Annotated in this window: 96 protein-coding genes, 2 pseudogenes and 1 riboswitch; of the genes and pseudogenes, 74 read left to right on the top strand and 24 right to left on the bottom strand. The window is 70.9% G+C overall.

The genetic code is table 11. The annotated features are described in order from the left end of the window. Positions 1-79: 79 nt before the first annotated feature. From ABT034_RS18045 to rpsD, 5 genes are all read left to right on the top strand, one after another. Complete coding sequence (locus tag ABT034_RS18045) at positions 80-787, top strand: MBL fold metallo-hydrolase (RefSeq protein ID WP_351216208.1); 708 nt, start codon at positions 80-82, stop codon at positions 785-787. A gap of 10 nt (positions 788-797) precedes the next feature. After that, the gene (gene hisS / locus ABT034_RS18040) at positions 798-2,060 is read left to right on the top strand and encodes a histidine--tRNA ligase (RefSeq protein WP_351216206.1); all 1,263 of its coding nucleotides are present in this window, start codon (positions 798-800) and stop codon (positions 2,058-2,060) included. A gap of 159 nt (positions 2,061-2,219) precedes the next feature. Then, a complete protein-coding gene (locus ABT034_RS18035) occupies positions 2,220-2,846 on the top strand; it encodes a vitamin K epoxide reductase family protein (protein ID WP_351216204.1) in 627 nt (208 codons plus the stop codon). A 42-nt stretch (positions 2,847-2,888) separates the two neighbouring features. Beyond that, positions 2,889-4,241, top strand: a complete 1,353-nt coding sequence (locus ABT034_RS18030) for a replication-associated recombination protein A (protein ID WP_351216202.1) — start codon at positions 2,889-2,891, stop codon at positions 4,239-4,241. 357 nt (positions 4,242-4,598) lie between these two features. Beyond that, on the top strand, positions 4,599-5,213 hold the full coding sequence (rpsD, locus tag ABT034_RS18025) for a 30S ribosomal protein S4 (protein ID WP_015032311.1): 615 nt from the start codon (positions 4,599-4,601) through the stop codon (positions 5,211-5,213). Between the two features lie 10 nt (positions 5,214-5,223). Here the strand turns inward: rpsD and ABT034_RS18020 are convergent, their stop codons facing one another. After that, positions 5,224-7,476: an ATP-binding protein gene (locus ABT034_RS18020; RefSeq protein ID WP_351216200.1), complete on the bottom strand. Its 2,253-nt coding sequence runs from the start codon at positions 7,474-7,476 to the stop codon at positions 5,224-5,226. 158 nt (positions 7,477-7,634) lie between these two features. Between ABT034_RS18020 and ABT034_RS18015 the strand changes: the two genes are divergently transcribed. The 14 genes from ABT034_RS18015 to nusB all read left to right on the top strand — a co-directional run bounded on the left by ABT034_RS18015 (position 7,635) and on the right by nusB (position 21,076). Then, positions 7,635-8,072, top strand: coding sequence for a DUF948 domain-containing protein (locus tag ABT034_RS18015; RefSeq protein WP_351216198.1), 438 nt, complete (start codon positions 7,635-7,637; stop codon positions 8,070-8,072). A gap of 6 nt (positions 8,073-8,078) precedes the next feature. After that, positions 8,079-8,426 (top strand): DUF6167 family protein, encoded by a 348-nt coding sequence (locus ABT034_RS18010; protein ID WP_351216196.1) that lies wholly within the window; start codon positions 8,079-8,081, stop codon positions 8,424-8,426. Next, on the top strand, positions 8,426-11,095 hold the full coding sequence (gene alaS / locus ABT034_RS18005) for an alanine--tRNA ligase (RefSeq protein ID WP_351216194.1): 2,670 nt from the start codon (positions 8,426-8,428) through the stop codon (positions 11,093-11,095). The genes ABT034_RS18010 and alaS overlap by 1 nt, the downstream gene beginning before the upstream one ends. A gap of 2 nt (positions 11,096-11,097) precedes the next feature. After that, the gene (gene ruvX, locus ABT034_RS18000) at positions 11,098-11,562 is read left to right on the top strand and encodes a Holliday junction resolvase RuvX (RefSeq protein WP_351216364.1); all 465 of its coding nucleotides are present in this window, start codon (positions 11,098-11,100) and stop codon (positions 11,560-11,562) included. A 102-nt stretch (positions 11,563-11,664) separates the two neighbouring features. Next, positions 11,665-13,440 carry an endolytic transglycosylase MltG gene (gene mltG, locus ABT034_RS17995; protein WP_351216191.1) on the top strand — a complete coding sequence of 592 codons (1,776 nt, stop codon included), beginning with the start codon at positions 11,665-11,667 and terminating at the stop codon, positions 13,438-13,440. Then, on the top strand, positions 13,437-14,264 hold the full coding sequence (locus tag ABT034_RS17990) for a shikimate dehydrogenase (RefSeq protein ID WP_351216189.1): 828 nt from the start codon (positions 13,437-13,439) through the stop codon (positions 14,262-14,264). Before mltG ends, ABT034_RS17990 begins: the two co-directional genes overlap by 4 nt. Positions 14,265-14,461: 197 nt before the next feature. Next, on the top strand, positions 14,462-15,646 hold the full coding sequence (aroC, locus tag ABT034_RS17985) for a chorismate synthase (protein WP_351216187.1): 1,185 nt from the start codon (positions 14,462-14,464) through the stop codon (positions 15,644-15,646). Next, the gene (locus ABT034_RS17980; protein WP_351216185.1) at positions 15,643-16,164 is read left to right on the top strand and encodes a shikimate kinase; all 522 of its coding nucleotides are present in this window, start codon (positions 15,643-15,645) and stop codon (positions 16,162-16,164) included. The genes aroC and ABT034_RS17980 overlap by 4 nt, the downstream gene beginning before the upstream one ends. Then, positions 16,161-17,258 (top strand): 3-dehydroquinate synthase, encoded by a 1,098-nt coding sequence (gene aroB / locus ABT034_RS17975; RefSeq protein ID WP_351216183.1) that lies wholly within the window; start codon positions 16,161-16,163, stop codon positions 17,256-17,258. The genes ABT034_RS17980 and aroB overlap by 4 nt, the downstream gene beginning before the upstream one ends. Then, positions 17,255-17,701, top strand: coding sequence for a type II 3-dehydroquinate dehydratase (gene aroQ / locus ABT034_RS17970; protein ID WP_351216181.1), 447 nt, complete (start codon positions 17,255-17,257; stop codon positions 17,699-17,701). The genes aroB and aroQ overlap by 4 nt, the downstream gene beginning before the upstream one ends. A gap of 125 nt (positions 17,702-17,826) precedes the next feature. Beyond that, positions 17,827-18,840, top strand: a complete 1,014-nt coding sequence (locus ABT034_RS17965) for an AAA family ATPase (RefSeq protein WP_351216179.1) — start codon at positions 17,827-17,829, stop codon at positions 18,838-18,840. 67 nt (positions 18,841-18,907) lie between these two features. Continuing rightward, the gene (locus ABT034_RS17960) at positions 18,908-20,020 is read left to right on the top strand and encodes a M24 family metallopeptidase (RefSeq protein ID WP_351216177.1); all 1,113 of its coding nucleotides are present in this window, start codon (positions 18,908-18,910) and stop codon (positions 20,018-20,020) included. Positions 20,021-20,069: 49 nt separating this feature from the next. Then, positions 20,070-20,636, top strand: coding sequence for an elongation factor P (efp, locus tag ABT034_RS17955; RefSeq protein ID WP_073818654.1), 567 nt, complete (start codon positions 20,070-20,072; stop codon positions 20,634-20,636). Positions 20,637-20,638: 2 nt separating this feature from the next. After that, positions 20,639-21,076, top strand: a complete 438-nt coding sequence (nusB, locus tag ABT034_RS17950; RefSeq protein WP_056566771.1) for a transcription antitermination factor NusB — start codon at positions 20,639-20,641, stop codon at positions 21,074-21,076. A 186-nt stretch (positions 21,077-21,262) separates the two neighbouring features. Here nusB and bldD read toward each other — a convergent pair whose 3' ends face one another. Continuing rightward, positions 21,263-21,763 carry a transcriptional regulator BldD gene (gene bldD / locus ABT034_RS17945; RefSeq protein WP_005319862.1) on the bottom strand — a complete coding sequence of 167 codons (501 nt, stop codon included), beginning with the start codon at positions 21,761-21,763 and terminating at the stop codon, positions 21,263-21,265. 246 nt (positions 21,764-22,009) lie between these two features. Between bldD and pyrR the strand changes: the two genes are divergently transcribed. The 14 genes from pyrR to ABT034_RS17875 all read left to right on the top strand — a co-directional run bounded on the left by pyrR (position 22,010) and on the right by ABT034_RS17875 (position 38,519). After that, on the top strand, positions 22,010-22,576 hold the full coding sequence (pyrR, locus tag ABT034_RS17940; protein WP_351216174.1) for a bifunctional pyr operon transcriptional regulator/uracil phosphoribosyltransferase PyrR: 567 nt from the start codon (positions 22,010-22,012) through the stop codon (positions 22,574-22,576). Positions 22,577-22,660: 84 nt separating this feature from the next. Beyond that, complete coding sequence (locus ABT034_RS17935; protein WP_351216173.1) at positions 22,661-23,641, top strand: aspartate carbamoyltransferase catalytic subunit; 981 nt, start codon at positions 22,661-22,663, stop codon at positions 23,639-23,641. Positions 23,642-23,643: 2 nt separating this feature from the next. After that, the gene (locus ABT034_RS17930) at positions 23,644-24,930 is read left to right on the top strand and encodes a dihydroorotase (protein WP_351216171.1); all 1,287 of its coding nucleotides are present in this window, start codon (positions 23,644-23,646) and stop codon (positions 24,928-24,930) included. Then, complete coding sequence (locus ABT034_RS17925) at positions 24,927-25,505, top strand: PH-like domain-containing protein (protein WP_351216169.1); 579 nt, start codon at positions 24,927-24,929, stop codon at positions 25,503-25,505. The genes ABT034_RS17930 and ABT034_RS17925 overlap by 4 nt, the downstream gene beginning before the upstream one ends. Beyond that, entirely contained in the window at positions 25,502-26,650 is a 1,149-nt protein-coding gene (gene carA, locus ABT034_RS17920) for a glutamine-hydrolyzing carbamoyl-phosphate synthase small subunit (RefSeq protein ID WP_351216167.1), read from the top strand. The genes ABT034_RS17925 and carA overlap by 4 nt, the downstream gene beginning before the upstream one ends. Beyond that, positions 26,643-29,951: a carbamoyl-phosphate synthase large subunit gene (gene carB / locus ABT034_RS17915; RefSeq protein ID WP_351216165.1), complete on the top strand. Its 3,309-nt coding sequence runs from the start codon at positions 26,643-26,645 to the stop codon at positions 29,949-29,951. Before carA ends, carB begins: the two co-directional genes overlap by 8 nt. 75 nt (positions 29,952-30,026) lie before the next feature. After that, on the top strand, positions 30,027-31,136 hold the full coding sequence (locus tag ABT034_RS17910; protein WP_351216163.1) for a quinone-dependent dihydroorotate dehydrogenase: 1,110 nt from the start codon (positions 30,027-30,029) through the stop codon (positions 31,134-31,136). After that, a complete protein-coding gene (gene pyrF / locus ABT034_RS17905) occupies positions 31,133-31,978 on the top strand; it encodes an orotidine-5'-phosphate decarboxylase (protein ID WP_351216161.1) in 846 nt (281 codons plus the stop codon). The genes ABT034_RS17910 and pyrF overlap by 4 nt, the downstream gene beginning before the upstream one ends. 331 nt (positions 31,979-32,309) lie before the next feature. Continuing rightward, complete coding sequence (locus ABT034_RS17900) at positions 32,310-32,633, top strand: integration host factor (protein ID WP_030204477.1); 324 nt, start codon at positions 32,310-32,312, stop codon at positions 32,631-32,633. A 73-nt stretch (positions 32,634-32,706) separates the two neighbouring features. Beyond that, positions 32,707-33,279, top strand: a complete 573-nt coding sequence (gmk, locus tag ABT034_RS17895) for a guanylate kinase (protein WP_351216159.1) — start codon at positions 32,707-32,709, stop codon at positions 33,277-33,279. Between the two features lie 30 nt (positions 33,280-33,309). Beyond that, the gene (gene rpoZ, locus ABT034_RS17890) at positions 33,310-33,582 is read left to right on the top strand and encodes a DNA-directed RNA polymerase subunit omega (protein WP_005319902.1); all 273 of its coding nucleotides are present in this window, start codon (positions 33,310-33,312) and stop codon (positions 33,580-33,582) included. 111 nt (positions 33,583-33,693) lie between these two features. After that, entirely contained in the window at positions 33,694-34,905 is a 1,212-nt protein-coding gene (coaBC, locus tag ABT034_RS17885; RefSeq protein ID WP_351216157.1) for a bifunctional phosphopantothenoylcysteine decarboxylase/phosphopantothenate--cysteine ligase CoaBC, read from the top strand. Positions 34,906-35,078: 173 nt separating this feature from the next. Further along, a complete protein-coding gene (gene metK / locus ABT034_RS17880; protein WP_351216155.1) occupies positions 35,079-36,287 on the top strand; it encodes a methionine adenosyltransferase in 1,209 nt (402 codons plus the stop codon). Positions 36,288-36,380: 93 nt separating this feature from the next. Further along, a complete protein-coding gene (locus tag ABT034_RS17875) occupies positions 36,381-38,519 on the top strand; it encodes a primosomal protein N' (RefSeq protein ID WP_351216153.1) in 2,139 nt (712 codons plus the stop codon). 90 nt (positions 38,520-38,609) lie between these two features. On the opposite strand, the gene ABT034_RS17870 is transcribed toward ABT034_RS17875, so the two are convergent. After that, entirely contained in the window at positions 38,610-39,128 is a 519-nt protein-coding gene (locus ABT034_RS17870; RefSeq protein ID WP_351216151.1) for a hypothetical protein, read from the bottom strand. Between the two features lie 226 nt (positions 39,129-39,354). Here ABT034_RS17870 and fmt point away from each other — a divergent pair, with 226 nt between their 5' ends. From fmt to ABT034_RS17830, 8 genes are all read left to right on the top strand, one after another. Continuing rightward, on the top strand, positions 39,355-40,287 hold the full coding sequence (gene fmt / locus ABT034_RS17865) for a methionyl-tRNA formyltransferase (protein WP_351216149.1): 933 nt from the start codon (positions 39,355-39,357) through the stop codon (positions 40,285-40,287). A 5-nt stretch (positions 40,288-40,292) separates the two neighbouring features. After that, complete coding sequence (locus ABT034_RS17860) at positions 40,293-40,625, top strand: hypothetical protein (protein ID WP_351216147.1); 333 nt, start codon at positions 40,293-40,295, stop codon at positions 40,623-40,625. A 59-nt stretch (positions 40,626-40,684) separates the two neighbouring features. Then, positions 40,685-42,097, top strand: a complete 1,413-nt coding sequence (locus ABT034_RS17855; RefSeq protein WP_351216145.1) for an RsmB/NOP family class I SAM-dependent RNA methyltransferase — start codon at positions 40,685-40,687, stop codon at positions 42,095-42,097. 148 nt (positions 42,098-42,245) lie between these two features. Beyond that, positions 42,246-42,929, top strand: a complete 684-nt coding sequence (gene rpe, locus ABT034_RS17850) for a ribulose-phosphate 3-epimerase (protein WP_351216143.1) — start codon at positions 42,246-42,248, stop codon at positions 42,927-42,929. A gap of 125 nt (positions 42,930-43,054) precedes the next feature. Further along, positions 43,055-44,104, top strand: a complete 1,050-nt coding sequence (locus ABT034_RS17845; protein ID WP_351216141.1) for a sugar-binding transcriptional regulator — start codon at positions 43,055-43,057, stop codon at positions 44,102-44,104. A 156-nt stretch (positions 44,105-44,260) separates the two neighbouring features. Then, a complete protein-coding gene (locus ABT034_RS17840) occupies positions 44,261-44,677 on the top strand; it encodes a guanyl-specific ribonuclease (RefSeq protein WP_351216139.1) in 417 nt (138 codons plus the stop codon). Further along, positions 44,674-45,039: a barstar family protein gene (locus tag ABT034_RS17835; RefSeq protein ID WP_351216137.1), complete on the top strand. Its 366-nt coding sequence runs from the start codon at positions 44,674-44,676 to the stop codon at positions 45,037-45,039. The genes ABT034_RS17840 and ABT034_RS17835 overlap by 4 nt, the downstream gene beginning before the upstream one ends. A 101-nt stretch (positions 45,040-45,140) precedes the next feature. Continuing rightward, positions 45,141-46,583, top strand: a complete 1,443-nt coding sequence (locus tag ABT034_RS17830; protein WP_351216135.1) for a GuaB1 family IMP dehydrogenase-related protein — start codon at positions 45,141-45,143, stop codon at positions 46,581-46,583. 538 nt (positions 46,584-47,121) lie between these two features. Here ABT034_RS17830 and ABT034_RS17825 read toward each other — a convergent pair. After that, positions 47,122-48,177, bottom strand: coding sequence for a GDSL-type esterase/lipase family protein (locus ABT034_RS17825; RefSeq protein ID WP_351216133.1), 1,056 nt, complete (start codon positions 48,175-48,177; stop codon positions 47,122-47,124). Between the two features lie 289 nt (positions 48,178-48,466). On the opposite strand from ABT034_RS17825, the gene ABT034_RS17820 reads away from it, so the two are divergent. After that, positions 48,467-49,954, top strand: coding sequence for an amino acid permease (locus ABT034_RS17820; RefSeq protein WP_351216131.1), 1,488 nt, complete (start codon positions 48,467-48,469; stop codon positions 49,952-49,954). A gap of 10 nt (positions 49,955-49,964) precedes the next feature. Then, entirely contained in the window at positions 49,965-50,420 is a 456-nt protein-coding gene (locus tag ABT034_RS17815) for an Lrp/AsnC family transcriptional regulator (RefSeq protein WP_030204433.1), read from the top strand. Positions 50,421-50,487: 67 nt separating this feature from the next. On the opposite strand, the gene ABT034_RS17810 is transcribed toward ABT034_RS17815, so the two are convergent. Further along, positions 50,488-51,033, bottom strand: coding sequence for a Repetin (locus ABT034_RS17810; RefSeq protein ID WP_351216128.1), 546 nt, complete (start codon positions 51,031-51,033; stop codon positions 50,488-50,490). 281 nt (positions 51,034-51,314) lie between these two features. On the opposite strand from ABT034_RS17810, the gene ABT034_RS17805 reads away from it, so the two are divergent. Both ABT034_RS17805 and ABT034_RS17800 read left to right on the top strand, forming a co-directional pair. After that, the gene (locus ABT034_RS17805; RefSeq protein WP_351216126.1) at positions 51,315-52,121 is read left to right on the top strand and encodes a carbon-nitrogen hydrolase family protein; all 807 of its coding nucleotides are present in this window, start codon (positions 51,315-51,317) and stop codon (positions 52,119-52,121) included. 59 nt (positions 52,122-52,180) lie between these two features. Further along, a complete protein-coding gene (locus ABT034_RS17800) occupies positions 52,181-53,878 on the top strand; it encodes a flavin monoamine oxidase family protein (RefSeq protein ID WP_351216124.1) in 1,698 nt (565 codons plus the stop codon). A 12-nt stretch (positions 53,879-53,890) separates the two neighbouring features. Here the strand turns inward: ABT034_RS17800 and ABT034_RS17795 are convergent, their stop codons facing one another. Further along, positions 53,891-54,586 carry a DUF5995 family protein gene (locus ABT034_RS17795; protein WP_351216122.1) on the bottom strand — a complete coding sequence of 232 codons (696 nt, stop codon included), beginning with the start codon at positions 54,584-54,586 and terminating at the stop codon, positions 53,891-53,893. Positions 54,587-54,659: 73 nt separating this feature from the next. Beyond that, a pseudogene (locus tag ABT034_RS17790) lies at positions 54,660-55,052 on the bottom strand (nitrate reductase); the annotation flags it as partial. Positions 55,053-55,254: 202 nt separating this feature from the next. Here ABT034_RS17790 and ABT034_RS17785 point away from each other — a divergent pair. Together ABT034_RS17785 and ABT034_RS17780 are read left to right on the top strand one after the other, a co-directional pair. Continuing rightward, entirely contained in the window at positions 55,255-55,662 is a 408-nt protein-coding gene (locus tag ABT034_RS17785; RefSeq protein WP_351216362.1) for a very short patch repair endonuclease, read from the top strand. Between the two features lie 158 nt (positions 55,663-55,820). Beyond that, complete coding sequence (locus tag ABT034_RS17780; RefSeq protein ID WP_351216120.1) at positions 55,821-57,824, top strand: GmrSD restriction endonuclease domain-containing protein; 2,004 nt, start codon at positions 55,821-55,823, stop codon at positions 57,822-57,824. 54 nt (positions 57,825-57,878) lie between these two features. Here ABT034_RS17780 and ABT034_RS17775 read toward each other — a convergent pair whose 3' ends face one another. From ABT034_RS17775 to ABT034_RS17765, 3 genes are read right to left on the bottom strand one after another with little or no spacing between them, the layout of a single operon-like run. Further along, positions 57,879-58,697 carry a protein NO VEIN domain-containing protein gene (locus ABT034_RS17775; RefSeq protein ID WP_351216118.1) on the bottom strand — a complete coding sequence of 273 codons (819 nt, stop codon included), beginning with the start codon at positions 58,695-58,697 and terminating at the stop codon, positions 57,879-57,881. Between the two features lie 19 nt (positions 58,698-58,716). After that, the gene (locus ABT034_RS17770) at positions 58,717-60,543 is read right to left on the bottom strand and encodes a DEAD/DEAH box helicase (RefSeq protein ID WP_351216116.1); all 1,827 of its coding nucleotides are present in this window, start codon (positions 60,541-60,543) and stop codon (positions 58,717-58,719) included. After that, positions 60,543-61,955: a ParB N-terminal domain-containing protein gene (locus ABT034_RS17765; RefSeq protein ID WP_351216114.1), complete on the bottom strand. Its 1,413-nt coding sequence runs from the start codon at positions 61,953-61,955 to the stop codon at positions 60,543-60,545. Before ABT034_RS17765 ends, ABT034_RS17770 begins: the two co-directional genes overlap by 1 nt. Positions 61,956-62,077: 122 nt before the next feature. Between ABT034_RS17765 and ABT034_RS17760 the strand changes: the two genes are divergently transcribed. Then, a complete protein-coding gene (locus tag ABT034_RS17760; protein ID WP_351216112.1) occupies positions 62,078-62,767 on the top strand; it encodes a KpnI family restriction enzyme N-terminal domain-containing protein in 690 nt (229 codons plus the stop codon). Between the two features lie 235 nt (positions 62,768-63,002). Continuing rightward, complete coding sequence (locus tag ABT034_RS17755) at positions 63,003-64,361, top strand: DNA cytosine methyltransferase (RefSeq protein ID WP_351216110.1); 1,359 nt, start codon at positions 63,003-63,005, stop codon at positions 64,359-64,361. 55 nt (positions 64,362-64,416) lie between these two features. Here ABT034_RS17755 and ABT034_RS17750 read toward each other — a convergent pair whose 3' ends face one another. The 5 genes from ABT034_RS17750 to ABT034_RS17730 form a co-directional block, all read right to left on the bottom strand. Beyond that, positions 64,417-70,005, bottom strand: a complete 5,589-nt coding sequence (locus ABT034_RS17750; RefSeq protein ID WP_351216108.1) for a DEAD/DEAH box helicase — start codon at positions 70,003-70,005, stop codon at positions 64,417-64,419. Further along, positions 69,998-70,945, bottom strand: a complete 948-nt coding sequence (locus tag ABT034_RS17745) for a hypothetical protein (protein ID WP_351216106.1) — start codon at positions 70,943-70,945, stop codon at positions 69,998-70,000. The genes ABT034_RS17750 and ABT034_RS17745 overlap by 8 nt, the downstream gene beginning before the upstream one ends. Continuing rightward, on the bottom strand, positions 70,942-73,068 hold the full coding sequence (locus ABT034_RS17740; protein WP_351216104.1) for a hypothetical protein: 2,127 nt from the start codon (positions 73,066-73,068) through the stop codon (positions 70,942-70,944). The genes ABT034_RS17745 and ABT034_RS17740 overlap by 4 nt, the downstream gene beginning before the upstream one ends. 551 nt (positions 73,069-73,619) lie before the next feature. After that, positions 73,620-75,005 carry a uracil-xanthine permease family protein gene (locus tag ABT034_RS17735; protein ID WP_351216102.1) on the bottom strand — a complete coding sequence of 462 codons (1,386 nt, stop codon included), beginning with the start codon at positions 75,003-75,005 and terminating at the stop codon, positions 73,620-73,622. A 135-nt stretch (positions 75,006-75,140) separates the two neighbouring features. Further along, positions 75,141-76,367: an MFS transporter gene (locus ABT034_RS17730; protein ID WP_351216100.1), complete on the bottom strand. Its 1,227-nt coding sequence runs from the start codon at positions 76,365-76,367 to the stop codon at positions 75,141-75,143. Positions 76,368-76,475: 108 nt separating this feature from the next. Here ABT034_RS17730 and ABT034_RS17725 point away from each other — a divergent pair, with 108 nt between their 5' ends. The 3 genes from ABT034_RS17725 to ABT034_RS17715 all read left to right on the top strand — a co-directional run bounded on the left by ABT034_RS17725 (position 76,476) and on the right by ABT034_RS17715 (position 80,595). Continuing rightward, entirely contained in the window at positions 76,476-77,600 is a 1,125-nt protein-coding gene (locus tag ABT034_RS17725; protein ID WP_351216098.1) for an ROK family transcriptional regulator, read from the top strand. A gap of 380 nt (positions 77,601-77,980) precedes the next feature. Then, complete coding sequence (locus tag ABT034_RS17720; RefSeq protein ID WP_351216096.1) at positions 77,981-78,499, top strand: RICIN domain-containing protein; 519 nt, start codon at positions 77,981-77,983, stop codon at positions 78,497-78,499. Between the two features lie 254 nt (positions 78,500-78,753). Next, positions 78,754-80,595: a hypothetical protein gene (locus ABT034_RS17715; protein WP_351216095.1), complete on the top strand. Its 1,842-nt coding sequence runs from the start codon at positions 78,754-78,756 to the stop codon at positions 80,593-80,595. Positions 80,596-80,843: 248 nt separating this feature from the next. Here ABT034_RS17715 and ABT034_RS17710 read toward each other — a convergent pair whose 3' ends face one another. Next, positions 80,844-83,213, bottom strand: coding sequence for a chitinase C-terminal domain-containing protein (locus ABT034_RS17710; RefSeq protein WP_351216093.1), 2,370 nt, complete (start codon positions 83,211-83,213; stop codon positions 80,844-80,846). Positions 83,214-83,456: 243 nt separating this feature from the next. Beyond that, positions 83,457-83,586, top strand: a riboswitch (FMN riboswitch). Positions 83,587-83,760: 174 nt separating this feature from the next. Between ABT034_RS17710 and ribD the strand changes: the two genes are divergently transcribed. The 10 genes from ribD (at position 83,761) to ABT034_RS17660 (ending at position 92,410) form a co-directional block, all read left to right on the top strand. After that, entirely contained in the window at positions 83,761-84,834 is a 1,074-nt protein-coding gene (ribD, locus tag ABT034_RS17705) for a bifunctional diaminohydroxyphosphoribosylaminopyrimidine deaminase/5-amino-6-(5-phosphoribosylamino)uracil reductase RibD (protein ID WP_351216091.1), read from the top strand. A 2-nt stretch (positions 84,835-84,836) separates the two neighbouring features. Beyond that, positions 84,837-85,457 carry a riboflavin synthase gene (locus ABT034_RS17700; RefSeq protein ID WP_351216089.1) on the top strand — a complete coding sequence of 207 codons (621 nt, stop codon included), beginning with the start codon at positions 84,837-84,839 and terminating at the stop codon, positions 85,455-85,457. Between the two features lie 44 nt (positions 85,458-85,501). Then, positions 85,502-86,095 carry a nicotinamide mononucleotide transporter family protein gene (locus tag ABT034_RS17695; protein ID WP_351216361.1) on the top strand — a complete coding sequence of 198 codons (594 nt, stop codon included), beginning with the start codon at positions 85,502-85,504 and terminating at the stop codon, positions 86,093-86,095. After that, on the top strand, positions 86,092-87,381 hold the full coding sequence (locus tag ABT034_RS17690) for a bifunctional 3,4-dihydroxy-2-butanone-4-phosphate synthase/GTP cyclohydrolase II (protein ID WP_351216087.1): 1,290 nt from the start codon (positions 86,092-86,094) through the stop codon (positions 87,379-87,381). Before ABT034_RS17695 ends, ABT034_RS17690 begins: the two co-directional genes overlap by 4 nt. Before the next feature lie 31 nt (positions 87,382-87,412). After that, positions 87,413-87,898 carry a 6,7-dimethyl-8-ribityllumazine synthase gene (ribH, locus tag ABT034_RS17685; RefSeq protein ID WP_024760819.1) on the top strand — a complete coding sequence of 162 codons (486 nt, stop codon included), beginning with the start codon at positions 87,413-87,415 and terminating at the stop codon, positions 87,896-87,898. A gap of 35 nt (positions 87,899-87,933) precedes the next feature. Then, entirely contained in the window at positions 87,934-88,215 is a 282-nt protein-coding gene (locus ABT034_RS17680) for a phosphoribosyl-ATP diphosphatase (RefSeq protein ID WP_351216085.1), read from the top strand. Positions 88,216-88,263: 48 nt separating this feature from the next. Continuing rightward, the gene (hisG, locus tag ABT034_RS17675) at positions 88,264-89,112 is read left to right on the top strand and encodes an ATP phosphoribosyltransferase (protein WP_351216083.1); all 849 of its coding nucleotides are present in this window, start codon (positions 88,264-88,266) and stop codon (positions 89,110-89,112) included. A gap of 41 nt (positions 89,113-89,153) precedes the next feature. Then, a complete protein-coding gene (locus ABT034_RS17670) occupies positions 89,154-89,609 on the top strand; it encodes a PH domain-containing protein (protein WP_351216081.1) in 456 nt (151 codons plus the stop codon). Between the two features lie 270 nt (positions 89,610-89,879). Beyond that, positions 89,880-91,334 (top strand): hemolysin family protein, encoded by a 1,455-nt coding sequence (locus ABT034_RS17665; RefSeq protein WP_351216079.1) that lies wholly within the window; start codon positions 89,880-89,882, stop codon positions 91,332-91,334. After that, complete coding sequence (locus ABT034_RS17660; protein ID WP_351216077.1) at positions 91,331-92,410, top strand: hemolysin family protein; 1,080 nt, start codon at positions 91,331-91,333, stop codon at positions 92,408-92,410. The genes ABT034_RS17665 and ABT034_RS17660 overlap by 4 nt, the downstream gene beginning before the upstream one ends. Here the strand turns inward: ABT034_RS17660 and ABT034_RS17655 are convergent. Beyond that, positions 92,407-94,332, bottom strand: a complete 1,926-nt coding sequence (locus ABT034_RS17655; protein ID WP_351216075.1) for an AAA family ATPase — start codon at positions 94,330-94,332, stop codon at positions 92,407-92,409. The two genes, ABT034_RS17660 and ABT034_RS17655, sit on opposite strands and share 4 nt — an antisense overlap. Before the next feature lie 309 nt (positions 94,333-94,641). Continuing rightward, on the bottom strand, positions 94,642-95,271 hold the full coding sequence (locus tag ABT034_RS17650) for a uridine kinase family protein (protein ID WP_351216073.1): 630 nt from the start codon (positions 95,269-95,271) through the stop codon (positions 94,642-94,644). Between the two features lie 180 nt (positions 95,272-95,451). Between ABT034_RS17650 and ABT034_RS17645 the strand changes: the two genes are divergently transcribed. The 5 genes from ABT034_RS17645 to ABT034_RS17625 all read left to right on the top strand — a co-directional run bounded on the left by ABT034_RS17645 (position 95,452) and on the right by ABT034_RS17625 (position 102,731). Continuing rightward, positions 95,452-96,843, top strand: coding sequence for a C39 family peptidase (locus ABT034_RS17645; RefSeq protein WP_351216071.1), 1,392 nt, complete (start codon positions 95,452-95,454; stop codon positions 96,841-96,843). Positions 96,844-96,939: 96 nt separating this feature from the next. After that, positions 96,940-100,107 (top strand): DEAD/DEAH box helicase, encoded by a 3,168-nt coding sequence (locus tag ABT034_RS17640; protein ID WP_351216069.1) that lies wholly within the window; start codon positions 96,940-96,942, stop codon positions 100,105-100,107. Between the two features lie 64 nt (positions 100,108-100,171). Next, positions 100,172-100,954 carry an SAM-dependent methyltransferase gene (locus tag ABT034_RS17635; RefSeq protein ID WP_351216067.1) on the top strand — a complete coding sequence of 261 codons (783 nt, stop codon included), beginning with the start codon at positions 100,172-100,174 and terminating at the stop codon, positions 100,952-100,954. 249 nt (positions 100,955-101,203) lie between these two features. Beyond that, entirely contained in the window at positions 101,204-101,353 is a 150-nt protein-coding gene (locus ABT034_RS17630) for an SCO1431 family membrane protein (RefSeq protein ID WP_351216065.1), read from the top strand. 196 nt (positions 101,354-101,549) lie between these two features. Beyond that, a complete protein-coding gene (locus ABT034_RS17625; RefSeq protein ID WP_351216063.1) occupies positions 101,550-102,731 on the top strand; it encodes an acyl-CoA dehydrogenase family protein in 1,182 nt (393 codons plus the stop codon). Here the strand turns inward: ABT034_RS17625 and ABT034_RS17620 are convergent. Continuing rightward, positions 102,694-102,915: a hypothetical protein gene (locus ABT034_RS17620; RefSeq protein WP_351216061.1), complete on the bottom strand. Its 222-nt coding sequence runs from the start codon at positions 102,913-102,915 to the stop codon at positions 102,694-102,696. The genes ABT034_RS17625 and ABT034_RS17620 overlap by 38 nt on opposite strands. A gap of 402 nt (positions 102,916-103,317) precedes the next feature. Between ABT034_RS17620 and ABT034_RS17615 the strand changes: the two genes are divergently transcribed. Continuing rightward, positions 103,318-104,457 carry an Rv3169 family protein gene (locus ABT034_RS17615; RefSeq protein WP_351216059.1) on the top strand — a complete coding sequence of 380 codons (1,140 nt, stop codon included), beginning with the start codon at positions 103,318-103,320 and terminating at the stop codon, positions 104,455-104,457. 11 nt (positions 104,458-104,468) lie between these two features. Beyond that, positions 104,469-105,560: a phosphotransferase family protein gene (locus ABT034_RS17610; protein ID WP_351216057.1), complete on the top strand. Its 1,092-nt coding sequence runs from the start codon at positions 104,469-104,471 to the stop codon at positions 105,558-105,560. A 35-nt stretch (positions 105,561-105,595) separates the two neighbouring features. Here ABT034_RS17610 and ABT034_RS17605 read toward each other — a convergent pair whose 3' ends face one another. Next, on the bottom strand, positions 105,596-105,964 hold the full coding sequence (locus tag ABT034_RS17605) for a hypothetical protein (protein ID WP_351216055.1): 369 nt from the start codon (positions 105,962-105,964) through the stop codon (positions 105,596-105,598). Between the two features lie 225 nt (positions 105,965-106,189). Between ABT034_RS17605 and ABT034_RS17600 the strand changes: the two genes are divergently transcribed. The 4 genes from ABT034_RS17600 (at position 106,190) to fxsA (ending at position 110,340) form a co-directional block, all read left to right on the top strand. Further along, a complete protein-coding gene (locus ABT034_RS17600; RefSeq protein ID WP_073818744.1) occupies positions 106,190-106,630 on the top strand; it encodes an Lrp/AsnC family transcriptional regulator in 441 nt (146 codons plus the stop codon). Positions 106,631-106,720: 90 nt separating this feature from the next. Continuing rightward, the gene (locus ABT034_RS17595; RefSeq protein ID WP_502972971.1) at positions 106,721-108,352 is read left to right on the top strand and encodes an amidohydrolase; all 1,632 of its coding nucleotides are present in this window, start codon (positions 106,721-106,723) and stop codon (positions 108,350-108,352) included. A gap of 480 nt (positions 108,353-108,832) precedes the next feature. Beyond that, positions 108,833-109,609, top strand: a complete 777-nt coding sequence (locus ABT034_RS17590) for a polyprenol monophosphomannose synthase (protein WP_351216051.1) — start codon at positions 108,833-108,835, stop codon at positions 109,607-109,609. A gap of 137 nt (positions 109,610-109,746) precedes the next feature. Further along, on the top strand, positions 109,747-110,340 hold the full coding sequence (gene fxsA / locus ABT034_RS17585; protein ID WP_351216049.1) for an FxsA family membrane protein: 594 nt from the start codon (positions 109,747-109,749) through the stop codon (positions 110,338-110,340). A gap of 84 nt (positions 110,341-110,424) precedes the next feature. On the opposite strand, the gene ABT034_RS17580 is transcribed toward fxsA, so the two are convergent. The 4 genes from ABT034_RS17580 to yczE all read right to left on the bottom strand — a co-directional run bounded on the left by ABT034_RS17580 (position 110,425) and on the right by yczE (position 113,925). Then, positions 110,425-110,799, bottom strand: a complete 375-nt coding sequence (locus tag ABT034_RS17580; RefSeq protein WP_015032218.1) for an RNA polymerase-binding protein RbpA — start codon at positions 110,797-110,799, stop codon at positions 110,425-110,427. A gap of 255 nt (positions 110,800-111,054) precedes the next feature. Beyond that, the gene (locus ABT034_RS17575) at positions 111,055-112,425 is read right to left on the bottom strand and encodes an MFS transporter (RefSeq protein WP_351216047.1); all 1,371 of its coding nucleotides are present in this window, start codon (positions 112,423-112,425) and stop codon (positions 111,055-111,057) included. A 70-nt stretch (positions 112,426-112,495) separates the two neighbouring features. Next, positions 112,496-113,260, bottom strand: a complete 765-nt coding sequence (locus tag ABT034_RS17570) for a glycerophosphodiester phosphodiesterase family protein (RefSeq protein ID WP_351216045.1) — start codon at positions 113,258-113,260, stop codon at positions 112,496-112,498. Continuing rightward, positions 113,257-113,925: a membrane protein YczE gene (yczE, locus tag ABT034_RS17565; protein ID WP_351216043.1), complete on the bottom strand. Its 669-nt coding sequence runs from the start codon at positions 113,923-113,925 to the stop codon at positions 113,257-113,259. Before yczE ends, ABT034_RS17570 begins: the two co-directional genes overlap by 4 nt. Positions 113,926-114,029: 104 nt before the next feature. On the opposite strand from yczE, the pseudogene ABT034_RS17560 reads away from it, so the two are divergent. Further along, positions 114,030-115,247, top strand: a pseudogene (locus ABT034_RS17560) (aminotransferase-like domain-containing protein); the annotation flags it as partial. Between the last annotated feature and the right edge of the window lie 96 nt (positions 115,248-115,343).

The raw sequence follows: 115,343 nt of genomic DNA, 5'->3' as shown, positions 1-115,343 counted from the left end.
CGGTAGGCTCTGATCTGCCGAATCCCGTGATTCCCGTGATTTCCGCGCCCCCGTGCCGGACGACAAGCAAGGACAAGACGTGCTGATTGCCGGGTTCCCCGCCGGGGCCTGGGGGACCAACTGCTATCTGGTCGCCCCCGCCGCAGGCGAGGAGTGCGTGATCATCGACCCGGGCCACCAGGCCGCCCAGGGAGTCGAGGAGACGCTGAGGAAGCATCGGCTCAAGCCCGTCGCCGTCGTCCTCACCCATGGACACATCGACCACGTCGCCTCCGTCGTCCCGGTCTGCGGCGCCCATGACGTCCCCGCGTGGATCCACCCGTCCGACCGCTACATGATGAGCGACCCGGAGAAGGCCCTCGGCCGCTCCATCGGGATGCCCCTCATGGGCGAGCTGACCGTGGGAGAACCCGACGACGTGCGGGAACTCACCGACGGCGCCGAGCTGAAGCTCGCCGGTCTCGACTTCTCCGTCGCCCACGCGCCCGGTCATACCAAGGGGTCGGTGACCTTCAGGATGCCGGAGACCACGGAGATCCCCTCCGTGTTCTTCTCCGGGGACCTGCTGTTCGCCGGCTCCATCGGACGCACCGACCTTCCCGGCGGTGACATGGACGAGATGCTCGCCTCGCTGGCACGCGTGTGCCTGCCGCTCGACAACTCGACCGTGGTGCTGTCGGGACACGGTCCCCAGACGACCATCGGCCAGGAGCGCGCCACCAACCCCTATCTGCGGGACGTGGCCTCCGGTTTCGGGAGCACGGACGCTCCCCGACGAGGAATGTGACGAGACTTTCGTGAGCACCTTTCAGGCCCCCAAGGGCACGTACGACCTGATCCCGCCCCGCTCCGCCACGTTCCTGGCGGTCCGGGACGCGATCTCCACGCCGCTGCGGAACTCCGGCTACGGCTACATCGAGACGCCCGGTTTCGAGAACGTCGAGCTGTTCTCCCGCGGTGTCGGTGAGTCCACCGACATCGTGACGAAGGAGATGTACACCCTCACCACGAAGGGCAACGACCACCTCGCCCTCCGTCCCGAGGGCACCGCGTCCGTCCTGCGCGCGGCGCTCCAGGCCAACCTGCACAAGCAGGGCAACCTGCCGGTGAAGCTCTGGTACTCCGGCTCGTACTACCGCTACGAGCGGGCCCAGGCGGGCCGCTACCGCCACTTCTCCCAGGTCGGTGCCGAGGCGATCGGCTCCGAGGACCCGGCGCTCGACGCCGAGCTGATCATCCTGGCCGACCAGGCGTACCGCTCCCTCGGCCTGCGGAACTTCCGCATCCTGCTGAACTCGCTGGGCGACAAGGAGTGCCGTCCCGTTTACCGCGAGGCGCTCCAGGGCTTCCTGCGCGGGCTCGACCTCGACGAGGAGACCCTGCGCCGCGCCGAGATCAACCCGCTGCGCGTCCTCGACGACAAGCGCGAGTCCGTGCAGAAGCAGCTGGTCGGCGCCCCGCTCCTGCGCGACTACCTGTGCGACGCGTGCAAGGCGTACCACGAGGAGGTGCGCGCCCTGATCACCGCGGCCGGTGTCGTCTTCGAGGACGACGCCAAGCTGGTGCGCGGCCTGGACTACTACACCCGCACGACCTTCGAGTTCGTCCACGGCGGTCTCGGCTCGCAGTCGGCGGTCGGCGGCGGCGGTCGCTACGACGGCCTCTCCGAGATGATCGGCGGCCCCGCGCTGCCGTCCGTCGGCTGGGCGCTCGGGGTGGACCGTACGGTCCTCGCCCTGGAGGCGGAGGGCATCGAGCTCGACCTCCCCGCCGTCACCAGCGTCTTCGCGGTGGCCATCGGCGAGGAGGCGCGCCGGATCCTCTTCGGCAAGGTCACCGAGCTGCGCAGGGAGGGCGTCTCCGCGGACTTCTCGTTCGGCGGCAAGGGCCTCAAGGGCGCGATGAAGGACGCCAACCGCTCGGGCGCCCGCCTCGCCGTCGTCGCCGGAGAGCGCGACCTCGCCGACGGTGTCGTCCAGCTCAAGGACATGGAGTCCGGTGAGCAGCAGGCGGTCGCCGTGGACGGTCTCCTGGACGCGGTACGGGCCAAGCTGGCCTGACGGAACGGCCCTGCGGACGGGAGGGGCCCGGCCCACGCACGCGCGTGGGCCGGGCCCCTCCCGCGTCCCCTCTCCTTATCCCCAGCGAACGGCGGACGGGGGGCGTGGTGCGGCAGAATGACCGTGCCCGGCAGGCGGACGATCGAGGGACAAGGCGACATGACGAAGGCAGCGGTGGAAGAGGCCGCGTCCGGTCCGGACGGCGACGGCACGATCGGCGCGAGCAAGGCCTTCGCCTGGCTCCTCGTGATCACCGGAGCGGCCGGGGTGCTCGCCGCCTGGGTCATCACGCTCGACAAGTTCAAGCTCCTCGAGGACCCGAACTTCACCCCGGGGTGCAGCCTCAACCCGATCGTCTCCTGCGGCAACATCATGAAGAGCGACCAGGCCGCGGTCTTCGGCTTCCCGAACCCGATGCTCGGCCTCGTCACGTACGCCATGGTCGTCGCGATCGGCCTGGGCCTCCTGGCCGGGGCCCGTTACCGCCGCTGGTACTGGCTCGGTCTCAACGCCGGGACGCTCTTCGGCGTCGGCTTCTGCACCTGGCTGATGTACCAGTCGCTGTACGAGATCAACTCGCTCTGCCTGTGGTGCTGCCTGGCCTGGGTCGCCACCATCGTCATGTTCTGGTACGTGACCTCGCACAACGTCCGCCACGGCGTCCTCCCCGCCCCCCGCGGCCTCAGGACCTTCTTCGACGAGTTCACCTGGATCCTGCCCGTCCTGCACATCGGGATCATCGGGATGCTGATCCTGACCCGCTGGTGGGACTTCTGGACCAGCTGACAAACGACCGCGCTGTCAGTGCGGTGACCTAGGCTTCATGACGTGGAGCCCGACCTCTTTACGGCAGCAGCCGAAGACCGCCAGGAGAAGGACCCGGCCAGCAGCCCGCTGGCGGTCCGGATGCGCCCGCGCACCCTCGACGAGGTGGTGGGCCAGAAGCACCTGCTCAAGCCCGGATCGCCGCTGCGCCGACTCGTGGGGGAGGGGGACGGCGGCCCCGCCGGCGCCTCCTCGGTGATCCTCTGGGGCCCACCGGGCATCGGCAAGACCACCTTGGCGTACGTCGTCTCGAAGGCGACGAACAAGCGGTTCGTGGAGCTCTCGGCGATCACCGCGGGCGTCAAGGAGGTCCGTGCGGTCATCGACGGCGCCCGGCGCGCGGTGGGCGGCTACGGCAAGGAGACCGTCCTCTTCCTCGACGAGATCCACCGCTTCTCCAAGGCCCAGCAGGACTCGCTCCTGCCCGCCGTCGAGAACCGCTGGGTGACGCTGATCGCCGCCACCACCGAGAACCCCTACTTCTCGATCATCTCCCCGCTCCTCTCCCGCTCGCTGCTCCTCACCCTGGAGCCGCTGACCGACGACGACCTGCGCGGTCTGATGGCCCGGGCCCTCACCGGCGAGCGCGGCCTCGGCGGGGCCGTGACCCTGCCGGAGGACGCCGAGGCCCATCTCCTCCGCGTCGCCGGCGGTGACGCACGGCGCGCCCTGACCGCCCTGGAGGCGGCGGCGGGTGCCGCCCTCGCCAAGGGCGAGCCGGAGATCACCCTCCAGACGGTCGAGGAGACCGTCGACCGCGCGGCCGTGAGGTACGACCGGGACGGCGACCAGCACTACGACGTGGCCAGCGCGCTCATCAAGTCGATCCGCGGCTCTGACGTGGACGCGGCCCTGCACTACCTGGCGCGCATGATCGAGGCGGGGGAGGACCCGCGGTTCATCGCCCGTCGGCTGATGATCTCCGCGAGCGAGGACATCGGACTCGCCGACCCGAACGCGCTGCCGATCGCCGTCGCCGCCGCGCAGGCCGTCGCCATGATCGGCTTCCCGGAGGCGGCGCTCACCCTGAGCCACGCCACCATCGCCCTGGCCCTGGCCCCCAAGTCGAACGCCGCGACGACCGCGATCGGCGCGGCCCTGGCGGACGTACGGAACGGCCACGCGGGATCGGTCCCGCCGCACCTGCGCGACGGCCACTACAAGGGCGCGGCCAAACTCGGCCACGCCCAGGGCTACGTCTACCCGCACGACGTCCCGGGCGGCATCGCGGCCCAGCAGTACGCCCCGGACACCATCCACGGCAAGCACTACTACGAACCGACCCGCTACGGCGCGGAGGCGAGATACGCCGATGTGGTGGAGCGCGTGCGGGCCCGCCTCAAAGGCGAGGAGTAGGACCGTCCGGGCGGGCGTGCGAGGGCGCCCCGCGGACCCGGTACACTGGTCCGGATTGCTGCGTCCCGTGCCCGGCTCCGGTCGGCACCACCAGAACGGGACAGTCAGCCGGAGACCCGGCCCTCGGGCGGGATTTCCAGGAGCGTCGCGCACCTTCGAAGGTGTCGCGTGCCACCCACCACCCCCCGGTTCCCGGGAACGGCGGTGGGTCGTTCGCGTGCTGCACGTATGTGCCCAGACCTGGGAGCGGCTGCCCGGCAGGTCCGTCCCGTACGGACCAGGCGGGTTTCCCCGGCTGCGGATGCGACCTCCCCTAACCCTGGTGAAGCCGTTTCGTACCAGTAGAGAGGTTGGTTCATGCCGAACCAGTCCCGTCCCAAGGTCAAGAAGTCGCGTGCCCTCGGCATCGCGCTGACCCCGAAGGCCGTCAAGTACTTCGAGGCCCGCCCCTACCCGCCGGGCGAGCACGGCCGCGGCCGCAAGCAGAACTCGGACTACAAGGTTCGTCTGCTCGAGAAGCAGCGTCTGCGCGCCCAGTACGACATCAGCGAGCGCCAGATGGCGCGCGCCTACGACCGCGCCAAGAAGGCCGAAGGCAAGACGGGCGAGGCGCTGGTCGTCGAGCTCGAGCGCCGCCTCGACGCCCTGGTCCTGCGTTCGGGCATCGCCCGCACCATCTACCAGGCCCGTCAGATGGTTGTCCACGGCCACATCCAGGTCAACGGTGGCAAGGTCGACAAGCCGTCGTTCCGCGTCCGTCCCGACGACGTCGTGATGGTCCGCGAGCGCAGCCGCACCAAGCCGCTGTTCGAGATGGCCCGCGAGGGTGGCTTCGCCGCCGACGGCGAGACCCCGCGCTACCTGCAGGTCAACCTGAAGGCCCTGGCCTTCCGTCTCGACCGCGACCCGAACCGCAAGGAAATCCCGGTCATCTGCGACGAGCAGCTGGTCGTCGAGTACTACGCCCGCTGACCCAGGCGTACTACCGCGGTTCCCGGCCCGCCGCTTCCCCGCCCTTTCCGGTGGGGGAGCCGGCGGGCTTCCGCGTTCCCGGGACCGCCGAGGAGCCCGCCGTACGGAAGGGGCGCGGGGCGGACGGCTCCGCCGCGCCGCCGACGGCCGGATTCCGGCCGACCGCGAGCGCACGCTCCACCGCCTCCGCCGCCGAGAGGGCCTGACCCTCGCGGAACGCGGCGCCGTACGCCTCCGCCCCCAGCGCCTCCTCCGCCCGCTGCGCGCACAGCGACCTCGGGCCGTCGAACGCCGCCGAGCCGAAGAGCCGGACACCCACCGTGTCCCACACCGGCACCGTCGCCCCCTGGAGGACCGCCGCCTCCACCGGATCGCCCTCGCTCACGGTCACCAGGGCCAGCACCTCGATCGCCAGGACGAGCCCGACCAGGTCACGGAAGGCGTGGTTGATCGAGACGCACTCGGTGAGCAGCTCCCGCGCCTCCCCGTACGCGCCCCGCGTCCACGCCGAATACCCCAGGACGTAGAGGGCGTACGCCCGGGTCCACAGCTCGCCCCGCTCCTCACAGATCTCCCGGACCTCCCGGCAGAGGACGACCGCCCCCTCCAGGTCGCCCCGGAAGGCCCGCGCCATCGCCACCTCGACCTGCCCCATCAGCACGTTGCTGTTCAGCTCGCCGAGCTCCCGGTACGCGTCGAGCGCCCGCCCGATCAGCTCCTCGGCCCGCGCCATGTCGTCCGTGAGCAGCGCGAGACAGCCCATCCGGTGCGTCGCGTACGCCTCCGCCAGCGGGTTCCGCGAGGACCGGGCCCGCTCCCCGCACTCGTGGAGCGCCGCCACCGCGGCCGTACCGTCCCCCTGGAGCACCGCCACGTACCCGAGCACCCACAGCGCCTTGAGGCGTGCCTCCTCGTGCCCCGCCTCCGGCGCCAGTGCCCGCTCCAGCCAGTGCCGGCCCTCCGAGAGCCGCCCGCAGCCCACCCACGCGAACCAGAGCGTGCCCGCCAGGTGCTGGGCGAGATGCGCGTCCTCCGGGAGTTCGAGGCACAGCTCCAGAGCCGCCCGCAGATGCGGCAGGGCCGCCTCCGTGAGGGCCGCCACCTCCTTCTGGCGCGGGCTGAACCACTCCAGCTCGCACCAGGTGGCCAGGCCCATGTACCAGTCGCGGTGCCGCCGCCGCATCCGCTCCGTGTCGCCGAGCGCCGCCAGCCACTCCGCCCCGTACGCGGCGACCGTGTCGAGCATCCGGTAGGCGGGGCCGGAGGGGGTGTCCTCCCGGGTGAGCAGCGACTGCGCGAGCAGCCCGCCGAGCAGATCCAGGATCCGCTCCGGCGGCAGCTCCCGGCCCCCGCACACGTACTCCACCGCCTCCAGGTCGAAGGGGCCCGGGAACACCGAGAGCCGCGCCCAGAGCAGCCGCTCCTCCGGGGTGCACAGCTCATGGCTCCAGCCGATGGCCGTGCGCAGCGTCTGATGGCGGGGGAGCTCCCCGCGCGCGCCGTCGTCAAGCAGCCGGAACCGGTCGTCGAGGCGCAGCAGCATCTGCTCGACCGAGAGCAGCGGGAGCCGCCCGGCCGCCAGTTCCAGGGCGAGCGGGATCCCGTCGAGCCGCCGGCACAGTTCGTACGCGGCGTCCGCACCGGCCGGCAGAGCGCGTACACCCGCCTCCGCCGTCCGCCCCGCGAGCAGCGGGGGTACGCCCGCCTCAGCCGCCCGTGCCACGAGCAACGGCGGCGCGCCCGCCTCCGCCGCCCGCTCCGCGAGGAGCGTCACCGCGTCCGCCTCGCCCAGCGGCGCCAGTGGGAACACCGCCTCGCCCGCCACCCGCAGGGGCCGGCGGCCGACCGCGAGGACGGTGAGCCCGGGAGCGTACGCGAGGGCCTCCCGTACCAGCGGCGCGCAGTGCTCCACGAGGTGCTCGAAGCCGTCCACGACGAGCAGCAGCCGCCGCTCCGCGAGATGGTCGAGGAGCACCTCGCGCGGGGCCCTCGGGGTGTGGTCGGTCAGGCCGAGCGCCTCGACCAGGGCGTGCTCGACCAGATCCGGGTCCCGCAGCGGCGCGAGCTCGGCGAGCCGCACCCCGTCGCCGTAGCGTTTCTGCACCGCCGCGGCCGCCCGCAGCGCGAGCCGGGTCTTGCCGACCCCGCCCACGCCCACGACCGTGACAAGCCGGGACCCTTCGAGGAGCGCCGTCAGTGCGGCCTGCTCTGCGGTCCGGCCGACGAACCGGTTCAGCTCCGCCGGGAGGTTGCTGCGTCGCATGGGACACGGAGCGTACTCATCAGCGCGCTCTCCGTACAATCGGTTCCGGTGACTCCCGTCCCGCGGGCGGTAATGCGGTACGGCAGGACAGCCCGGGCGCGATAGGGTCGAGGAACGACTTTTCGCAAGGGCCCGACGACAGCAGAGAGCGGTGCAGAGTGACCGGTGGAGAGGTTGCCGGGATCCTGGTGGCCGTCTTCTGGGCGATCCTGGTCTCCTTCCTCGCCGTGGTGCTGGTGAGGCTGGCGCAGACGCTCAGGGCGACCACCAAGCTGGTGGCGGACGTGACCGAGCAGGCCGTCCCCCTCCTCGCGGACGCCTCCGCGACCGTGCGCTCGGCGCAGACCCAGCTCGACCGGGTCGACGCCATCGCCTCGGACGTCCAGGAGGTCACCTCCAACGCCTCCGCGCTCTCCTCCACCGTCGCCACCGCCTTCGGCGGCCCGCTCGTCAAGGTGGCCGCCTTCGGGTACGGCGTGCGCAAGGCGCTCGGCCGGGGCGGCGACGGCGAGGACGCGCCGCGCGCCTCCTCGCGACGCACTGTGCTCGTCGGCCGTACCGTGCCGTCCTCGCGACGCCGGAAGCAGAAGGGCTGAGCCGCGATGTTCCGCCGCACGTTCTGGTTCACGGCCGGCGCAGCCGCCGGCGTGTGGGCCACCACCAAGGTCAACCGGAAGCTGAAGCAGCTGACCCCCGAGAGCCTCGCGGCCCAGGCCGCGGAGAAGGCGATCGAGACCGGCCACCGCCTCAAGGACTTCGCCCTCGACGTGAGGGCGGGCATGGTCCAGCGGGAGGCCGAACTGGGCGAGGCGCTCGGCCTGGACGCGGCCGTCGACCAGGACCCCGCGCTTCCGCCGCCCCGCCGCAGGGCAGCGCTCGATCCCACCGCGCGCCCGACCACGGCGCGTTCCATCCCCACGATCACGTACAACCGGAATGAGGACCACTGATGGAGTCGGCTGAAATCCGCCGCCGCTGGCTGAGCTTCTTCGAGGAGCGCGGGCACACCGTCGTCCCTTCGGCGTCGCTCATCGCGGACGACCCGACTCTGCTGCTCGTCCCCGCCGGCATGGTGCCCTTCAAGCCCTACTTCCTGGGCGAGGTCAAGCCGCCGTTCTCGCGCGCCGCGAGCGTGCAGAAGTGCGTGCGCACGCCGGACATCGAAGAGGTCGGCAAGACCACCCGCCACGGCACGTTCTTCCAGATGTGCGGCAACTTCTCCTTCGGCGACTACTTCAAGGAAGGCGCCATCAAGCTCGCCTGGGAGCTGCTGACCTCCTCGGTGGAGCACGGCGGCTACGGGCTCGACCCGGAGAAGCTCTGGATCACCGTCTACGAGCAGGACGACGAGGCCGAGCGCATCTGGCGCGACGTCGTCGGCGTCCCCGCCGAGCGCATCCAGCGCCTCGGCATGGGCCCCAACTTCTGGTCGATGGGCGTCCCGGGCCCCTGCGGCCCCTGCTCCGAGATCAACTACGACCGCGGCCCCGAGTTCGGCGTCGAGGGCGGCCCGGCCGTCAACGACGAGCGGTACGTGGAGATCTGGAACCTGGTCTTCATGCAGTACGAGCGCGGGGCGGGCTCCGGCAAGGACGACTTCCCGATCCTCGGCGACCTGCCGGCCCAGAACATCGACACGGGCCTCGGCCTTGAGCGCCTGGCGATGATCCTCCAGGGCGTCCAGAACATGTACGAGACGGACACCCTCAAGGTCGTCATCGACAAGGCCACCGAGCTCACCGGCGTCGACTACGGCACGTCCCACGAGAGCGACGTCTCGCTCCGCGTGGTCGCCGACCACATGCGCACCTCCGTCATGCTCATCGGCGACGGCGTCACCCCCGGCAACGAGGGCCGCGGCTACGTGCTGCGCCGCATCATGCGCCGCGCCGTCCGCAACATGCGCCTGCTCGGCGCCACCGGTCCGGTCGTCCAGGAGCTCGTGGACACCGTGATCAACACGATGGGCGACCAGTACCCGGAGCTCGTCACCGACCGCAAGCGCGTCGAGACCGTCGCCCTCGCCGAAGAGGCCGCCTTCCTCAAGGCCCTCAAGGGCGGCACCAACATCCTCGACACCGCCGTCACCGAGACCAAGGCCTCCGGCGGCACGGTCCTCTCCGGCGACAAGGCGTTCCTGCTCCACGACACCTGGGGCTTCCCGATCGACCTCACCCTGGAGATGGCCTCCGAGCAGGGGCTCTCCGTGGACGAGGACGGCTTCCGCCGCCTGATGAAGGAGCAGCGGGAGCGCGCCAAGGCCGACGCCAAGGCCAAGAAGACCGGCCACGCCGACATGACGGCGTACCGGGAGATCGCCGACGGCAACGGCGCCACCGAGTTCACCGGCTACACCAACACCGAGGGCGAGAGCACCGTCGTCGGACTCCTCGTCAACGGCGTCCCCTCGCCGGCCGCCTCCGAGGGCGACGAGGTCGAGGTCGTCCTCGACCGCACCCCCTTCTACGCCGAGGGCGGCGGCCAGATCGCCGACCAGGGCCGGATCAGGCTGCACAGCGGCGCGGTCATCGAGATCCGCGACGTCCAGCAGCCGGTCCCCGGCGTCTCCGTGCACAAGGGTTCCGTGCAGGTCGGCGAGGTGACCGTGGGTGCCACGGCCTACGCCGCCATCGACGTGCGCCGCCGCCGGGCCATCGCCCGCGCCCACTCGGCCACCCACCTCACCCACCAGGCGCTGCGCGACGCCCTCGGCCCGACGGCCGCCCAGGCCGGTTCCGAGAACCAGCCGGGCCGTTTCCGCTTCGACTTCGGTTCGCCGAACGCCGTCCCCGGCGCGGTCCTCACCGACGTCGAGCAGAAGATCAACGAGGTCCTCACGCGCGAGCTGGAGGTCCACGCCGAGGTCATGCCGATCGACGAGGCCAAGCGCCAGGGCGCCATCGCCGAGTTCGGCGAGAAGTACGGCGAGAAGGTGCGTGTCGTCACCATCGGCGACTTCTCCAAGGAGCTGTGCGGCGGTACGCACGTCCACAACACCGCCCAGCTGGGCCTGGTGAAGCTGCTCGGCGAGTCCTCCATCGGCTCCGGCGTGCGCCGTATCGAGGCCCTCGTCGGCGTCGACGCGTACAACTTCCTCGCCAAGGAGCACACGGTCGTCGCCCAGCTCCAGGAGCTGGTCAAGGGCCGTCCGGAGGAGCTGCCGGAGAAGATCTCCGCCATGCTCGGCAAGCTGAAGGACGCCGAGAAGGAGATCGAGAAGTTCCGCGCGGAGAAGGTCCTCCAGGCCGCCGCCGGTCTCGTCGACTCCGCCCAGGACATCCGCGGTGTCGCCGTCGTCACCGGCCAGGTCCCGGACGGCACCGGCGCCGACGACCTGCGCAGGCTGGTCCTCGACGTGCGGGGCCGCATCTCGGGCGGCCGCCCGGCCGTCGTCGCCCTCTTCACCACGGCCAACGGCAAGCCGCTGACGGTCATCGCGACCAACGAGGCCGCCCGCGAGCGCGGTCTCAAGGCCGGCGAGCTGGTCCGCACCGCCGCCAAGACCCTCGGTGGCGGTGGCGGCGGCAAGCCGGACGTCGCCCAGGGCGGCGGCCAGAACCCGGAGGCCGTCGGCGAGGCCATCGCCGCCGTCGAGCGCCTCGTGACGGAGACGGCGTGACGATGCGCCGCGGCCGCCGTATCGCGGTGGACGTCGGGGACGCCCGGATCGGGGTCGCCTCGTGCGACCCCGACGGGGTCCTCGCCACGCCGGTGGAGACCGTGCCGGGACGTGACGTCCCGGCCGCCCACCGGCGGCTCCGCCAGATCGTCGCGGAGTACGAGCCGATCGAGGTCGTCGTGGGTCTGCCCCGCTCGCTCAGCGGGCGGGAGGGCCCGGCGGCGACCAAGGTCCGTGCCTTCGCGGGGGAGATGGCGCGCGGGATCGCCCCCGTGCCCGTCCGCCTGGTCGACGAGCGCATGACGACCGTGACCGCCACCCAGGGCCTGCGGGCCTCGGGTGTGAAGGCGAAGAAGGGCCGGTCCGTCATCGACCAGGCCGCCGCTGTGATCATCCTTCAGAACGCTCTTGAGTCCGAACGGGTATCAGGTAATCCGCCCGGTGAGGGCGTCGAAGTGGTCATCTGATCGCGATACGGTAACGTTCCGCGCGATGCGGCGGTGTTCGAACAGCTGCCGCACTACGTAGAGGCGGATCGTCCGGAAGCCTCGCGGCTGTTTTGGGGATCGATGACTGAGTATGGCCGGAGCCCCGGCTCCGAACCGTGGCACCCCGGGGACCCGCTCTACGGGGACCAGGGGTGGGAGGGCCAGCAGCAGTACTACCCGGATCCGCAGCAGGCGAGCCAGTACGGGCACGGCGGACAGGGCTACGAGGACCCGTACGGCCAGGGATCCCAAGGCGGCCAGGGGTACGAGGGCGACCCGTACCAGCAGCAGCATGCGCAGCAGTACGAGCAGCAGCAGCCGCAGGGATACGCCGACCCGCAGTACCAGCAGCAGGCGCACCAGTACCAGCAGTCGTACGAGCAGCAGCAGTACGCGACGGAGTACCAGGGCGGTTACGACACGCCCGGGCACCTCGGACAGCAGTACGACGGCAGCTGGGAGTCGGGCCAGGCGGCGATGGCCTACGGCACGCCCCCGGCCGATCCGTACGGCGGCCACGACCCCGATCTCTACGGCACCCCCGAGGCGTACCCGCCGCCCCAGCCTCCCGGCCACCGGCAGAACCCGCCGGAGCCGGTGATCGACTGGGCGCCGGAGGAGGAGACGCGCTCGGAGCCGGAGGAGGAGAAGCACCCCTTCTTCACCGGCGAGGACGACGCGGACGACGAGTACGACGACGAGCCGGCCTCCGGCCGCGGCTCGCGCGGCGACGACCGCGAACGCCGGAGCAAGGCGAAGAAACGCAAGGGCAAGAACGGCGTCGCCTGCCTGGTCGTCGCGCTCGTCCTGGCGGGCGGCGTCGGCGGCATCGGCTACTTCGGCTACCAGTTCTGGCAGGGCCAGTTCGGTGAGGCGCCGGACTACGCGGGCGGCGGCACCGGTGAGGTCCAGGTCGAGATCCCGAAGGGAGCCCTCGGGACCCAGATCGGCAACATCCTCAAGCAGGCCGGCGTGGTGAAGAGCGTCGACGCCTTCGTCTCGGCCCAGCTAAAGAACCCCAAGGGCAACTCCATCCAGGACGGCGTCTTCACGCTGAAGAAGGAGATGTCCGCCGAGAGCGCCGTCTCGATGATGCTCAACCCGGTGAGCCAGGCCAACCTCGTCATCCCCGAGGGCAAGCGGAACACCTGGGTGTACGACACCCTCGACACGCGCCTCGGACTCAAGCCGGGCACGACTAAGGACGTCGCCCGCGCGAAGGCGGACTCGCTCGGCCTGCCCGACTGGGCGAAGGGGCACGAGAACGTCAAGGACCCGCTGGAAGGATTCCTCTTCCCGGCCCGGTACCCCGTCGCCAAGAACAGCAAGCCCGAGGACGCCCTGCGCAAGATGGTGTCCCGCGCGAACCAGGAGTACATGAAGCTCGACCTGGACGCGAAGGCGAAGGAGCACGGCCTGAAGGGGCCGTGGGAACTTCTGACCGTCGCCAGCCTGGTTCAGGTCGAGGGCAAGTACAAGCACGACTTCGACAAGGTGGCGCGGGTCGTCTACAACCGGCTCAAGCCCAACAACGTGGAGACCGTCGGTCGCCTGGAGTTCGACTCGACGGTGAACTACCTCAGGGGCACGAGCACCCTCGACGTCGGCACCGTCGAGGAGATGCGCAAGATCGACGACCCGTACAACACGTACAGCGTGAACCAGAAGGGCCTCATCCCGGGCCCGATCAGCAACCCCGGCATCGAAGCGCTCAACTCCGCGATGAGTCCGGCGGACGGTCCGTGGTACTACTTCGTGTCGATCAACGAGAACAAGACCGTCTTCTCCGTGACCCTCAAGGAGCACAACCAGAACGTCGCGGAGTACGAGAAGGAACGGCAGGGGTCCGGCCAGTGAGACAGCAACGCCGCGCGGCCGTCCTCGGTTCGCCGATCGCCCACTCGCTCTCCCCGGTCCTGCACCGGGCCGCGTACGCCGAGCTGGGCCTCGACGACTGGTCGTACGACCGCTTCGAGGTCGACGAAGCCGGGCTGCCCGGCTTCGTCGGCGAGCTGGACGGCAGCTGGGCCGGGCTCTCGCTGACCATGCCGCTCAAGCGGGCGATCATCCCGCTGCTCGACGAGATCAGCGACACGGCGGCCTCGGTCGAGGCGGTGAACACCGTCGTCCTCCGCGAGGACGGGCGGCGGGTCGGCGACAACACCGACATCCCCGGCATGATCGCCGCCCTGCACGAGCGGAACGTCGAGAAGGTGGACTCGGCGGCGATCCTCGGCGCCGGCGCCACCGCCTCCTCCGCCCTCGCCGCGCTCGCCCGGATCTGCGCGGGCCCCGTCACCGCGTACGTACGGAGCGAGGCACGCGCCGAGGAGATGCGCGGCTGGGGCGAACGGCTCGGCGTGGACGTCCGTACCGCCGACTGGGACGACGCGGCGGAGGCGTTCGCCGCCCCGCTGGTCATCGCGACCACCCCGGCCGGCACCACGAACGCCCTGGCGACCGCCGTCCCCGACACCGCCGGCACACTCTTCGACGTCCTGTACGACCCCTGGCCGACCGCCCTCGCCTCGGCCTGGTCCGACCGCGGCGGCAAGGTGGTCGGCGGCCTCGACCTCCTCGTCCACCAGGCCGTCCTCCAGGTCGAGCAGATGACGGGCGTGCCCCGGGCGCCGCTCGCGGCCATGCGGGCGGCGGGGGAGCGGGCGCTGGCCGGCCGGTAGGCTCCGACCGGCGCCGAAGGGCGCTCCAATGCCACCCCGGAGCCCGAGGAGACCGTCCAGGAGGACGAGACCCGCGTCCGACAGCTGGACCGGCGACCAGGTGGACGCCCCGGACGTGGGAGGATCGGGGTGGCGGGCCAGGGCCGCGCACCCGGCCGCGTCGTCGCAGTGCCCAGGCGCGAGCATGAGGAGCATCGTTGAGCAGGTTGCGTTGGCTGACCGCTGGGGAATCCCACGGACCCGCGCTGGTCGCGACCCTGGAGGGTCTTCCCGCCGGCGTCCCGGTCACCACTGAGCTGGTGGCGGACCACCTCGCGCGGCGGCGTCTCGGCTATGGGCGCGGCGCCCGGATGAAGTTCGAGCAGGACGAGATCACCTTCCTCGGCGGCGTCCGGCACGGACTCTCCCTCGGCTCCCCGATCGCCGTCATGGTGGGGAACACGGAGTGGCCGAAGTGGGAGAAGGTCATGTCGGCCGACCCCGTCGACCCGTCCGAGCTCAAGGAGACCGGTCGTAACGCGCCGCTGACCCGGCCGCGTCCCGGGCACGCCGACCTCGCCGGCATGCAGAAGTACGGCTTCGACGAGGCCCGGCCGATCCTGGAGCGCGCCAGCGCCCGGGAGACCGCCGCCCGGGTCGCCCTCGGCGCCGTCGCCCGCTCCTTCATCAAGGAGGCCGCCGGCATCGAGATCGTCTCCCACGTCGTCGAGCTCGCCGCCGCCAAGGCGCCCTACGGCGTCTACCCGACCCCCGCCGACGTCGAGAAGCTCGACGCCGACCCGGTCCGCTGCCTCGACGCCGACGCGTCGAAGGCGATGGTCGCCGAGATCGACCAGGCCCACAAGGACGGCGACACCCTCGGTGGAGTCGTCGAGGTCCTGGCGTACGGCGTGCCCGTCGGCCTCGGCTCGCACGTCCACTGGGACCGGCGCCTCGACGCCCGGCTCGCCGCCGCCCTCATGGGCATCCAGGCCATCAAGGGCGTCGAGGTCGGCGACGGCTTCGACCTCGCCCGCGTGCCCGGCTCCCAGGCCCACGACGAGATCGTGAAGACCGACGAGGGCCTCAAGCGCACCTCCGGCCGCTCCGGCGGCACCGAGGGCGGTCTGACCACCGGTGAGCTGCTGCGCGTCCGTGCCGCGATGAAGCCCATCGCGACCGTCCCGCGCGCCCTCGCCACCGTCGACGTCGCCACCGGCGAGGCCACCGCGGCCCACCACCAGCGCTCCGACGTGTGCGCCGTCCCCGCCGCCGGCATCGTCGCCGAGGCCATGGTCGCGCTCGTCCTCGCGGACGCCGTCGTCGAGAAGTTCGGCGGCGACAGCGTCCCCGAGACCCGCCGCAACGTGCGCTCGTACCTCGAGAACCTGCGCATCCGGTGACCGCAGGACCCCTGGTCGTACTCGTCGGGCCCATGGGCTCCGGCAAGTCCACGGTGGGCGCGCTCCTGGCCGAACGGCTCGGCGTGCCCTACCGGGACACCGACGCCGACATCGTCGCCGCCGAGGGCCGCGAGATCTCCGACATCTTCGTCGAGGACGGCGAGGACCACTTCCGCGCCCTGGAACGGGCCGCGGTCGCCGCGGCCGTCGCCGAGCACGAGGGCGTCCTCGCCCTCGGCGGCGGCGCCGTCCTCGACGCCGGGACCCGGGCCCTGCTCGCCGGCCGGCCCGTCGCGTACCTCTCGATGGACGTCGACGAGGCGGTCCGGCGCGTCGGCCTCAACACCGCGCGGCCGCTGCTCGCCGTCAACCCGCGCCGCCAGTGGCGCGAGCTGATGGAGGCACGCCGCCACCTGTACACCGAAGTCGCGCGGACCGTCGTCACCACCGACGACCGCACCCCCGAAGAGGTCGCGGACGCGATCCTCGCGGCACTGGATCTGAAGAAGGACGCATGACGACGGACCAGGCAGTGACCCGTATCCAGGTCGCGGGCAGCGCGGGCACGGATCCGTACGAGGTGCTGGTCGGCCGGCAGCTGCTCGGGGAGCTCCCCGGGCTGATCGGCACCCAGGCCAAGCGGGTCGCCGTGATCCACCCGGAGGCGCTCGCCGACACGGGGGAGGCGCTCCGCGCCGACCTCGCCGACCAGGGCTACGAGACGGTCGCGATCCAGGTGCCGAACGCCGAGGAGGCGAAGACCGCGGAGGTCGCCGCCTACTGCTGGAAGGCGCTGGGCCAGACCGGCTTCACCCGCAGCGACGTCATCGTGGGCGTCGGCGGCGGCGCCACCACCGACCTGGCCGGCTTCGTGGCCGCGACCTGGCTGCGGGGCGTGCGCTGGATCGCCGTACCCACCACCGTCCTGGCCATGGTCGACGCGGCCGTCGGCGGCAAGACGGGCATCAACACCGCCGAGGGCAAGAACCTCGTGGGCGCCTTCCACCCGCCGGCCGGCGTCCTCTGCGACCTGGCGGCGCTCGACTCGCTGCCGGTGCACGACTACGTCAGCGGTCTCGCGGAGGTCATCAAGGCCGGCTTCATCGTCGACCCGGTCATCCTCGACCTCATCGAGGAGGACCCGGAGGCCGCCCGCACCCCGGCCGGTCGCCACACCGCCGAGCTGCTCGTCCGCTCGATCAAGGTGAAGGCGGAGGTCGTCTCCGGCGACCTCAAGGAGTCCGGCCGCCGCGAGATCCTCAACTACGGCCACACCCTCGCCCACGCCATCGAGAAGAACGAGCGGTACAAGTGGCGCCACGGCGCCGCCGTCTCCGTCGGCATGGTCTTCGCCGCCGAGCTCGGCCGGCTCGCCGGGCGGCTCGACGACGCGACCGCCGACCGGCACCGCGCGATCCTGGAGTCCGTCGGCCTGCCGCTCACCTACCGCGGTGACCAGTGGCCCAAGCTCCTGGAGACCATGCGGGTCGACAAGAAGTCCCGCGGCGACCTGCTGCGCTTCATCGTCCTCGACGGGATCGGCAAGCCGACCGTCCTCGAGGGCCCGGACCCGGCGGTCCTGATCGCGGCGTACGGCGAGGTGTCCGCGTGAGCGAGCCCCGTCCGGTCCTCGTGCTGAACGGCCCGAACCTGGGTCGGCTCGGCTCGCGCGAGCCCGACATCTACGGCGCCACCTCCTACAAGGGGCTCGTCGAGTCCTGCCGCACCCTCGGCGCGGAGCTGGGTTTCGACGTCGAGGTGCGGGAGACGAACGACGAGGGCGAGATGATCCGCTGGCTCCACGAGGCGGCGGACGGCTCGGTCCCGGTGGTCATCAACCCCGGGGCGTTCACGCACTACTCGTACGGGATGAGGGACGCCGCCGCCCAGCGGACCGCCCCGCTGATCGAGGTCCACATCTCCAACCCGTACACCCGGGAGGAGTTCCGGCACACCTCGGTCGTCGCGGCCGTGGCGACCGGGACGGTCGCGGGGTTCGGCATCGGTTCCTACCGGCTCGCCCTGCGGGCGCTCGCCGAAGAACTGGCCGACTGAGCCGAAGAACCGGTCGGCTGACAGGGCACCAGGGGGCGTCCCCGGCCGTTCCCCTTGTGGGGGCCGGGGGCGGTAACGTTCCGGCGCACCGGATACATCAGGCGTACGAGACGGAGTGGCACCGGATGCAGCACGCAGTGGGGGGCCCGCTGCCACCGCCCGAACGACCGGGCCAGGCACCCGGCCCCGATTTCGGCCAGGTCTCAGGGCCCGGCCGGGCTCCGGGGGCGGGGGGTGGCGCCGCCGACGCGCGTCCGCACGTGCCGCCGCCTCCGCCGGGCGCCCCGCACCAGGGCCCGCCGGCCGGGCCCAGGCTCGGGGTGCACCCGGCCGTCCAGCCCGGCGGGCCCAGACCTCCGCACCCGGCACCGCCCCCGCAGTCCGCGCCTCCCGCCCAGCCGGGAGCGCCCGGCTGGGGCGCCCCCGGAGCCGTCCCGCCGCCCTCCGACGGGTCCCGGTACCCGGGCGGCTCGGCGCACTCCGGCCAAGGCCCCCACCGCGCGGACCTCACCGGCCATGTGCCGCTGCCGCCCGTGAGCGCACCGCTCGCGCCCCCCGGGGAGCACGGCGGCGGTACGGGCGGGGCGACCCTCGCCGTCCTGCTCATCGGGCCCGCCGGCGCCGGCAAGACGACCGTCGCCCGGCACTGGGCGCAGCGCCGCCGTGTGCCCACCGCCCACATCAGCCTCGACGACGTGCGCGAGTGGGTCTGCTCCGGCTTCGCCGACCCCCAGTCCGGCTGGAACGAGCACTCCGAGGCGCAGTACCGGCTCGCCCGCCGCACCTGCGGCTTCGCCGCGCGCAACTTCCTCGCCAACGGCATCTCCTGCATCGTCGACGACGCCGTCTTCCCCGACCGGCCCGTCGTCGGCCTCGGCGGCTGGAAGCGCCATGTGGGCCCCGGCCTGCTCCCCGTCGTGCTCCTGCCCGGCCTTGAGGTCGTCCTGGAGCGCAACGCCGAGCGCAGCGGCAACAGGCGCCTCTCGGACGAGGAGGTCGCCGCCATCCACGGCAGGATGGCCGGCTGGTACGGCTCGGGCCTGACGATCATCGACAACTCCACGTACGACGTCGAGACCACCGCCCGCGTCCTCGACGACGTCCTGGCCCGCGCGATCGCCAGCCCGCCCACCTGGTGACCCCCGGCGGTGCCCGGTCGGCCGTCCAGAACAGGCCACCGCGGCCCGCTCCTCGTACGCTCGGAGCATGTCAGAGGTGTATGCGGACCGCCGTGTACGGCTGCGCGATCGGTGCGCGGCCGCGGGCAGCCCGGCGGCCCTGGTCTCCCGCCCCGCCAACGTCCGCTACCTGGCGGGCGGTTCGCCTCCCGGCGCCGTCCTCCTCGTCGGTCCCGAGCCCGACGCGGACGTCCTGCTCTGCCCCGTGGCTCCCGGCGTCGAGCCGGCCGACGGACGGCTCGACGAACTGCTCCGCCGGCAGGTCCTGCCCGCCGGCGGCGGAGATCCGGCCGTCGCCGCCGTCGACCACGCCCGCCGGGCCGGCGCCGACGCGCTCGCCGTCGAGGAGCACGACCTGACCGTGGCCCGGCACCGGGTCATGGGCGCCGTCACGCCGGGACTGCGCCTCGCCGACCTCGCCTGCGCCGTCGAGCAGCTCAGGATCGTCAAGGACGAGGACGAGATCGCCTGCCTCCGGATCGCCGCCGAGATCGCCGACCAGGCGCTCGGGGAGCTCCTGGAGTCGATCCTGGTCGGCCGGACCGAGCGCCACCTGGCCCTGGAGCTGGAGCGGCGGCTCGTCGACCACGGCGCCGACGGCGCCGCCTTCCCGACCTCGGTGGCGACCGGCCCGCACTCGGGCCGGCGTGGGCACCGGCCCACCGACCGCCGGGTCGAGGAGGGGGATTTCCTCTCCGTCTGCCTCGGCGCCGACTACCGGGGCTACCGCTGCGAGATCGGCCGCACCTTCGTCATCGGTACGACGCCCGCCGACTGGCAGATCGAGCTGTACGAGCTCGTCTTCGCCGCTCAGCGGGCCGGCCGGGAGTCGCTCGTACCGGGCGCCGGGTACCGCGACGTGGACCGGGCGGCCCGCCAGATCCTGGACGCGGCGGGGCACGCGGAGGCCGCCGTACCCCTCACCGGGCACGGGGTGGGGCTCGAAATCGACGAGGACCCGCAGCTCTCACCCTCGGCCATGGGTAAACTGGACGCTTGTGTGCCGGTCACCGTCGAACCGGGGGTCCACCTCCCGGGCCGGGGCGGGGTCCGGATCGATGACACGCTCGTCGTACGCCAGGAGGCGGACGGCGGACCCGAGCTACTCACCATCACGACCAAGGAGCTGCTCGCGCTGTAAGGCGCGTACGCCTCCACGGTCCCACGTCAGTCCAGGAGATTCCGCAACCGTGGCTTCCACGAACGACCTCAAGAACGGCATGGTGCTCAAGCTCGAAGGCGGCCAGCTCTGGTCCGTCGTCGAGTTCCAGCACGTCAAGCCCGGCAAGGGCCCGGCCTTCGTGCGCACCAAGCTCAAGAACGTGCTGTCCGGCAAGGTCGTCGACAAGACCTTCAACGCCGGTGTGAAGGTCGAGACGGCCACCATCGACCGCCGCGACATGCAGTTCTCCTACATGGACGGCGACTACTTCGTCTTCATGGACATGGAGACCTACGACCAGCTGATGGTCGAGCGCAAGGCCGTCGGCGACGCCGCCAACTTCCTCATCGAGGGCTTCACCGCCTCCGTCGCCCAGCACGAGGGCTCGGTGCTCTACGTCGAGCTCCCCGCCGCCGTCGTGCTGACGATCGAGCACACCGACCCGGGCGTCCAGGGCGACCGCTCCACCGGCGGCACCAAGCCCGCCAAGCTGGAGACCGGCCACGAGATCCAGGTCCCGCTCTTCATCACCACCGGTGAGAAGGTCAAGGTCGACACCCGCACCAGCGACTACCTCGGCCGGGTGAACGACTAACCGTGGCCGCTCGGAGCAAGGCCCGCAAGCGCGCCTTCCAGATCCTCTTCGAGGCCGACCAGCGTGGCGCCTCCGTCCAGGAGGTCCTCGCGGACCAGGTCCGGCACGCGCGGTCGGACGACCGCCAGCCGCCGGTGAGCGACTTCACCATGCAGCTGGTCGAGGGGTACGCGGCCCACGTGGCGCGGATCGACGAGCTCATCGCGACCTACGCGGTGGACTGGGACCTCGACCGGATGCCCGTCGCCGACCGGAACATCGTGCGCCTCGGCGCGTACGAGCTGATCTGGGAGGACGGGACGCCGGACGCCGTCGCGATCGACGAGGCGGTGCAGCTCGCCAAGGAGTTCTCCACGGACGAGTCCCCGACCTTCGTCAACGGTCTGCTGGCGCGCTTCAAGGACTTGAAGCCGCGTCTGCGCCGGGACGCCGACGTCTGAGTCCGTAGACGTCGGAGGTCACCGGCAGTCGTAGGGGCCCGCAGCACTCGTGCTGCGGGCCCCTACGTCGTTCCCGGGCGCTGTACGGGGGGGCGAAGGCGCCGGGTACGAAAAGCGCCGGGCCCCTGGACGTCGGATGACGTCCAGGGGCCCGGCGGTACGTTTCTGCTGTGCCCCCGTAAGGGGTCAGCTCTCCTCGTGGGCGACCGCGCGGCGCGCGTCCGCGTCAAGGACGCCCCAGCTGATCAGCTGCTCGGTGAGGACCGAGGGGGACTGGTCGTAGATGACGGCGAGGGTGCGCAGGTCGTCCTGGCGGATCGACAGCACCTTGCCGTTGTAGTCGCCGCGCTGCGACTGGATCGTCGCCGCGTAGCGCTGGAGCGGGCCCGCCTTCTCCTGCGGGACGTGCGCGAGCCGCTCCAGGTCCAGGACCAGCTTCGGCGGCGGCTCGGCGGCCCCGCCCGGGGTCGTGCCCGGCAGCAGCTCCTGCACCGGCACCCCGTAGAAGTCGGCCAGCTCGGCAAGACGCTGCACGGTCACCGCGCGGTCACCGCGCTCGTACGAGCCGACCACGACGGCCTTCCAGCGCCCCTGGGACTTCTCCTCCACCCCATGGAGGGAAAGACCCTGCTGGGTGCGGATGGCACGGAGTTTGGCCCCGAGCTGCTTTGCGTATTCGCTGGACATAACGCTCCCGGACGCTGTGACGACATGCGGCTGCGCCGCGCGGCTGGTAACTCACTGTGAGGTTACGCAGCGTTACACCTACCCGTCAAGCCGAAAGGTCCGTACCGCCCCCTCCCGGGGGACGGCGCGCCGAGCGGCGACCGGGGTGGGGGCGAGGCGCCCGTACGTCCCTGGTATCGTTGACGGCGCAATTCCGACGTCCTTTAAGAGCCGTCCCGTGAGGCGGAGAAGGAGGTCCGTTTCTTCATGGACACCCAGCAGCAGTACAGCGATGACGCACGGCCCGTTCTCGAGGCCCCCGACATCGCGCGGGTCCTCACCCGCATCGCACACGAGATCGTCGAGCGCGCCAAGGGCGCCGACGACGTGGTCCTCCTCGGCATTCCCACCCGCGGTGTCTACCTCGCCCGCCGGCTCGCCGAGAAGCTCGAATCGATCACCGGCGCCAAGATCCCGGTCGGCTCCCTCGACATCACCATGTACCGGGACGACCTGCGGATGAAGCCGGCGCGCGCCATCGGCCGCACCGAGATCCCCGGTGACGGCGTCGACGGCCGCCTGGTCGTCCTCGTCGACGACGTGCTCTTCTCCGGCCGCACCATCCGCGCCGCCCTCGACGCCCTCGGCGACATCGGCCGCCCGCGCGCCGTCCAACTCGCCGTCCTCGTCGACCGCGGCCACCGCGAGCTTCCGATCCGAGCCGACTACGTCGGCAAGAACCTCCCCACGTCGCTGCGGGAGACGGTCAAGGTCCAGCTCGCCGAGGAGGACGGTCGCGACACCGTCCTGCTCGGTTCCCGGCCCTCCGCCTAGCCGGACCGGCTTCCCCGCCGGGGCCGGGGCACCCCCCTGCGCCCTCGCACGCCCTCACACTCCCCACCACGGAGAGACACCCCGATGATGCGTCACCTCATCTCGGCCGCCGACCTCACCCGCGACGACGCCGTCCAGATCCTCGACACCGCCGAGGAGATGGCCCGGGTGGCCGACCGGCCCATCAAGAAGCTGCCGACCCTGCGCGGCCGGACCATCTGCAACCTCTTCTTCGAGGACTCCACCCGGACCCGGATCTCCTTCGAGGCCGCCGAGAAGCGCCTCTCCGCCGACGTGATCAACTTCGCGGCCAAGGGCTCCAGCGTCTCCAAGGGCGAATCCCTCAAGGACACCGCGCAGACCCTGGAGGCCATGGGCGTCGACGCGGTCGTCATCCGGCACAGCGCCTCCGGCGCCCCGTACCGCCTCGCCACCTCCGGCTGGATCGACGCCCCCGTCGTCAACGCCGGCGACGGCACCCACCAGCACCCCACCCAGGCCCTCCTGGACGCCTTCACGATGCGCCGCCGCCTGGTCGGCCGGGACACCGGGCTCGGCCAGGACCTGGCGGGCAAGCGGATCACGCTCGTCGGCGACGTCCTGCACAGCCGGGTCGCCCGCTCCAACGTCGACCTGCTGCACACCCTCGGCGCCGAGGTCACCCTGGTGGCCCCGCCCACCCTGGTCCCCGTCGGCGTCGAGACCTGGCCCTGCGACGTCTCGTACGACCTCGACCGCGTGCTGCCGAAGTCCGACGCGGTCATGATGCTGCGTGTGCAGCGAGAGCGGATGAACGCCGCCTTCTTCCCGACCGAGCGCGAGTACTCGCGGCGGTACGGGCTCGACGGCGAGCGGATGGCGAAGATGCCCGAGCACGCCATCGTCATGCACCCCGGCCCCATGGTCCGCGGCATGGAGATCACCGCCGAGGTCGCCGACTCCGACCGCTGCACGGTCGTCGAGCAGGTCGCCAACGGCGTCTCCATCCGGATGGCGGTCCTCTACCTGCTTCTGGGCGGCAACGACTCCGCCGTCACCCACACCCGCACCGAGGAGAACAAGTAACCATGAGCAAGATCCTTATCCGCGGTGCGCAGGTGCTGGGCGGCGCCGTCCAGGACGTCCTGATCGACGGCGAGACCATCGCCCAGGTCGGTACGGACCTGGGCGCCGAGGGCGCCACCGTGATCGAGGCCGACGGCCAGATCCTGCTGCCCGGCCTCGTCGACCTCCACACCCATCTGCGCGAGCCCGGCCGCGAGGACTCCGAGACCGTCCTCACCGGCACCCGCGCCGCCGCCTCCGGCGGCTACACCGCCGTCTTCGCCATGGCCAACACCCACCCGGTCGCCGACACCGCCGGCGTCGTCGAGCAGGTCTACCGCCTCGGCCAGGAGCACGGCTACTGCGACGTGCAGCCCATCGGCGCCGTCACCGTCGGCCTCGAAGGCAAGAAGCTCGCCGAGCTCGGCGCCATGCACGACTCCGCCGCCGGCGTCACCGTCTTCTCCGACGACGGCAAGTGCGTCGACGACGCCGTGATCATGCGCCGCGCCCTGGAGTACGTGAAGGCCTTCGGCGGCGTCGTCGCCCAGCACGCCCAGGAGCCCCGCCTCACCGAGGGCGCCCAGATGAACGAGGGCATCGTCTCCGCCGAGCTCGGCCTCGGCGGCTGGCCGGCCGTCGCCGAGGAGTCGATCATCGCCCGCGACGTCCTCCTCGCCGAGCACGTCGGCTCGCGCGTCCACATCTGCCACCTCTCCACCGCCGGCTCCGTCGAGATCGTCCGCTGGGCCAAGTCCCGCGGCATCGACGTCACCGCCGAGGTCACCCCGCACCACCTCCTCCTCACGGACGAGCTGGTCCGCTCGTACAACCCGGTCTACAAGGTCAACCCGCCGCTGCGCACCGAGAAGGACGTCCTCGCGCTCCGCGAGGCCCTCGCCGACGGCACGATCGACATCGTCGCCACCGACCACGCCCCGCACCCGCACGAGGACAAGGACTGCGAGTGGGCCGCGGCCGCCATGGGCATGGTCGGCCTGGAGACCGCGCTCTCCGTCGTCCAGCAGACGATGGTCGAGACCGGACTCCTCGACTGGGCCGGCGTCGCCGACCGCATGTCCTTCGCGCCCGCCCGGATCGGACGGGCCAAGGGCCACGGACGACCCGTCTCGGCAGGTGAGCCCGCGAACCTGACGCTGGTCGATCCGGCTTACCGTGGAGTCGTGGACCCCGCGGACTTCGCCTCCCGCAGCCGCAACACCCCCTACGAGGGCCGTGAGCTGCCGGGACGCGTCACCCACACCATCCTGCGGGGCCGGGCAACGGTCGTGGACGGGAAGCTGGCGTGACACCACTCATCGCAATCGCCGCAGGGACTGCCGAGCAGAAGTCGGCGGAGGTGACCGACTGGGCCGGAAGGATCGGCTGGGTCGCCGGACTGCTGCTCTTCATCGCCTTCGTGTACTGGCTGATGCGCCAGGGCTGGAAGTGGCGCGGCAGCCTCCAGTCGGACCTGCCCGAGCTCCCCACCGCGCCTCCGGCGGCCGGTGCGGCGAAACTGACTCTCAGCGGGCGCTACCACGGCTCCACCACCGCCGGGCAGTGGCTCGACCGGATCGTCGCCCACGGCCTCGGCACCCGCAGCCGCGTCGAGCTCACGCTCACCGACGCCGGGCTCGCGGTCGTACGCCCCGGGGCGAACGACTTCTTCGTCCCGGCCGAGGCCCTGCGCGAGGCCCGCCTCGACAAGGGCATCGCCGGCAAGGTCCTCGCCGAGGGCGGCCTGCTGATCGTCACCTGGACGCACGGCGACAAGCTGCTCGACTCCGGCTTCCGGTCCGACCGGGCGGCCGAGCACACCGCCTGGGTCGAGGCCATCAACTCCATGAACCCCGTAAGCACGACGGAAGGCATCGCACGATGACGACCTCCACCAGGGGAGCCGCCAAGACTCCCGCCGTACTCGTCCTGGAGGACGGCCGCACCTTCAGCGGCCGCGCCTACGGGGCCGTGGGGGAGACCTTCGGCGAGGCCGTGTTCTCCACCGGCATGTCCGGCTACCAGGAGACCCTCACCGACCCGTCGTACCACCGCCAGGTCGTGGTCATGACCGCCCCGCACGTCGGCAACACCGGCGTCAACGACGACGACCCCGAGTCCGGCCGCATCTGGGTCTCCGGCTACGTCGTCCGCGACCCCGCCCGCGTCTCCTCCAACTGGCGTGCCACCCGCACCCTCGACGAGGAGCTGGAGCGCCAGGGCGTCGTCGGCATCTCCGGCATCGACACCCGCGCCCTCACCCGCCACCTGCGCGAGCGCGGCGCCATGCGCGTCGGCATCTTCTCCGGCGACGCCTGGACGGGCGTCCGCGAGGAGGCCCTGCTCGCCAAGGTCAAGGCCCAGCCCCAGATGAAGGGCGCGAACCTCGCCGCCGAGGTCGCCACCAAGGAGCCGTACGTCGTCCCCGCGATCGGTGAGAAGAAGTTCACCGTCGCCGCCGTCGACCTCGGCATCAAGGGCATGACCCCGCGCCGGATGGCCGAGCGCGGCATCGAGGTGCACGTGCTCCCCGCCACCGCCACCGTCGAGGACATCTACGCCGTCCAGCCCGACGGAGTGTTCTTCTCCAACGGCCCCGGCGACCCCGCCACCGCCGACGGCCCCGTCGCCGTCATGCAGGCCGTCCTGGAGCGCAGGACGCCGCTCTTCGGCATCTGCTTCGGCAACCAGATCCTCGGCCGCGCCCTCGGCTTCGGCACCTACAAGCTGAAGTACGGCCACCGGGGCATCAACCAGCCCGTCCAGGACCGCACCACGGGCAAGGTCGAGGTCACCGCGCACAACCACGGCTTCGCCGTCGACGCGCCCCTCGACAAGGTCTCCGACACGCCCTACGGGCGCGCCGAGGTCTCCCACGTCTGCCTGAACGACAACGTCGTGGAAGGCCTCCAGCTGCTCGACCAGCCGGCCTTCTCCGTCCAGTACCACCCCGAGGCGGCCGCGGGCCCGCACGACGCCGCGTACCTCTTCGACCGCTTCGTAACGCTGATGGAGGCCGAGCGTGCCTAAGCGCACCGATATCCAGTCCGTCCTGGTCATCGGCTCCGGCCCGATCGTCATCGGTCAGGCCGCCGAGTTCGACTACTCCGGTACCCAGGCCTGCCGCGTCCTCAAGGCCGAGGGCCTGCGGGTGATCCTGGTCAACTCCAACCCGGCCACGATCATGACCGACCCGGAGATCGCCGACGCCACCTACGTCGAGCCGATCACCCCCGAGTTCGTCGAGAAGATCATCGCCAAGGAGCGCCCCGACGCCCTCCTGCCCACCCTCGGCGGCCAGACCGCGCTCAACACCGCGATCTCCATGCACGAGCAGGGCGTCCTGGAGAAGTACGGCGTCGAGCTCATCGGCGCCAACGTCGAGGCCATCAACAAGGGCGAGGACCGCGACCTCTTCAAGGGTGTCGTCGAGGCCGTCAAGGCCAAGATCGGGTACGGCGAGTCCGCCCGCTCGGTCATCTGCCACACCATGGACGACGTCATCAAGGGCGTCGACACCCTCGGCGGCTACCCCGTCGTCGTCCGCCCCTCCTTCACCATGGGCGGCGCCGGCTCCGGCTTCGCCCACGACGAGGACGAGCTGCGCCGCATCGCCGGCCAGGGCCTCACGCTCTCCCCGACCACCGAGGTGCTCCTTGAGGAGTCCATCCTCGGCTGGAAGGAGTACGAGCTGGAGCTGATGCGCGACAAGAACGACAACGTCGTGGTCGTCTGCTCCATCGAGAACTTCGACCCGATGGGCGTCCACACCGGTGACTCGATCACCGTCGCCCCGGCGATGACGCTCACCGACCGCGAGTACCAGCGGCTGCGCGACATCGGCATCGCGATCATCCGCGAGGTCGGCGTCGACACCGGTGGCTGCAACATCCAGTTCGCGATCGACCCGGTCGACGGCCGGATCATCGTCATCGAGATGAACCCGCGTGTCTCCCGCTCCTCGGCGCTCGCCTCCAAGGCGACCGGCTTCCCGATCGCGAAGATCGCGGCCCGTCTCGCCGTCGGCTACACGCTGGACGAGATTCCCAACGACATCACGGAGAAGACCCCGGCGTCCTTCGAGCCCACGCTCGACTACGTCGTCGTCAAGGCCCCGCGCTTCGCCTTCGAGAAGTTCCCCTCCGCCGACTCCACGCTGACCACGACCATGAAGTCGGTCGGCGAGGCCATGGCGATCGGCCGCAACTTCACCGAGGCGCTCCAGAAGGCCCTGCGCTCCCTGGAGAAGAAGGGCTCGCAGTTCACCTTCGTCGGCGAGCCCGGCGACAAGGCCGAGCTCCTCCTCGAGTCGGTCCGCCCGACCGACGGCCGCATCAACACCGTCATGCAGGCCATCCGGGCCGGCGCCACCCCCGAGGAGGTCTTCGACGCCACGAAGATCGACCCGTGGTTCGTCGACCAGCTCTTCCTGATCAAGGAGATCGCCGACGAGCTGGCCGCCGCCGAGAAGCTCCACCCGGAGATCCTCGCCGAGGCCAAGCGCCACGGCTTCTCCGACGCCCAGATCGCCGAGATCCGCGGCCTGCGCGAGGACGTCGTCCGCGAGGTCCGGCACGCCCTCGGCGTCCGCCCGGTCTACAAGACGGTCGACACCTGCGCCGCCGAGTTCGCCGCCAAGACCCCGTACTTCTACTCCTCGTACGACGAGGAGAGCGAGGTCGCCCCGCGCGAGAAGCCCGCGGTGATCATCCTGGGCTCCGGCCCCAACCGCATCGGCCAGGGCATCGAGTTCGACTACTCCTGCGTCCACGCCTCCTTCGCCCTGAGCGACGCCGGCTACGAGACCGTGATGGTCAACTGCAACCCGGAGACCGTCTCGACGGACTACGACACCTCCGACCGCCTGTACTTCGAGCCGCTGACGCTGGAAGACGTGCTGGAGATCGTCCACGCCGAGACCCTCGCGGGCCCCGTCGCCGGTGTCGTCGTCCAGCTCGGCGGCCAGACCCCGCTGGGCCTGTCGCAGGCGCTCAAGGACAACGGCGTGCCGGTCGTCGGCACCTCCCCGGAGGCCATCCACGCCGCCGAGGACCGCGGCGCCTTCGGCCAGGTCCTCGCCGAGGCCGGGCTCCCCGCCCCCAAGCACGGCACCGCGACCACCTTCGCCGGCGCCAAGGCCATCGCCGACGAGATCGGCTACCCCGTCCTCGTACGCCCCTCGTACGTGCTCGGCGGCCGCGGCATGGAGATCGTGTACGACGAGGCCCGCCTCGAGTCGTACATCGCGGAGTCCACCGAGATCAGCCCCACCCGGCCGGTCCTGGTCGACCGCTTCCTCGACGACGCCATCGAGATCGACGTCGACGCGCTCTACGACGGCGAGGAGCTCTACCTCGGCGGCGTCATGGAGCACATCGAGGAAGCCGGCATCCACTCCGGCGACTCGGCCTGCGCCCTGCCTCCGATCACCCTCGGCGGCTACGACATCAAGCGCCTGCGCACCTCCACCGAGGCCATCGCCAAGGGCGTCGGCGTGCGCGGCCTGATCAACATCCAGTTCGCCATGGCCGGCGACATCCTCTACGTCCTGGAGGCCAACCCGCGCGCGTCCCGGACCGTCCCCTTCACCTCGAAGGCGACCGCCGTCCCGCTCGCGAAGGCCGCCGCCCGCATCTCGCTCGGCGCCACCATCGCCGAGCTGCGCGCCGAGGGCATGCTGCCGAAGACCGGCGACGGCGGCACCCTGCCGCTCGACGCGCCGATCTCCGTCAAGGAGGCCGTGATGCCGTGGTCGCGCTTCCGCGACGTGCACGGCCGCGGCGTCGACACCGTCCTCGGCCCGGAGATGCGCTCCACCGGCGAGGTCATGGGCATCGACGCGGTCTTCGGTACGGCGTACGCCAAGTCGCAGGCCGGCGCCTACGGCCCGCTGCCCACCAAGGGCCGCGCGTTCATCTCGGTCGCCAACCGCGACAAGCGCTCGATGATCTTCCCGGCCCGCGAGCTCGTCGCCCACGGCTTCGAGCTGCTCGCCACCTCCGGCACCGCCGAGGTCCTCAAGCGCAACGGCATCAACGCCACGATCGTGCGCAAGCTGAGCGAGGGCGAGGGCCCCGACGGCGAGAAGACGATCGTCCAGCTGATCCACGACGGGCAGGTCGACCTGATCGTCAACACCCCGTACGGCACCGGCGGCCGCCTCGACGGCTACGAGATCCGTACGGCCGCCGTGGCCCGCAGCGTCCCCTGCCTCACCACGGTCCAGGCGCTCGCCGCGGCCGTCCAGGGCATCGACGCGCTCAACCGCGGCGACGTCGGCGTCCGCTCGCTCCAGGAGCACGCGGAGCAGCTGACCGCGGCCCGCGACTAGCAGCCCGTACGGAGAAGGGGGACACCGGCAGTACCGCGGTGTCCCCCTCTTCATGAGCACACCTGGACTCCCCGCATGTACAAGTTCTTCTTCGACCTCGTCTTCAAGCGCATGGACCCCGAGAAGGCCCACTACCTGGCCTTCCGCTGGATCCGTCTCGCCGCCCGCGTCCCGGTCCTCCGCACCTTCGTCGCCGCCGTCCTCGCACCCCGGTACGAGGAGCTGCGCACCGAGGCCCTCGGCCTCCGCATGCACGGCCCCTTCGGGCTCGCCGCCGGCTTCGACAAGAACGCCGTTGCCATCGACGGCATGTCGATGCTCGGCTTCGACCACGTCGAGATCGGCACGGTCACCGGCGAGGCCCAGCCCGGCAACCCCAAGAAGCGCCTCTTCCGGCTCGTCCCGGACCGCGCCCTGATCAACCGCATGGGCTTCAACAACGAGGGCTCCGCCGCCGTCGCCGCCCGCCTCCACGCGCGCGTACCGGTGTTCAGGACCGTCGTCGGCGTCAACATCGGCAAGACCAAGGTCGTCCCGGAGGCCGAGGCCGCCGCCGACTACGTGAAGTCGACCGAGCGCCTCGCCGCGCACGCCGATTACCTGGTCGTGAACGTCTCCTCGCCGAACACCCCCGGCCTGCGCAACCTCCAGGCCACCGAGTCCCTGCGCCCGCTCCTCACGGCCGTACGGGAAGCGGCCGACCGCACGGTGACCGACCGCCGCGTCCCGCTCCTGGTCAAGATCGCCCCCGACCTGGCCGACGAGGACGTCGACGCGGTCGCCGACCTCGCCCTCGAACTCGGTCTCGACGGCATCATCGCCACCAACACCACCATCGCGCGCGAGGGCCTCGGCCTGACGTCCGACCCGGCCCTGATCAAGGAGACCGGCGGCCTCTCCGGCGCACCCGTCAAGGAGCGCTCCCTCGCCGTCCTGCGCCGCCTCCACGCGCGCGTGGGGGACCGGCTGGTCCTCGTGGGCGTCGGCGGCATCGAGAACGCCGAGGACGCCTGGCAGCGCATCCTGGCCGGCGCCACCCTGATCCAGGGCTACAGCGCCTTCATCTACGAGGGCCCGTTCTACGCCCGCGCGATCCACAAGGGCCTCGCCGCGCGCCTCGCCGCCTCCCCGTACGCCACCCTCGCCGAGGCCGTCGGCGCCGACAACCGAAAGGCCGCCAAGTGACCCTCTCCTTCGGCACCCGTCTGCGCTCCGCCATGGACGAGCGCGGCCCGCTCTGCGTCGGCATCGACCCGCACGCCGCCCTGCTCGACTCCTGGGGCCTGACCGACGACATCGCCGGCCTCGAACGGTTCACCTTCACCGTCGTCGAGGCGCTCGCGGACACCGTGGCCGTCTTCAAGCCGCAGTCCGCCTTCTTCGAGCGCTTCGGCTCGAAGGGCATCGCCGTCCTGGAGCGCGCCGTCGCCGATCTGCGCACGGCGGGCGGCCTCGTCGTCATGGACGCCAAGCGCGGCGACATCGGCTCCACCATGGCCGCGTACGCCGAGACCTTCCTGCACAAGGACTCCCCGCTCTTCTCCGACGCGCTCACGGTCTCCCCGTACCTCGGCTACGGCTCCCTGAAGCCGGCCGTCGACCTGGCCCGCGAGTCCGGCGCCGGACTCTTCGTCCTGGCCCTCACCTCCAACCCGGAGGGCGCGGAGGTCCAGCGGGCGGTCCGCACCGACGACCCGGCCGGCCGCACGATCGGCGCGACCATGCTGGCCCACCTCGCCGCCGAGAACGCGGGGGAGACCCCGATGGGCTCCTTCGGCGCGGTCGTCGGCGCCACCCTCGGCGACCTGTCCTCGTTCGACCTGGACATCAATGGCCCCCTCCTCGCCCCCGGCATCGGCGCCCAGGGCGCGACCCCGGCCGACCTCCCCGCCGTCTTCGGCGCCGCGGTCGGCAACGTCGTCCCGAACGTCAGCCGCGGGGTCCTGCGGCACGGTCCGGACGCGGCCGCCCTGCGGGACTCGGCTCTCCGGTACGCGGACGAGATCCGCGCGGCCGTCGGCGCGTAACGGGCTCCGCGGGTAATCCGCAGGTCGGAGCCGGAGCGCCCTCGTTTCGGAGCTGTTTCGGCCCGGTGAGACGAACCGTCTCACCGGGCCGTCTCACTCCTTGACGAAAACTTGGCGCAAAACCGGGTCGTTATGCCGGAAAAGTCCCGGTCGGTCGATGCTGACCAGGACTTTTCCGCTGTTCTCGCTGACTGGAGCGGCCTCGGCCGCTAGTCTCCGGGGCAGAGCAGGCGTTCAACGCCCCCTGCGTTGTTCGTTGCTCCACTGGTGTGGGGCACTGGGTTCCTCACCGGTCCGTATCCGACAGATCGACATCCGAGGTGACGTAGGCGTGGCTCTTCCGCCCCTTACCCCTGAACAGCGCGCAGCCGCGCTCGAGAAGGCCGCCGCGGCTCGCCGGGAGCGGGCCGAGGTCAAGAATCGACTCAAGCACTCCGGCGCCTCCCTCCACGAGGTCATCAAGACCGGCCAGGAGAACGACGTCATCGGCAAGATGAAGGTCTCCGCACTGCTCGAGTCGCTCCCCGGCGTGGGCAAGGTCCGCGCCAAGCAGATCATGGAGCGCCTCGGCATCTCCGAGAGCCGCCGGGTGCGCGGTCTCGGTTCCAACCAGATCGCCTCCCTGGAGCGCGAGTTCGGCAGCACCGGCGCCTGATCCGGTGCCCGGTCCGGCTTCCGATCCGGGACATGCGTCCCGGGCACCCCGGTAGAGCTGGAATAATCGCTGCATGGCAGCAGAGGCACGTCCGCGGCTGACCGTGCTCTCCGGCCCCTCAGGGGTCGGCAAGAGCACGGTCGTCGCTCATATGCGCAAGGTCCACCCCGAGGTCTGGCTCTCGGTGTCGGCGACGACACGGAAGCCCCGCCCCGGCGAGAAGCACGGCGTCCACTACTTCTTCGTGACGGACGACGAGTTCGACAAGCTGATCGCCAACGGTGAGCTCCTCGAGTGGGCCGAGTTCGCGGGCAACCGGTACGGCACCCCGCGCGCCGCCGTCCACGAACGCCTCGACGCCGGCGAGCCCGTGCTCCTGGAGATCGACCTCCAGGGCGCGCGCCAGGTGAAGGACTCGATGTCCGAGTCGCAGCTGGTCTTCCTGGCCCCGCCGAGCTGGGAGGAGCTGGTCCGCCGCCTCACCGGGCGCGGCACCGAGTCGCCCGAGGTGATCGAGCGCAGGCTGGCGGCCGCGAAGGTCGAACTGGCCGCCGAGTCGGAGTTCGACACCACCCTGGTCAACACCTCCGTCGAGGACGTCGCACGTGAGCTGCTAACGTTGATGCTGTTGACTTCTGGGGAATGATCCCTGGTTCCCATCTTCGGAAGGTAGAGCGTGTCCTCTTCCATCACTGCGCCCGAGGGCATCATCAACCCGCCGATCGACGAGCTGCTCGAGGCCACGGACTCGAAGTACAGCCTCGTGATCTACGCGGCCAAGCGCGCGCGTCAGATCAACGCGTACTACTCCCAGCTCGGCGAGGGCCTGCTGGAGTACGTGGGTCCGCTGGTCGACACCCACGTCCACGAGAAGCCGCTCTCGATCGCCCTGCGCGAGATCAACGCGGGTCTGCTGACGTCCGAGGCCATCGAGGGCCCGGCTCAGTAAGCACGTAGCGCGTGTAACGCTTGTCACCACAGGCCCGGCGGAACATCCGCCGGGCCTGTGGTGTCTCATGAAGTCGTACGCATCCGATTCCCCAGGGGAGCTGTGACAGACGTGGCCGAGCCGAAGGTCGTTCTGGGCGTCAGCGGCGGCATCGCCGCCTACAAGGCGTGCGAGCTGCTGCGGAGGCTGACCGAGTCGGGTCACGACGTGCGCGTCGTCCCCACCGACTCCGCCCTCCACTTCGTCGGCGAGGCCACCTGGTCCGCGCTCTCCGGCCACCCGGTCTCGACCGAGGTGTGGGAGACCGTCCACGAGGTGCCGCACGTACGGATCGGCCAGGGCGCCGACCTCGTCGTCGTCGCCCCCGCCACCGCCGACATGCTCGCCAAGGCCGCCCACGGCCTCGCCGACGACCTGCTCACCAACACGCTGCTGACCGCGCGCTGTCCCGTCGTCTTCGCCCCCGCCATGCACACCGAGATGTGGGAGCACCCGGCGACCCAGGAGAACGTGGCGACCCTGCGCCGCCGCGGCGCCGTCGTCATCGAACCGGCCGTGGGCCGCCTCACCGGCGTCGACACCGGCAAGGGCCGACTGCCCGACCCGGCGGAGATCTTCGAGATCTGCCGGCGGATCCTCAGCCGCGGCGCCGCCGCCCCCGACCTCGCCGGACGCCATGTCGTGGTCAGCGCCGGCGGCACCCGCGAGCCCCTCGACCCCGTCCGCTACCTGGGCAACCGCTCCTCCGGGAAACAGGGCTACGCCCTCGCCAGGGCCGCCGCCGCCCGCGGCGCCCGGGTCACCCTCGTCGAGGCCAACACCGGCATCCCCGACCCGGCCGGTGTCGACGTCGTCCACGTCGGCACCGCGCTCCAGCTCCGCGAGGCCGTGCTCAAGGCCGTCGCCGACGCCGACGCGGTGGTCATGGCGGCCGCCGTCGCCGACTTCCGGCCGACCGTCTACGCCGCCGGGAAGATCAAGAAGAAGGACGACGGAGGCGCCCCCACCGTCGAGCTCGTCCGCAACCCCGACATCCTCGCCGAGCTCGCCGCCGACCGCGCCCTGCCGGGCCAGGTCGTCGTGGGCTTCGCCGCCGAGACCGACGACGTCCTCGCCAACGGACGCGAGAAGCTCCGCCGCAAGGGCTGCGACCTTCTCGTCGTCAACGAGGTCGGGGAGCGCAAGACCTTCGGCTCCGAGGAGAACGAGGCCGTGGTGCTCGCCTCGGACGGCGCCGAGACCCCCGTACCGTACGGTCCGAAGGAAGCGCTCGCCGAGACGGTCTGGGACCTGGTCCTGCCGCGACTGCGCGCCACGACCTGACGGGGAACAGACCGGAACGAGCCGGATTCACCCGCCCAGGGCATTCGCCAGGCGAGACACCTGGTCCATCGCCCGACCACGACCGATAGACTGTCCACGGAACGTCTTGGGGCGCAGCCCCCTGCCGGTCCGTCAACGAAGAGCCAGCAGCCGCTGCAACCCCAGGGAGCGTTGTGTCCCGTCGTCTGTTCACCTCGGAGTCCGTCACCGAGGGACACCCCGACAAGATCGCTGACCAGATCAGCGACACCATTCTCGACGCGCTGCTGCGCGAGGACCCCACCTCGCGCGTCGCCGTCGAGACGCTGATCACCACCGGCCTCGTGCACGTCGCCGGTGAGGTGACCACCAAGGCGTGGGCGGACATCCCGACCCTCGTCCGGAACAAGATCCTCGAGATCGGTTACGACTCCTCGAAGAAGGGCTTCGACGGCGCCTCCTGCGGCGTGTCGGTGTCCATCGGGTCGCAGTCCCCGGACATCGCCCAGGGCGTGGACACCGCGTACGAGAAGCGGGTCGAGGGCGATGAGGACGAGCTGGACAAGCAGGGCGCCGGCGACCAGGGCCTGATGTTCGGCTACGCGTCGGACGAGACCCCCGAGCTGATGCCGCTGCCGATCCACATCGCGCACCGGCTCTCCCGGCGGCTGACCGAGGTCCGCAAGAACGGCACCATCCCGTACCTGCGTCCCGACGGCAAGACCCAGGTCACCATCGAGTACGACGGAGACAAGGCCGTCCGTCTCGACACGGTCGTCGTCTCCTCGCAGCACGCCTCCGACATCGACCTGGAGTCGCTGCTCGCGCCCGACATCCGCGAGTTCGTCGTCGAGCACGTGCTCGCGCAGCTCGTCGAGGACGGCATCAAGCTCGACACCGAGGGCTACCGCCTCCTGGTGAACCCGACCGGCCGCTTCGAGATCGGCGGCCCGATGGGCGACGCCGGCCTCACCGGACGCAAGATCATCATCGACACCTACGGCGGCATGGCCCGCCACGGTGGCGGCGCCTTCTCCGGCAAGGACCCGTCCAAGGTCGACCGCTCGGCCGCCTACGCCATGCGCTGGGTCGCCAAGAACGTCGTCGCCGCCGGCCTCGCCGCGCGCTGCGAGGTCCAGGTCGCCTACGCGATCGGCAAGGCCGAGCCCGTCGGACTCTTCGTCGAGACCTTCGGCACCAACACCGTCGAGAACGAGAAGATCGAGAACGCCATCGCCGAGGTCTTCGACCTCCGCCCGGCCGCGATCATCCGCGACCTCGACCTGCTCCGCCCGATCTACTCCCAGACCGCCGCCTACGGCCACTTCGGCCGCGAGCTGCCGGACTTCACCTGGGAGCGCACGGACCGCGTGGACGCCCTCAAGCAGGCCGCGGGCCTGTAGGCACCTGCTGTACGCGACCGAAGCCCGGCACCCCCTGGGGGTGGCCGGGCTCCGCTCTGCCCGCTGTCGGTGGCGTCTGGTAGGTATGGGGCTGTGAGCAGCGAGAACGAGAGGTCCGAGGAACCCGCCGAGCCCGAGCAGCTCGCGCTCATCCGCGAGACCGTACGGAAGGCCAAGGTGCCGCGGGCCAAGCCGCGGACCTGGCGGGGGGCCGCCCTCGCCAAGGAACTGCCCGTGGCCCGGGTCGTGGTGGACAAGGGGTCGCTCCACCTCGACCAGTTCTTCGACTACGCGGTGCCCGAGGAACTGGACGAGACGGCACGGCCCGGCGTGCGGGTGCGGGTGCGGTTCGGCGCGGGCGCCCACCAGGTCAAGAACGGCCGGCGGGAGGGCGGACGGCTCATCGACGGCTTCCTCGTCGAGCGGCGGGCCACCTCCGACTACTCGGGTCCCCTTGCCGCGCTCGCCGACGTCGTCTCACCGGAGCCGGTCCTCGGCCCCGAGCTGCTCGGGCTCGCCCGCGCCGTCGCCGACCGGTACGCGGGAAGCCTGGCCGACGTGCTCACCCTCGCCGTGCCCCCGCGCAGCGCCCGCGCCGAGGGCCGCCTGTCCCCCGAGCCGCTGCCGCCGCCGAACGCGCCGGAGCCGGGGAGCTGGACGCGGTACGAGCGGGGGCCCGCCTTCCTGGACTCCCTCGCGAGCGGCGGGGCACCCCGGGCCGTGTGGAACGCGCTGCCGGGACCGTACTGGGCCGAGGAGATCGCCCGCGCCGTGGCCGCCACCCTCGCCTCCGGCCGGGGCGCGCTCGTCGTCGTACCCGACGGACGGGCGGCGGGGCGGGTCGACGCGGCACTCACCACGGTCCTGGGGGAGGGGCGGCACGCGCTGCTCACCGCGGAGGCGGGCCCCGAGAAGCGGTACGAACAGTGGCTCGCGGTGCGGCGCGGGGCGGTGCGGGCGGTCGTCGGCACCCGGGCGGCGATGTTCGCCCCCGTACGCGACCTCGGCCTCGTCGTCATCTGGGACGACGGCGACGGCAGCCACAGCGAGCTGCACGCCCCGCAGCCCCACGCGCGCGAGGTGCTGCTGCTCCGCGCCGCCCACGACCGGTGCGCCTTCCTCCTCGGCGGCACCGGCTGCACCGTCGAGGCCGCCCAGCTCGTCGAATCCGGATGGGCGAAGGCGCTGAACGCCGGACGGGAGCAGGTCCGCAGGGCCGCCCCGCTGATCCGGACCGTCGGCGACGGGGAACTCGCCCGCGACGAGGCCGCGCGCGCCGCCCGGCTGCCCTCGCTGGCCTGGCAGACCGTACGGGAGGGGCTGAAGACCGGGCCGGTGCTCGTCCAGGTGCCCCGGCGCGGATACGTGCCGAGGCTGGCCTGCGAGCGGTGCCGGACGCCCGCCCGCTGCCGCCACTGCGCCGGGCCCCTCGAGGCCCCCGAGCAGCGTGAGCTGCACTGCGGCTGGTGCGGCCGCGGCGCCCCCGACTGGCACTGCCTGGCGTGCGGCTCGACCCGGCTGCGGGCCCAGGTGGTCGGCGCGCGGCGGACGGCGGAGGAGCTCGGCCGGGCGTTTCCCGCGGTGCCGGTCCGGACCTCCGGGCGCGACCACGTCCTGGACAGCGTGCCGGGGCGCCCCGCGCTCGTCGTGTCCACCCCAGGCGCCGAGCCCGTCGCCGAAGGCGGCTACGCGGCCGCGCTGCTCCTCGACGGCTGGGCCATGCTCGGCCGACCCGACCTGCGGGCGGGCGAGGAGGCGCTGCGCCGCTGGATCGACGCGGCCTCGCTCGTACGGGGCCAGGCCGAGGGCGGCACCGTGGTCGTGGTCGCCGAGCCGACGCTCCGGCCGGTCCAGGCGCTGGTCCGCTGGGACCCGGTCGGGCACGCCCAGCGGGAGCTGGCCGAGCGGGCCGAGCTGGGCTTCCCGCCGGTCTCCCGGATGGCCGCGGTGACGGGCCCCCCGGAGGCGGTCGAAGGCTTCCTCGCGGCGGCCGGTCTGCCTCCGGACGCCGAGGTGCTCGGCCCGGTACCGCTGCCCGTGGTCCGACCCGGCGGCCCGCGCCGCCCCGGCGACCCGCCGCCGGGCGAGCAGTGGGACCGCGCCCTGGTCCGGGTCCCACCCGGCAGCGGCGCGGCCCTGGCGGCGGCGCTGAAGCAGGCGAGGGCGGGCCGGCTCGCGCGCGGCGGCGGGGACCCGGTGCGGATCAGGATCGACCCGCCGGACATCGGCTGAGGGGCGGGTGCGGGTTCGCGGGGGCCCGCCGGGTACGCGGGACGGCCGCCTGCCCCTGGTGGGGTGGGCGGCCGTTCGGGTGTGCCCGGGTCAGCCGTTGCGCGGGCCCGGGAAGGCCGGCGGGCGCGGGTCCTCGCGGAGGGCGGCGCTGCCAGAGGTGGGCTGCGGGGGCATCGAGCGGGCCGCGGGGACCGAGGGGATCGTGCGGGTCACGCCCGGCTCGACGATCGGGTCCTGGTCGACGACCGTGCCCGGCTGGGGCGCGCGGCGCGCACCGTAGCGGCGGTGGACGGCCTGCTTGGTGACGCCGAGCGCGGAGCCCACCGCGTCCCAGGAGAAACCGAGCGAGCGGTCGAAGTCGACCGCGGCGGTCACCAGGGTCTCGACGCTGTCCCGCAGCTCCTGGGCGAGACGTACGGTCGGGGCGGGGGCCCGCCCGTAGACGACGAAGCCCGTGGACGGACCGGAGCGGCGAGGGCGGTAGACATTGCCCAGCTGGGCCGTGAGCGTGCGCAGTGCGTCCACCTGCCGCCGGACCCGCTCGATGTCCCGCACCAGCAGGTGCAGACTCGCCCGAGCCTGGGCGTCGTGGGTTGCGTGGTCGGCCATGTGAAAGCCTCTCGAACCGGCATGTAAGGGGAAGGGCCGCAAGGGGAACGGCGACCCGATTCGGTCAATCTCTCTTGACCAACGCGCCACCAGGAGTTGGGTCACGCTGCGGGGGCGTACACGCATATGCGCGGGGCGCTCGTCCTCCCGTACGCCCCCTCCACAAGACCCCCCTAGACTGGTGCGCTGCCCGTAAAGCCCCCGGACAGACAGGCAGTCGCCACCCATGAAGCTCGTCTTCGCAGGCACCCCCGAGGTCGCCGTTCCCGCCCTGGACGCCCTGCTCTCCTCCGGCCGGCACGAGGTCGCCGCCGTGGTCACCCGGCCGGACGCGCCGGCGGGGCGCGGCCGGCGGCTCGTCGCCAGCCCGGTGGCCCAGCGGGCGGAGGAGGCCGGGATCGAGGTCCTCAAGCCGGCCAGGCCCCGTGACGAGGAGTTCCTTGCCCGGCTGCGGGAGATCGCGCCGGACTGCTGCCCGGTCGTCGCGTACGGCGCGCTGCTGCCGAAGGTCGCCCTCGACATCCCGGCCAGGGGTTGGGTCAACCTGCACTTCTCGCTGCTGCCGGCGTGGCGGGGCGCGGCGCCCGTGCAGCACTCGCTGATGGCGGGCGACCAGGTGACGGGCGCGTCGACCTTCCTGATCGAGGAGGGGCTCGACTCGGGGCCGGTCTACGGCGTCGTCACCGAGGACGTCCGTCCCACCGACACGAGCGGTGACCTGCTCACCCGGCTCGCGTTCGCGGGCGCCGGGCTGCTCGCCGCGACCATGGACGGCATCGAGGACGGGGCGCTCCAGGCCGTCCCGCAGCCCGTCGAGGGCATCACCCTCGCCCCGAAGATCCAGGTCGAGGACGCGCACGTCGACTTCGCCGCCCCCGCGCTCCGGGTCGACCGGGTGGTCCGCGGCTGCACCCCGGCCCCCGGCGCCTGGACCGTCTTCCGCGGCGAGCGCCTCAAGCTGATCCAGGTCACCCCGCTGCCGGACCGCACCGACCTCGCCCCGGGCGAGCTCGCGGTCGGCAAGAACAACGTGTACGCGGGCACCGGCTCGCACGCCGTCGAACTCCTCTGGGTCCAGCCCCAGGGCAAGAAGCCGATGAAGGCGGCGGACTGGGCCCGCGGGGTGCGGATCGCTCCTGGTGAGCGGCTGGGCGCGTAGCGGGGGTGCTGCCCCTTCCCGAGGGCTCCTGGTGGGACTGGGAGGTCCGCTCCTACGACGGCAGCCGGCTCACCCTGGCCGCCGGCCACGACCTCTCGTACCACCACGGGCTCGAAGTCGTCTTCACGGACACCCTCTACGTCCGGTGTCCGATGCACTTCATGGATCCGGAATTCCGCGCGCCCACGCCGGGGGAGCGTGCGGAGGTCGCCCGTCTCGTCGGAGCCGAGCCGCCCGTGCTCGTCGCCTTCGAGGCGGACGGCGGCGGCACCGAGCCGGCCGTGTGCCTGGTCGCGGCCGAGGACTGGGCGATCCGTCAGGGGCGTTTTCCCCGGTAGACGTCGGCAGACGTAGGCTTGGGGGGTTGGACCTCTTCTTTTCTTCACGCGGAGCACCTTTGAGCGAGCAGGCACGTCGCCGTCCCCCCAAGCCCTACCGGCGGCCCCAGAAGGACCCCGTCCGGATGCTCGCCTTCGAGGCGTTGAGGGCGGTGGACGAGCGGGACGCCTACGCCAACCTGGTGCTGCCGCCGCTGCTGAAGAAGGCTCGGGAGAAGGGCGACTTCGACGCGCGGGACGCGGCGCTCGCGACCGAGCTGGTGTACGGGACGCTGCGCCGCCAGGGGACGTACGACGCGATCATCTCCGCCTGCATCGACCGCCCACTGCGCGAGGTCGACCCGCCCGTGCTCGACGTGCTCGCGCTCGGCGCGCACCAGCTGCTCGGCACCCGGATCCCCACCCACGCCGCCGTCTCCGCCAGCGTCGAGCTGGCCCGGGTGGTGCTCGGCGACGGGCGGGCCAAGTTCGTGAACGCCGTCCTGCGGAAGATCTCGCAGCAGGACCTCGACGCCTGGGTGGCGCAGGTCGCCCCGCCGTACGACAAGGACCCCGAGGACCACCTCGCCGTCGTCCACTCGCACCCCCGCTGGATCGTCTCGGCGCTCTGGGACTCCCTCGGCGGCCCCCGCGCCGGGATCGAGGACCTCCTGGAGGCCGACAACGAGCGCCCCGAGGTCACCCTCGTCGCCCGCCCCGGCCGCTCCACCACGGAGGAGCTCGCCGCGGCCACCGAGACCCTGCCGGGCCGCTGGTCCCCGTACGCCCTGCGGATGGCCGAGGGCGGCGAGCCCGGCGCCATCGAGGCGGTGAAGGACGGCAGCGCCGGCGTGCAGGACGAGGGCAGCCAGCTCGTCGCGATCGCCCTCGCGAACGCGCCCCTCGACGGCCCCGACTCCCGCTGGCTCGACGGCTGCGCGGGCCCCGGCGGCAAGGCCGCCCTCCTCGCCGCCCTCGCCTCCGAGCGGGGCGCCTTCCTGCTCGCCTCCGAGAAGCAGCCGCACCGCGCCCGCCTCGTCGAGCGCGCGCTCGCGGGCAACCCCGGCCCGTACCAGGTGATCGCCGCCGACGGCACCCGCCCGCCGTGGCGCCCCGGCTCCTTCGACCGGGTCCTCATGGACGTGCCGTGCTCGGGCCTCGGCGCCCTGCGCCGCCGCCCCGAGGCCCGCTGGCGCCGCCGCCCCGACGACCTGGACGGCTTCGCCCCGCTCCAGCGCGCACTCCTCACCGAGGCGCTGAGCGCGGTGCGCGTCGGCGGTGTCGTGGGGTACGCGACCTGCTCCCCGCATCTCGCGGAGACCCGGGTCGTCGTCGACGACGTCCTGAAGAAGACCGGCGGCGCCGAGCTGATCGACGCCCGCCCGCTGCTGCCGGGCGTACCGGCGCTCGGCGAAGGACCCGACCTCCAGCTCTGGCCGCATCTGCACGGTACGGACGCCATGTATCTGGCGCTGATCCGCCGGACCGCCTGAGCGTTCGGGCGGTGAGTCCCACCGTCCGCCCGCAATCTCCCGGTCTGTACGGGTCACCGGCTCGTCGCTTCGTACCGAAAGTGGTCTGGACCGGTACCGAAACCGCTCGGCGGCAAAGAAGTACCCAAGAACGTGGGAGGCTTGGCCCATGGCGCAGATCTACCCCAGCATCCTGTCCGCGGACTTCGCCCGGCTCGCCGAGGAGGCGAAGGCCGTCGACGGGGCGGACTGGCTGCACGTCGACGTGATGGACAACCACTTCGTGCCCAACCTCACCCTGGGCGTGCCGATCGTGGAGTCGCTCGCCCGCGCGACCGACACCCCCCTCGACTGCCACCTGATGATCGAGGACCCCGACCGGTGGGCGCCCCAGTACGTGGAGGCGGGCGCCGGCTCGGTGACCTTCCACGTCGAGGCCGCTGCCGCGCCCGTCCGGCTCGCCCGCGAGATCCGGGCCAAGGGCGCGCGGGCCTCGATGGCACTCAAGCCGGCCACGCCCATCGAGCCGTACGAGGACCTGCTCCCCGAGCTCGACATGCTGCTGATCATGACGGTCGAGCCCGGCTTCGGCGGCCAGGCCTTCCTCGACATCATGCTGCCCAAGATCCGCCGTACCCGGGAGCTGATCTCCAAGCACGGTCTCGAACTGTGGCTCCAGGTCGACGGCGGGGTCGCCGAGTCCACGATCGAGCGGTGCGCAGAGGCCGGCGCCGACGTCTTCGTCGCGGGTTCCGCGGTCTACGGCGCGGCGGACCCCGCCGCCGCCGTCGCCTCCCTCAGGGCCCGCGCGGACGCCGTGACGGCCACCGCCCCCTGGGCGTGTGGCCACTGAGCCTCCGGCGGATGAACGCGGCCCGTCGGGCTGTGGACAGGACTGATCAAGGCCCGCCGGATCTGACAGGATGGAACGGCGAGCCCAGAGTGTGAACGTAAACAGCGGTACGTAAGCAGCGGTACGTGAACGGCAGTGAGGAGATCGCGGTGGCGGGTATGTCGGCGGGACGGTCAGCCCTGCGGATGGGCCCCGCGGAGCTGGTGCAGGCGGCGGCCATGGCCCGCCGCTTCTACCTCGAGGGCAAGTCGAAGATCCAGATCGCCGAGGAGTTCGGCGTGAGCCGCTTCAAGGTGGCCCGGGTCCTGGAGACCGCCCTGGAGCGCGACCTCGTGCGCATCGAGATCCGCGTACCGGCCGAGCTGGACGCCGAGCGCTCCGACGCGCTCCGCGCCCGCTACGGGCTCCGTCACGCCGTCGTCGTCGAGTCCCCGGCGGAGGGCGAGGACGAGTCGCCCGACCCGGAGAACCTCGGCGAGGTCGCGGCCGACCTCCTCGGCGAGCTGGTCGCCGAGGGCGACGTCCTGGGCCTGGCCTGGGGCCGCTCCACCATCCACATGGCGGCGGCCCTCGACCGGCTGCCCCCGTGCACGGTCGTTCAGCTCACCGGGGTGTACGACGCCGGGACCGCCGAGCGCGGCTCCGTCGAGGCGGTACGCCGCGCCGCCCAGGTCTCCGGCGGCGAGGCCCACCCGATCTACGCGCCGATGCTGCTGCCCGACCCGGCGACGGCGGCCGCCCTGCGCAGCCAGACCGGTATCGCGCGGGCCTTCGAGTACTTCGACAAGGTGACCGTCGCCTGCGTCTCCATCGGCTCCTGGGAGCCGGGCATCTCCACCGTCCACGACATGCTCTCCGACGAGGAGCGCGCCCACTACGCCTCGCTCGGCGTCGCCGCGGAGATGTCCGCGCACCTCTTCGACGCCGAGGGCCGCCGGGTCGGCCGTGACCTGGGCGAGCGCTGCATCACCGTCGAGGCGGACCGGCTGCGCCGTATCCCCGAGGTCGTGGCGATCGCGGGCGGGCAGCGCAAGGCGGCGGCGATCGGGGCCGTGCTCCGCTCCGGACTCGTCACCAGCCTGGTGACCGACCGGGCCGCGGCGGACTTCCTGCTCACCGACTCGAGCCCGGGCACGCACCCGGCCCTCGACCGGACGGACCCGGACGGCAGCTGAGGCCCCGACGGGGGTCGGACCGGGCCGACTGAGGGGGTCGGACCGGCCGACTGAGGCGGTGGCGGACCTGGGCCCGCTTGGGCGGTGTAGGCCCGTACCCGCTGAGGCGGCGCGTCCGTCCCGTGCGGCCGGTGGCGCGGTGGCAGCATCGGGGCCATGACCCTCAGGTGCGCACGGGCCGTGCTCGCGCTGTTCGCCGGCCTCTCGCTCCTCCTCACCGGGTGCTCGGGCGGCGGCGGCGAGAGCACCTCCGCCCCGCGCAGCTTCTCGGCATCGCCGAGCAGGGCCTCCACGCTGCCCGTGGTGCAGGCCGCGGACCTGCCGCCCGAGGCACGCGAGACGCTGGCGCTCATCGCGCGCGGTGGGCCCTTCCCGTACGCCAAAGACGGGGCGGAGTTCGGCAACTTCGAGCGGATCCTGCCGCGGCGCCCGCGCGGCCACTACCGCGAGTACACGGTCAGGACGCCCGGCGAACGGGATCGCGGGGCCCGGCGCATCGTCACCGGCCTGAGCGGGGAGACGTACTACACCGACGACCACTACCAGAGCTTCCGGGAGGTGGTCGGAGCATGAACGCGACCCACGGCACGGGCCACGGGGCCCCCGACCTTTCCCGCCCCGTCGTGCTCGACCTGCACGGAGTCACCGACAAGACCACCTTCATGAACCGCTGCGTACGCGCCCTCCCGCTACCGGTCTGGTTCGGGCGCAACTGGGACGCCCTCGCCGACAGCCTCGCCGATATGCGCCGCCCCATGGCGATCGTGGTCACCGGCTGGCAGGCTTATGCCGAGGCAAGCCCCGACGAGTGGGCGACCGCCGAGGAGGTCTTCTCCGCGGCGGCCCGCGCCAGCGCCGAGGGCCTCACCGTCCTCCTCTCGCTCGGCGGTTTGGAGGATCCGACAGGCAGGCCCCCGCAAGACTCGGACGAATAGCCCGGGGTCGGTATCCGTACCGGCGTGGGAGAATGAACTACGTGCTTTTTCCCCTGGCTGAAATGCCTAGGGGCCGATCCGAACGACTGGGATGTCAGCACGTGCGTTTCCTCAATGACGTCAAGCCGCCCTACGACCTGACGTACGACGATGTGTTCATGGTGCCGAGCCGCTCGGCCGTCGGTTCCCGCCAGGCGGTGGACCTCTCCTCGCCCGACGGAAGCGGGACGACGATCCCGCTGGTCGTCGCCAACATGACCGCCATCGCCGGCCGCCGGATGGCCGAGACCGTCGCCCGCCGCGGCGGCATCGTCGTCATCCCGCAGGACATCCCGATCGAGGTCGTCACCGACGTCATCGCCTGGGTCAAGAGCCGCCACCACGTGCTCGACACCCCGATCGTCCTCGAGCCGCACCAGACCGTCGCCGACGCGCTGTCGCTGCTGCCCAAGCGCGCCCACGACGCCGGTGTCGTCGTCGACGAGAACCGCCGCCCCGTGGGTGTCGTCACCGACGCCGACCTCTCCGGCGTGGACCGCTTCACGCAGCTCTCCGAGGTCATGTCCAAGGACCTGCTGCTCCTGGACGCCGACATCGACCCGCGCGAGGCGTTCAACACCCTCGACGCGGCCAACCGCCGCTACGCTCCGGCCGTCGACGCGGACGGCAAGCTCGTCGGCATCCTCACCCGCAAGGGCGCGCTGCGCGCGACGCTCTACAGCCCGGCCGTCGACAAGAACGGCCAGCTGCGCATCGCCGCCGCCGTCGGCATCAACGGCGACGTGGCGGGCAAGGCCAAGCAGCTGCTCGACGCAGGCGTCGACACGCTGGTCATCGACACCGCGCACGGCCACCAGGAGTCGATGATCTCCGCCATCCGGACCGTACGGGCGCTCGACCCGCACGTCCCGATCGTCGCGGGCAACATCGTCGCCGCCGAGGGCGTCAAGGACCTCATCGAGGCGGGCGCCGACATCATCAAGGTCGGCGTGGGCCCCGGTGCCATGTGCACCACCCGCATGATGACCGGCGTCGGCCGCCCGCAGTTCTCGGCCGTCCTCGAGTGCGCCGCCGAGGCGAAGAAGTACGGCAAGCACGTCTGGGCCGACGGTGGTGTCCGGCACCCGCGCGACGTCGCCATGGCGCTCGCCGCCGGCGCCTCCAACGTGATGATCGGCTCCTGGTTCGCCGGTACGTACGAGTCCCCCGGCGACCTCCAGCACGACGCCAAGGGGCGCGCGTACAAGGAGTCCTTCGGTATGGCCTCCGCGCGCGCGGTCCGGAACCGGACCTCGGACGAGTCCGCCTACGACCGCGCTCGCAAGGCGCTGTTCGAGGAGGGCATCTCCACCTCGCGCATGTTCCTCGACCCGGCCCGTCCGGGCGTCGAGGACCTGATCGACTCGATCATCGCGGGCGTCCGGTCCTCCTGCACCTACGCCGGTGCCGGCTCGCTCGCCGAGTTCGAGGAGAAGTCCGTGGTCGGCATCCAGTCCGCCGCGGGCTACGCCGAGGGCAAGCCGCTGCACGCCAGCTGGAGCTAGCAGTTCCTCGCCGCCGCACACCGTGGGCCCCCGGGACACCTCTCCCGGGGGCCCACGCTGTTCCCGCAGACCGAGCGTTCCCCCACCCAACGGCTGCGCGGGGCGGCGCCCGCCCGTCCGGGCGCCACGCCCCGCCGTGTGGGCAATCGTCCCGCAGGGCGGGACGGGTGGGCACACGGGACGGCGCCCCCTTGCCGGGCCTAGGCTCCTGCGCCTGGACGTGCACCACGGGTGCGGCGCCGTCGTGGGTCGTGCCCACCCGTTCCGCCCCGCGGAACGCCTGCCCACAACGGGGGGGTGACGCCGTCGTGGGTTGTGCCCACCCGTTCCGCCCTGCGGAACGCCTGCCCACAACGGGGGGGTGACGCCGTCGTGGGTTGTGCCCACCCGTTCCGCCCTGCGGAACGCCTGCCCACAACGGGCGGTGCGGCGCCGTCGTGGGTTGTGCCCACCCGTTCCGCCCCGCGGAACGCCTGCCCACAACGGGGGGGTGACGCCGTCGTGAGGCGCAGGTGCCCACAGCCGCGCCCCCTCCCGGCTAGGGCTCCCGCGCCCCCGGTACATGCGGCCCCAGCGCCTCCGCCACCGCCGAAGCGATCCGCGCATGCCCCCGGTCGTCCGGGTGCAGCCCGTCCGCCAGGTGCTCCGGGCCGAGCAGCGGCCGCCCAGGCAGCACCAGGAGCCGTCCGTCGCCCTCCGCCGCCAGGTCCCGGCCGGCCCGCTCCATGGCCCTGCGCAGCTCCGTGAGGGTGGCCCCCAGGGCGTTGCGGGTGTGCTCGGCCTCCGGGCGCAGGACAGGCGAGACGATGAGCAGGGGGGTGTCCGGGTGCCCCTGCCGCACGAGGCCGACGAACGCCCGGACGGTGGCGTACAGCCAGTCGGCCGTCGCGGGCACCCGGGACCAGCAGTTCGTGCCGAACGCGAGGGTGATCACCTCGCCGGGCAGCCGCGCCAACTGCTCGGCGAGCGGCAGCTCGCCCCGCGCCCCTCCCGCGTACCCGAGGTTCACCGCGTCGAGTCCGAGCAGCCGTCCCGCCGTCGCGGGCCAGGAGTGGGCGGGGCGGGTCGACCACCAGCCCTCGGTGATCGAGTCGCCGTGGACCAGCCAGCGCGGCCGGACCGGGGCGGGGGAGAGGGCGCCGCCGACGGCCCGCAGGGCGAGCGGCACCGGCGCCTGCCCCTCCGGGAGGTGGAGGGTGAAGACACCGCCGCCCGGGGGCAGCGGGAGCGTGACGGTCGCCTCGGCGGCCGGTGCGGCGCAGGTCTCGCCGACGAACCGCGTCCCGCTCCACAGGGCGAAGCAGTGGCGCAGCCCGGCGAGTGGGTCGCCCGCCTCCGGGACGGTGGCCCGGTACCGCAGCCGCACCGCGCGCGTACCGGGCTCGGCGGTGAACTCGAGCCGTACGCCGATGGGCAGCGCGGCCCGCTCGGCGATGTCCCACGGCAGCCGGTCCAGGTCGGCGGGATCCGCCCGCACGGGCCGGCCGCCGTCCAGCCAGGCCGTACCGCGCAGGAAGGGTGCCGGGTCGAGCCAGCCCGCCGGGGCCTCCGTCCGAGGGGTGGTCAGGGGCTCGCAACGTCCGTCATCCGTCATGAGGAGTCCATGCGCGCGCGGGCACCGGTTCACACCCGGATGTGTCGATTCATGCGGGGGCGCGCAATGTTTCCCCGTCCGGGCGCGAAGCGCGCAATGATCGTTCGGTACTGCGCAACAACCCTGCATTACGAGTGCGAACCCAGGGCGTTTAGGCTCGTGCCTCGTACCAGGAGTGGCGGCGACCGTCTGCTCGGCGGTTCCCCTTCCCCCGTGGGCCTGACTCGTCATGTCCACGTACCGCCGCGGTCCTCGCCCCGCCTACAGGCAGCGATAAGGAGCCTCCGCAGTGCTGGACCACGGCGCAGCCCCACCGGTCGTCGACACGGCCACCCCCAAGACCTCCGCTCTCGGCGCGCTCACCCGTCGCAAGCCGGTGGAACAGCTGGTCGCAGAGGGTGGGCAGGGTGAGGGAGGCAACCTCCGCCGCTCGCTCTCCATGTGGCAGCTGACCATGATCAGCATCGGCGCCACGCTCGGTACCGGCATCTTCGTCGTCCTCGGCGACGCCGTCCCCGAGGCCGGTCCCGCGGTCACCCTCGCCTTCGCCATCGCGGGCCTCGCGGCCCTCTTCTCGGCCCTCTCGTACGCCGAGCTGGCCGGCTCCATACCGGTTGCGGGTTCCTCCTACTCGTACGCTTACGCAACGATGGGTGAACTCGTCGCCTGGGTCTGCGGCTGGTGCCTGGTCCTGGAGTACGGCGTTTCGGTCGCCGCCGTGGCCGTCGGCTGGGGCGAGTACCTCAACGAGCTGCTCGACGGCACCATCGGCGTCACCATCCCCGCGATGCTCTCCTCCGCCCCGGGCGAAGGCGGCGTGATCAACCTGCCCGGCCTCATCGTGGTCCTGCTCGCCATGGTGTTCCTGCTCGGCGGCGCCCGTGAGTCCGCCGTGGTCAACACGATCATGGTCTTCGTGAAGATCGCCGCGCTCGTGCTCTTCTGCGCCATCGGCTTCATGGGCTTCAAGTCCGGCAACTACGCCGACTTCATGCCGCTCGGCATGGCCGGCGTCGGCGCCGCCGGGGCCACCCTCTTCTTCTCGTACATCGGCTTCGACGCCGCCTCCACCGCCGGTGAGGAGGCGAAGAACCCCAAGCGCGACCTGCCCCGCGCGATCATGCTGTCGCTGCTCATCGTCACCGTGCTCTACGTGGCGGTCGCGGCCGTCGCCGTCGGCGCGTGGAACTGGAAGGACTTCGACGGCTCCGAGGCCACTCTCGCCGCGATCATGAACGACGTCAGCGGCCAGAAGTTCTGGGGCACCCTGCTCGCCGCCGGCGCCGTCATCTCGATCGCCAGCGTGGTGCTCACCGTGCTCTACGGCCAGACCCGCGTGCTCTTCGCGATGTCCCGCGACGGCCTCGTCCCCAAGGTCTTCGCCAAGGTCAACACCAAGACCGGCACCCCCCGCGTCAACACCGTCATCGTGTCGCTGTTCTGCGGCGCCCTCGCCTCCGTCATCCCGCTGGGCAAGCTCGTCGACGCCACCAGCATCGGCACCCTCTTCGCCTTCGCCCTGGTCAACGTCGCGGTGATCGTGCTGCGCCGCACCCGCCCAACCATGGACCGCACCTTCCGCGTGTCGCTCGGCTGGACCTTCCCGATCCTCGGCTTCGTGGCCTGTGCGTACCTCATGTACAACCTGGACGCGGTCACCTGGACGGTCTTCGGTTGCTGGATGGCCGCGGGCCTCGTGTTCTACTTCCTGTACGGCATGCGCCGCTCCCGACTGGCCACCGCGCCGGCCGTGGCAGGGACCTCAGCAGAGAAGTGATCCACCCGTAGTGCGACTCAACGACCTCGACGAACGCATCGTCCACGCCCTCGCGGAAGACGCCCGCCGCAGCTACGCCGACATCGGCTCGCTCGTCGGACTCTCCGCGCCCGCCGTGAAGCGGCGCGTGGACCGGCTCCGGGCCGAGGGCGCCATCACCGGATTCACCGTACGGGTGGACCCGGCGGCGCTCGGCTGGGAGACCGAGGGCTTCGTCGAGATCTACTGCCGCCACAACACCTCGCCGAACGACATCCGGCGAGGTCTGGAGCGGTACCCCGAGGTGGTGTCCGCGTCGACCGTCACCGGCGACGCGGACGCCGTCGTCCAGGTCTTCGCCTCGGACATGCGGCACTTCGAACGGGTCCTGGAGCGGATCGCGGGCGAGCCGTTCGTGGAGCGCACCAAGTCCGTCCTGGTGCTCTCGCCGCTGCTGCGGCGCTTCTCCTCGGGCTCGCCCGCGTAGACCTACCGGCGTAACCCTGCCGCGTAGCCCTACCGGCGCAACCCCGCCGGGGCCGTCCCCGCCGCCGTCACTCCTTCGGGTAGTCGAACTTCCACGGCAGGACGTGGAAGTCGCCGGTGCCGGGCGTGACCCTCTCGTACGGCGCCGCGCTGTTGCACGGCGGCACCTGGTCCTTCGTCGGGTCGGAGGCGAGCCAGCTGTAGCCGAGCCGATCGTGCTTGCCGTCGTCGTGCACCGACACCCCGACCCGCTTGTCCTTGAGTCCGGGTACGTCGGTCTCGACGACGATGCCCGTCACGGTGGCCACCTTGCCGCCCGTCGCGAGGCAGTCGACCTCCACGGTCGCGGAGCCGCCCTCGCCGTTCTTGTAGTGGCTGTAGCGGAACGTGCCCGTGGCCTTCAACGGATCGTTCCGATCCTTCGCCGCGAGATGCGCGTCGAACGTGAAGGTGATGTCGTCCCCGGCCGGCCGGTACAGCTCGGCCGAGCCGGTCAGCGCCGCCGCCTCCCGGGGAGCGCCCTTCCCGTCCCCCGAGGCGACGGCGGAGCCCGCGGCCCCCGCCGTGATCAGCAGGGCGGCGGCGAGTGCGGCGGTCTTCGTACGACGGTTCATGGTGATCCGGTCCTTCTCGTTGAGGTCTTCCCGACGACCACCACTCTTCCGCGCGGCCCGCGCCGGGACGTCGCGCCCGGGAACGGTTCCCCTCTCCGCCGCGCGGCGGGGCACCCGTACGACCCCGGTCGGAGCCGTACGCAACGAATCGCCGCGCGATCCTCGGATCGCGCAACGGTTCGACGGTCGGTCCGCAACGCTCCCGCCTTGTCCCGGCAGAGCGCGGAACCGTACCGTTTTTGACGTCTTCCCCTTGTACTTTCGACCCCCGAGGATCACTCATGCCCGCGCTGCGCACCGCCCTGCTCCAGAGCTCCGGCGAGCTCGGTGACGTGGCCGCCAACCTCAAGATCCTCGACGAGGCCGCCGCCCGCGCGGCCGCCGCGGGCGCGGGCGTGCTGCTCGCCCCCGAGCTCTTCCTCACCGGGTACGCCATCGGCGCCGACATGGCGCGCCTGGCCGAACCGGCCGACGGCCCCTCCGCCCGCGCCGTCGCCGCCATCGCCGTGCGCCACGGCCTGGCCGTCGGCTACGGCTACCCGGAGCGGAACACCGAGCGGCACGGCGTGCTCCACAACTCCGCCCAGCTCATCGGCGCCGACGGCGAGGTGCTCGCGCGGTACCGGAAGACCCACCTCTACGGCGGCTTCGAGACCCAGTGGTTCACGCCCGGCGAGGACAGCGTCGTGCAGGCGGAGCTCGGCGGGCTCACCGTCGGACTGATGATCTGCTACGACGTCGAGTTCCCAGAGAACGTCCGGGCGCAGGCGCTGGCCGGTACGGACCTTCTCCTCGTACCGACCGCCCTCATGCACCCCGCCGAGATCGTCGCCGAGTCCGTCGTGCCCGTACGCGCCTTCGAGAACCAGCTCTACATCGCGTACGCCAACCGGACCGGCCCCGAGGGCGACTTCGAGTTCGTCGGCCTCTCCACCCTCGCCGGCCCCGACGGAACCGCCCGCGCCCGGGCCGGCCGCGGCGAGGACCTCGTGCTCGGCGACGTCGACCCCGCCTTCCTGGCGGCCTCGCGGGCGGGCAACCCGTACCTCGCCGACCGCCGCCCCGGGCTCTACGGCTCCCTCGTCTGAGCCGCCCCTCCCGCCTCCCCGACCTGCCTCACCTTTTCCGTGCAAGGAGTCCGTACCCCATGACGTCCACGGTGCCCACGACCGCCGTCCCCCACAGCGACGGCCAGCCGCCGATCACCATGTTCGGTCCGGACTTCCCGTACGCGTACGACGACTTCCTGGCCCACCCGGCCGGGCTCGGCCAGATACCGGCCACCGAGCACGGCACCGAGGTCGCCGTCATCGGCGGCGGGCTCTCCGGCATCATCGCCGCGTACGAGCTGATGAAGATGGGCCTCAAGCCCGTCGTGTACGAGGCCGACCAGATCGGCGGCCGGCTGCGTACCGTGGGCTTCGAGGGCACCGCCACCGAGGGCCTCACCGCCGAGATGGGCGCGATGCGCTTCCCGCCCTCCTCGACCGCGCTCCAGCACTACATCGACCTGGTCGGCCTGGAGACCACGCCCTTCCCGAACCCGCTGGCCGAGTCGACCCCGTCGACCGTCGTCGACCTCAAGGGCGAGTCCCACTACGCCACGACCGTCGACGACCTCCCGCAGGTCTACCGCGACGTGATGAACGCGTGGAACGCCTGTCTCGACGAGGGCGCCGACTTCTCCGACATGAACCAGGCCATGCGCGAGCGTGACGTCCCGCGCATCCGCGAGATCTGGTCGAAGCTCGTCGAGAAGCTCGACAACCAGACCTTCTACGGTTTCCTCTGCGAGTCGGAGTCCTTCAAGTCCTTCCGGCACCGGGAGATCTTCGGCCAGGTCGGCTTCGGCACCGGCGGCTGGGACACCGACTTCCCCAACTCCATCCTGGAGATCCTCCGCGTCGTCTACACCGAGGCCGACGACCACCACCGCGGCATCGTGGGCGGCTCGCAGCAGCTGCCGCTGCGCCTGTGGGAGCGCGAGCCGGAGAAGATCGTCCACTGGGCGCAGGGCACCTCGCTCAGCTCCCTGCACGAGGGCGCCCCGAAGCCGGCCGTGACCCGGCTGAACCGGACCGCGGGCAACCGGATCACCGTCACCGACGCGTCCGGCGACATCCGCACGTTCCAGGCGGCGATCTTCACCGCCCAGTCCTGGATGCTGCTCTCCAAGATCGCCTGTGACGACTCGCTCTTCCCGATCGACCACTGGACGGCGATCGAGCGCACCCACTACATGGAGAGCTCGAAGCTCTTCGTGCCCGTCGACCGGCCGTTCTGGCTGGACAAGGACGAGGAGACCGGCCGGGACGTCATGTCGATGACGCTGACCGACCGGATGACCCGCGGCACGTACCTCCTGGACGACGGCCCGGACAAGCCGGCCACGATCTGCCTCTCGTACACCTGGTGCGACGACAGCCTGAAGTGGCTGCCGCTGTCCGCGAACGAGCGGATGGAGGTCATGCTGAAGTCGCTCGGCGAGATCTACCCGAGGGTCGACATCCGCAAGCACATCATCGGCAACCCGGTGACGGTCTCCTGGGAGAACGAGCCCTACTTCATGGGCGCGTTCAAGGCGAACCTGCCGGGCCACTACCGCTACCAGCGGCGCCTGTTCACCCACTTCATGCAGGACCGGCTGCCCGAGGACAAGCGGGGCATCTTCCTCGCGGGCGACGACATCTCCTGGACGGCCGGCTGGGCCGAGGGCGCGGTGCAGACGGCGCTCAACGCGGTCTGGGGCGTGATGCACCACTTCGGCGGCGCCACCGACGGCACCAACCCGGGCCCGGGTGATGTGTACGAGGAGATCGCCCCGGTCGAGCTGCCGGAGGACTGATCCCCGTACGGATCACGGCCTGGAGAGCGGCGTGAGCAGCATCCGTCCCACCAGGCCCACCGACCGGTCGAGGCGTTCCCTGAACTCCTCGGCCAGGTCGGGCAGTTCGCGCAGCTGCCAGAGCGAGCGGGCGGCGAGCCAGGCCCCGTCGCGGGCCCGGTCCAGGCTCCAGCAGCCCAGCAGGTGCGTCAGCGGGTCCGTGATCTCCAGCAGGTCCGGGCCCGGCATCACCTCCTCGCGGATCCGCTCCTCCAGGAGCACGAGGATGTCGCCGACCCGGTCGAACTCGTCCTCCAGGTCCTCAGGAGAGCACTCGAGCGTCCGGCAGGTGTCGACGACGGCGAGCGCGAGGTCGTGCCCGATGTGCGCGTTGATCCCGGCCAGCGCGAACTGGAGCGGCCGTACGCCGGGATGTCGCCGGTAGTGGAAGAGCGGCCGCCAGCAGGCCGGGGCGGGGCTGCCGGTGGTGACCGAGTCGACGACCGAGAGGTAGCGCTCGGCGAAGCGCACGTCGAGGGTCGCGGCCGCCCGGCGGTCGGTGAAGGTACCGGACTCGATGGCGTGCCCGATCTCCTCCGTGACCGTCAGATAGACCCGGTTGAAGACGGCGACACCGTCGGTCGGGTGCCAGGCCGAACGGATGGTGCGCATCCGCTCGACCACCGGGTCGACGGCGGTGAACTGCCCGATCTGCGTGGTCTGCGCCATGGGGGCAGCGTCCCAGGAGCCGGGCCCGAGAGGGAACTCCCCGGGCCCGGCTTCCCCAGAACGGGCGAATCACTCAGCTCTTCGACACCGGCCCGCCCCCGGACGTGCTGTCGGAGCCGGACGTGCTCTCGGCCCCGGGGCCGGCGCTGCCCTCGTACGAGCTGGTCCCGGAGTCGAGCAGCGGCTCCTGCTCCTTGAGGTGGGCCGGGGCGAAGGCGCGCAGCACGTGGTAGCCGGTGATGACGACGATCGTGCCGAGCGCGATGCCGCCCAGCTCGAAGGTGTCGGAGAAGGTCAGCTTCACGCCACCGACGCCGATGATGATGCCGGCGGCGGCCGGGACCAGGTTGAGCGGGTTGCGCAGGTCCACCTTGGCGTTGATCCAGATCTGGGCGCCGAGCAGGCCGATCACGACGGCGCCCGTCACCACCGGCGGCATCGCCGCGTGGGTGATCCGCGCCCCGAAAGGGCCTGGAGCGGCTGCCGCTGAAGGGGCAGCCATGCCGTGGCCATGTGTGTCAGCCGCGGCTTCCGGCTGGCCTCTCGGGGCCGGGTAACGCCAGCCATATACTTGTAAAGCGATGAACAAGCTGCCTCAAGAGCCGACCGTTGGTGTTTGGTCCCCACCGGAGGGATCGTGGGCGTCCTCTGCTGCGAACCGCCGCAGCATGCTCGGAAACCGGAACCGGGATACGGCTCCAGAGCGTGCGCTGCGCTCCCTCGTCCACGCGGCTGGGCTTCGCTACCGGGTCGCGGCGAAGCCGCTCCCAGGGATGCGTCGGACGGCTGACCTCGTCTTCCGTCCGACCCGCGTTGCGGTCTTCGTCGACGGCTGTTTCTGGCATGGCTGCCCTGAGCACTTCGTGCCGCCGAAGACGAACCCCGACTACTGGCGCGAGAAGATCGGGAGGAATGTGCAGCGCGATAGGGACACGGATACGCGCCTCACGGAAGCCGGCTGGCTTGTCCTGAGGTTCTGGGCGCACGAACCTCCCGAAGCGAGTTCCGTGATCGTCTGTGCTGCGGTCGAGTCACGTCGGCGCAAGGCGGCGGTTCGGGTCGAATCAGAGGCGTAGCTCTGAAGCTGGTGAGAGGTCGCGCCGAGTGCAAGTACCCAGGCGCGTAGTCGTTCTCGCCTCGTCTACCGTATCGACCGGCGCAGTTGTCACTGGGCCGGTCCAGGCTGAGAGTGGCCTGATCCAGAACGGCAGGGGTGGGGCACCAGTATATGGCAGTGGAACGCACGAATCGGGACATCAGGACGCTCATCGGCCAAATCGCCGACGGGGAGATCATGCTCCCGGAAATCCAGCGCGGCTATGTCTGGAAGGCGTCGCAAGTCGCGAAGCTCGTGGAGTCGATGTACCTCGGATACCCGGCGGGAACGCTCCTGCTCTGGAAGACAGATGAGGGAGCCGAAACCCGCGCTGCGGCGATCGGGGCCGGGCAAGGGCTTCCAAGCGTCATGCCGCTGTACCTCCTTGACGGTCAGCAGCGGCTCACCTCGCTGTACCGTGTCTTCAAGGACCACCCGACAGCGCAGATCGTCTTCAACATCGAGACGGAGGCGTTCCAGAACCAGAACAACGCCACGCTCAGAAGCCCGAAGTGGATCAAGGTCTACGACGTTGTCGGCCCTGACGCTGATCCGTTCGCGCTCCAGATGCAGCTCCGTTCGGCCGGGCTGTCTATCGACGGCGCCGAGATCGGGCGCCGCCTCAAGGCACTTGAAGCGATCTCGCAGCGCGACTTCCACATGGAGGTCCTCCACGGCTTCAACTACGAAGAGGTCACCCAGATCTTCGTGCGTGTCAACAGCGGCGGCCGTCCGTTGAAGACGACCGATCTTGCGATGGCGACGCTCTCCGCTCGTTCACCGGGATTCCTCAGAGAGCTTGAGGAGGAATCGGCTCGGTGGGCAGAGCGCGGCTACCGGGCCGTCGATGTCAACTTCCTCATCAAGGCGATCACGCTCAGCCTGTCCATCTCGGGCAAGCGGACCTCGTCTGTCTCCAGGCTGCCCACAGCCAGTCCGGAGTCCGTCAGGGAAGGCTGGGAGCGGGTGCGCCACGGGCTTGAGCGCGTCGTTCCGCTGCTCTGCGAACAGCTGCTCGTTCCGAACACGGCGCTCATCCCGTCCGTCACGGCCTTGCATCCGCTGATCGTCTTCTACGGCCGCCTGCCCGAAGGCGCCCGTGTAGACGCTGAGGTGGAGAAGGGGCTGCTCTACTGGTTCCTGGCCGCGAGCGGGAGCAACCGCTACGGCGGTGCGACTGACAGCGCATTGACCCAGGACGTCAATGCCCTCGACTCGGACGAGCCCGTCCGTGCGCTCCTCGCCAACCTGCGCTTGGACGAGAGGGGCTTCAACGTGACCGCCCGAGACCTGTCCGGGCGCAACATCCAGAGCCCGTACATCATGCTTTCCTACCTGGCTGCTGCCCACTCCGGGGCAGAGGACTGGTGGGCCGGCGGGCCCATCTCCGTCGTATCTGAGGGAACGGACAAGCTGCAGTACAGCATGCTGCACCCGGCCGCGCAGCTGCGGAACCACCGCAACAAGTACTCGTCTGCGGAGATCAACGAACTGGCGAACATCGTCTTCGTCTCGCAGCAGACGGCCAAGAACATGATCGGCAACCTGCCTCCTGCTGAGTACATCAAGGAAGTACAGGCCGACGACCTGGCAGCCCATGCTGTTCCGACCGATGCCAAGGTCCTCGAAACCGATGGATTCCGAGAATTCCTCGTCGCCCGTCGCATGCTGCTCGCGGGGCGGATCTCCGCTCTCCTCGAGCGGTTCCGCCCGGCCTTCATCGATGCGGGAAGCGCCAGAGGCACGCGGCCCGAGACACTCCGCAAGTCCCTCGTACTCATGGGGTACACAGCAGGAAGCCGCACTCTGCTGCTTGCTGACACGCAAGTCGGGGCGCGGCACTGGGCCGGACGGATTGACACGGCTGAGCTGGACGCCGCACTTGATGCGGCCGCCAGCGGTCTCGACAGCGATGTCACTGTCGCTGGGGAAACGGTGCCGATGAAGGTCGACGAGGACGGTGTGACCCTCCTGGTCGGTCCGTTCAGACTACGTGGGACCGCGGACCAGTGGCGGGTGGCGCTGAAGGACGCCTTCTCCGACGCCCTGCCCGCAGCAGACTGCCCTGAGGCGGAGTCGCCGGTGTGGAATGGCGAGATTGAAGAGTTCCTTCTGGCGGACGTCGGTATCCAGAGGGCTTAAGGCCGTCCTGTCAGAGAGGCGGGAGCGCTGATGCTGTGCTTGACGCTCCCGCCTTCAGCCGTTCCGTGTGTCCGGTAGCAGTGGCCCGGCCGTTCCTGGCCGGAGCAAAGGGGCTAGCCGTGGGATGCCGGAGACGAGGGCCTCTGGCGGAACGTCGAGTCGGCATGCCTGCCAGCGTCCGAAGGATCCCTTGTCCTGCGGTACCTGGAGACTGATCCATTCCGCGGAGACGGAAGCGATCGCGCTGATATCAAGATCTCCGGTGAGCTGGACGAACACGAGCTGCCATGCCGGATCGCGGCGCATCGTCTCGTACTCGTGCCGGGACAGGTAGAAGGTGACCCTTCCGCGCCGCACCGTGCTCTTCGCCTCGATGTGCAGTGGGTGCCGCCGCGCATGTACAGCGATGTCGTACCCGAAGCCGTCGGAGTACGCGGCGACGTGCTCGACCCGGGCATCCGCAGCCTCACTGATGAGGCGGACGAGGGCCGACTCGCCGGCGCCGCCGATGAGGGCCCGCGCCTCCGTGTCCACCTTGCCCCAGACCGCGCTGACCTGCTCATATGCCTCGCTCTCGGGGATGCCTAGCGCCTCTGCGGCCCGTAGTGCGTCGTCTGGGAGCTCCTCCGGGCCGCGCACAAGGACATCCGCATCCGGGAGCCACGCCGCGCCGCTGGAAACGAGTGCGGCGCGGAAGACGCGCTCGCCCACTGCGGTGCTGCTGCGCGGGTCCAGGAGCAGGCCGTTCTCTCCGAGCCACGAGTACGCCGCCTCGTACTGGGTGGGGGTGAGATCGCTGAAATCGACATGGTGGGTGAAGAGGGCGCGGCACCGTGCGGCGCTGGAGTCCGGAAGCAGCTCCAGCCACCGCACAGCGGCACGCAGGACAGGGCTAGGCGGAACGGGCACGGAGATGGCCCATCAGCGCCTGGAGGTCCCGCTGGTCGAGGCCGCCGCCGACGGCAGGCTCATCGTCGAGATCCGCCAGTTCCTGTACAGCGGGGTCGTCGAGAATACGCCCCATGAAGAGCAGCTTGTCGCCTAGCCGTTGGTCGACGACCTCGTCGATGCTCCCCTCGGAGGCGAGCACGGTGATCCGGGTCTCTGTTTCGGGTGCGAGACCGAGCCGGTGGATGCGGTCGAGGCTCTGCAGGAAGCGGCCGGCCGCGAAGTCGCGGTCGACGTACACCGCGTCGTGGCAGTCATGGTGCAGGCTGATGCCTTCGCCGAGCGTAGCCGGGTTGGAGAGCAGCACCATGCAGTCCGGGTCCTTCCGGAAGCGCTCGATCTCTGCTTCGCGGTCTTCCGTGCCTCCGTGGACCATCGCCGGACGGAACTCCTTGAGCATCCTTTCCAGCGTGTTCAGACTGCGGATGAACGTGGACCACACCAAGGTCTTGCGGCCCTCGGCCGCGTTCTCCGCGACAATGGCCAGGACCTCGCGGTACTTCGGCGACATCTCGTAACTCGGGAGGTCCCGCATGAGGTCGAAAAGAGGGCTCCCTTCAGGGACGGCCAGGGGCGGGACCTGGTACATCAGAGGTTCGTACCGCGTAGTGCCGACAGCGAGCAGGGCAGGACTGGTGGCCGCCATCAGCATGTAGACGATGATCTTGCCGAGAGCCTGGAAGTCGCCTTCAGCGCCGGCAGCCCGGGCCGAGAACCGGCCGATCAGGGCTTCGTACACCTCCTGGTGCAGCGGGGGCATCGGAAGCGTCCGGAGGGTTGTCGTCACCGGAGGCAGGCCCAGCTCGCCCTTGGTGGTGCGGGTGAACAGCGGGCGCAGGACCTGACTCGCCTTGGCGAGGTCGCCGCCGGCCACAGCCTGCGTGACCTTCTGGCGGCCGTGCCCAGGCCACACGAAACCGAAGAGGTTCTCGATGTCCTTGACGCCGTTCGGCGCCGGAGTGCCGGTCAGGATCAGCCGATGGCGGGCCCGCGGGCCCAATGCGAGGCACGCCGCCCCGTACGTCCCCTCAGCGCCCAGCTTCATCCGGTGCGCCTCATCGAGGAGGATCATGGAAGGGCGGGCCGTGAGCCACTGGCCGAGCTCGTCGACCGACGGGCTGAGGCGCTCGTAGTTCACGATGAGTACGTCTGCGGCCGGGTCGACGCTCCGGGACAGGACTTCCATGCGCAGCGGCTCATCAAGGCATTGCGTGTTCTCGTACCGCCACGACTCGTAGCACGACTTCGGGCCGACGATCAGCAGGCGCTCGAGGCCCTTGGTACGGCGCAGAGCGTGGAACACGGCGAGGCCGACGCGTGTCTTGCCGGCACCGGGGACGGAGAAGTTCGCACCGTGGCGCAGCGAGAGGAGCTTGGCGATATCCCTGCGTTGGAAAGGCGTGAGGCCGGCGGTCCAAGAAGGGCCGAGCAGCCCGTCGACCTCGTCGTCCCGTACTTCGCTGACGCCTTTGGACACAGGATCGAGGCGGTCGGCCACAGTCTGGGCATCCACAGCGGAGTCCGTTGCGAGGGTCGCCAGCTGGTTGTCCCATGAAACGCTTGACTGGGCAGGCCACGTCGTTAGCGCTACGAGGTTTGTGAGCAGGTCGTCGATGTCTACGTCCATACTCCCAGGGGAGCGCTGCACACTGCTGCGGAAGCGCAGGGCAAGGCGGTGCAGGTCACCCTCGTGTCCGGCGCCGGCTCGCAACCGGGCTTTCGTCACGCTGTCTCCGAACCCGATTTCCAAGCTCGGTGCGATTGCCGTCATCAGTTCTCCCGGACGGCGTTGAGCAGCCACTCGACGCCGTCCCCAGGCGAACTGAACGTGCGGCCTGCCTGCTTGGCCAAGCGTGCGAGGCTCGCGCGGAGGGTGAGCAGGGCGTCGTCGAAAGCGTCCTCATCGAGTGCGCGCTTCGCTTTAGCCTCGGCGAACTCCGCCGCGCACTGGTTCACGTAGTCGGCTGCGTCCGTCAGACGCTCTGGGACCGCGATCTTCCGCTTCTGCAACTGGGCGTTCTGTCCGGCCATCTTCACAGCGACGTCGAACGTGTTGCGGGCCGCCTTGATCTTTGCGGCGGCCTGGGTGACATCCGAGGGCGCGAGCTTGTCTCCGGCGAGGGACTCGGCCTTGGCGCGCAGCAAGCTGTCGGTGAGGGCCCGGATCGTTTTCACGGTGGCTGTAGCGTCAGGGACCGCTACCCCAGGCAGACCGGGGATGGATACCGCGGCGGCTGCCTGCGCGACCGGGCGCAGGTCGTCCGGCAGCCGCTCATCGACGTAGCGGGTGTGGAAGTCGGCCTCAGCCAGCCGGACCGAGGTCTTCGGGTAGTTCAGGACGACCATCGCGAGCCGGGACTCCTTCAGCTGCTCGGCCGCATCCGGATCCGTTTTCGCGAGCTTCGTGTAGTCGCGCTGCAGTTCGCGGAGTTTCTCCTGCTGGTCCTCGAAGTCCACCAGTCGCAGCTCGACGCCGCTGACAGGGCCCTTGCTGCGCTCGATGGCGTTGATGACCAACTCGTAGACCCACCGGTCCTGGCGGAGTGTGGTGGCCTTGATGTTGAAATCCCGTGCGACGTCTTCGCTCCGGCGCCCGTTCGCCAGCTCTTCCTCGATCGCGATCAGGCGGTTGATGTAGGAGTACTCGCGCCGTTTGTCCCGCCGCAGCTGGAGCGCGAGCTCGACGCTGTTGATGTCGCGCCGGGAGGTGTCGGACGGCAGCACACCCACTCGGATGTTCTTGATGCCGAGTTTGCGGAGGGCCGCGCAGCGGGTGTTGCCGTCGACAAGGATGCCGTCGGGGCTGATGATGCCGGCTTCCTTCTGCCCGAAGTCGTCGAGCTCGTCCTGCAACGCGGTGAAGTCGGGGTCGATCTGGCTCGGATTCGACGGGCTGCGGCTGAGGAGGGTGGCGAGGTAGTCCTGGGCGGACTCGCTCCAGGGCTGTTCTTCCAACACCCGGTTCTGCTCGGGATCCAGGGTGCGCTGGGCTCGGATGCGGTGGGTGTCAGGGTTGAAGTAGAGGAGGTCCACCGGCATGGAGATCACGCTCAGGTGCTTCTGCTCACCGCGCCAGTCCACCGTGACCTTGGCGCCGTTGTCGGCCATGGCCTGCTTGAGCCGCTCTTCGACCATGGACCGGATCCGCTCACCCTCAGGCGGGACACCGAACTTCACAGTCATAGCTAGACCTTTCCTAAGCAGCAGTCGCACTCACTCGTCAGGAATAATGACAGGAACCGCTGACAAGCGGACCGGTGATCGCCCAGACTCGGACATCTGATGACCAGAGGAACGGAGCAGAGGTGACCCTCCCCGCTTGGAACGACCCTGAACTCAAGGGCGGAACCATGATCAGGGGCGCGCTGTGGCTCGTCCAGGAGATCGGTGAAGGCGAGACCTTCACCAAGGAGCAGCTCCGCGACGCCTTCCCCGGCATCTCCCAGGCCGACCGCCGTCTCCGTGACCTCCGGGACTTCAAGTGGGTCATCCTCACGAACACTGAAGACGCCACGCTCATGGCCGAGGACCAGCGGTTCGTGAAGGCGGGAGTGCCCGTCTGGGACCCTGCTGCACGCAGAGCAGCCGCGCCGCGGAAGAGAGCCACCGCCAAGCAGACGCGGGAAGCATATGAGCGAGACGGCCACATGTGCACGGTGTGCGGTATCGGCGGAGCGGAGCCGTACATCGACGACTCGAACCAGACGGCAGTCTTGTCAGTGACCCAGCGCCTCACAGTCCTTCCTGGCGGTACGGAAGAGCAACTGCTTGTCACGGAGTGCAAGCGATGCCGAGCTGGTAGCGACGGGCACCCTGCACGTGCCGACGAGGTCGTCGCCGCGATCAAGGACCTGGATCCGACTGACCAGCGGCGACTGGCACGTTGGGCAGAGCGGGGGCGCCGGGGCTCGACGCCGCTTGAGAGGGCGTGGAACGCCTACCGCCGCCTTCCCGGGGATGCTCGGCAACAGGTCCGCGAGGCGTTGGATATCTGACCAGCGCTGTAGCGCTTCCAGCCTGGGCGTTCAAATGGGAGCTGTCGGTCCTGCCGCGTAGACTACGCATCTTGTCCGGCATGCAGTGGTGATTAGCCGCCGCTCTACCACTACCTGCGGTTATGGTGCTGCCGCGGAGCCTGTGCTGTCGGATGCACGCGTGTCCACTGAGGCGTCTGCAGCGGCACCGCTAGTTCTGCGCTGGGGATTCCGGCGTACCCGGAGGGAGATCTGTATGTCGGCCATCGAGCCTGCAAAGCCGCTTGAGGTCGTCGAGATCTGCGCGGGTGCGGGCGGTCAGTCCCTCGGGCTGGAACGGGCAGGCTTTCGCCACCGTCTTGCTGTCGAGCTGGATCCCCACGCTGCCAACACTCTGCGCTGCAACCTTGTGGAGTTCCTCGGTTACAGCGAGGAAGAGGCGCAGGCGTCCGTCAAGGTCGGCGATGTCGCTGACCCCGCTGTCTGGAATCCGGTCCTCGATGCGGAGCAGCTCGATCTCCTCGCTGGCGGAGTGCCGTGCCCCCCGTTCAGCATCGCGGGGAAGCAGTTGGGCACGAACGACGAGCGCGACCTGTTCGCTTGGGCCATCGAGCTCTGCGGCAAGGTACAGCCGAAGGCGCTGCTTCTGGAAAACGTGCGCGGCCTCAGCGCCAACCGTTTCGCGGGCTACCGCCAGCACGTGCTCGACCGACTTAAAGAGCACGGCTACATCGCGGAGTGGCAGCTCCTCCAGGCAGACGACTTCGGAGTCTCCCAATTGCGTCCGCGCTTCGTCCTGGTCGCGCTCCAGCGGGAATTCGCCCCGTATTTCGAGTGGCCGGAGCGTCGGCCGGGGAGTGCGAAGTCGGTAGGTGAGCTCCTAGTGGACCTCATGGGGAAGCGCGGGTGGAAGGGTGCTCAGGAATGGGCTGATTCAGCCACTGGAATCGCGCCCACCATCGTCGGAGGGTCGAAGAAGCATGGCGGTGCCGATCTCGGCCCCACGCGCGCTAAGCGCGCATGGGCGGAGAAGGGCGTAGACGCAATGGGCGTCGCCAATGATGCGCCGCCGGAGGCCGGCCCTCCTGTCGTCGGCGGTCGGCCGTTCCCGAAGCTGACCACGACCATGGTCGCCCGCATCCAGGGTTGGCAGGACGCGGACAGTGAGGGCGACGGAGGCGAAGACGACTTCCGCTGGAGGTTCCACGGTCTGAAGACCAGTAAGTACCGCCAGATCGGAAATGCATTCCCGCCGCCCGTGGCCAAGGCCCTCGGGGTATCGATCAGGAACGCGCTGAACAAGGTCGGCGAACCCCGCGAGCTTGTCGAGACCGCTGACGCCGTTACCGACCCTGTGTACAAGCTGCTGCGCAGCAGCGTGCGGGCGCTGTCGGTCGAGCAGATCATCGCCAAGCTCGGGGCATCGGGAACAGCCATGGACCAGCCGACGGTCGAACGGCACCTCAACCACCTGAAGCACGACTTCGAGATGACCGCGGTGACTCGTTCCAATGGGGTTGTCGCGTACAGCATCGGCGAGTTCAAGGCATTCGTGGGGCAGGACGACCACCAGCGCCACGATCTCTTCAGCCAGCACCGCTCCAAGATCAGTTGATTCCGTAGATCGAAGTCTGCGGCCCCGTTGCCAAGGGGGCGCAGACCTTCGGACCTCAGATGGCGTCAAATCCCGTGATCAGTGCAGTTACCTGGGCGGGCGCTTTATCGAGGAGGAAATCGTCGATAAAGACCACTTCTGATACGCCTCGACTGCTTGCGGAAGCGGCTGCCTTGACTGAGGTGATCCGAGGGGACTCCATTTCTTCTCCGGCTGCTTCGAACGGACTCTTGACCGCGACCCAGAGCCGCTCCTCGAAGAGGACGGCAGGGCCCGTTCCGCCGAGGTCCGGTGCGAATTCCGCGTCGCCCTCTGGGAAGTCGCTGGACCAGTTCTCTAGAAGCAACCCAGTTCGGCGCGGCTGAATGATGCTAGGAAGGTTACCTCCGGACAGGATTCCTAGGAGGTCAGAGGCGAGGCGCCAGTCTAGGAGCGAGTGGTAAGCCATGTTGGTGTAGTCGCGGAGGCATTCGTAGCATGATCCGCGGCATTCGCTTCCGTGGCTTCCTGTGCGGAACTTCCCGAGCATGCGGTTGGCGGAATCCAGCAGCTGCTGGAATACCTCAGGTTCGGCGAGATGAGTGCAGTACCCAGCGCCGTTGTCGAGGGTGTCGGATAGGAAGGCGAATGTCCGGGACCGGCTGTGCGCCGATCCGGCTCCGTGAATACCTGCTGCGATCTCGTTCGGCTGGACCTGCAGGATGTCGCCGGCCGCGACGCGGAGGAGGGCAGCGAGCGAATACCAGGCCGCGCGGCGGCCCGACCGGTTGTCAGGGAAGCCCGTCGCCTGCGGCACCGAAGCGAGATTGAGGCGCAGGCCGTGGTCGGGAAGCTCGCCAGCGGTAGGGCCGAGCAGGAAGAGGTCGGTGTGTTGGACAGCGCCGATGGCTGTGCTGAGGGTGCTGCCGTCTGCCGGCCCCGTGTCTGCCGCCAGCCAGGGGGCATAGGCGGTGGCCTCTGCCTCGACGAGGGCTCCGGACCACTGACTCGTCGCTTTGGCCGGAGAGAAGTGGAAGAGGCGTCCGCCGTTGTCGTTCACGGCATAGCGGCGGCCCTTGCCAGCATGGACAACAATGCCGCCATTGATAATGCGCTGGGGGGCTCCGGACTCCATATCGGCGGCCGTCCGAGGGGAGAGCGACCGGGCTCGCCAAGCGAAGTTCCCGTCGAAGTCGCGTGCCTTGCCGCCTGTGAAGAAGCCAGCGGGCTCGTGGAGCGAAACCTCTCGGTACGAGCCATCATCCGCGCCGCATGCGCTGCAAGACAGGGTCTGCTCCTGGCCGTCGGCTTCTGGCGACGGCTTCACGTCCTCGGCCAGGTGTCCGCAGGCGCGGCAGATACCGATCTGCTGTGCCCCTCCCAGGGGCTCGGCTGCGGATCTAGGTGCCCTCCCGCCGGGTTCGTAGGCGACGACGCCCACGGCGGTATGGACCTTCCCGTCCTTCACCGTTTCCGCGCCGGGAGCGAACTGAGCAATGGCGATATCGAGGGACCGGTCGACGACTCCGGAAGGCGGCCAGGGATACGAGTCGGTCGGCCTCTTCGTGTAGAGATAGCGGACTGAGGTCGGGAAGCCGAACATCGGTAGGACCCCGGCCTCGGCCAACCGCTGGCTGAGATCGTGATGCCCTCGAGATGCCTCGGCGATCGCGGTGATGTCCCGTACGAGGCCCTCTGCGATCCACTGGAGGGAGGAGCCCTTGGAGTCCGCGCTGCGGGTGCGACTGGCGAGGGAACTGGCGAGGTCGCGGATCTGCTCAGACTCGGCAGCGATCCATGTCCCGACCGCGTGGCTCACGGCTGGCCAGTCCCGGGCTAGCCCGAACTGGCCGTGGACGTTTCGTGTGGGGTCGAGGGCATCGTCATCCGATGCGCAAGCCCATACGGATTCGAAGGCCCTGCGCAGAACTTCGGCAGCGAGGACGCGCTGGTAGATGTCCCTCATTTCGGTGGAGAGGTAGGGCGGCGGAGTGGGCGCATCGGTGATGCGCCTGGGATCCTGGAAGTAGTGCTCGTCGTGGCTCCGGCCGCGGCACACCGTCAGAGCCAGGGCTACGGGGGTGTCGCGGCGGCCTGCTCGGCCCACCCGCTGTTGGTAGTTGAACCGGGTGGGAGGCATGTTGGCCATCAGTACAACGGAGAGCGGGCCGATATCGACGCCGGCTTCCATGGTCGTGGTCACAGAGAGAACGTCGAGGGTGTCGGGACGGTAGTTCTCCGTGCCGTCGAGGAACACCCCTTGGAAGCGGGCCTGGCGGCTCTGGGCTTCGATGCGGTCCGTCTGGCCAGTGAGTTCCGCGGTGTTGAGGCGGAAATTGCCGACCTTGTGCTTGGCCATCCACGCGTAGTAGTCGTCGTCCAGCGGGGTGGAAGGAGAAGCCTCCGCTGGCAGCTGCTCACCGCACTTCGTGCACGTACCAGTGCCGGGATGGAGGTGATGGCGGTGGCACCTGCTACATGTCCAGGACAATCCCTCGCCATGGCGCAGGGAGACCTGTGCGGGCTGGATGACGTACTTGATGACGGCCTTACCCCATGCTTGCTCCGCGCGCCGCTGCACGTTGTCCTCAGACAGCCCTGAGACACCAGCGACTTTGCGCCAGTAGTCACGCAGAGGGCGGGGCGGTGTGTCAGAAGGGGTGCGGAGGCCGGCGAACCGGCGCATGTGGCCGAGCACCCGCAGGCTGCCGCGGACGAGAGCGGTGTCTGAGCCTCGGGGGGTTTCAAGGGGTCCTTGGTCTGTCGACAGGGTGAGCCAGCCGAGACCGAGAGATTCGAAGTCCCTTCCGGCGCTGCCGAACAAGCCCATGAGGAGTTCTCTGCTGAGGGACTCTCGGATCTCCTCACGGAGGTCCCGCTGCCGTTCGCTGAGAGTGCTGACCGACTCATCGCGTACTTTGCCGTCAGGGCTGTCGGGCCACCGGTACAACGACGACCAGGGCAGTGCCGGAGAGCCCGTCTGGTAGCGGGTCTTCTGCAGAGAAGCACTCGGCCCACCGGGATTGACACCGAGGTGGAGGAGCCGCTCGGCAATGGCGGCTGTGTGGCTGTCCAGACTGGGAACGCGGTTGAGCAGCGCGTACAACTCTGGTTCGGCTTCGGGGCCGGGTTCGTCGGTGAGGTCGTCCAGGCTTTCCGTGCTGCTTGGCTTCTGGAGTTTCTCCCAGGCGTCGTACGTCTCAGGATCGCGAGCGCGGAGGCGCTTGCGTGCTGCCTGGGCAACCAATCTGTCAGCAGGCGCCGGTGAGGTCCGGCGGAAGAAATCCTGGATAGCGGCGAGGTCGGCTGCTGGATGGCCCTGCTCGGTGAGTTCTTCGGCGAGCAGGAGGCGTAGGAGGTCCTGGTAGTGGCGCAGCCCGAGGCCTGCGGCGAGCTTGGCGGCGTCCTGGCGGCTGTCAGAGAAGACGACGGCCTGGGGTACGGGCAGCTGGGAGAGGAGACTGGTAGTGAGTACCTGGTTGACCTTCTCGAAGCCGGTACGCATAGAGCGCACAGGAGTGCGGAGGCGCCGAGGGTCGCTCAGACTGAGGCTTTCGTGGCCGAGCCGCCGGGTCTCCCAGTTGTCCCCGCACCCAGGGCATTGGGTCGGTGCGGCAGGGAGGTCTTCGAGCTTGAGCCGCACATGCCCGCGTTTCGACTCCGGCACGCTGGTATGGAAGGACCAGCCGGTGTGGTTCCGATGGTTGCGCAGTATCCCGGTGCGGGGGTCGTAGGCACTGCGCTTGAATTCGAAGCCCGCGCTCAGGGTGCCCTTATCGGAGCTGGACTCCCACTCCAGCTTGTCCGTGGCGGGGTCCTGCTTTCGAGGCCAGTAGACGATGTAGTTCGCGGCGCTGGGGTTGTGGGACGCGCTGTCAGGGAGGGAGTCGAGATCTGGGAGGTCGGCGAGGAGGCCGGCCTCGAATGCTCTGCCCCGGGGCTTCTTGAAGGCGGACTCGGGAGCGTAGCCGCCCAAGAGGACATCGCCGCAGTTCTGGCAGTAGAGCAGTTCCAGGACTCTGGAACCGCAGTCGCAGCGGGGAGTCGGTCGGGAGTACAGCTTTCCGACGGTCCTGTCACTGTCGGCCTGCCCCGCGATCTCGGAGCAGGAAGGATCCGAGCAGGCCCAGACGCCAGGGATGTTGCGGAAGAACAGGTGCCCGCGAAGTTTCGGCATTCCGGGAAGTCCCGTACGACGCAGTGCGGTCAGGACGCCGGCCACGGCTGCTTCCTGATCGCCGCTCGGGGCGGCAGGGAAGAGCCGGGCAGCCACTGCGGTGTCGAAATCAGAAGTCAGGCGGTCGCCGTCCCGCAGAGCGTTGGTGAGGGCGTTGCCGGCGCCCGACCGGATGAGGAGGTCGTCTACCGCAGCAGGATCGGGATCCGCTCCGAGCTGCTTGAAGGAGGCCGCATGGGCGGAGATATCGGCGGTGGCTTCCGACGGAAGGAGCAGTCGTCCCCCGAGGACTTCGAAGTGATCGCGTTCGATGCCGAAGAACTCTTGGAGGAAGTCGAGGTCCCGGGGAGCTTCCAGGGAGGCAGACGCTGCCATGACCCGGAACTTTTCCGGCCTGTTCTCGAGCCCCAACCTGTGCCGGAGGTTCCTCAGCAGGTAAGCGATCTCCGTTCCCGCAGTGCCGCGGTACATGTGGAGCTCGTCCACGACCAGTGTGAAGCGGGCATCGGGGACTTCTTCGAGCCAGCGGCGGGTCTTCTCGAAGATGGAGGCTTCGCGGGACCGCATCAGCATGACGTTCAGCATGCTGTAGTTGGTGATCATGATGTCCGGGGGAGCCTGGAGCATGTCCCAGCGGGAACGCATTTCTGCGCCATCGAGCCGGGGGATGAAGTACTGGCCGTCCCCTCCAGAGGCGTGTGCCTGCCGAGACCTTTCCTCGGTCGCAGAGAACTCCCGCCGGAGGGTTCGGACGCCTGCCGCTGAACCGATGTCTCCTGGCACCGGGGTTGCACCGGTGTAGCGGCCGAAGTAGAAGCGGTGGCCGGGGCGGCGCTGAGCAAGCCATTCGCGGACGTCGTCGCTGTCCAGGGCCTTGCGGAGGCGCATCATCTGGTCGTCGACGAGTGCGTTCATGGGGTAGAGGACAAGGGCGCGCACCGCGGCATGGCGGCCCTTCTCGCCTGCGCGCTGGGGCTGGAAGTCGCCGCTGGGCGAACTCCACCAGCGGTTGGAGGGAAGGGAAGAGGCCGACCACGCCTCGGATTCGCGCACGAGATCGGCGAGGATGGGAAGGATGAACGACTCTGTTTTGCCGGACCCCGTCCCGGCGGTGACGACTACGTTGCGCTGATCCCGTACGGCAGCGATGAGAGCACGGTGCTGGTGCTCGTACAGGGAAGGGGCGCCCTTGAGTAGGCCCAGCTCTGCCAATTCAGCGAGGTAGGGGTGCGCCCCTGCCTCGCGGGCCGATTCCGGGATACTGACCCCGGCGGAGACGTACTGGGGCCGGACTTCGATCAGAGGGCGGCGCCATGCTCCGCCATCGCGGTTGAAGAGCTGCCGCCGCTCCTTTTGGAGTCGGTCGTCAGCGAGCCCGAAGGGCGTGTCGTAGTAGCGGAAGAGCGCGTCCTTGAGGTGCTCGAAGGACCCCATGACGTCCAGTTCGGAGGCCCTGGCTGCGGACGGCGAGGGCGATGCGTCATTCATTGCTGTCTCCGAGTGCCTGTCCGAGCGAGTGCGCGATCTTCATTGCTACAGCCTCAGGAACGTTGTCGTAGGCAAGGTTCTCGGCCCCCTCGTTGATGCGCGGGGCAAGTCCTGAGCACATCGAGGCGACTCTCCGGTGCAAGTCGGGGAGCGGGTAGCCCCAATCCACGAAGAGGGTGCCGATGCGCTCGCGTCCGCAGGACTCTTCCGGAAGCCACCGTAGAACGTCGGCAGTTCCGTTCTGGTCGGCGAGCACTGCGTAGACACCGTGCTCATGTGTGGTCTCGAACCAGCTTCCGGAGCGTAGGACCTGGCAGACCCGCTTGCTGTCCCTTCGCTTCAGCCGGTAGAGGCCGTCGTGCTGAGGCCGGCGGACGGGAAGGTACCGGGACTCCCCGAAGTCGTACTGCTCCAGAGGGGCCCCGTACTCCGGTTCCGATGTCTGCTCCACGAGAGCCGAGGACGGGAGCAGGGACGCGGCCTGGTAGGCGAAGCACGGAGCGAGTACTGCGCCCAGATCTGCTGCGAGTTCCGCAAGCTCGTCCTCCTCGCCGAACCGGACGATCAGTGAGTCGGGGAGCGGGATGTCGCGGGGAGGCCGTTCGGCTGAGGAGCGGTACAACTCGACGCATTCATCCTGCACGAGTTCGTCCAGGCGCCGGTCGAAGGCAGCAGTGCGGCTGCCAGTGAGGACGGCGAGCCCCTGAGCCTGGGGCAGAGGCGTGATGACAGGTGGGGCGACTGACCACCGCCGTTCGCTCCAGTCGATGTCGAGGTACGCCAATGAGACGGCGTCACGCAACCATCTGCCGGGAGCACCTGGGCCGATCTCCGGGCACGACTTGGTTCCAAGCCACCACAAGCCCTGCTTGACCTCGCCGAGGTCACCTGCCCCCTCTTCGCTGAGCCATCGGAGCAGCAGGGCGCCAGGATCGTTCATTCCGCGCTCCGATCATGCGACCTGATGATGGCTTCGGCAGCCTGCACGTAAGCAGACCAGCCGACTTCGCCGCACTTGTCTCCGGCGCTGAGGACGGCGTACGCCCAGCGGTAGTCGTCCCCTGAGGGCGCAGGCGCCGGAACGGCGGCGTTTACCGACACCACCCGGACCCACCAGCGCGACGGGGTCCGGTAGACGAACCACACGGCTCCCTCCGGGACCTCAGCCTCCAGTCCGCGGTTCACGGCTGCTTCAGGCAGCCGTTTCACGACCCAGGGAGGGGTCTGCTGGGCGTGCACGGGAACTACTCCGCCGTACGAGTCGAGGAAGAAGGCTTCCAGGACTTCACGCCTCACGATGACGGTGCGAGGCAGTTCCGTGCGGGCCGGGGCGGCAGCGCCTCTGATCCAGGCGTCCTCGCTCTCCACGCTGCTGACACGGGAAGCGGCGGTCCTGTCGCACTTGTAGCCGAGACTTCCGGTCCCTTCTGGCAGCCCTTCATGAAACCCGTCGTACACGGTGAAGACCTGGCTGCTCGACGAGGTGCCCACGTCGTGCTGCCCCTCCTCGAGCCGAAGGCAGTTGAGCGGGAAAGGCACCCGGGGGTCGGCCCGCAGTTTCGACGTCCTCCCGTCGAGCGCGACTTCGACCGTAGCGTCGGGAGAGTGCGCGGCAGGCAGGAGGAGGTCTGGCTCGCCTCCGCGGAGGTAGTGCCCTGCGACGCTGGATCCGGCACGGTACTCACGGGCGATACGCAGCCCGCCTATGAGCTTGGTGTGCTGCCGTACCTGCGGTTGCAGGACATGGACATGCTCGCCGCCGGAGTCGAGGGCCCGTGTGAACGCCGTGCTGTCGACGGCGCGGACGCCTTTGAAGATCCGCCATCCCGGGATGCCGGGCAGGGGCGCCTCCCGGATCGTCTGAGTTCCGATCGAGTTGAGCATGGACCCGACTTGCCCTGCTACTGCTGAGGAGGCAAGAATCCAGTGCTGCTCACCCGGCTCGAAGTATTCAGTGCTGACCCAGTCGCCGAGGTCGGAGTGCATGCGGAGCAGCACGACCTCCTGCGGAACCCACTCGATGACGAGGTCGTCGCCTTCAAGGCGCACACCGAGGCGGAGCTGAGGCTCTGACGGATGCAGTGTCTCCAGGCCGGAGTACACATGGCCGTAGTCAGTGCGCAGGGCGAAGGACCGGCCGTCATGGATCCGGACCGTGGCCTCCTCGACGCCCTCTGCCGCATCAGCGAGCCATTCCAGGCGCCGCCCGCGGTCCGTCACGGCGAGGCGCAGGCCGAGCGCCCTGCGCCGCTGCTTCCGGTCGGGCTCGTGGAGGGTTCCGTCCCAGTCGTAAGCGAGCCGCTCTAGGAGCGAGACGATCAGCGGGTTGCCTTTCCCGAAGTTCCCGCTTCCGGTGGCGAACTGAAGCTCCTCCATCAGCCGCGGTGAGAGGTGCCGGTCGCGCCCAGCGCTCCATGCGGTCAGACGCCGGAGGAGCTCCCGCCCTGGGACCTCCGTCGAGTTGCGGGGGCGGAGCCTTGTCGTGGCGAAGAAGCGTGTGAGGATCTGACGGTCTGCTCGGCGGATGAGGGCCTGCGAGATCGGGTATCCGATGCGCCAGTAGTGCTCGTCCGTACTCACTGTGCTCGCGCCGTACAGTCCGCCGGCGCGCTCGAGCCAGAAGTCCAGTTCCTCCCACATGGCGGCAACATCATCCAGGGCCTTGTCGAGGCGCTTGGCTTTGCGGCTTTCCTGCGGAACACCGAACACCTGGTACCAGCGTCCGCGGAAGTTCGTACGGAGCATCCCGTCCGAGGTCGCCATGCGGGTGGCCGCTAGCACGGACGCGGCGAGTACTGGGAGGCTTGGCGGGGCACCGGCACTTCCCTTGGCCGTCCATGTGCGGCACTGGCTCAGAACCCGCCAGAAAAGAGGCTTGTCCGACCCCTCCCAGTACATCTCGTCCGAGACTGCTTGGGCCAGGGAGGCATCGATCCCGTTCCGTTCAGCGAGTTCCCGCTCGGCTTCGTCATCGACGTATAGAACGGTGCTCTGCAGCGCATGGTCAGGGCCGAAGAACTCCTCGGATAGCGCTTCGTGCCACTGGTCGTACGCTCGCTTCATCTGCCTACCTCTGCCCACAGTGCCGTTAGCGGCTGGATCTTGTGGGGGGACGTGCTCTTTGCGCTCGGTTCTCCGTTGGATACGAGTACCCAACGCGCGCAGTGTGGGGCATGCAGAAGGGAACGCGCGTGGTGCACACACTTACTTGGCAAACAGTAAGGGCAAGTGATGCCCCCTGTCAGCAGGCAAAGGCACCAGGGCCGCGGTGGCAACTAGGAGGCACAGGGGCGTAGGTGATGGCTCATCCGGTGCCAGGAGGCCCAGGGGCGGATCTGATGCTGGAACGTCCCCACCGTACGACCGGAGTGGTCTCGCTCTGGTCGCCACCCGGCCGGGAGGTGCCGAGATGCTCACGCAGTGCGCCTGGCTCCATCTGGGCTTCGTTCCCGGGGCGGGTGTGATCGACCACGCCAGGAGAAGACTCCGTGCTAGAGGAACGACACGTGCCGACCTTAGCCGCTGCCCGCCCGAAGCCTCGGAGTCTCCAGTCGGCCCGGGCCTAACGACAGCGATGAGTACGCGAAACCGTGATCCGGCGGGAGCGGCCGGGGTCAGGACTCGCCCCGCCCTCGGTCGTACTCCGCATTGCCCGCCTCCGCGAGCGGCGGCTCCTCCTTCATGTGGGTCGGCGCCAGGGCCCGGAGGGCGTGGTAGCCCACGACCACGACCAGAGTCCCCAGCGCGATGCCGCTGAGCTCGAAGTTGTCGGTGAACGACAGGCTGACGTTGCCGATTCCGATGATGAGTCCCCCGGCTACGGGCACCAGGTTGAGCGGGTTGCGCAGGTCCACCTTGGCGTTGATCCAGATCTGGGCGCCGAGCAGGCCGATCATGCCGTACAGGATGACGGTGATGCCGCCCAGGACACCGCCGGGGATGGCGGCGACGACCGCGCCGAACTTCGGGCAGAGACCGAAGAGCAGGGCGAAGCCGGCCGCGGCCCAGTAGGCGGCGGTCGAGTAGACGCGGGTGGCGGCCATGACGCCGATGTTCTCGGAGTACGTGGTGTTCGGCGGGCCGCCCACGGCCGTAGACAGCATCGAGGCGGCGCCGTCGGCGGCGATCGCCGTGCCGAGCTGGTCGTCGAGGGACTTGCCGGTCATCTCGCCGACGGCCTTGACGTGTCCGGCGTTCTCGGCGATCAGGGCGATGACGACGGGCAGCGCGACCAGGATCGCGGACCACTCGAAGCTCGGCCCGTGGAACGAGGGCAGACCGATCCAGTCGGCGTTCGACACGGCGGAGAGGTCGAGCCGCCAGTGGTCGGTGACCTGCCCGGCCGGGGACATCGAGTGGATCTTGCCGAAGACCAGGTCGAAGACCCAGGAGACGCCGTAGCCGAAGATCAGGCCGAGGAAGATCGCGATCCGGGACCAGAAGCCCCGCAGACAGACCACGGCGAGACCGGTGAACAGCATCACGAGCAGCGCCGTCCACTGGTCCTGCGGCCAGTACGTCGACGCGGTGACCGGGGCCAGATTGAAGCCGATCAGCATGACGACGGCGCCCGTCACCACCGGCGGCATCGCCGCGTGGATGATCCGCGCCCCGAACTTCCGTACCGCGAGGCCGGCGAGGAAGAGCACCGCCCCCACGACCAGGACCGCGCCCGTCACGGTGGCGCTGCTGCCGCCGGAGGCCCGGATGGCGGCGGCGACGCCGACGAAGGAGAGCGAGCAGCCCAGGTAGGAGGGGACGGTGCCGCGGGTCGCGAGGAGGAAGATCGCGGTCGCTACACCGGACATCATGATCGCCAGGTTCGGGTCGAGACCCATGAGCACCGGAGCCACGAACGACGCCCCGAACATCGCCACCACGTGCTGTGCGCCGAGGCCGACCGTACGGGGCCAGGAGAGCCGTTCGTCCGGGCGGACGACGGCTCCGGGAGCGGGTGTTCGCCCGTCGCCGTGCAGACTCCAGCGCACGCCGAGGTTCATGAGGTCGCTCCCGTTCTCCGGTTCCGGCGGCCGTGTCGCGACCGCGAAAGATCAGCCACATGGTATGCGCCACCACCGGCCGGAGCCGGAGCCGGAGCCGTGCGCCGGAAACCGGGCACGGCCCAGGAGCACGCCCTAGCCGCCCGTCGGGCCGGACACCTTCGCCGGGGATCCCTCCGCCGCCTGCGTCGACGCCGCGTTCCGGCCGGTCGTCCTGAGGACGCCCGCGCCGGCCACCAGGCCCAGGGTGAGCAGGGTGACCAGGCCGAAGGAGACGACCAGGGAGGTCGCGTCCGCGATGCCGCCGATCGCCGAGGGGGCGATCAGACCCGAGGTGTACGTGATGGTGGCGACGCCCGCGATGGCCTGGCTGGGGTTGGGGCCGCTGCGCCCGGCCGCCGCGAAGGCGAGCGGGACGACGACGGCGATCCCGAGCCCGATGAGTCCGAATCCGGCCATCGCGACAGCGGCGTGCGGGGCGAAGACGACCATGAGCCCGCCGACGGTGGCGGCGGCGCCCCCGACGCGTACGGTACGGACCGCCCCGAAGCGGTCCACGACCCGGTCGCCGACAAGCCGCGCCACGGCCATCGTCAGCGCGAAGGCGGTGGTGGAGGCGGCCGCCAGCCCGGCCGAGCTGCCCAGCTCGTCCCGGAGGTAGACGGCCGACCAGTCGAGGCTCGCGCCCTCCGCGAAGACCGCGCAGAAGCCGATGGCGCCGATGACCAGGGCGGACTTGGGCGGCAGCGTGAACCGCGGCGGGGCCTCCTCGTCCGGCGTGCTGCGCACGTCGAGCACGCCCTGGCAGAAGACCAGGCCGAGCGCGGTGAGGGTCAGGGCCGCGACGAGGTGGTGGAGCCGGGCGTCGCCGCCGAGGTGGGCGGCGACCGTGCCGGCGGCGGAGCCGATGAGGGCGCCGACGCTCCACATGCCGTGCAGGCTCGACATGATCGACTTGCCGAGCCGGTTCTCGGTCTCGACGCCGAGTGCGTTCATCACGACGTCGGACATGCCCGCCGTGGCGCCGAACACGAAGAGCGCGCCGCACAGCCCCCAGATGTTCGGGGCGAGCGAGGGCAGTGTCAGCGAGAGCGTCCACAGGGCGAGCAGGCCGCGCAGTGCCGTGCGGGCGCCGAAGCGGTGGGAGACGGCCCCGGCGAGCGGCATCGCGAGCGAGGCGCCGAGCGCGGGGAAGGCGAGCGCGAGCCCGAGCTGGCCGGCGCTGACGCCCGCGTGCTCCTGGATCCAGGGGATCCGGGTCGCGAAGCTGCCGGTGACGGCGCCGTGGACGCAGAACACGGCGGCGACGGCGAAGCGCGCCCGCCGCAGGCGATCGGTGCTGGTGACGGTCTCCGCCGCCATGGGCCCTCCCGGTGGTCGTGGTGTGGCGCGTAAACTATCAGGAACCCTCCCTGATAAATAGACCGCAGGGGACGGTCCCCCTCCCCACGAGTCTGAGAGGATCGCCGCATGGCCGCATCCCCGAGCACCGCACGAGCCATCAACGACCGGCTCGCCCTGCGACTGCTCCAGGACGAGGGCCCGTTGACGGCCACTCAGCTCAAGACCCTCACCGGACTCTCCCGGCCCACCGTCGCCGACCTCGTCGAACGGCTCCAGGGCTCCGGGCTCGTCCATGTCGTCGGGGAGTCCGGGGCCGAGCGCCGAGGCCCCAACGCCAAGCTGTACGGGCTCGTCGCCGACCGCGCGCACCTCGCCGCGCTCGACGTCCGGATGCGCTCGGTCTCCGTCACCGTCACCGACCTCCTCGGCACCGCCCTCGCCCAGGAGTCCGTACCTGTCGGCGACGACAGCGGTACGGGACCGGCCGTCGAGAAGGCCGTCACCCTCCTGGAGCGGACCGCGAAGGAGGCGGGCGCGGACCGGCTGCACACCGTCGCCGTCGGCGCGCCCGGGCTCATCGACCCGGGTACCGGCGAACTGCGCGACTCCACGGGGCTGCCCGCCTGGCACCGGCGCCTGGTCGCGGTCCTCCAGGAGCGGCTGCCGGCCCATGTCCTCGTCGAGAACGAGACCAACCTCGCCGCCGTCGCCGAGCTGCGCGAGGGCGCGGCCCGCGACCGCGAGGACTTCGTCCTGCTCTGGCTCGGCCAGGGCGTGGGTGCCGCCGTCGTCCTCGACGGGCGGCTGCGCCGCGGGGCGTCGGGCGGCGCCGGCGAGGTCGGCTTCCTGCCCGTGCCCGGCACGTCGGGGCTGCCCTCGGCCACCGGTTGCGACGGCGGCTTCCACGAGCTGGCCTGCGCGGCCGCCGTCGAGACCCTCGCCGTCGCGCACGGGCTCGACCCGGCCGGCGCGCTCGCCTCGGGCCACGAGCCCTTCCTCGACGCGCTCGCCCGCCGTCTCGCCGTGGGAGCGGCCGCGGTCGTCTCCGTACTCGACCCCGGCTGCGTGGTCCTGGGCGGGGAGACCGGCCACCAGGGCGGCGACGTCCTCGCCGCGCGCGTGGAGGCCGAACTCGCGGCCCTCTCACCCCTCCGCACGGAGGTCCGCCCCACCAGCCTCGGCGACACGGCCGTCCTCCGCGGCGCCCTCCTGCGCGCCCGCGACGCGGCGCAGGACGAGCTGTTCCCGTAGACCTGACCGGACCAGATTCCGACCTACCGCAGTGGTCGGCGCCCGCGACGGCCACGTGGTCGAACCCGTCGCCGATGAGCAGTAGTTGAGACGCTCACTCTTTCGAGCGATGGCGGTTCTCTCCGGCCCTCTCGCCGTGGGCGCGCATCGTGGCGTTCCCTGTGGGCCGCGCTCCGCCGGAACCTGAAGGCAGCTCGACCGCACGGGTCGGACTCTGCCGATCTTCCTATCGGCTTTATCCACCCAGGGGAGCGAAACAGCGGCAGATCTATTTCGCTGAAGAAAACCGATGGGCACTCTTGTCGCGGGCACCTTGTTTCGGGTGTCCGCTGATCTCGGTGCGTTCCGGGGGAATGCAGCCTGTCCATAGGGAGAAGTTCATGTCGGCTCGATCGCGGATCCGTCGCGCGGCGCGGTATCTGTGCGCAGTCACGTTGGGGGCTGCGGCGACACTGGGCGCGGCCCCGCAGGCGTCGGCGGCGGTGCCTTCGGGCTATTACCGCATTGTCACGTACGAGGGCCTGTGCTGGGACGATGGCGGAGCGCAGCTCACGCAGTGGACCTGCGAGGAGGACAACGAAGACCAGGTCTTCTACCTCATGCCGTCGTACGACCATGTCGAGCAGAGGGTTCAGACTGCCGACGGCAAGTGCTTGGAGGCGGATGGATTTTACGAGCACGATTCCATCCGCGGGCAGAGGTGCGACTGGGACTCCTACGACCAGTTGTTCAGGTTCGTGCCGTTGGGCAACGGCACGTATCAGATCAGGACCGACTCGCACGCAGGCAAGTGTGCGCATGTGGAGTACCCCGGCGCCGGCGTTGACGTCACGTCGTCCCCCTGCTGGAATTCCGAGTTCGCAGAGAAGCAGAAGTTCGAGCTCGTGCCGGTGAGCTGAGGCAGCGCAGCAGTTTCCGGCTGCAGTCCGTCCCTGCCCCGGCGGGTCGAGGGGTCTCCGGCCGACGGTTCCTTGTCACTTCTCCGGTGGGAACAGCCCTTACAAGCGGTGTGGCGACCCCAACCATGAGCACTTTCTGTGACCGTCAAACCACTTAGTGTAATGACGGTTGGAGTGTGCCGACCATGACGGAGCATGCCGCGGTGTGCTCGATGAGAGGGATACGGATGACAGGTACGGTTGCGGCGCGCCCGATGAGTGCCCGGAAGTTCCTCGCCACACCGGCAGGCGTGGCACTGCGACAGGGGCAGCGGTCGGGGCGCTTCTTCGATCACATCGGCACGATCATCGATCTGGTCGACCTGGTGGATTCCATCGCGGGCGGCGGGCCCGGCATGGACATCGAGGACATCCTCAACAACCACCAGGAGCTCCTCGACCGGATCCTGAAGCAGCAGGAGGAGATCTCCAGCGGCATCGGCGGCATCAACGACAACATCCAGGGCATCGGTGGCGACATCGATCAGATCAAGGATCTGATCGGCCAGATCGGCGAAGGCCAGGACGAGGCCAGGGCGCTCCTGGAATCGATCCTCGCCGAGCAGCGCAGGATGGCGCGGGAGATCAACCGCAATCTGCAGATCATCTCCAACCAGGTCCAGGGCGTATGGACGGAGATGAACAGCTGGTTCGCGCTGACGATCACCGCGATCGCCGGCATGGCCGATACCCTCGCCGAGATCCAGCAGCAGCTCGCCCGCATCGAGGAACTCCTCGAGGAAGTGTTGGCGGAGATCGCCGAACTCCATGACCGCGTCGACTGGAACGCGGTCATCTCCATGTTCGCCGAGCACGAGCACCGGGTCGGCTACTGCATCGAGATGATGATGGCGATCACCGTCCTGCCCACCGACCCCCAGCGGGAGGGCGCCGGTGGCCCCGCTCTGAAGGTGGACGCCGACGGACTGGAGTCCTGGGCGCGCGCGGTGACCGACGAGGTCAGCGGACTGCCGTACTCGCTGTACTGCCTGCACCGTGTACTCGTGGGCGACACCCTGCTGGGCAAGTCGCTGATGCACGTCTTCTGCGACCTGATGGCGCACAAGGAGGAGGTCGGCTACCGGGGAGCGGCACGCTACTTCTTCAAGCTCGCATCCGTCGAAGCCCAGGGCTTCGCCGCTCTGGCCAAGGCCCGCCAGGCCATCAACCTGCCCGAGGTCGACTACGCCGGGCTGCTTCGCGAGAGGCTGCTCGTCCAGACGGCGAGCGTCAACGCGGCCCTGGAGTCGGCGTACGGCGTCGCGGAGTGGAACGACGCCGTGACCAGGGAGGACTGGATCCCCTACGGGTTGAGGGGATACGTCCCCGCCGTTCCACCGGAACCCATTTACTTCGTTGTGGAGAACAACCGCCAGCTGATCGGCGCGATCGGCTTCCCGGACGAGCCGTCCAGCGTGCTCGGCGAGTCGCGCACGGCCGTGGAGTTCTACGTCGGCAATGCCGTGCCGGGCAGCAGGATCATCGACAGTGCCTCGGTGCGCACCATGCCATGGATGCGCGGGACCACACCCGTGGCGGCGATGATGCTGGCGACGGCGATCAAGGAGGAGAACCCCGCCACCGGCGCGCTCCACAAGTACCTGCGCTACTACCCGCAGCACTTCGTGTTCGACCCCAAGTACGTCATGGTCGGCCTCAGGGCATCCGCCAGGGACGGCGTGACCATCCTTGAGCCACTCGTCGCCATGTACGACGAGGAAACCGGCACCACCTCCTGGGACGGCACCTCCGGGGGACTGTGGGCAGCCGTCCTGGACGAGTCCTGCAAGCCCACCAGCGTGGACCTCGGTGACGCAGACCGGCCCCTCGACCAGCTCCCCCCTTGGCAGAGGGAGCCTCACGCCACGGCTCCCGCGCGCGACCACCGATTCACCGACCTCCGCGCAGTGGGGGGCTTCCGCATCAGCTTCAAGCGCGACGGCGACAAGATGTGGTTCCGCCCCGGCCTCCTGGACGACACCTGGGAAGAACGCACCATGCTCCCCGCCAACCCCCAGTCCGACTACCTCCTCTACGAAGCCGTAGACCTGCCCTGACTCCAGAACAGACTCGGCCGAACTGCCCCATGCGCGGAAACGCGCCCGCGCCGCGCCCCGGACAGGGGGGCGCGGCGCGGAGGGGGGTCCCGGCGGCGGCAAGGGCCGTGATCCGCCGCCGGGGGTTTCAGAGGGGGTGCGTCAGCAGGGGGTGCGCCTCAGCAGGCACGTCAGCCTCGGCAGGTGCCTCAGCAGGCACGTCAGCCTCGGCAGGTGCCTCAGCAGGCACGTCAGCCTCGGCAGGTGCCTCAGCAGGCGCCGAGGTCCTTCCAGACGCCCCACTCGCCGGTCTTGCCCGGCTCCTCGTTCTGCGTCCACCACTGGGCCTTCCACTTGCGGCCGACGTGGGAGACCTCGTTGCCCGCGTTGTAGACCGTGCCGGCCACGTACGCCGGGACGGTGCAGCCCGTGGTGGGCGGCGTCGTCGGAGGCGTGGTCGGGGGAGTCGTCGGCGGGGTGGTGGGCGGCGTGGTCGGCGGGGTGGTCGGCGGGGTCGTGGAGCCCGGCTCCACCACCGTCGTACCGCGCGCCAGGTCACCGGCGAGGGCGTACGTCGTGCCGTTGATGTTCACCGTCCAGTTGGAGGGGGTGGACACCGGCAGGTAGTAGTTGAACGCCAGGTCGACCGTGGCGCCCGGGGCGAGCGACTGCCAGGCCGGGAGCTTCAGGGAGACGCGGTGGAAGTCGCCCTTCAGACCGCCCACGTTGGAGCCCGTGTGGTCGCTGCTGATCACCTTCGTGCCGAAGCCCGACTGGTCGGAGGCGTTGGCCGGGGCCGAGGTCCCGTAGTCGAACTGGAACTCCGTGCCGCCCGGCAGGGTCGCCGCCGTGTTGTTGGTGATCTTGATCTTCGGGGTGATCGGGTAGTTCGAGTCGCCCAGCTTGAACTCGGTGAACTGGGCGTCGATCTTCACGGCCTGGGTCGGCAGCGCCTTGTTCGACTTCTTCGCGCCGTACGGGGTGGCCGACTTGAACTTGTCGTACATCAGCGAGGTGAGCGTGGAGCCCATCTCGTACTGGCCCTTGGCGGCGTTCCAGGCGTAGTCACCGGCCATCTCCCAGACCATGGTGCCGCCGATGCCCTTGGCGACCACGTAGTCGGCCTTCGCGGCCACCGACTGCTCGTCCTCGGTGGAGAGGAAGACCTTCTTCTGCGCGTTCCACAGCCACGGCGCGACCAGGGTCGAGTCGTACTTGCGGGCGTAGGTGCCGGTCAGCGTGGTGTTCGCCGGGAAGCCGTACTGCGTGACGTAGTCGCCGACGATCCCCTTCTCCAGGTTCTTGGCGTGCCACATCGGGTTGGAGCCGGCGGGCGACTCGGCACCGTTGGTGTCCTTGTCGTGCCACAGGTTGTCGATGCCGACGGCGCCGTCACCGCACTTGGTCAGACCGGCTCCGGCCGGGCAGGTGGCCGCGGAGGCCTTGCCCCACAGCCCGTCGGTGCCGCCCTGCACGTTCTTGTGGCCGCGGGTGTAGTAGGGCAGGCCGATGTTGATCCGGCCGGCCGGCATCGAGCCGCGGAAGTAGTGGTACGCCCAGTCGGTGTTGAGGTAGCCGATGTTGCCGTACTGCGCCGAGCCGTAGACGTTGGCCGCGGCGAGCTCGCCGTCCTTGCCGTCGTCGAAGAGGGAGGCGTTGGGCCCGACGTACTCGTTCCAGGCGCCGTGCAGGTCGTAGGACATGATGTTGACGTAGTCCAGATACTTCTGCATCTGGAAGGTCTCCATGCCCCGCAGCAGGTAGCCGGAGGAGGGGGCGGCGACGGTCAGCAGGTAGTGCTTGCCGTCGGCGGCGCCGGCCTTGTCCAGCTTCTCGCGCAGGGACTTCATGAGGGCCGCGTAACCCTGCACGAGCCCGGCGCGGCGCGCGTTGGCGAGCGGCCAGTCGAGCGGGTTGCCGGCGTCCTTCATGGTCGTCGGGTACTCGTAGTCGATGTCGACGCCGTTGAACCCGTACTTCCGGATGAACTCGACGGACGAGGTGGCGAAGGTGTCGATCCCGGCCTGGTTGACCGAACCGTCGGCGTTGGTGGCCATCGAGTAGAAGCCGCCGGAGTTCACCCGGTCGCCGTTGTCGGCGAAGTACCCGCCCGTCTCGGCCCAGCCGCCGACCGAGATCAGCGTCTTCACGTTCGGGTGCTGCTTCTTGAACTTGTTGAGCAGGTTGAAGTGGCCCTTGTAGGCGTACGCGGGATCCATCTCGGCGCCGGCGACACCGGGCCAGGTCATCCCGGTGGCCGCGTTGTTCGGACCGTCCGCGCCGACGGAGAGCTTGTTGTCCCCGTTGACGTGCCCGAAGGCGTAGTTGATGTGGGTGATCTTCTCCCACGGGATGTCCTTGGCCAGGTACGCGGACTGGCCGTTCTTGCCGGTGCGCCAGCCCGTGAAGTAGCCGATGACCCGGCGCTGGTGGTCCGCGCCCATCTTCTCGCGGCCCTCGGTGTCGTAGACCGAGCAGTACGGGACGTCGACGCCGGGCGTCTTGTAGAGCCCGTCGGGGCGACAGGACTCGTTGTCGGCCGCGTACGAGACGCCGCCGGCGAGCGAGCTGAGCAGCAGCCCGGCGACGGCCGCGCCGGAAGCGAGCAGCGAGGCTCTCTTCGTGGTGGGGGACAACACGATCAGTTCCTCCTGGGGAGGTGGTCATACACAACGAACAAGGGGGTGGGTCGTGTTGGGCCCGTGGAGTGCGCACGCCGTCGGACCGTTACCTCGGAGGTGACACGGAGATTAAGAGGACTAGACCAGTGCGTCAATAGGTCTGGACCAAAGAGGTCGCAATGGGGAGTGTGTGAGCCAGCCCACAGGATCTCGGCCGTATCGCCTCACGCGGGTCGTGGCACACTGGCCCTGTATCAGCAGCAGCGCACTCCGGGGTCGGTGTAATTCCGAACCGGCGGTATAGTCCGCGACCCGTCCGCAGCCAGCGGCCGGTTGACCAGGTGAGATTCCTGGACCGACGGTGAAAGTCCGGATGGGAGGCAGTGCGCGGCGGGTGACCCCTCTCAGGGGTGTGCCGGCCGTACGTCCGCTGGTCGCCGTGTCGTCACCGATTCGGCGTACCCGGAGGACGCGGCTTCCGCGCACCCTGCGCCAGGTGTCGTTCCCGCTCTCTGTCGTCATCGACAGGCCCCGGAGTCCGTGCCCGAAGAGGCAGGAGGACCCGGTGGCCCAGCAGGCCGACACCACCGCCATGCGACGCGCCGTCGAGCTCGCCGCCCGCGGACTCGGCGCCACCAGCCCCAACCCCGTCGTCGGCTGCGTCATCACCGACGCCTCCGGACACCGGGTCGGCGAGGGCTGGCACCAGCGCGCCGGAGGCCCCCACGCCGAGGTCCACGCACTGCGCGAGGCCGGCGTCCTCGCCCGCGGCGGCACCGCCTACGTCACCCTCGAACCCTGCAACCACACCGGCCGCACCGGGCCCTGCGCCCAGGCCCTGATCGAGGCCGGGATCAGCCGGGTCGTGTACGCGGTCGGCGACCCGAACCCGCAGGCCACGGGCGGTGCCGACACCCTGCGCGCCGCAGGGCTCGAGGTCTCCGGCGGCCTCCTCGCCGACGAGGCCGAGGCGGTCAACATCGCCTGGCTCACCTCCGTACGCCACGGCCGCCCCTTCGTCCGCTGGAAGTACGCCGCCACCTTCGACGGCCGCATCGCCGCCGCCGACGGCACCTCCCGCTGGATCACCTCCGCCGAGTCCCGCGCCGACGTCCACCGGCTGCGCGCCGAGGCCGACGCCGTCGTCGTCGGCTCCGGCACCGCCCGCGCCGACGACCCCCACCTGGCCGTACGCGGCATCGAAGGTGCCGTCCAGCCGCTGCGGGTCGTCGTCGACACCGAGGCGACCGCGGTGAAGCCCGGCGCCCGGATCCTGGACGACGCGGCGCCCACCCTGATCGCGATCGCCGAGGACGCCGGGACGGCCCTCCCCGACGTCGTACGCCTCCCCAGGGCCGAGCGCGGCCTGTCCGTACCCGCCCTCCTGGACGCCCTCCACGCGCGCGGTGTCCGCTCCGTCCTCCTCGAAGGCGGCCCCACCCTCGCGGGCGCCTTCGTCGCCGCGGGCGCCGTCGACGAGGTCGTCGGCTACCTCGCCCCCGTCCTCCTCGGCGCGGGCCCCGCGGCCCTCGCCGACGCCGGAATCAGCACCATCACCGAAGCGTTGCGGCTCGACATCACCGATATCTCGGATATCGGATCCGATATCCGCATCACCGCCACCCTCAAGGGAGCCTGACCGTGTTCACCGGAATCGTCGAAGAACTGGGCGAGGTCGTCGCCGTCGAGCAGCTGGAGGACGCCTCCCGCTTCCGACTGCGCGGCCCCCTGGTCACGGAAGGCGCCCAGCACGGCGACTCCATCGCCGTCAACGGTGTCTGTCTCACGGTCGTCGAGTTCGGCGACGGCGAGTTCACCGCCGACGTCATGGCCGAGACCCTCAAGCGGTCCAGCCTCGGCGCCCTGGAGGTCGGCACCCGCGTCAACCTGGAGCGGCCCATGGCCGTCGGCGGCCGCCTCGGCGGCCACATCGTCCAGGGCCACGTGGACGGCACCGGCACGATCCTGGACCGGACCCCGTCCGAGCACTGGGAACTCGTCAAGGTCGGCCTTCCCGCCCACCTCTCCCGGTACGTCGTCGAGAAGGGCTCGATCACGGTCGACGGCGTCAGCCTCACCGTCGTCGAGGTCACCGACGACTGGTTCACCATCAGCCTCATCCCCACCACCCTCGACCTGACCACGCTCGGCATCAAGAAGAGCGGCGACCCGGTCAACCTCGAAGTGGACGTCATCGCCAAGTACGTCGAGCGGCTGCTCGGCACCGGCGCGGGACCCGAAGCCAAGGAGAACGTCAAGTGAACTGGCTCAACTCCGAGGCCTTCACCGTCCTGGACCAGCGCATCATGTGGTCCGACATGATCGGCAACACGATCGGACTCATAGCCCTCGCGCTCGGCTGGCGCCGCTCCATCCTCACCTGGCCCGCCCAGCTGCTCTCCGGTCTGATCCTGGTCGGCGCCTACGCCTCCGCGAACCTCGCCGGCGGCGTCGGCAAGCAGCTCCTCGTCATCGGCGTCGCCGCCTGGGGCTGGTGGCAGTGGAACCGGGGTAGGCAGCAGGCCCAGGACGGCTCCATCGCCGTCCGCTTCGCCACCTGGAAGGAGCGCGGGCTGCTCCTCGCGGGCGCGGTCGCCGGCACCCTCGCCGTCGGCGGGCTCTTCACCCTCTACCCGTCGCTCTCCTGGAGCCCGTGGGCCGACGCGTACATCTTCGTCGGCACCCTCGTCGCGATGATCGCGCAGGCCCGCGGCCTGGTCGAGTTCTGGTTCGCCTGGCTCCTCGTCGACCTCGTCGGCGTCCCCCTCGCCTTCAACAGCGGCCTCGCCTTCTCCGGCCTGGTGTACGTCATCTACTTCGCCCTCGTCATCTGGGGCATGCGCGACTGGTGGCTCCGGACGCGTACGACCTCCGCCGCTCTGGAAGGAGCACACGCATGAGCGCCGCCCTTCCCCCCTGGGACGCCACCGACCTCGCCCTCGACCCCGTCGAGCAGGCCATCCGCGACATCGCCGCCGGCCGCCCCGTCGTCGTCGTCGACGACGAGGACCGCGAGAACGAGGGCGACCTCGTCATCGCCGCCGAGAAGGCCACGCCCGAGATCGTCGCCTTCATGATGAGCGAGTGCCGCGGCCTGATCTGCGCCCCCATGGAGGACGACGAACTGGAGCGCCTCCAGCTCCCGCAGATGGTCGAGCACAACACCGAGTCGATGCGGACCGCCTTCACCGTCTCCGTGGACGCGAGCCCCGCGCACGGCGTCACCACCGGCATCTCCGCCGCCGACCGCGCCACCACCCTGCGGATGCTCGCGAGCGGCGCCCACGAACCCTCCGACTTCGTCCGCCCCGGCCACGTCTTCCCGCTGCGCGCCAAGGCGGGCGGAGTTCTCGTCCGCAACGGCCACACCGAGGCCGCCGTCGACCTCGCCCGCCTCGCGGGCCTGCGCCCGGCCGGCGCGATCGTCGAGATCGCCGGCGAGGACGGCGTCATGCTGCGCCTGCCCGAGCTGGTCCCCTTCGCCCGCAAGCACGGGCTGACGATCATCTCCATCGAGGACCTGATCGCCTACCGGCGCTCCGCCGAGCCGACCGTCCGCCGCGAGGCCGAGGTCCAGCTCCCCACCGCGCACGGCGACTTCACCGCGTACGGCTACCGCTCCACGGTCGACGGCGTCGAGCACGTCGCCCTCGTCCACGGCGACATCGAGAACACGGCCGACGGCGAGGGCGTCCTGGTCCGGGTCCACTCCGAGTGCCTGACCGGCGACATCTTCCACTCGCTGCGCTGCGACTGCGGCCCCCAGCTCCAGGCCTCGATGGACCGGATCCAGGAGGCCGGCCGCGGAGTCGTCGTCTACCTCAGGGGCCACGAGGGCCGCGGCATCGGCCTGCTGTCCAAGCTGCGCGCGTACGAGCTCCAGGAGCGCGGCCGCGACACCCTCGACGCCAACCTGGAACTCGGGCTGCCCGCCGACGCCCGCGACTACGCGGCCGGCGCGCAGATCCTCGTCGACCTCGGCCTCCGCCGGGTGCGCCTGATGACCAACAACCCCGAGAAGGTCGACGCCCTCACCCGGCACGGCCTGACGGTCGAGGCCCGCGAGCCCATGCCGGTCACGGCCGGCGAGCACAACCTCCGCTACCTGCGCACCAAGCGGGACCGGATGGGCCACGACCTGCCATGGCTGGACGGCTCCCCGGCCTCCACCTGCGGCAACCAGTAAACCTTTCACTTCGTACGGTTCAAGGAGAGACATGAGCGGCAAGGGCGCACCCGTCCTCAGCGTGAAGAACTGCGGCGACCTGCGGGTCGCGGTCATCGCGGCCCAGTGGCACGAGAAGATCATGGACGGCCTGGTCGACGGCGCCCTGCGCGCCCTGAGCGAGCTCGGCATCGACGAGCCGACCCTGCTCCGCGTCCCCGGCAGCTTCGAGCTCCCGGTCGTGGCGAAGGTCCTCGCCGGCCGCGGCTACGATGCCATCGTGGCGCTCGGCGTCGTCATCCGCGGCGGAACGCCGCACTTCGAGTACGTGTGCCAGGGCGTCACCCACGGCCTCACCCAGGTCTCGATCGACACCGGCGTACCCGTCGGATTCGGCGTCCTCACCGTCGACAACGAAGAGCAGGCCCTCGACCGGGCCGGCCTCGAAGGCTCCAGCGAGGACAAGGGCCACGAGGCCGTCACCGCCGCCGTCGCCACCGCGACCACGCTGCGCACGGTCAGCGAACCCTGGCGCTGAGTGCGCGACCCTTACCCCGTACTCTTAGGACCATCATGGCGAACGGAACCCGTAAAAGCTTCGAAGAGCTCTTCGCCGAGCTCAAGGCCAAGGCCGAGACCGGCGACCCGGCCACCTCCCGCACCGCGGAGCTGGTGGACAAGGGCGTCCATGCCATCGGCAAGAAGGTCGTCGAAGAGGCCGCCGAGGTCTGGATGGCCGCCGAGTACGAGAGCAAGGAAGCCGCCGCCGAGGAGATCTCGCAGCTGCTGTACCACGTCCAGGTGATGATGGTCGCCCGCGGGATCTCGCTCGACGACGTCTACGCGCACCTCTGAGCCCCACGTCCCACCCTCCGCAACTCCCAGGCAAAGGAAGCCCCACCCATGCTGCGCATCGCCGTTCCCAACAAGGGTTCCCTCTCCGGACCTGCGTCGGCAATGCTCCATGAGGCCGGCTACCGCCAGCGCAAGGAGTCCAAGGAGCTGGTGGTCATCGACCCCGACAACGAGGTCGAGTTCTTCTACTTGCGTCCGAAGGACATCGCGATCTACGTCGCCTCCGGGAAGCTGGACATCGGCATCACCGGCCGTGACCTGCTCCTGGACTCCGGCGCCAGCGCCGAGGAGATCCTCCCGCTGAACTTCGGCCGCTCCACCTTCCGGTACGCGACCCGCCCGGGCACCGCGAGCGGCCCCGAGGACTTCGGCGGCATGACGATCGCCACCTCCTACGAGGGCATCGTCGCCAAGCACCTCGCCGACCAGGGGATCGACGCCTCCGTCGTCCACCTCGACGGCGCCGTCGAGACCGCGATCCAGCTGGGCGTCGCCCAGATCATCGCGGACGTCGTCGAGACCGGCACCAGCCTGCGCAACGCCGGCCTCGAGGTCATCGGCGAGCCGATCCTGACCTCCGAGGCCGTCGTCGTCCGCCGCCACGGCGCCGAGGACGACAACCCGCAGGTCCAGCAGTTCCTCCGCCGCCTCCAGGGCGTCCTCGTCGCCCGCTCGTACGTGATGATGGACTACGACTGCCGCGCCGAGCACCTGGAGCAGGCCGTCGCCCTCACCCCGGGCCTGGAGTCGCCGACCGTCTCCCCGCTGCACAACGAGGGCTGGGTCGCGGTCCGAGCGATGGTCCCCGCCAAGGAGGCGCAGCGGATCATGGACGACCTGTATGAGATCGGCGCCCGCGCCATCCTCACCACCGCCATCCACGCCTGCCGCCTCTGACGGCACGGACCGTCCCGCCCGAAGGCCCCGAGGAACCCCCGATGTCCCAGCCCTCCGTCCCCGCCCTCCCGGTCACCTTCCGTCCCGGGCGCACCCGGGCCGTCCTGCTGACCGCGGGGCTCGTGATGTTCGTCGTCGTCACCACCGTGGCGCTGATGCTGGAACGGCTCGGACCGGGGGAGCGCGTCAGTTTCGTCTTCGTCGCCGCGCTGCTCGCGGGGGTGCTCGTGCTGCTGAGCCGCCCCAAGGTCGTCGCGGACGACGAGGGCGTCACCGTCGTCAACATCACCCGGACCCGGCGGCTCGCCTGGGCGGAGATCCTCAAGGTCAACCTGCGCCCCGGTGACGCCTGGGTCTTCCTGGACCTGAGCGACGGCACCAGCCTGCCGGCGCTCGGCATCCAGCCCGGTATCGCCAAGGAAGCGGCCATCCGGGACGCCCGCGCGCTGCGGGCCCTCGCCGAGACCCACGGGACGGGCGCGGAGAAGGCGGCCTGATCCGGTCTCCCGGGAGCACGGGGACACGCCGGGGCTTCCCCTCCGGCGGAACCCGGGTCCGTCCCCCATCCGGGGTCGGCCCTCTGCCCCTCGGGGCGCTCGCTTGACTACTCTGGAGGCGGTGGTGCCGAGCGGCACCACCGCCTCGCGTGTGCAGGGCCGCCGACGCGGCCCGCGAGGCCACACCCTTCGACCCGAGGAGTGACTCCCTCCAGCAATGGACGGATCGTCCGGTAATACCCGCGCCGCCCTCTCCCCGGAGGCGGCGCCGTGATCGTCTCCCTTCTGCTGCTCGTCGCGGCCTTCGCCCTCATCCTCGCCAACGGCTTCTTCGTGGCCGCCGAGTTCGGTCTCGTGACCGTCGAACGCGCCGAGGCCGAGCGGGCCGCGGCCGCCGGCGACCGGCGCGCCCGCACCGTCGTCACCGCCCTGCGCGAGCTGTCCTTCCAGCTCTCCGGCACCCAGCTGGGCATCACGCTCACCTCCCTCGTCGTCGGCATGCTCGCCGAGCCCGCGCTCGCCGGACTGCTGCACGGCCCGCTCACCGCGACCGGACTGCCCGCAGGGGCCGTCTCCGGGATCTCGGTGGTGATCGGGATGCTGCTCGCCTCCGCCGTCCAGATGGTGGTCGGCGAGCTCGTCCCGAAGAACTGGGCGGTCTCCCGGCCGCTCCAGGTGGCCCGCTTCGTGGCCACCCCGCAGCGCCACTTCTCCGCCGTCTTCCGGCCGGTGATCTCCCTCCTGAACCGGGTCGCCAACCGCTTGGTACGGCTCCTCGGCGTCGAGCCCACCGAGGAGCTGGACTCGGTCCGCACCCCCGGTGAGCTGGTCTCCCTGGCCCGGCACTCCGCCCTGGCCGGCGCCCTCGAACAGGACACCGCGGACCTCTTCGTACGGACCCTGTCCCTCGGCGGACTCACCGCCGAACAGGTCATGACCCCGCGGGTGAAGGTCAGCGCCCTCCAGTGGGACGCCACCGCGGCCGACGTCCTCAACCTCACCCGGGCCACCGGGCTCTCCCGGTTCCCCGTCTACCGCGACCGCATCGACGAGATCGTCGGCATGGTCCACCTCAAGGACGCGCTCGCCGTCGCCCCGCACGCCCGGCTGCGTACCCCCGTCGGCCGGATCGCGGTCCCGCCGCTCCTCGTGCCCGAGTCACTGCCCGCCCAGACCCTCCTGGAGCGGCTGCGCCGCGAGCAGCCGATCGCGGTGGTCGTCGACGAGTACGGGGGTACGGCCGGGGTCGTCACCCTGGAGGACATCGTCGAGGAACTCGTCGGCGAGGTCCGCGACGAGCACGACACCGTGGGCGACGGGCGGCCGGAGCTGGCCGCCGCCCCCGCCGAGGACGGCCGGCCCGCCTGGGAGGCCGACGGCTCCTGCCGGGTCCACACCCTGCGCCGGATAGGCCTCGACGTGCCCGACGGCCCGTACGAGACCGTCGCCGGCCTCGTCGCCGACCTCCTCGGGCGCATCCCCGCCCCGGGCGACCGCGCGGAACTCCCCGGCTGGCACCTCTCGGTGCGTCAGGTCGACCGCTACCGCGCCGAACGCGTACGCCTCGTACGTACGGACCCGACGCCGACCCCGGAGCCGACAAGGCCCCTGGCCCCGGTCGCGACCGCGGCGGCTACGACCCCGGGGGCGGCGGCCCCGGCCCCCGCCCCGGCCCCTGTCGCCGTCCCCTCGCCCTCCCCGTTGGTCACGGAGGGGGCCCGATGAGCGTCCTTCCCCTCCTCTTCGCCGTCCTCCTGGTCCTCGCCAACGGCTTCTTCGTCGGAGCCGAGTTCGCGCTCGTCTCCGTCCGCCGCAGCCAGATCGAACCGCTCGGCGGCGCCCGCGCCAAGCAGGTGCTGCACGGGCTCGAGAACCTGCCGCAGATGATGGCGGCCGCCCAGTTCGGCATCACCGTCTGCTCCCTGACGCTCGGCGCCGTCGCCGAGCCGACCGTCGCCCGTCTCCTCGAACCCGTCTTCCACGCGGTCGGCGTCCCCGAGGGGCTCATCCATCCCCTCGGTTACGTCATCGCCCTCGCCGCGGTCGTCTTCCTCCACCTCGTCATCGGCGAGATGGTCCCGAAGAACCTGGCGATGGCCGCGCCCGAGCGGACCGCGCTCTGGCTCGCCCCGACCCTCGTCGGCTTCGCCCGGCTCTGCCGTCCCGTGACGGCCGCGCTCGGCGCCTGCGCCCGGCTCGTCCTGCGGGCGTTCAAGGTCGAGCCGAAGGACGAGGTGGAGGCGGTCTTCACCCGCGCCCAACTGGGCCGGCTCGTCGAGGACGCGGGGCTGGCCGGACTGCTCGACCCGGCCGAGCAGGAGCGCCTGGAGGACGCGCTCGAACTGGGCACGCGCCCGGTGACGGACGTCCTCATCGCCCCGGCGTCCCTGGTCACCGTCCCGCCGACGGTCACCCCGCGCGAGATCGAGGAGCTGACCGTACGCACCGGGTACTCGCGCTTCCCGGTCCGCGCCGAGCCGGACGCCGCCTTCCTGGGCTTCGTGCACGTGAAGGACGTCCTCGACCTGGAGGAACGGGAGCGGGCGGTGCCGCCGCGGCTGTGGCGGCCGATGGCCGCCCTCCGCGCCGAACTGCCCCTGGACGACGCCCTCACCGTGATGCGCCGCGCCGCCACCCATCTGGCGCAGGTCGCGGACGGCTCGGGCCGCGTGCTCGGCCTCGTCGCCCTGGAGGACGTCCTGGAGATGCTGGTGGGCGAGGTCCGCGACCCCGCGCACCGGAACCGTCCGGTGCCCGCCCTCCCGTACCCGGCCCAAGGAGTCCGGCGGGCCCCGGCCTAGTACCCCGGCGGCTCCTGCTGCGGGCCGCGGTCGACCGGACCGCGGCCCGACAGGACCTCGCCGTACGCCTGCATGAGGTCGGCGAGCCGGAGCGTGGCGAGGTCCTCCCGGGTCGGGGTGCTGGGGTATCCGGAGAGCCGCAGGTCCCGGTAGGCGCAGGACTTCTCGTACAGGGTGCGCAGGAACCGTCCGTTGCCCAGCTCGTCGATCCAGCCCTGCTCGACGACGTGCCCGCTGATCGAGCGCAGCTCCTCGCGGGCCTCGTCGTCCCAGCCGTCCCCGTTGGCCGCCGCGAGCACCTCGCCGATCGCGGTCAGTTCCAGGGGACGGTACGAGGGGAAGTCGACCCGGGTGGTGAACCGGGAGGACAGGCCGGGGTTGGTGCTGAGCAGCCGGTCCATGCCCTCGGGGTAGCCGGCCAGGATGACCACGAGGTGGTCGCGGTTGTCCTCGGCCCGTTTGAGGAGGACCTGGAGGGCCTCGTCCCCGTAGGCGTCGCCCTTGCTGTAGCCGGTGTTGGAGAGCGCGTACGCCTCGTCGACGAAGAGCACCCCGCCGACGGCCGAGTCGATCAGTTCGTTGGCCTTGACCGCGGTCTGTCCGAGGAACTCTCCCACCAGGTCGGCCCGTTGGGCCTCCACCAGATGGTCCCCGCCGAGCAGCCCGAGGGCGTAGAAGACCCGGCCGAGGATGCGGGCGACCGTGGTCTTCCCGGTGCCCGAGGGCCCGGAGAAGACGAAGTGCCGCTTGGGCGGCTGGACCGGCAGGCCCTGCCCGGCCCGCAGCCGCGCCATCTCCAACTGCGCGGACAACGCCTTGACCTGGCGTTTCACCGGCTCCATGCCGACCATGCCCTCCAGCTCGGCGAGCGCCTCCGCGAGCAGCACCGGATCGGTGGGGCCCTCGGGGAAACGCGGTGGCATCGGCTGGGCCGGCAGGGGCACCTTCTGCCGTACGGTCTCCGGCGGCGTGACCGGCGCCACCGGTGGTACGGGCTCGGGCGCGAGCAGCAGTCCGTCGCCCAGCGGCCCGGGGCCGGGATCGGGTTCGGCGCCCGGCGCGGTGTCCACCGCGTCCTGCCCGAGGCCCCCGCCGGCGGTGCCCAGGGCGACCGTCGCGAGCCCGGCCGGGTCGTCCACGCCGTCGTACCCCTCGAAGCCGTCGTACTCGGCGATCGCGGCGAGGCGCGCGGCCGTGTCCATGAACGTCGGGTCGATCCGGTGCACGGCCCGGTAGAGCGGCAGGGCGGCGGCGCTGCGCCCGGTGCCCTCGTGTGCGCGGGCGAGCCAGTAGCGCAGCTCCTTGCGCTGGGGCTGCTCGCTGCGGCACCGCATCAGCGAGGCCGACAGCAGAGGTTCGGCCTGGCCGTACATCTCAAGCCTGACCCGGGCCATGCCGCCGAAGAGGCCGGCCTCGATGCCGAGGAGCGGGTCGTCGACGAGGGTCTCGGTGTGCCGGACGAGCTGGTCCCAGTCCTTGACGAGATAGGCGCGGCAGGCGTGCAGGAAGCGCACCTGGGGGTCCGTGTCGACCGGGGGGAGCCCCGCGAGGGCCCGGTCGAGCTCCGGTACGTGGCGCCCGTCGAGCCAGTGGGAGGCGTGCGCGAGCAGCAGGTCGCGCGAGCTCTCCAGGACGGGCTGCACCCACCAGCCCAGCCAGTACCAGGAGTTGAGGGTGCGCCGGTACCGGGCCCGCTGCTCGCCGAAGCGGTCGCGGTTGCGGTACATGCGCAGCAGCGCGGTCGTGGTGTCGACCCGGAGCGCGTGCAGCCCGAGCCAGGCGTCCGCCATCCCGGGGTCGATCCGTACCGCCGTCCGGAACTCGTCCTCCGCCTGCGGATAGGCGCCCATCGTGTAGGCGTCGACTCCGCGCAGCCAGGCGAGCTCGGCCGGGGCCTGCGCGCCCTGCGTGCCGATGTCCATCGGGTCCCCCACAACCGTCTTCGCATGGACGGGATTTGACCGCACCTGGGGGCATCGTACCTGCGCAGGGGGTGCGCGCTTAAGGAGAAGCACATGATCCGGAAGCGGTGACCCTGGGTGATCGACAGGGGCCGCGGAGGGCCTCGGAGAGGGCCGTCACGGGCAGAACGAAGCCCCCGATCACGGGGGAACAACCGGGGGCTTCGTGTCTGCGGCGGCTCCGAAAAGCCGCACATTCAGAACGTAAGACCTTTACGCCCCTTGGGTCAAGCGGAGTTGAGGCACTTGCGGAAGCGGACTTTCGGCCCCTCAGTTCACGGACATGAAGCCGTCACGGTACGTGATGATCTGGTCCGCGCCCGCTGTCACACCGGGACCGGGAAGCCAGTCGTACCCCGTCCGGCACTCCCGTACCAAGGTGTCGGCGTGGGGCCGGGAGGGGTCCTCGGCGAAATGGCGAGTCTCCGCCACGGTCCAGCCGTCCCAGAAGGCTGCCTGCTCCGGGCCGTCCCGGTGCCGGCCCCGCGCCCAGGACTCCTCAGGGCCGCGCTCCATCCACAGCAGCCACGCCAGGAACGGCCGCACCGCCTGTCGGCCGACGCCGACGCCCTCGACGAGCACGACGGGGGCGGGAGCCAGCGCGCGTGCCTCCCCGAAGCGCCTCAGCCGCCAGTCGTACGGATGGTAGGAGGCCGTCTCGCCCCGCGAGAGGGGTTCGAGGACCTGCTCCCGCAGCCGGCCTGCCCAGGCGAACAGCTCCTCGTGGGTGGCGAGGTCGTCGAGGTGGAGGACCGGGGCGTCCCCGAGGGCGGCGGAGAGGCGGGCCGCGAGGGTCGACTTCCCGGAGCCCGCGTGGCCGTCGACCCCGATCAGCCGGACCGGCCCGCAGGAGGGCGGCAGCCGGAGCAGCGCGTGCGCCGCGCGGTCGAGGTCGTTCATGGGCCCAGGGTAGGGGAGGGGGACCGCCGCAGGTCAGGAAGGTACCGCCGTCACCGGTCGAGACCAATATTGGTAGGGCGACGCGGGGGCGAAGTGCTGGCGGAGCCCCGCCGGGGCCGCGATAGTGGGCCCGCGCAGCAGGTCCGTACGCCCACCGTTCTCGACTGGGGGTCACCGCCCATGACCAGCTCCACCCCGCGCAGAACCGTCCTCGCCGCGGCCCTCGCGGCGGCCGGAACGGCCGCCACCGCGGCGCCGGCCGCGGCCGCCACCGCTGACTGCGATCCGTCCGCCGCCCCGGCCCCCGCCCCCGCGCCAGGCCGCGCCCCCGCCCCCGCACCCGGCCTCGTCGACAACCGCTTCTGGTCCTCGTACACGGACTGGAGATGCGGCAGCGCCGCCGGTACCAGGGCGGTCGCCGGCCGCCGCCCCGGCCTCGTCCTCGAAACCCCCGCCGGCCGCACCGACTACACCGACCCGCACACCGGCCGGACCTCCGCCTGGGAGTACGCCCGCTGGACCTCGCCCGTCCACACCCCGACCGTGCCCGCCACCGAGGTCATCGCCTCCTGGAACGCCCACACCCCGCCCGGCACCTGGCTCCAGGTCGAGCTGTCCGGCGGCTACACCGACGCCACCGCCACCCCCTGGTACGTCCTGGGCCGCTGGGCCTCCGGCGACGGCGACATCCGGCGCACCTCCGTCGACGACCAGACCGACGGCCGGAGCACCGTGTGGACCGACACCCTCGCGATCGACGACGCGGCGAGCGGGCTGCGCCTTGCCTCGTACCGGCTGCGCCTGACGCTGTACCGCACGCCGGGGAGCGACCTCACCCCCACGGTCTGGCGGCTGGGCGCGATGGCCTCGGACGTCCCGGACCGCTTCACGGTCCCGGCCTCGGCTCCCGGCCCCGCCCGCGAGCTGACCGTGCCGCGCTACTCGCAGAACACCCACGTCGGGCAGTACCCCGAGTACGACAACGGCGGCGAGGCCTGGTGCAGCCCCACCTCCTCCCAGATGATCATCGAGTACTGGGGACGGCGACCGTCGGCACAGGACCTGGCCTGGGTGAACCCGGCGTTCGCCGACCCCCAGGTCTGCCACGCGGCCCGCCAGACCTACGACCACCAGTACCAGGGCTGCGGCAACTGGCCCTTCAACGCCGCCTACGCGGCCACCTACCCCGACATGAACGCCGTGGTCACCAGGCTGCGCTCGCTCACCGAGCTGGAGAGCCTGGTCCTGGCCGGCATCCCGGCCATAACGTCCCAGTCGTTCCGCACGGAGGAACTGACCGGCGCCGGCTACGGCACGGCGGGCCACCTCATGACCGTCATCGGCTTCACGGCGGACGGCGACATCATCGCCAACGACCCCGCCTCACCCACCAACGAGGCCGTCCGCCGGATCTACCGCCGCCGCGAGTGGGAGAACATCTGGCTCCGCACGAAGCGCTACGACGCCAACGGCAAGGTCAGAAGCGGTACGGGTGGTGTCTGCTACCTCTACTGGCCCGCCAAGCCGACCCCGAGTCAGCACCGCGCCCTCCAGGCGCTCGGCCTGACGTGAGCATGAGTGCCCCGCCCCACCGGAATCGGGCGACTTGATCGGGGGAACCTCGCGAACCGTGTGCGGACCATGATCACGGGATGCCACAGTCACACCATGCGCAGTGACGAAGCCAGCGTGAAGGGATCGGTCACCGACCTGGCACAGGAGCGGTGGGGAATCACGCTGGGCGGAGAGTTCCCGGCCCGGTTCGCGGAGCCGGGATGGACCTATGAGGAGACCGTCGACCGTCGCTGTCCCGCGTGCGGCGGCGAACTGCACGCCCTGCGGAGACCGTACGAGTCCCAGGGGCGCACCTACCAGTACACGGCGCTCGTCTGCCCTGCCTGTCCCGTCGCCTTCACCCTCGCGGAGCTCGGGGTGAAGCGGTACGACGAGCTGACCAGCGCCGTGCCCCGCCAGGCCGGGAAGGCACTCCGGCGCCGTCCGGCGCCCGTGCCCCTCGGGGTGAGTCCGGACGGGCCGAGGGTCATCGTGACCGCGATCGTCAGGGGTCCGGCGGTGCGCGCGGACCGCGGCCCGGTGTGGCCGGAGGACCTGGTCGTGCCCGACGGGACCGAGCAGCGGGCCTTGTCGTGGTGGAAGGTCGCCGATCCCACCTGGCGCCCGGCCGACGCGGCGCTCACGGCGGCCGAGGACGTGCGGGTGATCCTCCCCGAAGGTCCGGAGTACGAGGCGCTGCGGGCGTGGCTGAAGGAGCGGGACGTTCCGTACCGGGTCAGTCGGTACTGGGAGGAGGCCGGTCAGGTCGGCACGGTCACCGACACCGGCGGCCGTACGGAGCTGGTCGCGGTCGGTCCGGACGGAGCGGCCCCCGCCCCGGGGCCGTGGGCAGTGGCGGCTCGGGACGCCTTCGCCGCCCAGTGGGACGCACTGGAGGAGCTGCCGGACGGCGACGGCGACACGTATGTGCCCGTCGGTGAGCTGGTGCCGGCCGAGTGGGCCGGGCTGCTGCCGCACCCGTCGTTCAACCCGGTGCAGGCCGCCGCCGTCCCGGTGGTGCTCGAGGGCACCGGGCATCTGGTCGTGGTCGCGCCGACGGGCGCGGGGAAGACCCCGATCGGGATGGTCGCGGCCCTTGAGGCACACGCCCGCGGACGCAAGGCGGCCTGGCTGGTGCCGCAGCGCTCGCTCACCGACGAACTCGACCGCGAGCTCCAGCTGTGGCGGAGTCGCGGACTGCGGGTGGTGCGCCTGACCGGTGAGGCCGCGGTGGACACGGAGCTGATCCGGTCGGCCGACGTATGGGTCGCCACCACCGAGAAGTTCGAGGCCATCTGCCGTGCGGGCTCGCTGCGGGACGCGCTCGCGGAGGTCGGCTGCCTGGTGGTCGACGAGATCCACCTGCTCGGCGATCCGACCCGCGGAGCCGTACTGGAGGCGCTGCTCGCCCGCGTACGGGAGGACAGCGCCGCCACCCGGATCGTCGGTCTCTCCGCGACGGTCGCCAACGCGGACGAGGTCGCCCAGTGGCTGGGCGCCCGCCTGGTCCGTACCACCTGGCGGCCCACGCGGCTCACCTGGCAACTGCCCCTCCTGCCCCTGGTCGACGAGACGGACTGGGCGGCGCGGGCCGCCGTCCGCACCCAGGCCGCCGTCCGCATCGCCCGGCAGGTCACCGCGGACAGTGGCAGCGTCCTCGTCTTCTGCGGCAGCAAGCGCCGGGTACGGTCCACGGCGCTCGCGCTGGCCGCCGACCGGGGCGTGCCCACCGCCGGTGTGGACGCCGACGACGCCGAAGCGGTGGAGCGGCTGTGCACCAAGGCAGGCGTACGGCTGCACTACCGGGACTGGCCGTACAAGCGGGAGGCCGAGCAGGCGTTCCGCGCCCGTGAGGCGGAGATCCTGGTCGCCACCTCCACGGTCGCGGCCGGCGTCAACCTCCCCGCCCGCGCGGTGATCGTCTGCGACACCACCCTCGGCCTTGACCGCGTCGAGGTGTCGATGGTCCAGCAGATGTTCGGACGTGCCGGGCGCATCGGCGCCGGAGAGCGCGAGGGCTGGGCGTTCCTGCTCACCGACCCGGCCGAACGGGCGCACTGGCAGGCCCGGCTGGCCGCCGGATACACCGTACGGTCGCGATTGGACGAGCACCTGGCCGACCACCTGCTCGCCGAGGCCGTGCAGGAGCGCCTTTCGACCCTCGAAGAGGCGGAACGCTGGTGGGCCGGGACGTTCGCCGCCCATCAGGGGCACGACAGCGTGGAGCCTCTGCACGAGGCGGCACAGTTCCTCGCCTCGGTGGGCTGCCTGCGGCCCGCCGCCGACGAGGACCGCCTGGAGCCCAGCGCGCTGGGCCGGCTGACCAGTCGCTTCATGGTCGATGCCACGATCGCCGAGGGTCTGGCGACGGCATTGCGGCACGCCCCCGTACCCGAAGACCCGCTCACCGCCGAGCAGTTGCTCGGGGCCCTGCTCAGCACCCGCCTGCCCGTACTCGAACAGGCGCCGTTCACCGAGCGGGCGAAGACTGCCCTGCGCCGAGTCCTGCGTGAGACCGAGCACGCGGACGACGAGACGGACGACCCCTGGGGGTTGGGCCCGGCGCAGGAACCGGCCACGGCCGAAGACGAGCAGCGGCCGCAGGCCGGAGATCTCGCCCGCGCGGTTCTGCTCCTCGCGGCGACCCGTCCGCGCCTCTTCCGCGGCCGCCCCACCTATGTCCTCGGCATCCCCATGGACTCCATGATCGGCATCCTGGAGGAGGCCCAGCGCTATCTGGCCTGGCTCGGCGCCCAGGGCCCCCTCGGCACGGTCCACCCCTGGGTGGCCGTCGTCGCCGCCGACCTTTCGCTCCGCATCCGTTGGCGCACGCTGGGGGCCGGCCGAGGGGCCGGACGCCTCCTCTGGATGTGCGAGCGCATGGCCACGGCCCCGCTCGCGCCCGGCCTCGTGCCGCGTATGTGGAACGCGGCCCGGGGTCGCGGCATCGACGCGCCCGACTGGAACGGCACGACTCCGCCGAGCGACTGCGCACTCTCCCCGGACCGCTACCACGCCCTCCTCGCGGAGCGCGCCACCGGCACGCGCCTCACCCTCCAGGACGACACGGTCCGGGTATGGGCCCCGCCCGGCTCGGTGATCCGTCTGTGGAACGGCGCGACCACCACTCTGCACCTCGCCGACGGCGAGGAGACCACGCTGCCCGTTCCACCGGCCGACCCGGCCGACCCGTCGGCCGGGTGCTGCGGCGCGGCCGTCTTCACCCGCGGTGACCGACTGGCGGCAGGGTGGCTCGGAGCGTACGCGGCGCTGCGCGGCTGACCGGGCCAGGTCAATGGTGCATGGCTGTCGGGGAGTTGCGAGGTCGCTGCGATACGTTGACGGCGTGACCGACATCGAATCGCGCATTGACACGTCCCGGCCGCACACCGCCCGGATATGGAACTACTGGACCGGCGGCAAGGACAATTACCCGGTCGACCGGGAGGCCGGCGACCAGATCAGGAAGCTGCATCCCGGCATCGGGGAGTACGCGAAGGCGGACCGGCTGTTCCTGGGAAGGGCGGTGCGCCACCTGGCCGAGCAGGAGGGCATCCGGCAGTTCCTCGACATCGGTACGGGGCTGCCGAGCGCCGACAACACGCACGAGGTCGCCCAGCGCGTCGCCCCCGACACGCGTGTCGTGTACGTGGACAACGACCCGCTCGTACTGGCGCACGCCCGTGCCCTGCTGGTCGGGACGCCCGAGGGCCGCACCGACTACCTGGACGCCGACCTCCGGGACGTCGACACGATCCTGGCCGCCGCGGCGAAGACGCTCGACCTCTCGCAGCCGGTCGCGCTGATGCTGCTCGGCGTCGTCATCTTCGTCGAGGACGACGAGGAGTCGTACGCGATCGTCCGCCGGCTCATGGACGCGCTCGCACCCGGCAGCCACCTCGTCCTCTCCCACACGGTCACCCACCCCGACATGCCGGACGTCGACTCGGCGGTGGCGTTCTGGAACGAGCACGGCACGCCGAAGCTCACGCAGCGCACCCCTGCCGCCGTCGCGCGCTACTTCGACGGCCTGGAGCTGCTCGCACCCGGGGTGGTGTCCTGCTCCGCGTGGCGGCCGGAGACGCAGACACCGGACGTCGCGATGTACGCGGGCGTCGGCCGCAAGTGACGGCGGGCGTGGGCCGGCGCACCCGCGAACGGGTCGCGTCCTGCGGGGTCGGGTCGGCTCCTGCCCGCCTTTGCGGCGAAGTGGTCTCCGGCACAGGAGGGTCTGTTGCCTCTCCTCCCCGGAGCGCCCGTCGCCCGTGCAGCGCTAGGTTCTCGTAGCTCTCGGCATCGTCCGACGCGGTGGCGCGGGCCCGGGGGACGTGACCGACGTCCTACCCCGGGGCCGCCTCCGTACCGCAAGGTGGTCGCCATGACCTCCACGACCCACTCCCGCCTCCTCTTCCGCGCCCGGACGGGCGGCCCGAAGGACGATCAGGGCCCCAAGGTCCTCGAGCACGTCCTCGGCTGGACCCTCGTCGTCCTCCTCGCCATGCTCGTCACCCGGGCCGGCCTCATGTGAGCCGGGCCCGAGGCTGAGGCCGCGACTGGTGCGTGCCCGTGCACGTCACCATGCCCGCGGCCCGGCCCCCGGATCTTCCGCAGACGGCGTCCGTGTGACCGGCCGGCGGCCCACGTGATCCCCGGGCCCCGAGCGGGCATACTCCCCGCGACCCGCGCGCGGCACGCCCGCGCCCGGCAGGGAGGAGGGCCCGGCCATGGCTGCCGAGAGCAACGCGGACGGTGTGGAACGCCGGCTGCCCACCGACGAGGCCCGCGAGCTGCTCGCCCTGACGCGCGACATCGCCCGCCGGGAGATCGCGCCGCGCGCCGCCGAGGAGGAGGCCGCCGGACGGTTCCCGCGCGAGCTGTTCACACTGCTGTCCCGCTCCGGACTGCTCGGCCTTCCCTACGACCCCGAGTACGGAGGGGGCGGCCAGCCGTACGAGGTCTACCTCCAGGTCCTCGAAGAGCTCGCCGCCGCCCGGCTCACCGTCGGGCTCGGGGTCAGCGTCCACATCCTCTCCTGCCACGCGCTCGCCCGCTTCGGCTCCGAGGAGCAGCGGGCCGCCCACCTGCCCGCCATGCTGGGCGGCGGCCTCCTCGGCGCCTACTGCCTCTCCGAGCCCTCCGCCGGATCCGACGCGGCCGCTCTGCGCACCCGAGCCGTCCGCGAGGGCGACGGCGGAGACTGGGTGATCGACGGTACGAAGGCCTGGATCACCCACGGCGGCATCGCCGACTTCTACACGGTCATGGCCCGTACCGGCGGCGCCGGGGCGCGGGGGATCACCGCCTTCCTGGTGCCGGGGGACGCGCCGGGACTGAGCGCCGCCCCGCCCGAGCGGAAGATGGGCATGACCGGCTCGCCCACCGCGCAGCTCCACCTCGACGGTGTACGGGTGTCCGACGCGCGGCGCCTCGGCGCGGAGGGGCAGGGTTTCACCCTCGCGCTCGACGCGCTGGACTCCGGGCGGCTCGGCATCGCCGCCTGCGCGGTCGGGCTCGGCCAGGCGGCCCTGGACGAGGCCGTGGCGTACGCCAGGGAGCGCCGCCAGTTCGGCCGGCCGATCGCCGACTTCCAGGGGCTCCGCTTCCTCCTCGCGGACATGGCGACCCGGGTCGAGGCAGGCAGGGCGCTGTATCTGGAGGCGGCGCGGCTCCGCGACGAGGGGCGGCCCTTCGGCCGCTGCGCGGCGATGGCCAAGCTGTTCTGCACGGACGCCGCCATGCAGGTCACGACGGACGCGGTGCAGGTGCTCGGCGGGTACGGCTACACGGCGGACTTCCCCGTGGAGCGGTATCTGCGGGAGGCGAAGATGCTCCAGATCGTCGAGGGGACCAATCAGATCCAGCGGGTGGTCATCGCGCGTCACCTGGTCGGACCAGAATCCCGCTGACGCGTACGGTGCGGTCGGCCCAGACGGGGCCGGCGGCGAGCCGGGCCCACTCCTGGTCGCGGTGGCCCGGGAGGGTGCGGCCCTGGCTCGCCCAGAGGGAGAGCACGGCCCGGTAGATGGGCGGATCGGCGGGGAGGCGTGGCGGAGCCGCCGCCTGCGCCGGTACGGGGACGGGCGTCGGCACCGGCGGCGGTGCGGTCGGTGTCCGTGCGGGCGCGGGCGAAGGCGCCGGATGACGAACCGATTCTTCAAGGCGCGGCGCGGCCTGTCGGTGGCGACCGACACCGCTGGGAGTGGTGTACAGCGTGGTCATGCCCGGACCAACGCGCCCCGGCGGCCGTGGTCACCCCCGTACGGATTCGAGCGGAAGTTCGCCTGGTGCCCGGCGCCCCGTGCATCCGGTATCCAATATCCAATATTCGTAGCCAATAGCCAATAGCCAATAGCCAGTGGCCAGTGGCCAGTAGTCGCGTCCGGGCCTGTCCCCCCCCCGCCCCACCCCCTGCACGACCCTGGCCCCCCGCCCTGAACCTGACGTACCGTCAGTTCCTCTCGCCGCGCAGCCCAGTCGCCCAGGAGGTCCGCCATGTCCGTGCACCGGCACGTCGTCGACGACCGGCCCGTACCGCTCGACGAATACCCCGTGCACCAGGCCCCGCTCTCGATGAAGCACCACATCAGCGGTGACCGCAACGCCTACGACCGGTGCATCTTCCACGTCTTCGACCACACCGGCCGCGCCCTGCTCATCGCCGGTCTCGGCGTCTACCCCAACACCGGGGTCATCGACGCCTACGCCACCCTCCGCGTCGGCGACCGGCTGCACGCCGTCCGCGCCTCCGACGCCCTCGGCGACGACCGTACGAACCTCTCCACCGGCCCGTTCACCATCACGGTCGACGAACCCCTCAAGCGGCTCTCCCTGCGCTGCGCGGCCGACCCCGACGACCCCGACGGACTCTCCTACGACCTCGCCTGGACCGGCGACTTCCCCGCGGTCTGGGAGCCCCACCACACCCAGCGCCACGGCGGCCGACTCACCCTCGAAGGCCGCCGCTTCGTCCAGGCCGGGCACTGCGCGGGCACCATCAGGGCGGGTGGCGAGGAGTTCACGGTCACCCCGGGGGAGTGGACCGGCACCCGCGACCGCAGTTGGGGAGTCCGCCCGATCCCCGGCGAGGAGCCCGGCCGTGCCGCCGAGTTCCGCCCCGAGGGATTCCACTGGCTCTGGATACCGATGCGCTTCGAGGACCGCTTCCTCATGGTCATCGCCCAGGAGGACGCCGACGGCTACCGCACCCTCAACGAGGCCCTGCTCGTACGGAACGGTCACCGCGACAGCCAACTCGGCTGGCCCCGCACCGAGATCACCTACCGTCCCGGCACCCGCCACCCGGAACGGGCCACTGTCCACCTCACCGACCCGACCGGCAAACCCCTGGAGATCGGCGTCGAGATCCTCGCCTCCTCCCCGCTCGCCGTCGGCGCGGGTTACCCGCCCGCCACGGACTGGCAGCACGGCACCTGGCAGGGCCGCGGCTGGACCGACCGGCGGGCGTACGACCTCTCGGACCCGGCGGCCCACCCCATGGCCGCCTACGGCGTCACGGACCACGCCGCCCGCTTCACCCTCGACGGCCACACGGGCCACGGCGTGTTCGAGCACGGCTCCTTCGGCCGCCACGACCCCAGCGGCTTCACCGACCACCCCTCGACCGCCCCGTAGGGAGCTCCCCGATGGCCACCGCGCCCCGCCCCCGCACCACCACCCGGGACCCCGAGGAACTCGGCCGACGGCTCACCGCCTGGCTGGACCCGCGCCTGCCCGGGGCCCGCGTCACCGGTCTCGCCGCCCCCGACTCCAACGGCATGTCCAGCGAGACCCTGCTTTTCGACCTCGACCACCCCGACGCCCCGGTACGCGGCTGCGCCCTGCGGCTGGCCGCCGACCCCGCCGCGTACACCGTCTTCCCCGTCTACGACATGGCTCGGCAGCACCGGGTCATGCGGCTGGTCGCCGAGCACACCGACGTCCCCGTGCCGCGCGTGCTCTGGCTGGAGGAGGACCCGGGGCCGCTCGGCGCCCCCTTCTTCGTGATGGCCCGCACCGAGGGCCGCGTCCCGCCGGACGTCATGCCCTACACGTACGAGGGGAACTGGCTGCACGCCGCCACCGACGCCGAACGCGCGCGGCTCGAAGCCGAGTCCGTCTCCGTAGTGGCCAGGCTCCACGACCAGTTCCCGGTGGAGGAGGCCGAGTTCCTGCTGCCGGAAGGCGCGGGAAGCCCGCTGCGCCGCCACGTCGACGCCCAACGCGCCTACTACGCCTGGGTGGTGGACGGCCTCGCACCCTCACCGCTCATCGAGTCGGCCTTCGACTGGCTGGAGTCGCACTGGCCGGCCGACGAGGGCCCCGCCGTCCTGGGCTGGGGCGACGCGCGGATCGGGAACATCGTCTACGACGGATTCACCCCCGCCGCCGTCCTCGACTGGGAGATGGCGGCCTGCGTCCCGCGCGAGGTGGACCTCGGCTGGACGGTCTACCTCCACCGCTTCTTCCAGGACCTGACCGTCGGCTTCGGCCAGCCAGGACTGCCCGGATTCCTGCGGCGCGACGCGGTCGAGCGGCGTTACGCCGAGCTGACCGGCCACACGCCGCGCGACATGGAGTTCCACACCCTCTACGCGGCGCTGCGGCACGCGATCGTCATGCTCAGGATCGCGTACCGGCAGGCCCACTTCGGCGAGGTCGCGGTACCCGCGGACCCCGACGGCCTGATCCTGCACCACGCCACCCTGGCGGCCATGGTGCGGGGAAGCTACTGGTGAGCGGAGGGGCCCGGAGGCCCCGTCCGGAACAGGTCCTAGGCCGCGCGCCGCATCTGCGGCACCCGGATCGGACGCGAGCCCGGACCGCCGACGTGCGAGAAGGGCTGCGTGCGCCAGTCGAGACCCTGGGGGAGCGTCAGGAGCAGCGCGGTGTCCTGCTCCTGGACCTCCAGGCTGTCGTCGGCCGGACGGGCCTCGGTCGCGGACAGGCCCGTGCCCGGGCAGACCGTCAGGACGAACGGGTTCCACGCCGTGGGGCACAGCGCGTGCTCCGGCAGCGCGTCCTCGTCCGCGAGCAGCGCGATGGGCTGCACGCACTCCGGGCAGATGACCCGGAACATCTCAAAGGTGTCGTACGCGTCGAGCTCGTCGGACGTGTCGACCGAATCAACAGGCTCCTGCATGGAGAATCTCCCCCTCGGGTGGGTCGGCCGGATCTGTGCGGCCTCGACCACAGAAAGCACTTCCCATACGGCCGTCCGCATAATCGTGTGGCAGTACCCGAGGGCGGACGCAAACCTGTGGCGTTCGTCACATGCCCGTCGCAGGTGCCCCGTGGCCGCCCATACCGCCAGATAGCGGCCGTCCCCGGCGGTGCCCCTTCCTTCCGGGCGCAATAGGGTCACCGCATGGAGGAGCTGGATCGTCAGATCGTCGAGTTGCTCGTCAAGGACGGGCGCATGAGCTACACCGACCTGGGCAAGGCCACGGGCCTGTCCACGTCGGCGGTGCATCAGCGCGTCCGCCGTCTGGAGCAGCGCGGAGTCATCCGCGGCTACGCGGCCGTGGTCGACCCGGAGGCCGTGGGCCTTCCGCTGACCGCCTTCATCTCGGTCAAACCCTTCGACCCCAGCTCCCCCGACGACACCCCCGACCGGCTCGCCGACATCCCGGAGATCGAGGCCTGCCACAGCGTCGCCGGCGACGAGAACTACATCCTCAAGGTCCGCGTCGCCACCCCGCTGGAGCTGGAGCACCTGCTCAGCCGCATCCGTTCCCAGGCCGGCGTCTCCAGCCGTACGACCGTGGTCCTCTCCACGCCGTACGAGGCCAGGCCGCCGCGCATCTGACACGCCCCGGAGGGTCCCCCGGGTGTCCCGGGGGACCTGGCGGACAAACCGGGTCCGGCCAGGTCATAGCCTGGTCGCATGAGTGAGCCCATGCCTGCTGCGTCTCCCGCCGAACACCGCACCGTGCTGCTGCGCGGTGGCGAAGTCCACAGCCCCGCCGACCCCTTCGCCACCGCCATGGTGGTGGAGCGCGGGCACGTCGCCTGGGTCGGCTCGGAGGGCGCGGCCGACGCCTTCGCCTCCGGTGTGGACGACGTGGTCGACCTGGAGGGCGCGCTCGTCACCCCGGCGTTCGTCGACGCCCATGTGCACACCACGGCCACCGGGTTCGCCCTCACCGGGCTCGACCTCTCCTCCGCCGCCTCGCTCGCCGAGGCGGCGGAGCTGATCCGCGCCCACGCCGCCGCCCGCCCCGAGGACCGCATCCTCATCGGTCACGGCTGGGACGCCTCCCGGTGGCCCGAGCGCCGGCCGCTCACCCGCGCCGAACTCGACGAGCTCACCGGCGGCCGCCCGCTCTACCTCACCCGTATCGACGTCCATTCGGCCGTCGTCACCACCGCGCTCCTCGACCTCGTCCCCGGCGTCCGCGACCTGGACGGCTTCCACGACGGGCAGCGGCCGCTCACCGGTGACGCCCATCACGCCGTGCGCGCCGCCGCCTTCGGCGCCGTCTCCGCGCGCCAGCGCACCGAGGCGCAGCGCGCCGCCCGTGCCCGGGCGGCCTCCCTCGGCATCGGCACCCTGCACGAGTGCGGCGGACCGCAGATCTCCTCCGAGGAGGACTTCACCGGCCTCCTGGACCTGGCCCGCGACGAGGCCGGGCCCCGTGTCGTCGGCTACTGGGCCGACCTGGACGTGGAGCGGGCCCGCGGACTCGGGGCTCTCGGCGCGGCCGGCGACCTCTTCGCCGACGGCTCCCTCGGCTCCCACACGGCCTGCCTCCACGAGCCGTACGCGGACCACGCCGACGCCGGCCACACGGGCGCCGCTCACCTGGACGCGGCCGCCGTCGCCCTCCATGTCGCGGCCTGCACAGAGGCGGGCCTCCAGGCCGGCTTCCACGCCATCGGGGACGCCGCGGTGACCGCCGTCGTCGAGGGCGTCAGGGCTGCCGCGGAGAAGCTCGGCCTGGCCAGGATCAGGGCCGCCCGGCACCGCGTCGAGCACGTCGAGATGCTCACCCCCGAGACCATCGCCGCCTTCGCCGAGCTGGGCCTCACCGCCTCGGTCCAGCCCGCCTTCGACGCGTTCTGGGGCGGCGAGGAGGGCATGTACGCCGACCGGCTCGGCGTCGAGCGGGCCCGCACCCTCAACCCGTACGCGGCGCTCCTGCGCGCCGGTGTGCCGCTGGCCTTCGGCTCCGACAGCCCGGTCACCCCGCTGGACCCCTGGGGCACCGTCCGGGCTGCGGCCTTCCACCGCACCCCGGAGCACCGGATCTCGGTCCGGGCCGCCTTCACCGCGCACACCAGGGGCGGCTGGCGGGCCGTGGGCAGGGACGACGCCGGGACGCTCGTGCCCGGCGCCCCCGCCGACTACGCCCTCTGGCGCACCGAGGAACTCGTCGTCCAGGCCCCCGACGACCGGGTGGCCCGCTGGTCCACCGACCCGCGCTCCGGGACGCCCGGTCTGCCCGATCTGTCCCCCGGTGTCGATCTTCCCGTCTGCCTCCGTACCGTCGTGCACGGCCGGACGGTGTTCGTACGGCCGAACGAGTGATGTAGGGATATGTCCTACCTGTAACCCTCGTCCGTACGCTTGTCCCCGACCTGCGGATCTTCCCCTCCGGCCTGGCCTTTTCGTACGTCTCCGCAGGTCAAGCCGGTATTGACAGCCGACCGCCAGGGGCGGGTAGGTTCTCCGCGTCCACCACAGGACGTCCGACCGGACCGCCGCCCCCTCGCCATCGCCGAACGCCGCCCGCGCCTCGGCCGCGAGGGAAGGTTTCTCCGGTGGAAGGTGCGACCCGGGTGGGGCCCGGACGTTCAGTAGACAACGGCTCTCGGTCGACCCGCAGCCAGCGGATCCCAGGTCGGACCGAAGGACGTCGGGCCCCGCACCGCACCGCGGCCCTGCGGATCGCGAGGCCGCCGCCCCTCCCTGTACCCCCTGTGTCCCCCGCCCAGCCACCCGCCGCGCCGGAGCACTCCGAGGACCTCGCTATGGTGGGGGCCTGCGTTTGTATCCGAAGGGGCAGTAGTGAACGACGGTGGCCAGAGGCGTTACGGCCCGCTCGGCAAGGCCTTGGTGATCATTCCGACCTACAACGAGGCGGAGAACATCAAGCCGATCGTCGCGCGGGTGCGGGAAGCCGTACCCGAGGCGCACGTTCTCGTCGCCGACGACAACAGCCCTGACGGCACGGGCAAGTTCGCGGACGAGATCGCGTCCGACGACGACCATGTGCACGTCCTGCACCGCAAGGGCAAGGAGGGGCTCGGCGCCGCCTACCTCGCCGGCTTCCGGTGGGGCATCGAGCACGGGTACGGCGTCCTCGTCGAGATGGACGCCGACGGCTCCCACCAGCCCGAGGAGCTCCCGCGGCTGCTCACCGCCCTCAAGGGCGCGGACCTGGTCCTCGGCTCCCGCTGGGTGCCGGGCGGCCGCATCGTGAACTGGCCGAAGTCCCGCGAGTTCATCTCCCGCGGCGGCAGCCTCTACTCGCGCGTGATGCTGGACGTACCGATCCGCGACGTCACCGGCGGCTACCGGGCCTTCCGCAAGGAGACCCTGGAGGGCCTGGGCCTGGAGGACGTGGCCTCCGCGGGCTACTGCTTCCAGGTCGACCTGGCCCGCCGGGCGGTCGCCGCCGGCTTCCACGTCGTCGAGGTGCCCATCACCTTCGTGGAGCGCGAGGTCGGCGACTCGAAGATGAGCCGGAACATCGTCGTCGAGGCGCTGTGGCGGGTCACCGGCTGGGGTCTGTCGGCGCGGGCGGAGAAGGTCGGCAAGCTGCTCGGCCGCAAGCCTTCCTGAGCCTTCCGCCCTCTTCCGGCACCTTCCGGCGACCCTTTCCGCGCCCTCTCGGCTCCCTTCCCGCCCCCTCTCCGCTCCCGGACGTCCTGAACCGTTCTTTACGACGTTCCGGCGCGGCCCCAGGCACACTGGGGACCATGACGACAGGCGCACCGCCCCCTCTCGCCCCGAAGCGCTCACGCGCGCGTACGTTCCTCCCGCTCGGCGTGGCCGCCTGGCTGGTCCTGGAGATCTGGCTGCTCTCGTTGGTGGCCGGCGCGGCGGGCGGTCTGACCGTCTTCGCCCTGCTCGTGGGCGGCGCCGTGCTCGGCGCGACCGTCATGAAGCGGGCGGGGCGGCGCGCCTTCCGTAACCTCACCTCCACCTTCCAGCAGGCCCAGGCGGCGGCTCAGGCCGGGGCCATGCCCCAGGCGCCCGACCGGACCGCCTCGGAGGACCGCAACGGCTTCCTGATGCTCGGCGGCCTCCTGCTCATGATCCCCGGCCTGGTCTCGGACGCGGCGGGCCTGCTCCTCCTCGTCCCCCCGGTCCGCTCCTTCCTCGGGCGGTACGCGGACAGGGCCGCCGAGCGCCGGATCAGCGCCGCGCCTCCCGGCAGCCTCCAGGACGCCTTCCAGCAGGCCCGTATCCGCCGCCCGGACGGCAAGGTGGTGCAGGGTGAGGTCATCCGCGAGGACGCCGCCAGGGGCCCGTACGGGGCCGACGAGCCCCGCCCGCCCCTGACGCCCTGAACACACAGGCCACGGAAACGCCGCGGGGCCCGGTACACAGTTCGTGTACCGGGCCCCGCGGCGTTCGTTCGTCCGATGGGTCCGCTAGGCGGACTTGCGGCTGTCGCGCGGATGCACGGCAATGTTCATGGCGCCGGAACGAAGGACGGCCAGCCTTTCGGCGAGGACCTCCTCCAGTTCCTCGCGGGTGCGTCGCTCCATGAGCATGTCCCAGTGCGTACGCGCAGGCTTGCCCTTCTTCTCCTCAGGTCCGTCCCCGTCCACCAGGAGTGCCTGGATTCCGCAGACCTTGCATTCCCACTCCGGCGGAATTTCCGCTTCCACCGAGAAGGGCATCTCAAAACGATGGCCCTTCTCGCATGCGTACTCCACGGCCTGGCGCGGGGCCAGATCGATGCCGCGGTCGGTCTCGTAGCTCGTCACCACGAGGCGCGTGCCGCGAAGAGCTCGCTCACTCATGAATCGTGCCTCCCGGGCTTGTCGCCCACAGGACAGATGTCGCTGTCGTCGTTATCCGGTCAACGTCCGGTCGGCGGTAAAGATTCCCGTGCCGGGTCATGCGTCGCCCGTCGTGCCGCCCCTTGTTGTACCCACCAGTGCCCGTTTTGTCACATCTGACGGCAGAAGTGACCCGGCGTCTTCACCAAAGCAGCACGCAGTAACGGTCCGCCTGGCAGGCCAAACGCGTACACTACCGCCCTTTCATCGCCACGTCTAAATCCGGTCCGGAACGGCGTTCCCCGCGGCTTCCACCGCGCGCCGCACCGGAACCCGGGCGAGCAGGGCGAACCCGACCACGAAGAAGATCACCAGGGAGATGATGGCATCCCGGTAGCTTCCGGTCAGCTGATACGCGAGACCGAACACGAGTGGACCCAGCCAGCTGAGCCCCCGATCGCTCATCTCGTACGCCGAGAAGTACTCCGCCTCCTTGCCGCGTGGCACCAGATGCGAGAACAGCGAGCGCGACAGCGCCTGGCTCCCGCCGAGCACCAGGCCGATCGCGGCCGCCAGACTGTAGAAGAACACCGGCGCGTCGGCCGGCAGGAAATAGGCCGCCGCCAGGATCAGCGTCCAGACCGCGAGTGAGCCCAGAATCGTCCGCTTGGCACCGTACGACCGGGCGAGTCGCCCCATCCCGAGCGCCCCCGCCACCGCGAGCACCTGCACGAGCAGGACCGCGGTGATCAGCGTGGTCTGGTCGAGCCCCAGCTCCTCGGAGCCGTACAGGGAGGCCTGCGAGATCACCGTCTGCACACCGTCGTTGTAGACCAGGTAGGCGAGCAGGAAGGAGAGCGTCAGCGGATGCCGGCGCATGTCCTTGAGGGTCGCCCGCAGCTGCCGCCAGCCACTGCCGACCGCGCCCTCGCCCGCCCCCTCGCGCCCCTCCGGGCGGATCCGCCGGTCGCGCAGCCGCCGCAGCGGTATGAGGGCGAAGGCGCCCCACCACACTCCCGCCGAGGCCAGACAGATCCGGACCGCCTCGCCCTCGGTCAGACCGAAGGAGTCGTGGCCCGAGTACAGGACCAGGTTCAGGACGAGGACCAGCGCGCCGGACGTGTAGCCGAAGGCCCAGCCGCGCGAGGAGACCGCGTCCCGCTCGTCCGGCTCCGCGATCTGCGGGAGGTAGGCGTTGTACAGCATCATCGACACCGCGAGGGAGGCGTTCGCCACGATCAGCAGGAACGCCCCGAGCAGATACCGCTCACCCGCCAGGAAGAACATCCCGGCCGTGGCCGTCGCCCCCAGGTACGCCGCCGCGGCGAGCAGCGGCTTCTTCCGGCCCGTACGGTCGGCCGCCGCGCCCACCAGCGGCATCGCCAGGACCGCGACCACGATCGACGCGGACACGGCGTACGCGAAGAGCGAGCCGGCCCGCACCGGTATCCCCAGCGGGTGCACGAAGCCCTCGGCGTCGGCCGCCGCCCGCGCCACCGAGGTCAGATACGGGCCGAGGAACACGGTGAGGACGCTCGTCGAGTACACCGAGCACGCGAAGTCGTAGAAGTACCAGCCCCGCTGTTCCCGCCGGCGCTCGGCGGGGCCGGTGGCGTACTCCTCCGGTTCGGTGGTTCCAGCGGTCAAGGCCGCGCCCCCTCGTTCGTCCCCGTGATCCGCCCGGCTGATCCGGGCGCGGTGCGACCGGGACGCGCGCTCAGACCCACACACCCCGCTCGGTCAGCACCGAGCGCAGCGTCTCCAGTTGATCGGTCATGATGCCATCGACCCCGAGGTCGAGGAGAGCGTTCATCCGGGCCGGATCGTTCACGGTCCACACGTGGACCTGGAGCCCGCGCGCGTGCGCCTCCCGAACGAAGCGGCGGTCCACCACCGGGATGCCGCCCTGGCGCTCCGGGACTTGCGCGGCGACCGCCCCGGCCCGGACCGCCGCCGGGATGCCGAGCGAGCGCAGCCGCAACCCGATCACCCCGCGCACCCCGTACGAGGTGGCCAGCCGGGGACCGGCCAGCCGCTGTGCCCTCGCCACCCGGGCCTCGGTGAAGGAGCCCACGCAGACCCGGTCCCAGGCGCGCTTCTCACGGATCAGGTTCACCAGCGGGTACAGCGCCGACTCGGCCTTGAGGTCCACGTTCCAGCGGGCCTCGGGGAACTCGTCCAGGAGGTCGGCGAAGAGCGGCAGCGGCTCCTTGCCCGCCACCCGGGCCTCGCGCACCGCCGCCCACGGCAGGTCGCCGATCCGGCCCGTGGCGTCCGTGACCCGGTCGAGAGTGGCGTCGTGGAAGGCGACGAGCGCCCCGTCCGCCGTCGTGTGCACATCGGTCTCGAAGTAGCGGTAGCCCGCCGCGGCGGCCCGGCGGAAGGCGGCCGCCGTGTTCTCCAGGCCGTTCGCCGTGCCGCCGCGGTGGGCGAACGGGAGGGGTGAGGGATGGTCGAGATAGGGATGGCGTACGCGAGTCACCGCCGCAGTATGGCCTGTGCGGGTGTCGCGGGGGCGACCGCGGTGCTGCCGGAGTCCGGCTCGGGCACGGCGAACCAACGAAGGAAGAACTGGGCGAGCGGCCCGATGGCCAGGGCGTACAGGACCGTGCCGACACCGACCGAACCGCCGAGCAGGAACCCGGTGGCGACGACCGCCACCTCGATCGCCGTCCGCACGAGCCGGACGGAGCGGCCGGTGAGCCGGTGCAGACCGGTCATCAGGCCGTCGCGCGGGCCGGGGCCGAAGCGCGCCGCGATGTACAGGCCCGTCGCGACCCCGTTGAGGACGATCCCGGCCGCGAGCAGCGGGATCCGCGCGGCCAGGCCGTGGACGTCGGGGAGGAGCGCAAGCGCGCCGTCCATCGCCAGACCGATCACGAGCACGTTGGAGACGGTGCCGAGGCCGGGCCGCTGCCTAATCGGGATCCACAGCAGCAGCACCGCGGCCCCGAGGACGGTCGTCACCACGCCGATGGTCAGGCCCGTCTTCTCGGCGAGACCCTGGTGGAGGACGTTCCAGGGCTCGAGCCCGAGGCCGGTGCGGACCAGGAGCGCCGAACTGGCCCCGTACAGCGTCAGTCCCACGTAGAGCTGGACGAGCCGGCGGGTCAGGTGCCGGCTGTGGAGGCCGGAGGCGATGGACAAGGTTTTCCCCCCAGGGTGTGGTGGTAGTGGACTGGCTCATGACACTCTGTGGCAGGGGAAAGGATGCCAACCATGGCCAATTCGAGGAAGGTGGACTGATTTCGATGGTCCAGTGGACTTCGGCGGTAGGACCGGCTCAGCTCGCGCGGCAGCTCCAGGCGCAGCAGCCGCGGCCCGCCGGACCCGGCGCCCGCAAGCCGCCCGCATACCGCGCGCTGGCCGACGGCATCCGCCTGCTCGTCCTGGAGGGCCGCGTCCCGGTCGCCGCCCGGCTGCCCGCCGAGCGGGAACTCGCCCTCGCCCTCACCGTCAGCCGTACGACCGTGGCCGCGGCCTACGAGGCGCTCCGCGCCGAGGGCTTCCTGGAGTCGCGGCGGGGCGCCGGCAGCTGGACCGCCGTACCGGCCGGGAACCCGCTGCCCGCACGCGGCCTCGAACCGCTGCCCCCCGAGGCCCTCGGTTCGATGATCGACCTCGGCTGCGCGGCGCTGCCCGCGCCCGAGCCCTGGCTCACCCGGGGCGTCCAGGGCGCCCTGGAGGAACTGCCCCCCTACGCCCACACGCACGGGGACTACCCGGCCGGACTGCCCACGCTGCGGCAGATGCTCGCCGACCGCTACACCGCGCGGGGCATCCCCACGATGCCCGAACAGATCATGGTCACCACCGGCGCCATGGGTGCCATGGACGCCATCTGCCACCTCTTCGCGGGCCGGGGCGAGCGCATCGCCGTCGAGTCCCCCTCGTACGCCAACATCCTCCAGCTGATGCGGGAGGCCGGCGCCCGGCTCGTGCCCGTCGCCATGTCCGAGGGCCTCGGAAGCTGGGACCTGAGCCGCTGGCGCCAGGTGCTGCGGGACGCGGCACCCCGCCTCGCGTATGTGGTGGCCGACTTCCACAACCCCACCGGAGCGCTGGCCGACGAGGACCAGCGCCGGCAGCTCGTGGACGCGGCCCGCTCGGCCGGCACGGTCCTCGTCGTCGACGAGACCATGACGGAACTGCGCCTGGACGACGACCTGGAGATGCCCCGGCCGGTCTGCGCCTTCGACCCGGCCGGCTCCACCGTCCTGACGGTCGGCTCGGCCAGCAAGGCCTTCTGGGCGGGCATGCGCATCGGCTGGGTCCGGGCGGCTCCCGACGTGATCCGTTCCCTGGTGGCCGCGCGCGCGTACGCCGACCTCGGCACCCCCGTCCTCGAACAGCTCGGCGTGAACTGGCTCATGGGCACGGGAGGCTGGGAGGAGGCCGTGAAGCTGCGCCGCGACCAGGCCAGGGAGAACAGGGACGCGCTCGTCGCCGCCGTCCGCAGGGAGCTCCCGGCACCCTGAGCTGGGGCGTCGAGTCCTACCTCGTCCCGTTCGTGGAGACCACGGACGCGATGGTCGACCTCGTGGACGCCGAGCTCCTGAAGCTCC

It is taken from the genome of Streptomyces sp. NPDC002773 (assembly GCF_040295605.1).
Taxonomy (GTDB): domain Bacteria; phylum Actinomycetota; class Actinomycetes; order Streptomycetales; family Streptomycetaceae; genus Streptomyces.
Note: the sequence above shows the minus strand (reverse complement) of the source record. Positions and strands in the feature narration are given on the sequence as shown.

What these genes read in the sequence shown, in the direction of transcription:
- ABT034_RS18035 (WP_351216204.1), top strand. Translation starts at nt 2,220, where the DNA reads ATGACGAAGGCAGCGGTGGAAGAGGCCGCGTCCGGTCCGGACGGCGAC.
- rpsD (WP_015032311.1), top strand. Translation starts at nt 4,599, where the DNA reads ATGCCGAACCAGTCCCGTCCCAAGGTCAAGAAGTCGCGTGCCCTCGGC.
- ABT034_RS18020 (WP_351216200.1), bottom strand. Translation starts at nt 7,476, where the DNA reads ATGCGACGCAGCAACCTCCCGGCGGAGCTGAACCGGTTCGTCGGCCGG.
- ABT034_RS18010 (WP_351216196.1), top strand. Translation starts at nt 8,079, where the DNA reads ATGTTCCGCCGCACGTTCTGGTTCACGGCCGGCGCAGCCGCCGGCGTG.
- alaS (WP_351216194.1), top strand. Translation starts at nt 8,426, where the DNA reads ATGGAGTCGGCTGAAATCCGCCGCCGCTGGCTGAGCTTCTTCGAGGAG.
- ruvX (WP_351216364.1), top strand. Translation starts at nt 11,098, where the DNA reads ATGCGCCGCGGCCGCCGTATCGCGGTGGACGTCGGGGACGCCCGGATC.
- mltG (WP_351216191.1), top strand. Translation starts at nt 11,665, where the DNA reads ATGACTGAGTATGGCCGGAGCCCCGGCTCCGAACCGTGGCACCCCGGG.
- aroB (WP_351216183.1), top strand. Translation starts at nt 16,161, where the DNA reads ATGACGACGGACCAGGCAGTGACCCGTATCCAGGTCGCGGGCAGCGCG.
- ABT034_RS17965 (WP_351216179.1), top strand. Translation starts at nt 17,827, where the DNA reads ATGCAGCACGCAGTGGGGGGCCCGCTGCCACCGCCCGAACGACCGGGC.
- ABT034_RS17960 (WP_351216177.1), top strand. Translation starts at nt 18,908, where the DNA reads ATGTCAGAGGTGTATGCGGACCGCCGTGTACGGCTGCGCGATCGGTGC.
- bldD (WP_005319862.1), bottom strand. Translation starts at nt 21,763, where the DNA reads ATGTCCAGCGAATACGCAAAGCAGCTCGGGGCCAAACTCCGTGCCATC.
- pyrR (WP_351216174.1), top strand. Translation starts at nt 22,010, where the DNA reads ATGGACACCCAGCAGCAGTACAGCGATGACGCACGGCCCGTTCTCGAG.
- ABT034_RS17935 (WP_351216173.1), top strand. Translation starts at nt 22,661, where the DNA reads ATGATGCGTCACCTCATCTCGGCCGCCGACCTCACCCGCGACGACGCC.
- ABT034_RS17930 (WP_351216171.1), top strand. Translation starts at nt 23,644, where the DNA reads ATGAGCAAGATCCTTATCCGCGGTGCGCAGGTGCTGGGCGGCGCCGTC.
- carA (WP_351216167.1), top strand. Translation starts at nt 25,502, where the DNA reads ATGACGACCTCCACCAGGGGAGCCGCCAAGACTCCCGCCGTACTCGTC.
- ABT034_RS17910 (WP_351216163.1), top strand. Translation starts at nt 30,027, where the DNA reads ATGTACAAGTTCTTCTTCGACCTCGTCTTCAAGCGCATGGACCCCGAG.
- gmk (WP_351216159.1), top strand. Translation starts at nt 32,707, where the DNA reads ATGGCAGCAGAGGCACGTCCGCGGCTGACCGTGCTCTCCGGCCCCTCA.
- ABT034_RS17870 (WP_351216151.1), bottom strand. Translation starts at nt 39,128, where the DNA reads ATGGCCGACCACGCAACCCACGACGCCCAGGCTCGGGCGAGTCTGCAC.
- fmt (WP_351216149.1), top strand. Translation starts at nt 39,355, where the DNA reads ATGAAGCTCGTCTTCGCAGGCACCCCCGAGGTCGCCGTTCCCGCCCTG.
- rpe (WP_351216143.1), top strand. Translation starts at nt 42,246, where the DNA reads ATGGCGCAGATCTACCCCAGCATCCTGTCCGCGGACTTCGCCCGGCTC.
- ABT034_RS17840 (WP_351216139.1), top strand. Translation starts at nt 44,261, where the DNA reads ATGACCCTCAGGTGCGCACGGGCCGTGCTCGCGCTGTTCGCCGGCCTC.
- ABT034_RS17835 (WP_351216137.1), top strand. Translation starts at nt 44,674, where the DNA reads ATGAACGCGACCCACGGCACGGGCCACGGGGCCCCCGACCTTTCCCGC.
- ABT034_RS17825 (WP_351216133.1), bottom strand. Translation starts at nt 48,177, where the DNA reads ATGACGGATGACGGACGTTGCGAGCCCCTGACCACCCCTCGGACGGAG.
- ABT034_RS17810 (WP_351216128.1), bottom strand. Translation starts at nt 51,033, where the DNA reads ATGAACCGTCGTACGAAGACCGCCGCACTCGCCGCCGCCCTGCTGATC.
- ABT034_RS17805 (WP_351216126.1), top strand. Translation starts at nt 51,315, where the DNA reads ATGCCCGCGCTGCGCACCGCCCTGCTCCAGAGCTCCGGCGAGCTCGGT.
- ABT034_RS17800 (WP_351216124.1), top strand. Translation starts at nt 52,181, where the DNA reads ATGACGTCCACGGTGCCCACGACCGCCGTCCCCCACAGCGACGGCCAG.
- ABT034_RS17795 (WP_351216122.1), bottom strand. Translation starts at nt 54,586, where the DNA reads ATGGCGCAGACCACGCAGATCGGGCAGTTCACCGCCGTCGACCCGGTG.
- ABT034_RS17785 (WP_351216362.1), top strand. Translation starts at nt 55,255, where the DNA reads ATGCTCGGAAACCGGAACCGGGATACGGCTCCAGAGCGTGCGCTGCGC.
- ABT034_RS17770 (WP_351216116.1), bottom strand. Translation starts at nt 60,543, where the DNA reads ATGACGGCAATCGCACCGAGCTTGGAAATCGGGTTCGGAGACAGCGTG.
- ABT034_RS17765 (WP_351216114.1), bottom strand. Translation starts at nt 61,955, where the DNA reads ATGACTGTGAAGTTCGGTGTCCCGCCTGAGGGTGAGCGGATCCGGTCC.
- ABT034_RS17755 (WP_351216110.1), top strand. Translation starts at nt 63,003, where the DNA reads ATGTCGGCCATCGAGCCTGCAAAGCCGCTTGAGGTCGTCGAGATCTGC.
- ABT034_RS17750 (WP_351216108.1), bottom strand. Translation starts at nt 70,005, where the DNA reads ATGAATGACGCATCGCCCTCGCCGTCCGCAGCCAGGGCCTCCGAACTG.
- ABT034_RS17745 (WP_351216106.1), bottom strand. Translation starts at nt 70,945, where the DNA reads ATGAACGATCCTGGCGCCCTGCTGCTCCGATGGCTCAGCGAAGAGGGG.
- ABT034_RS17740 (WP_351216104.1), bottom strand. Translation starts at nt 73,068, where the DNA reads ATGAAGCGAGCGTACGACCAGTGGCACGAAGCGCTATCCGAGGAGTTC.
- ABT034_RS17735 (WP_351216102.1), bottom strand. Translation starts at nt 75,005, where the DNA reads ATGAACCTCGGCGTGCGCTGGAGTCTGCACGGCGACGGGCGAACACCC.
- ABT034_RS17730 (WP_351216100.1), bottom strand. Translation starts at nt 76,367, where the DNA reads ATGGCGGCGGAGACCGTCACCAGCACCGATCGCCTGCGGCGGGCGCGC.
- ABT034_RS17725 (WP_351216098.1), top strand. Translation starts at nt 76,476, where the DNA reads ATGGCCGCATCCCCGAGCACCGCACGAGCCATCAACGACCGGCTCGCC.
- ABT034_RS17720 (WP_351216096.1), top strand. Translation starts at nt 77,981, where the DNA reads ATGTCGGCTCGATCGCGGATCCGTCGCGCGGCGCGGTATCTGTGCGCA.
- ABT034_RS17715 (WP_351216095.1), top strand. Translation starts at nt 78,754, where the DNA reads ATGAGTGCCCGGAAGTTCCTCGCCACACCGGCAGGCGTGGCACTGCGA.
- ABT034_RS17695 (WP_351216361.1), top strand. Translation starts at nt 85,502, where the DNA reads ATGTGGTCCGACATGATCGGCAACACGATCGGACTCATAGCCCTCGCG.
- ABT034_RS17690 (WP_351216087.1), top strand. Translation starts at nt 86,092, where the DNA reads ATGAGCGCCGCCCTTCCCCCCTGGGACGCCACCGACCTCGCCCTCGAC.
- ribH (WP_024760819.1), top strand. Translation starts at nt 87,413, where the DNA reads ATGAGCGGCAAGGGCGCACCCGTCCTCAGCGTGAAGAACTGCGGCGAC.
- ABT034_RS17680 (WP_351216085.1), top strand. Translation starts at nt 87,934, where the DNA reads ATGGCGAACGGAACCCGTAAAAGCTTCGAAGAGCTCTTCGCCGAGCTC.
- hisG (WP_351216083.1), top strand. Translation starts at nt 88,264, where the DNA reads ATGCTGCGCATCGCCGTTCCCAACAAGGGTTCCCTCTCCGGACCTGCG.
- ABT034_RS17670 (WP_351216081.1), top strand. Translation starts at nt 89,154, where the DNA reads ATGTCCCAGCCCTCCGTCCCCGCCCTCCCGGTCACCTTCCGTCCCGGG.
- ABT034_RS17660 (WP_351216077.1), top strand. Translation starts at nt 91,331, where the DNA reads ATGAGCGTCCTTCCCCTCCTCTTCGCCGTCCTCCTGGTCCTCGCCAAC.
- ABT034_RS17655 (WP_351216075.1), bottom strand. Translation starts at nt 94,332, where the DNA reads ATGGACATCGGCACGCAGGGCGCGCAGGCCCCGGCCGAGCTCGCCTGG.
- ABT034_RS17650 (WP_351216073.1), bottom strand. Translation starts at nt 95,271, where the DNA reads ATGAACGACCTCGACCGCGCGGCGCACGCGCTGCTCCGGCTGCCGCCC.
- ABT034_RS17645 (WP_351216071.1), top strand. Translation starts at nt 95,452, where the DNA reads ATGACCAGCTCCACCCCGCGCAGAACCGTCCTCGCCGCGGCCCTCGCG.
- ABT034_RS17640 (WP_351216069.1), top strand. Translation starts at nt 96,940, where the DNA reads ATGCGCAGTGACGAAGCCAGCGTGAAGGGATCGGTCACCGACCTGGCA.
- ABT034_RS17630 (WP_351216065.1), top strand. Translation starts at nt 101,204, where the DNA reads ATGACCTCCACGACCCACTCCCGCCTCCTCTTCCGCGCCCGGACGGGC.
- ABT034_RS17625 (WP_351216063.1), top strand. Translation starts at nt 101,550, where the DNA reads ATGGCTGCCGAGAGCAACGCGGACGGTGTGGAACGCCGGCTGCCCACC.
- ABT034_RS17615 (WP_351216059.1), top strand. Translation starts at nt 103,318, where the DNA reads ATGTCCGTGCACCGGCACGTCGTCGACGACCGGCCCGTACCGCTCGAC.
- ABT034_RS17610 (WP_351216057.1), top strand. Translation starts at nt 104,469, where the DNA reads ATGGCCACCGCGCCCCGCCCCCGCACCACCACCCGGGACCCCGAGGAA.
- ABT034_RS17605 (WP_351216055.1), bottom strand. Translation starts at nt 105,964, where the DNA reads ATGCAGGAGCCTGTTGATTCGGTCGACACGTCCGACGAGCTCGACGCG.
- ABT034_RS17600 (WP_073818744.1), top strand. Translation starts at nt 106,190, where the DNA reads ATGGAGGAGCTGGATCGTCAGATCGTCGAGTTGCTCGTCAAGGACGGG.
- ABT034_RS17595 (WP_502972971.1), top strand. Translation starts at nt 106,721, where the DNA reads ATGCCTGCTGCGTCTCCCGCCGAACACCGCACCGTGCTGCTGCGCGGT.
- fxsA (WP_351216049.1), top strand. Translation starts at nt 109,747, where the DNA reads ATGACGACAGGCGCACCGCCCCCTCTCGCCCCGAAGCGCTCACGCGCG.
- ABT034_RS17580 (WP_015032218.1), bottom strand. Translation starts at nt 110,799, where the DNA reads ATGAGTGAGCGAGCTCTTCGCGGCACGCGCCTCGTGGTGACGAGCTAC.